Source organism: Streptomyces sp. HNM0645 (assembly GCF_030056615.1).
In the GTDB taxonomy this organism is placed as follows: Bacteria; Actinomycetota; Actinomycetes; order Streptomycetales; family Streptomycetaceae; genus Streptomyces; species Streptomyces marianii.
The window spans coordinates 1-114,270 of the sequence record NZ_JASHLT010000018.1; the positions used below are offsets into that span (position 1 = coordinate 1).

Sequence of the window (114,270 nt, forward strand, 5' to 3'; positions counted from 1 at the left end):
CCGTTGCCGGGCCCGCGGGAAGACCCATACCCAGGCCCTCCTCCGACTCGCTCGCCACCGCATCAGCGTCCTGTTCGCCATGCTCCGCGACGGCACCTTCTACGAGTCACGCGTCCCCGAGGCAGCCGCCGCATGACCACCTCGGGCTTGACGAAGGACATAGAGGCACCCCCCGCACATGACGCCGCCCCCCGCATACGACGTGCGGGGGGCGGCGTCATCTGCCGGCCGGGTGCCTGGCCGGCGGTCACGCGGGCCCGGCGCCGTCGACCCGCGCGCCGCGCCCGTGCAGGGTTCCGGCCGGGGCCCAGGGCTCGGCCCCTTGGGGCGGCCGGACGAAGCCGGCCGTCCGGAGAAGGCTCAGGCGGCCTTCGCCTTCGTGGCGTACATGTCCACGTACTCCTGGCCGGACAGCCGCATCACCTCGGTCATCACCGAGTCGGTCACCGCCCTCAGCACGTAGCGGTCCCGGTCCATCCCCTCGTACCGCGAGAACTCCATCGGCTTGCCGAAGCGGACCGTCACCCGGCCCGGACGCGGCAGGCCGGCGCCGCCCGGCTGGAGCTTGTCCGTGCCGATCATGGCGAACGGGACGACGGGCGCGCCCGTCATCAGGGTGAGCCGCGCGATGCCCGTACGGCCGCGGTACAGACGGCCGTCGGGGGAGCGGGTGCCCTCCGGGTAGATGCCGAAGACCTTGCCCTCCTCCAGCACCCGCCGACCCGTCATCAGCGCGGCCACACCGCCGTTCGCGCCGTCCCGGTCCACCGGGATCATGCCGACGCCGGTGAAGAACCAGGCCATCAGCCGGCCCTTGAGCCCCGTGCCGGTGACGTACTCGTCCTTGCCGATGAAGTAGACAGGCCGATCGCACACGATCGGCAGCACCATCGAGTCGATGAAGGTGAGGTGGTTTCCTGCGAGGATGACGGGGCCGTCCCCGGGGATGTTCTCCGCGCCTTCCACACGCGGGCGGAACATCAGGCGCAGGATCGGTCCGAGCACTGCCTTGATGAGCGACAAGCGGGACAACGGGTCCTCCGGTGTCAGGAGCGGGACGGCGGTACGGTCGGCGAAGTCTCTGCAGGTGAGGACGATACTCGCGGGTGGCACCCGACCGCACATTGGGTTCACCGAGCAGATACACAGTGTTGACCTGGGTTTGGTCCGCGTTTGCCCTGGGTCTCCCGTACGTAACGCCCCCCGGCCTAGCCTGTCCGCCGCGCGTCCCCGCCGATCGGGTGCGGGACATCACCAGTCAATGGAGGAACGTTCTATGACACACGGTGCGGAAACCACCCCTGGGCGGCGGACCCTCCTGGGAGCGGCGGTGCTCGGGTCGGCGGCGCTGGGGATGTCCACCGGGCCGGGCGCGCACGCCGCGGAACGCGCCGCCGCGGACCGGCCGTCCCCGGCGGCGCGGCACGGGGGCGGCTCCGGCCACCGCTCGCTGCCGGTGCCCACCGTCATCGCCCACCGCGGGGCGAGCGGCTACCGGCCGGAGCACACCATCGGCTCCTACCGGCTGGCCCTGGACATGGGGGCGCACGTCATCGAGCAGGACTTGGTGCCCACGAAGGACGGTCACCTGGTCTGCCGTCACGAGAACGACATCACCGGCACCACCGACGTCGCCTCCCGTCCCGAGTTCGCCTCGCGCCGGACGACCAAGTCGGTGGACGGCGTCGGTATCACGGGCTGGTTCACCGAGGACTTCACGCTCACCGAGCTGAAGACGCTGCGCGCCAAGGAGCGGATACCGGCGAGCCGCCAGGAGAACACCCTCTACGACGGGCGGTGGACGATCCCCACCTTCGAGGAGGTGCTGCGCTGGGCCGACGCGGAGGGCCGCCGCAGGGGCCGGCCGGTCTGGCTGCACGCCGAGACCAAGCACCCCACCTACTTCCGCGGTATCGGCCTCGGCCTGGAGGAGCGCCTGGCGAAGCTGCTGCGCCGCTACGGCCGGCACCGTGCGCACTCGCCCGTCTTCCTCCAGTCGTTCGAGCCGAGCAGCATCCAGCGGCTCGCGAAGCTGGTGGACTCGCCACGTGTCGTCCTGCTCTCCGGTGCGAACACCCGCCCCTGGGACTTCGTCCAGGCCGGTGACCCGCGCACGGTCGCGGACCTGGTCACACCCCGGGGCCTGGAGTGGATCGCCTCGTTCGCGCAGGGCATCGGCCCCACTCTCGACCTCATCGTGCCGAGGGACGCGAGCGGCAGGCTGGGCACGCCCACCACGCTCGTCCGCGACGCCCACGCCCGGGGTCTGATCCTGCACCCGTACACGATGCGGAACGAGAACTCCTTCCTGCCCGCCGACTTCCGGCGCGGCACGGACCCGAACGCCTACGGGGACGTGTTCGGCGCGTTCAAGGTGTACTTCGAGCAGGGCATCGACGGGATCTTCACCGACAACCCGGACACGGGGCTGCTGGCCCGCGCCGACTTCGTCGGCGGCTGACGGTCCGTCGAACCGCGCACCGGCCGGGCGACGGGCCACCGTCGTCCGGCCGGCCCACGTCAGCAGCCGTACGGCCGTCATGCGGTCGGGTGAGACGGTGCCACGGCGGAAACCGCAGCTCGTGGCGGGGCGTCCCGCAGGGCATGACACCGTGTGAAGAGGACGCCGCCCCACCCTCCGTCACCGCCCGGGGCACGACGGCGACCAGGCCGGCGACCGTCGCCCGGACCGCCACCGGGCAAGGGCCGGTCTCCGGCCGCGGCACCGCCGGGGCCCGCACCGCCTCCGGCGCCGTGTGGTCGGGGGCCGCCGGAGCGCTCGTGCGCGATCTGCGGCCGCTCGTCGCGGCGGAGGCGAGCGCCGAGGCGCACGGCGAGGCCCTGGACTCCGGGGACCTGGAACAGTCCGTCTGGGTGCGGCTGCTGGAACGGCTCGACGCCGAAGGCCCACCGTCCGACGCCGCCGGCTGGGTCGCGGGGGCCGTACGGGAGGAGGCGAGCCGCGCCCGGCACCACGCCCGGCGGGAACGCCCCTACACCGCCGAGCCCGCCACCGGACCCGCCGCCTGCCCCGAACGGGCCGCGCTCGTCGCGGAACGGCGCCGCGTCCTGAGGGCCGCCGTCGCCCGCGCGCCGGGTCGCTGCCGCCGGCTGCTGACTGCGATGCTGGCGCCGGAGGATCCCACGTACAGCGAAATCGCAGGGGAGTTGGGAATCTCACAAGGAAGTCTGGGGCCGATGCGTTCCCGCTGCCTGGGATGCTTGCGCAGAATGCTCGCGACAGAGGTTGCGGCTCCTGAACTCCGGGGAATGGAGCGGTAGACAACCGGGCGGCAGGTGAGCGGGAGGCATGCGCACATGGGCATGAGCGTGACCATCTCAGCGGCAACGGCAGAGGACGCCGAACAGATCCTCAAGCTGCAGTACCTGTGCTACCAGAGCGAGGCCGAGCTCTACGGCGACTACCGCATGGAACCGCTCACCCAGACCCTCGGCGAGCTGCGCGCCGAGCTCGACCGCGGCCACGCCCTGGTGGCCCGCCTCGGTGACGAGGTGATCGCCTCCGTGCGCGGCGAGATCGACGGCGAGGGCACCGCCACGATCGGCAAGCTCATCGTCCACCCCCGGATGCAGCGCCACGGACTCGGCGGCCGGCTGCTCGACGCAATCGAGGCGCGGTTCGCCGGCGAGCCCGCGGCCCGCCGCTTCCGGCTGCTCACCGGCCACCGCAGCGAGCGGAACCTGCGCCTGTACCGCGGCCACGGCTACGCGACCGTGTCCACCCGGGTGCTGACCCCGAAGCTGACGCTCGTCACGATGGAGAAGGACGCGGCGGCCCCGGTGCCCTCGGCCCGGACCGCGGGGACGTTCGTCACCAGCGCGTAGTCCTGAGCGGTTCGGCGAGAGGACCGGTTCGGCGAGGGGACCCGGCTCGCGGGCGAGGGGCCGGTCCGTCGAGCGGGCCCGTTCGGCCTGTGGACGGGGCCCGGTTCAGCGCCGGGCCCGGCGCAGCCAGAGCATTCCGGTCACGGGCAGCAGCACCGGAATGAACAGGTACCCCATGCCGTAGTCGGACCAGACCGTGGCGTCCGGGAAGGCGGACGGGTCCACCAGCGTCCACGTGCCCACGGTCAGCACGCCCACCAGCTCCGCGGCGCAGCAGGCCAGTGCCGCCCTGCGGGCCCGCTCGCCGCCGCGGAACAGGGTGTACGTGATGAACGCGTACACCACCGCGGCGATCGCGGAGAGCGAGTACGCGAGCGGGGCCCGTTCGTACTCGGTGGCGATCTGGTACACCGAGCGCGACACGGCACCCACCGACATCACCCCGTACAGCCAGACCAGCAGCAGCCCGGGGCCCTTGACCAGCCTCGTCGCCGACGCCTCCCGGACGCCGCCCTCGGCGGTGCGCCCGGTCGCCCCTGCCTCGCCGGCCATCTCAGCCTCCCCAGATGTCGTGGAGCCGGACCTCCAGCACCGCCAGCACGACCGCCCCGGCCGCGACCGTCGCCGAACCCCAGCGGGTCCGCTCGGCCAGCGACAGGAATCCGGCAGCGGGAACCGCGGCGAACGCTCCGATCAGATAGGCGATGAAGATCGTCGCACCCTCGTCGGCCTTCTCGCCCCTCGCCAGCTGCACCACCCCGATCACCAGTTGGACCAGCGCCAGCAGCGTGACCACGGCCATGCCGATGAAGTGCCAGTCCTTGGTGGGCTGGTCCCGGAAGGCGGCGAAACCGCACCAGGCGGCGAGGGCGAGAGCGGCCACGGACACCGCGACGGTCAGGGCGACGAGCATGGGTGAGAGCGTATTACGGGCCAAAAGGCCCCATGCGCGCGGCCCCGGCGGGATCCGTGAGCGGGGTGGGCGCGGGCCGCGCCGCCGGGACGAACGGCCGTGGCGTCGACCACGAGCCGTGTCGCCTCCGAGCCGGCCGCCGGCATCGCCGTCCCGGTCCTGCCGGCCGTGTACGCGCGGTCCGAGGCCCACGGGGTGGAGATCGTCGCCGTCAGCCGGTGCGTCCGGATCCCGGACTCGGTCATTCCGCTATTCGGACGGCCGTGATCCGCTCCCGTGGCGGTCTGTTTTACTGGCCGCATGACCACGACGAGCAGCCGCACCCTTGCGACCGAGGCGATCACGACGCCCGGTGCTCGTCGCATGTGTCGAATGCGCGCCTTCTGAGGGCCCCTGCCTGAGCCTCGCGCCCCGAAGCGAGCCCCCGACAGCAGCCAAGCCGTGTCCGCCGTGACGGCGACGGACCGAGCCTGCCCGCGCACACGCTGCCGAACCGGCGACCCGTGCTGCGCCGGCTGTCCCCGAGACGACATGCCCCGTGCCCGGCGAGGGAACCCCGCGCCGGGCACTCGACAGTGACGGAAACCCTGTGATCACCACCACCGGCCTCACCAAGGTCTACCAGTCGCGAGGCCGCGACATCACCGCTCTCGACGGCGTCGACCTGCACGTCCGCGAAGGCGAGGTGTTCGGCGTCATCGGCCGCAGCGGAGCCGGGAAGTCCTCCCTCATCCGCTGCGTGAACCTGCTCGAACGCCCCACCTCCGGCAGCGTCGTCGTCGACGGCACCGACCTCACCGCCCTCGCCGGACGCGGCAACCGCGCCGGAAGGGAACTCCGCCGGGCGCGCAGCCGCATCGGCATGGTCTTCCAGCACTTCAACCTGCTGTCCTCGCGCACCGTGCGGGACAACGTCGAACTGCCGCTGGAGATCCTCGGCGTCTCCGGAGCCGAACGTTCACGCCGCGCCCTCGAACTCCTCGACCTCGTCGGCCTCGCCGACAAGGCCGGGGTCCATCCCGGACAGCTCTCCGGCGGCCAGAAGCAGCGCGTCGGTATCGCCCGCGCCCTCGCGGGGAACCCCAAGGTGCTGCTCTCCGACGAGGCCACCAGCGCCCTCGACCCCGAGACCACCCGGTCCGTCCTCCAACTGCTGCGCGACCTCAACCGGCAGCTCGGGCTGACCGTGCTCCTCATCACCCACGAGATGGAGGTCGTCAAGACCGTCTGCGACTCCGCCGCCCTGATGAAGGGGGGCCGGATCGTCGAGTCCGGCACGGTCGGCGAACTGCTCGCCACGCCCGGCTCCGAGCTCGCCCACGAGCTGTTCCCCGTCACCGGGGACGCCTCCGGTCCGGACCGCACCGTCGTGGACGTCACCTTCCGCGGCGACACAGCCGCCCAGCCGGTGGTGTCCCGGCTGTCCCGCACCTACAACATCGACATATCGATCCTCGGCGCCGCGATGGACACCGTCGGCGGCAAGCAGATCGGCCGGATGCGCATCGAGCTGCCCGGCCGCTACGAGGACAACGTCGTACCCGTCGGCTTCCTGCGCGAGCAGGGTCTGCAGGTCGACGTCGTGGACGAGGACGCGCCGGCCGCGGTGCCCGCGCAGAGCAACGGGGCCCGGGGTGCCGCACCGGTGAAGGAGGCCGTCAAGTGACGTGGTCGGAGATGCAGCCCCTGCTCACCCAGGGCACCCTGGACACCCTCTACATGGTCCTGTGGTCCACCCTGGTCACCGTGATCGGCGGACTGCCCCTCGGCATCCTCCTCGTCCTCACCGACAAGGGCGGGCTGCTGCAGAACACCCCGGTGAACAAGGCGGTCGGCGTCGTCGTGAACATCGGCCGCTCGCTGCCTTTCATCATCCTGCTGATCGCGCTGATCCCCTTCACCACGGCCGTGGTCGGCACCTTCATCGGCCCCACCGCCATGATCGTGCCGCTGGCCGTCGGCGCCATCCCGTTCTTCGCGCGACTCGTCGAGACGGCGATCCGCGAGGTCGACCACGGACTGGTCGAAGCCGTCCAGTCCATGGGCGGGTCCATCCCGACGATCATCCGCAAGGTGCTGCTCCCGCAGGCCCTGCCCTCGATCGTCGCAGCGGTCACCACCACCGTGATCGTGCTCGTCGGCTACTCGGCCATGGCCGGCGCGGTCGGCGGAGAGGGCCTCGGCTCCAAGGCGGTCACCTACGGTTTCCAGCGGTTCGAGACCGAGTTCATGCTCGTCACGGTCGTCGTCCTGATCGCCGTCGTCACGGCCGTACAGCTGATCGGCGACGGGATCGTCCGGCTGCTGGCCCGCCGAGGCCGCACCGCCTGACCGCCACCCCGCACCACCCGGGCCGGCGCTTCGCCCCGGCCCCTCCGGAGAAGCCCGCACTCCTTGTCCGGGCGTCATCACCGCAACACCAGAAAGAGGCACTCTTCGTGCGCAACTCCCGCCAGAACACCAAGCTCGCCCTCGCCGCAACCGCCGTGCTCGCGCTCGGCCTCACGGCCTGCGGCACCGCCTCCGACCCGGCCGCGGCCGGGGCCGGCGACAAGGCCGCCGAGTCCGGGCCCCTCGTCGTCGCTGCCTCCCCGACCCCGCACGCCGACATCCTGAACTTCGTCAAGGAGAACCTCGCCGGCAAGGCCGGCCTCGAGCTGGAGGTCAGGGAGTTCACGGACTACGTCCTGCCGAACACCGCCACCCAGTCCGGCCAGGTCGACGCGAACTACTTCCAGCACAAGCCGTACCTGGACGACTTCAACAGGAAGAACGGCACCACGGTGGTCCCGGTGGTCGACGTCCACCTCGAGCCGCTCGGCCTGTACTCCAAGAAGGCCCGGTCGGTCGAGGACATCAAGCCCGGGCAGACCGTCGCCGTCCCCAACGACACCACCAACGAGGGCCGCGCCCTCCAACTCCTCGCCGAACACGGCCTCATCACCCTCAAGCCCGGCGTCGGCACCGGCGCCAGGCTGTCCGACGTCACCGACAAGAAGGGCCTGGAGTTCAAGGAACTGGAGGCCGCCACCGTGCCCCGCGCCCTGAACGACGTCGACGCCGCCGTCATCAACGGCAACTACGCCATCGAGGCGGACCTCAAGCCCTCCGAGGACGCCCTCGTCCTGGAGGAGGCGGAGGGCAACCCCTACGCCAACTTCCTCGCCGTCAAGAAGGGCAACGAGAAGGACGCGCGCGTTGCGAAGCTCGCGAAGCTCCTCAACTCCCCCGAGGTGATGAGGCACATCGAGGACACCTACACCGGCTCGGTCGTCCCGGCGTTCGGCGCTCCCGCCAAGTGACGCCGTTTGTAAGGCCCTTGAGAACCTACCCATGAACGAGGGCCCCGCGCACCCCCGGTGGTGCGCGGGGCCGCGCGGCGTATCGTGGGCCGCACCGACCCGGCCATGCACATCGCCGCCGTGATGCTGCATGCTGTGCCTTTACGGCCCTTACGACGGTCTTCGGCATGGAGCTGCGCATGACTACCACCTTCCCGGACATCTCCATCAGCACGGAGCGGTTGGTGCTGCGCGCGCTCGAACCCGCCGACGCCCCCGCCCTCGCCGAGATGATGAACGACGAACAGGTCGCCGCCTGGACCGCCGCGCCCCAGCCCTACACCGAGGCCGCGGCCCACGGCTGGATCGCCGACCGCGCCCCCACGGAACGCGCCGCGGGCCGGGGCATCGACCTCGCCGTCACCGAGTTCCTCACCCAGCGCCTGGTCGGGGTCGTCCAGCTGAGCAGGACCGACTGGCGGGTGCGCGCCACCGAGATGTCGTACATCATCGCCCCCTGGGCCCGCGGCGAGGGCTACGCCTCCGAGGCGGCCCTCGCCACCGCCCAGTGGCTCTTCCGTGACCAGCGCTTCGAGCGCCTCGAACTGCGCACCGCCGCCGACAACACCGCCTCCCAGCAGGTCGCCCAGAAGATCGGCTGCATAAGCGAGGGCGTCCTGCGCGGCGCCTGTATAGCCCGCACCCGCACCGAGGGCGGGGGCTGGGCCGATCTGCGCACCGATTTCATCGTCTGGAGCCTGCTCCCCGAGGATCTGGAAGGGGTCGCCGACCAGATGGCGGAGGCGGGCGGGTTCGGGGCGTACACCGACTGGAATTGACCGGCCGCCGGCGTCGGCCGGACCGCGGACCGCGGGCCGGGCCCTGGAGACGGGGGACGTACGGACCCGGCCGGGCAGGGCATCCAGGACGGACGGCCCCCTAGACCGCGCCGTACGCGCCACGAGGCGGGTGGACGCCGGTCTCCGGCCGGACGCAGCGGGAGGCGGGCGCACCCCGCACGGTGCCCCGCGGACGCGGGCCGGGCCACAGGAACCGGGAGACCCCGCACCGCACCGGCCCGCACCTCCGCCCGTCACCGACACCGGGTACCCTCGGCCCTGCCTGCCCCGCACCCCGTGGGTACGGTCCTCACCTGCGACGACACCAGGAGAAAGACGACGATGGCCGACCGGGTCACGGTGATCGGCTGGGACGGCTCGCCGCTGACCGCGGCCGCCAGGTCCGCCCTGTCCGCGGCCACGCTCGTCGCCGGGGCCGCCCACCACCTGGCGCTTCCCGAAGTACCGCCGGGCGCCGAACGCATCCGACTCGGCAGCGTCGACCTCGCCGCCCGCAGGATCGCGGGACACCGGGGCAGCCCCGTCGTCCTCGCCGACGGCGACCCGGGCTTCTTCGGCGTGGTACGCAACCTGCGCGCACCGCAGCACGGCCTCGAGGTGGAGGTCGTTCCCGCCGTCTCCTCCGTCGCCGCCGCCTTCGCCCGGGCGGGGATGCCCTGGGACGACGCCCAGATCGTCGTCGCCCACAGCCGCACGCTGCGCCGCGCGGTCAACGTCTGCCGGGCCCGTCCCAAGGTCGCCGTCCTCACGTCCCCGGGCGCCGGACCTGCCGAGCTCGCCCTGCTCCTCGACGGCGTCCACCGCACCTTCGTGATCTGCGAGGAACTCGGTACCGAGCGCGAGCAGGTCACCGTGCTGACCTCCGACAAGGTCGCCGACCACAACTGGCGCGACCCCAACGTCGTCATCGTCATCGGCGGCGCCGCTGGCGCCCAGGGCGGCGCCGGCTGGGTCGCCGGCGGGGAGCCCGGCTCCTCCGCACAGGTACGTGGCTGGGCCCTGCCGGGCGGCGAGAGCCGGCAGGCCGTCGAGAGCGAGTCGCTCCAGCTGCGCGCCGCCCAACTCGCCCGGCTCGGCCCGCGCCTGGGCGACCTCGTGTGGGACATCGGTTGCGGCAGCGGGGAGCTGGCCGCAGACGCCGCCCGCTTCGGCGCCGCGGTGATCGCCGTCGACGACGACCCCGCCGCCTGCATCCGGGCGGACGCCGCCGCCCGCCGCCACGGCGTCCTCCTGCAGACCGTCCGCGGCCGGGCGCCGCACGTCCTGGAACGGCTCCCCGAACCGGACGTCGTACGGATCGGCGGGGGCGGGGTCCCCGTCGTCACCGCCTGCGCCGACCGCAGGCCCGAGCGCATCGTCACCCACGCCTCCACCCGGGACGAGGCCGAGGCGATCAGCGCGGCGCTCACGGAGGGTGGCTACGTCGTCGAGTGCGCGCTCCTCCAGTCCGTCGAGCTCGATACCGGCGACTGGTCGGAACGCGAGCGGTCGGTCGTCTTCCTGCTCGCCGGTCACCGTCGGGAACCGGTTTCCTGACCACTCGGCGGCCGTTCCCCGGCCGCCCCTGGACCGGGCGCGGAACCGTGGCGCGGTAGGCTGGCCGATCGTTGTACCGCAGCCGGGCGTTGGTCGATTCGCTCGTCAATATCCGAAAAAGGGGGGCGATTTTGCCCCCCGCTGTGGTACGGCGCGACTGGGGGAGGCGCAACGTGGCGCAGTCCACACCGAACCGTGGCGAATCCTGCTGCCGCGGACGCGAACGCCCACGACAATGCTTGTGTCCGCGGGCTTTCGTGCCGCGTCGGGCACACGCTCGTTCTTGTAGTGACGGGCACGGGTGTGTGCCGCGATCGGGCGTCCCGGGCGAAGGTCTGAAGGAGCACAACCGATGGGCGAGGGGTACGCATGACTGACACCGGCCAGGTCCCGGGCCAGGGACTGCCGGAGAACGCAGGCATGGTGGAGCAGCCGGGCGTCCCCGCTCCCGGTGCGTACACCTACCTCGACCACTCCGGCGGTGCCCCAGAAGCCGTCACCGAGGACGACGACCTGCTCCTGATGCCGGGCGCACAGGGAGCGTGGAGCGACCCGGCCGCCGCCCCGCCCACGCCGCCCGAGCCGGCCCCGGCGGCGGCCCAGGGCACGGGGCACGTCCAGCCGGTACCGGTCGCCCAGGCCGCGCCGGGGTACGCCGGGGCCGAGGCGGCCGCGCCCGAGCAGCCGCACGCGCACCTGGCGCAGGAGCAGCAGAACGCGGTTCACGAGGAGCGGCTCCGAACGGCCGAGCAGCAGGCCACCCCCGCCCAGGGCGTGCCGCAGCAGGCCGCCCACGCGCAGGCAACTGCCGGGCCGTTGACGGCCGAGCAGGGGGTGGCCGCACGGGCCGCGACCGCCGCTCAGGGGCAGCCCGCCGTCCAGGAGCAGCCGCCGGCTCCGGCACAGCCGACGGCGGCCCACGACCAGCAGTCCGGGCACGGCCGGGCCGTTCCGCACGGTCAGCCCGCCCAGAACGCGCAGGCCGCGGCGGAGCAGCCCTTGTACGAGGCCGGTGCCCACGAGGCCGGTGCCCACGAGGCCGGCGGCCGGGACTCCGGATCCCTCGATCTCGGCGGTGTGCGGATGCCGCCGCCCGCCGCGCCCGCGCAGACGCCGCCCCCGGCCCGCCGTCCTCTCCACATGGGCCCGCCGGTTCCCGAGGCGAACAGCGGTGTGGTCCGCTCACTCGCCGACCGCGGTCCCGCCGCCCATCGGGCCGGCGGCGCCGCCTCCCAGCAGGGAGCCACGGCGGCCCCCTCCGCGGGTCCGCCGGCCGGCGGACCGGAGTACCTCGACGTACCGCGTGACGAGGCGGACCTGCCGCCCGGTCCGCAGCTGGGCGCGATCCCTCCGCAGGGCGCGTCCCCGTGGGCCGCCCGGCATGCGCAACCCCAGGCCGCCGCGGCCGTCCCCGCGGAAGCCGCACCCGGGGCGGTCGCCCCGGTCTCCGCCGAAACGGTCCCTCCGCAGGCCGTTCCCGCCTCCGTCGCCGAACCGGCGGCGTCCGGGCCGCATCCGGCGGGAGTGCCCGCCGAGGCGGCCCCGGAGTCCATGGCCACCGGGCAGTTCGCGGCGGCGGACGCCCCCCTGCAGGGGAGTCACCGACCCGCGACCTCGCCGGTGGCCGTGGCCGTGCCGGCCGAGGCGGGGCAGCTGGGCGCCGAGGCTCCCGCGCCCTCTCCCGAGCCTGCCGTCGAGCCCCCCGCGCCTGCCGCCGCCACGCCTCCCCCCGAGGCCGTCATGGTCTCCGGGCCGGAGCCGGAGCCCCAGCCCGCGGAGGCGTCCCGGCCCGTCACCGCGTCCGGGTCCGTACCGGCGCCCGTGGCCGAGGCGGCCGAACCCGTCGTTGCTCCGCAACACGACGTCGCCGCAGCCGGATCCGGTGCGGCTCCGGAGCCGGAAGCCGTCGCCGTCGTGCCCGCGACCCGCGAGGGGAAGGGCGAGGACGATGCCGCTGCGGCCGACCAGGCGGGGCGGACCGGACGGAGCGCCGAGGCCCTGGACTCCACGCAGCCGGCCGGGACCGCCGGACCGGCTCCCGAGGACCGCTCCACGGGCGAGCCCGGGGCACTCGACCCCGTGCCCGCCGCCGAGCAGGCACCCGGGGCCGAGGCCACCGCGGACGCCGAACGGCCCGCCGTGCCGGCGGCCGCCGGGAACGCGGCCGCCGAGTCCGTAGCGGCCCGGGCGGAGGAAACCGCCCCCGAAGCGGAGCCGCCCGCCGAGTCCCGGCCGGTGGCCGGGCCCGAGTCGCCCGCCGAGTCCGCGCCCGGCCGGGAGCCCGAGGCACGCCCCGTCGCCGACAGCCTGCCGGGCGCCGGGGAGGACGTCGAGGCGGACGCCGAGGAGATCCACGGCACGGCGGCGCCCGGATACGCCGACGCCGAACGCGAAGCCGTGCTCCGCGTGATGCGCGAGCGCCGGGACATCCGCAACGGCTTCCGCAGCGACCCCGTCCCGCACGACGTCCTGCTCCGGGTCCTCGAGGCCGCGCACACCGCGCCCTCCGTGGGCCACTCCCAGCCCTGGGACTTCGTCGTCATCCGCTCCGCCGAGACGCGGCGCTCGATGCACGAACTCGCCCAGCGCCAGCGCGAGGCGTACGCCAAGTCGCTTCCCAAGGGCCGGGCCAAGCAGTTCAAGGAACTGAAGATCGAGGCCATCCTCGACACACCCGTCAACATCGTCGTCACCGCCGACCCGACGCGCGGCGGCCGCCACACCCTCGGCCGGCACACCCAGCCGCAGATGGCGCCGTACTCCTCCGCCCTGGCCGTCGAGAACCTCTGGCTCGCCGCCCGCGCCGAAGGACTCGGCGTCGGCTGGGTCAGTTTCTTCGACGAGCGCGAGATGGTCCGCACGCTCGGCCTGCCCGAGCACCTGGAGGTCGTGGCCTACCTCTGCGTGGGCTACGTCGACGAGTTCCCCGAGGAGCCCGAACTGATGCAGGCGGGCTGGTCCAAGCGCCGGCCGCTGTCCTGGGTCGTCCACGAGGAGACCTACGGCCGCCGCGCCCTGCCCGGCGAGGAGCCCCACGACCTGCTCCAGGAGACCGTTTCCAACATCCGCCCGCTGGACGCCAAGGCGCTCGGCGAGGCGTGGGAGCGGCAGAAGCGGATGACCAAGCCCGCGGGCGCTCTCGGCATGCTCGAGATCATCTCCGCGCAGCTGGCCGGACTGTCCCGGATGTGCCCGCCCCCGATCCCGGAGCCCGCGGCCGTCGCGATCTTCGCCGGCGACCACGGGGTGCACGCCCAGGGAGTCACGGCCTGGCCCCAGGAGGTGACCGGCCAGATGGTCGCGAACTTCCTCGGCGGGGGAGCGGTCTGCAACGCCTTCGCCAACCAGGTCGGTGCGGAGGTCTGCGTCATCGACGTCGGTGTCGCCTCCGACCTCCCGGCCACCCCCGGGCTGCTGCCGCGGAAGGTGCGTCCCGGAACGGCCGACTTCACGACCGGCCCCGCGCTCGGCCGCGAGGAGGTACTCGCCGCGATCGAAGTGGGCATCGAGACCGCCCGCGACCTGGTCTCCGCGGGCAACAAGGCACTGCTCACCGGTGAGATGGGCATCGCCAACACCACGTCGTCGGCCGCGCTGATCTCCGTCTACACCGGTGTGGACCCGTCGGAGGTCACCGGGCGCGGCACCGGCATCAACGACGAGATGCACGCCAGGAAGGTGGATGTCGTCCGTCGTGCGCTGGAACTCCACCAGCCGGACGCGGCCGACCCCGTCGGCGTTCTCGCGGCGGTCGGCGGCCTGGAGCACGCGGCCCTGGTCGGCTTCATCCTGGGCGGTGCGTCGCTGCGTACGCCGGTCGTCCTGGACGGTGTCTCCGCGGGCGCCGCGGCGCTGGTCGCCCGGGCGGTGGCCCCGGAGGCCCTCGCGGCGTGCATCGCCGGCCACCGCAGCGCCGAGCCCGGCCATGTCGCCGCCCTGAACAAGCTGGGCCTGCGTCCGCTGGTCGACCTGGACCTCCGCCTCGGTGAGGGTACGGGCGCACTGCTCGCGCTCCCGCTCGTCCAGAGCGCGGCCCGCGCGATGCACGAGGTGGCGACGTTCGACTCGGCCGGCGTCACGGAGAAGTAGCGCGGTGGCAGGGCACGCGCCACCCGTGACGGGTGGCGCGTCCGTGCCGGTGCCGCGCCTGTGCGCGGGCGTTCCTCGTCCACGCCGATGCCTGTGCCGATGCGCCCGTGCGCGGGCGTTCCGCGCTCGTGCCGGCGGTGCGCCCTTGTGCCGAGGTGCGGGCCCGCGCGGCGACCGCTGTGCGGGCGTCGCGGTGTGCGGGAGCGGGACCGCCTTTGCCCGGGCCGCGAGCCGTCCCTCCCGGCCCCGGCAATGCCGCGCCTCCCACCCCGTATCGTGTTCGCCAGGACCGTCCCACCCGTTCCCACCAGCCGCTTCACCGTCGCAGCGGCCCCGCACCGCCGCACCGAGGAGCCGCACCGCCATGGCCGAGCCCGCCGAGCAAGCCAAGAGCCCCGCGCACCCGCAGCACGACTCCCGCGAGGAGCACCCCGCCTACCCCGTCGGACTCCGCCTCGCGGGACGGCGCGTCGTCGTTCTGGGCGGTGGCCAGGTCGCGCAGCGCCGACTCCCGGCCCTCGTCGCCGCCGGCGCCGACATCACCCTGATCTCGCCGTCCGCGACCCCGTCCGTCGAGGCCATGGCGGAGTCGGGGGAGATCACCTGGGCCCGCCGCCGCTACCAGGACGGGGACATCGCCGACGCCTGGTACGCGCTCGTCGCCACCAGTGACCCCGTCGCCAACGAGTCCGCCTCCGCCGAGGCGGAGCGGACGAAGACCTGGTGCGTGCGGTCCGACGACGCCGAAGCGGCCACGGCGTGGACACCGGCCACCGGGCGCAGCGAGGGTGTGACGGTCGCGGTGCTCACGGGACGGGACCCGCGCCGGTCGGCCGCCGTGCGGGACGCCATCGTCGAGGGCCTGCGCGACGGTTCCCTCGCAGCACCGCACAGCCGCGACCGGACGCCGTTCGTCGCCCTCGTCGGCGGCGGCCCGGGCGATCCCGACCTGATCACCGTGCGCGGCCGCCGGCTGCTCGCCGAGGCCGACGTCGTCATCGCCGACCGTCTCGGCCCGCGCGACCTGCTCGACGAACTCCCGCCGCACGTCGAGGTGATCGACGCGGCGAAGATCCCGTACGGCCGTTTCATGGCGCAGGAGGCGATCAACAACGCCCTCGTCGAGCACGCCAAGGCGGGCAGGTCGGTCGTGCGGCTCAAGGGGGGCGACCCGTTCGTCTTCGGCCGCGGCATGGAGGAGGCGCAGGCCCTGGCCGAGGCCGGTATCGCCTGCACGGTCGTGCCGGGCATCTCCAGTTCGATCTCCGTTCCGGGCGCCGCCGGCATCCCGGTCACCCATCGCGGTGTGGCACACGAGTTCACGGTGGTCAGCGGCCATGTCGCGCCGGACGACCCCCGTTCGCTCGTCGACTGGGAGTCGCTCGCCAAGCTGACCGGCACGCTGGTGATCCTCATGGGCGTCGACAAGATCGGTGCCATCGCCGAGGCCCTCGTCTCCCACGGCAAGGCGCCGGACACCCCGCTCGCGCTGGTGCAGGAGGGCACCACGGCCGCCCAGCGACGGGTGGACGCGACGCTCGCGACGGTCGCGGAGACCGTCAGGACGCAGGACGTCCGCCCCCCCGCGGTCATCGTCATCGGCGATGTCGTCACCGAGGGCCCTTACAAGTAACCATCGGTAACGGAACTCCGTCCCGCCCGTTGGCACCTCTCCCCGGACAAGGCAGTATCACCCTGTGGCAGATCTCATCACCGTCGACGACCCCGAGGACCCGCGCCTGCGCGACTACACGGGCCTGACCGACGTCGAGCTTCGGCGTAAGCGCGAGCCCGCGGAGGGCCTGTTCATCGCCGAGGGGGAGAAGGTCATCCGCCGTGCCCGGCACGCCGGTTACGAGATGCGGTCGATGCTGCTCTCCGCCAAGTGGGTCGACGTCATGCGTGACGTGATCGACGAGGTCCCGGCTCCGGTGTACGCGGTCAGCCCGGACCTCGCCGAACGTGTCACCGGCTACCACGTCCACCGGGGCGCCCTCGCGTCCATGCAGCGCAAACCCCTGCCGACGGCCGGCGAACTCCTGCGGGGCGCCCGCCGTGTCGTGATCATGGAATCGGTCAACGACCACACCAACATCGGCGCGATCTTCCGGAGCGCCGCCGCCCTCGGCATGGACGCGGTGCTGCTCTCGCCCGACTGCGCCGACCCGCTCTACAGGCGTTCGGTGAAGGTCTCGATGGGCGCGGTGTTCTCCGTTCCGTACGCCCGCCTCGACTCCTGGCCCAAAGGGCTGGAGACCGTACGGGAGTCGGGCTTCAAGCTGCTCGCGCTCACCCCGGACGAGAAGGCGTCGCCGATCGACGAGGTCGCTCCGCACCGGCTGGACCGCGTCGCGCTGATGCTGGGCGCCGAGGGTGACGGACTGTCCACGCAGGCCCTGATGGCGGCCGACGAGTGGGTGCGCATCCCGATGGCCCACGGCGTGGACTCGCTGAACGTCGGCGCGGCCGCGGCGGTGGCGTTCTACGCGGTGGCCACGGGCCGCCCCGGGAACTGACCCGGCCGGTTTCCGGGGGCCCGCGACACGTCCTAGCCCCGCAGGCTCTGCGCCACCGTGATGCCCAGCGCCACGACGAGCGTCACCACGACGAACACGAAGATCCGCTGGCGCAGCAGGCGGGGATTGGCCGGCCTGCGCCCGGTGGACGTGGTCCTGGTCCCGGGGCGGGTCGCGGGCCGGCCGCCCGTCTTCGTGCCGCCGCGCGACTGCGGCGGACGCGAGCCGCCCGTACGGGATGTCTGCCTTCCCGGCATCCGTTCCCGGGACGCGGCCGGCCCCGAGCTCCCCCCGGTGCCCGGCGGCCTGCCGTGGGTCGTCCGCTCCGTGTACCGCGCGGTGCTGCGCCCCGACGCCGGCTCCTGCCCGGTCCGTTCCCGCTGGACCGGGGGACGCACCTCCGAAAGCCCCTGCGCCTCACGGGCCGCGATCTCCTTCAGCCGCATGGACAACTGCAGGGTGCTGGGCCGTTCCTCGGGGTCCTTCGCCAGGCATGCGTGCAGCAGCGGGGCCAGTGCGTCCGGCACCCCGTGCAGTTGCGGTTCCTCGTGCACCACCCGGTAGAGCATCACTTCGGAACTGCCGTGCCCGAAGGGGGAGTCGCCCGTGGCGGCGTACGCCAGCGTGGCCCCCAGCGAGAAGACGTCCGTAGCGGGGGTGACCACGGCGCCGCGCACCTGCTCGGGGGCGAGGAAGCCAGGGGAGCCGACCGCGGTGCCGACATGGGTCAGCGTGCTGGCGCCGGTGGCCCAGGCGATGCCGAAGTCGATGATCCGGGGGCCCTTGGGGGAGAGGAGGATGTTCGACGGCTTGAGGTCCCGGTGGACGACCCCGGCCTCGTGGACGGCCACGAGACCCTCGGACAGCGCCGCCCCGACGGCCGCCGTCTCGGCGGCCGACAGCAGGCCCTCCCCGGCCACCCTGTCGTGCAGGGACGGTCCTGGAACGTACTGGGTGGCGAACCAGGGACGGTCCGCCTCGAGGTCCGCGGCGACGAGCCGGGCCGTGCAGCCGCCCCGGATCCGCCGGGCGGCCGACACCTCACGGGCGAAGCGGGACCGGAACTCCTGGTCCTCCGCGAGGTCCGGGCGGATCACCTTCAACGCGACGCGCTGACCGCGCCGGTCGGAGCCCAGGTACACGACCCCCATGCCGCCGGCGCCGAGTCGCCGGTGCAGCCTGAACGAGCCGACGACACGCGGATCCTCGCGCCGGAGCCGCATCATCGCCATGTTCATCCCCGCCGGCCGGTGGTCCTTCTGACGTGGCACAGCTTACGTACCCGCGGGCCGGTGTGCTCATAGGCCGCGCCCTCGCGGGCCGATCGATTGTCAGTGCCCGGTGGGAGAATTGAGGAGTGGTCAGGAGCCCTGGGGATCCGGGGCCACTGACCCGAGCGCGATCCCAATGAGGCGTGGCAGAAGGGGGATTGGATCGATGAAGGGCGACCGCGTGGAGATAGTCGTGGACGCGGGGGACACGACGAGGACGTACGAAGTGGTGGCAGGCCGGGCGGGCCGGCGGGTCGAGACGGCGGTCCGGCGCGGAGTGGTCGAAGTGAGCGAAGTCACGCGTTCCGGTTCCATCGTGCGAACGGCCCGCTTCATGGCCAACCGGGTGCTGGCGCTGGTCGAGCAGCCCGTGCCCGCCGAGGCCCCCGGAGACCGCCGTCCCCTCCGGGAAGACCCCCAGGCCTAGGTCCACTTCTCCACCCAGGGGAGTACACCGGGCCGGGCGGCCTCATCCTCGCGGAGGCCCGCCAATCGGTACGCGGGCATGACGTGGTGGACCCCCCGGCTCCCTAGTCTTGAGGTCAAGCGGCGGGGGCGGCACTCGTCCCCCGAGGTCACGCACCCGCCGCGCCGACTCGACGGGAGAGGAACCATGGCGGACACGGCATCGCGGACCATGATCCGCACGCAGGGGCGCAAGGCCTTCGCCGCGTTCGACGGCCGTCCCGGCAGCCGGCGCCACCCGCTGGTGGCCACGGCCATGGTCCTCCCCCTCGCGACCCTGCTCGTCGTCGTCTTCGGCGGCTGGGAGGCAGTGGTCACACAGGCGTCGTCCGTGGGCGTGATGCTGGGGCGCTGAGCGGCGCCCCGGGCCCGGGAGAGCGGCCCGGGTCGGGGACATCCCACCCATAACCCCGTGGGGACGGGGGTGCGGCGGACGGCAGCGCTCGGCCGGCCAGCTGGGGAGCTGGCCGGCCGGGCTATTGCTCCGTCCGGGACTGTGCCGTTCCGGGGCCGGGCCCCGGAACGGCGACCTCGCTCACCGTCCGGCCCGCCCGGCACGCGGCCCTCCCGGTCCCCGTAGCGGTCCCACCGAAGGCCCCGGCCCCGTCCGTGCGTTCCGTCGTGACCGGCCCGGACCTTCGGCCACGACCACGCCCAGGCCGCCGGAGGCCCGGACGTCCCTGCCCGTACCCTCGGCGCGTGGAGCAGAGCGATCGCGCGCTGGTGCGCGCCCTTGCGGAGGTCGCGCGGGAGGCGGCGCACGTGCCCCGTCCGCGGGGCGCGTGCCCGGCCTGCGGGCAGGAGGCGGACGTCCTGGCCGAACGGGCCGACGCCGTCGTCGTACGGCACGGCCCCGCGGTCGCCAAGGCCCACGCGCCGTGGACGGACCCCGACGCGCACCGTGTAAGGATCGCCGTCGCCGCGCATCCACTGCTCGCCGGGATACTCCTGCCGCCGGGCCGGGACACCGCGCGCCTCGGTGAGCGCCCCGTCACCACCTGGCCCTACGGCAGTCCCGTGGACCCCGCCGACCCGGACGCGGCCCCCTGGGAGGAGGCCGCGGCGCTGCTCGCCCGGCTCCACTCCGTGCCGCTCGACGCACTGCCCGGCCCGCTGCCCGCGATGCGGGGCCCCGCCAAGGCCGCCGCGGCGGTGGCGCGGATGCACTCGGCGGCGCCCGCGCATCCCGCCGGCCGCGCGGTGCTCGGCGCCTGGGGCCGGCTTCCCGCTTGGGCCCGCGGCGAGGCCCCCGCGCCGACGGCCGCCCGGCTGTGCCACGGCGATCTCCACCTGGGCCAACTGGTCCGCCATCCCGCGGGCGAGGGCCCCTGGCAGCTCATCGACGTCGACGACCTCGGCCTCGGCGACGCCGCCTGGGACCTCGCCCGTCCCGCGGCATGGTTCGCGGCGGGCTTCCTCGCCCCTGACGTATGGGCGCGTTTCCTGGGCGCCTACCGGGCCGCCGGGGGCCCGGCAGCGGGGCCCGAAGGGGCCGATCCGTGGCCACCGCTCGACGTGCCGGCCCGCGCCCTGACCGTCCAGGCCGCGGCCCTCGCCGTGGCGAGGAGCACCGCCGAAGGGCGCGATCTCGACGACGTGGAACGGGCGATGACCGAAGCATGCGCCCGAATTGCCTCCCTCCCGCCCGAGTTGGACGACACGATCCCGTCGTAGATTGGGAACGGGATCACCCGATGAGACCGAGCGGCGAGGAGCTGACCGAACGATGCAGTGTCCCAAGTGCCATGCACCGATGCACACGTACAACCGCAACGGCGTCCAGATCGAGCAGTGCAGCGGCTGCCGGGGGATATTCCTGGACTACGGCGAACTGGAGTCGCTGACCCGGCTGGAGAGCCAGTGGGTGCAGCAGGCTCCGCCGCCCGCCCCGCAGGGCTATCCGGCGCCCGCGCAGCCGGCCTGGGGCGCCCCGCACCACGGCCCCCACGGCGGGCACCACCGTCAGCGGGGCTTCGGGCGGATGCTCTTCTCGTCCTGACGACCGGCCGGCCGCTCCCGAGGCCGGTACCTCCCGGTGACCGGCGGGGCCCGGCCCCCGGCGGCGACGGGAAACACGACGGAGCCCCCGGCCGCGCACTGCGGCCGGGGGCTCCGGGCTGTGGACGATACTGGGATTGAACCAGTGACCTCTTCCGTGTCAGGGAAGCGCTCTCCCGCTAAGCTAATCGTCCTCGGGATCACGGCCCGGAGGCCGTGGGTACTGCGTGGGATGCGTGGACGATACTGGGATTGAACCAGTGACCTCTTCCGTGTCAGGGAAGCGCTCTCCCGCTGAGCTAATCGTCCTTGGAGGTGGAGACGGGATTTGAACCCGTGTAGACGGCTTTGCAGGCCGTTGCCTCGCCTCTCGGCCACTCCACCCCGGAGTGCGGGGGGTCGGGAAGACCCCCCTCATTCGAGCGGACGACGAGATTCGAACTCGCGACCCTCACCTTGGCAAGGTGATGCTCTACCAACTGAGCCACGTCCGCCTGTCGTTTCCGGACCGCTTCCGCGTCCCGGCGACGTGTTGAACTTTAGCGGATTCCTGGGCCAGCACAAAAACGCGTTTCCGCAGCGTGCTGAGCCGTGCTCACGCCGGGTTCGTCTCCGGGTGCGCGCCGGAGCGGCCGCCGGGGCCCCGCCATAGACTCACAGCCGTGCACGACCTCGCTCCCATGGCCCGCTTCGGCGGCCTCGTCGCCACCGATCTCAGGGACGTCACCAGTGACCCCGAGGCATTGGACTCGTCCGGCTTCTGGGCCGTCGCCGCCGATTTCGAAGGGCGTCTGACCTGCGCCCGCTTCGGTGACGTCCGCCCCGAGCCGGTGCCCGCCCCGGACCCGGCGCGCTGGTGCGGACCCGCCGCCGGCGACTGGACCTCGTCCCTGGACCGGGCCGCGTACACCGCTGGAGTGCGCCGTATCCGGGAGCACATCGCGGCCGGCGAGGTCTACCAGGCGAACCTCTGCCGGGTGCTGTCCGCGCCGCTGCCCGATCCCGCCGCGGCCGACGTCGACGCCCTGACCGCGCTGCTCGCGCGCGGCAACCCGGCCCCCTACGCGGGCACGATCAGGCTGCCCGCCCACGGCGTGGAGATCGCCACCGCCTCGCCCGAGCTCTACCTGCGCCGGGAGGGAAGCACGGTGGAGTCCGGGCCGATCAAGGGAACCGGCCGCACGGCGGCGGACCTCCTGGAGAAGGACCACGCCGAGAACGTGATGATCGTGGACCTGGTCCGCAACGACCTCGGGCGGGTGAGCGCCTCGGGGTCCGTGACCGTCCCGGCCCTGTGCGCCGTCGAGGCCCACCCCGGCCTGGTCCACCTCGTCTCCACCGTCCGCGGCGAGCTCGTGCCCGGCGCCGGATGGCGCGAGCTGCTGGACGCCACCTTCCCGCCCGGCTCGGTCACCGGGGCGCCGAAGTCCAGCGCCCTGCGGATCCTGGCCGGGCTGGAGACGGCACCGCGTGGCCCGTACTGCGGAGGCGTCGGCTGGGTCGACGCCGACCGGGGCACGGGCGAGCTCGCCGTGGGCATACGCACCTTCTGGATCGACCGTTCCCAGGGCGTCCTCCGCTTCGGCACCGGCGCCGGGATCACCTGGGGCTCCGACCCGGAGCGGGAGTGGGACGAGACCGAGCTGAAGGCGTCCCGGCTGCTAGCGGTAGCGTCGGGAAGGTACGCGCAGAGTGGAAGGACCGTGTGATGAGGATCTGGGTCAACGGCGGACTGCGGGACGCCGACGACGCTCTGGTTTCCGTGTTCGACCACGGGCTGACCGTGGGCGACGGCATCTTCGAGACCGTGAAGGCGACCGACGGCCGCCCCTTCGCCCTCACCCGGCACCTTGACCGGCTCACCCGCTCGGCCCGCGGTCTCGGCCTGCCCGACCCGGACCACGACGAGGTGCGCCGCGCCTGTACGGCCGTGCTCGAGGGCAACCCCATGCCGCTGGGCCGACTGCGGATCACCTACACGGGCGGGCTCTCCCCGCTCGGCTCCGACCGCGGCGACAAGGGCCCCTCCCTCGTCGTCGCCCTCGCCGCGACCACACGCAGGCCCGACACCACCGCGGTGGTCACGGTGCCGTGGACCCGCAACGAGCGGGGTGCGCTGGCGGGGCTGAAGACCACCTCGTACGCCGAGAACGTGGTCGCCCTGGCCCGGGCCCGCGAGCAGGGCGCATCCGAGGCGCTGTTCGCCAACACCGTCGGCCAGCTCTGCGAGGGCACCGGCTCGAACGTCTTCGTCGTCGTCGACGGCCAGCTGTTCACCCCGCCCGTCTCCTCGGGCTGCCTCGCCGGGATCACCCGCGCGCTGACCGCGGACTGGACCGGGGCGCAGGAGGCGGACCTGCCGATGGACGTGCTGGAGCGCGCCGAGGAGATCTTCCTGACCTCCTCGACCCGTGACGTCCAGGCCGTCCACCGCGTCGACGGCCGCGAGCTGCCCGGCGCCCCCGGCCCCCTGACGGCCAAGGCCATGCGGATCTTCGAGGAGCACGCTGCTGCGGACCCGGACCCGCTGCCCTGAGGGACGAGTCCGTACGGACATGGTGACGGGTGGCCTCCGGGCAGGTAGAACACCCCTGATGACCACCACCCTGCGGCCGACCGGGCCGCTCCAGCGGGGCGCGGACGGCGCCCTGGCACGCGGCTACGACGTCTGCGTCAACGGCAGGCCCGTGGGCACCGTCGAACTCGCCCGTGACCCGGATGCCGGTCCCTCGACCGGTGTGGTGCGGGCCCTGGCCATCGACGAGGGAGATCGGGGCCGTGGCCGGGGCGCGGTCGCGGCGCTCGCGGCCGAGGAGGTGCTGCGCGGCTGGGGCTGCAGCCGCGTCGTGACCGTCGTCCCCGCGGACGCCACCGCCGCCCTGCGTCTGGCCGTCGCCCTCTGGTACACCGAGACCGGCCGCACCCTGTGCAAGGAACTGCCGCCCGAGCCGTCCGCGCTGCCCGACGGAGTGGCGAGCCGCCCTCTCACGGACGCGGAGTTCACGTCGTGGCGGTCGGCGGCCGTCGAGCGGTACGCGCGGACCTGGACGGAACGGGGCCTGCCCTCGGACCGCGCCCGCGCCCGGTCCGAGGCCGACCACCGGGAGAAGCTCCCCGACGGGCCCGCGACCCGAGGCGCATGGCTGCGCGCGCTGGTCGTGGACGGCGCCGCCGTGGGGCACGTCTGGGTCGCGGAACGCGCGCCGCGTCCGGGGGAACGGGGCGCCTACGTGTACGACGTGCAAGTGGAGGAGGAGCACCGCGGCCGGGGCTGCGGACGTGCTCTGATGCTGGTCGCCGAGCGGATCGCCCGGGAGGCCGGCGCGCCCGTGCTCGGTCTGCACGTCGCCGCAGGGAACGCCCCGGCCGCCGGCCTCTACGCGTCACTCGGCTACCGGACCGCCTTCCACCACCTCGCCAAGCCGCTGCTCTAGCTTTGGCTGGACCGCTCGGGCAGCCGGGGCCGGTACGGGACGCGCTCTCACTCCGCGAGGAGCCGGTCCGCGATCTCCTCGATGCGCTCGCGCAGCCCCTCCTGGCTCTTCCCGCCGTCGAGCCTCTCCTCGCCGATGACGTACGTCGGGGTGCCGGTGACCCCGATCGCCTTGCCCTCGGCCTGGTCGGCGTCGACGACCAGGATGTGCCGCCCGTCGACGAGGGCGGTGTCGAACTCCTCGGCGTCCAGACCGAGTTCACCGGCGACCCGGACGAGCAACGGCTCGCCCTCGCGGTCCAGCTCCTCGACCCGGGCGAGCACGGCCTCCACGTACTCCCAGCCCTTGCCCTGCTCGACGGCCTCCTCCGCGGCCTGCGCGGCGGCGAAGGCGTGCTTGTGCTTCTCCAGCGGGAAGTGGCGCAGGCGGAGCTCCAGCCGGTCGCCGTAGCGCCCGCGCAGGGCCCGCAGGTCGGAGAGGGCGGTACGGCAGTCGGGGCACTGCAGCTCGCACCAGACGTCCAGGACGACGGGGACGGGGGAGGGGTCGCTCATGGGAGCCAGTCTTCCAGCCGTGCAGACCGGGCCCCAACCCGGACCTGCCCGGCACCTGAGGAGGAGGCTTCCCCGGAGATCTCCCTGAGGTGGGCCGGGACCGTGGCCCCGGCCCCGCCGCCCGGTGCAGGATGGAGGTGACCGCCTTCCCCCCGGGCGCCCCCGGGGGTGCCGTCCCGCTCGCCTGGAGGACCGGATGATCGCCGAGACGATTTGTGCCGCGGTGTCCGCGGCCGGACTGGGCATCGCCGCGGTCGCGGCGTACCGGAAGCGCTTCCTCACGGCGGCCCGCATCGCGGCGTACGCGCTCGTTCCCCTGGGCCTCGTCCTGACGGGCGTCGTGGAGTGGGCGGCGGGCACGGTCTTCAGCCCCACGGCCTGGGTCGGCGTGGGTGTGCTGGGCGCGGCGTGGGGACTGTTCACGACCACGCGCGCCGTGGAGCGGCGCAGACTGGCCAGGGCGTCCGCGGAGGACGCCGCCGGACCGCGCCCGGTTGCGCCCTCGGCCTCGGCGCCCGCGCTCGGCAGGGCCGGCCGCCCGGCCGCCGGGTCCGGGGGAGCCGCCCAGGCCAAGGGGAAGCAGTCCGCCGCCGGGACGGACGACGACTTCAGCGACATCGAGGCCATTCTGAAGAAGCACGGCATCTGAGCCACGAGGAGCCGCTCGGTTCCGGCGGTACGCGGCCCGGGTGTAGAACACCACACCACGGGATCCGGTGAACTGCCCCGGCGTTCACGCGTGTTGGTCGATCGTCGGGGCCCGTCCTGCGTCATCATCACCCCGAGATGCTGGATACCTCCCGGGGCCAGGCCCCCGCCCCCTCCGACGAGCCGCGTGGCTGTCTCTTCGCGCTCTCCCAGCCGCCCCTGATGATCTTTCTCGGGGTGATCGGCTGTCTTCTGCTCATGGCCGCGGTCCACGACCTCTTCCTGCTGTGAGGCGACAGTGATGCGGCGGTGATGCGACCGGGACTCAGCCGGCCGCTTCCCTGCGGCGTGCCCGGTAGGCGGCGACGTGCAGGCGATTGCCGCAGGTGCGGCTGTCGCAGTAGCGGCGCGAGCGATTGCGTGACAGATCGACGAAGGCGCGGCCGCAGCCCGGCGCCTCGCAGCGCCTCAGCCGCTCCTGCTCGCCCGCCACGATCATGAACGCCAGGGCCATGCCGCAGTCGGCCGCGAGGTGCTCGGCGACCGAGGCCCCCGGCGCGAAGTAGTGGACGTGCCAGTCGTAGCCGTCGTGGTCCGTGAGTTGCGGCGTGGTCCCCGCGGAGGCCACGAGCCGGTTGATGAGCTCGGCGGCGGCGCGGGCGTCCGGTGCGGCGAACACCTCCTCGAACCTGCTCCGCACCTCGCGCACGGCTTTCAGGTCGTTTGCGCGGAGCTCACCCACGTCACTGATGTTGCACTTCTGCACGAACGTGTACAGCGACGGTACGTCCCCGAGATCGTCGCCCTCGGGACTCTCGTCGCGCTCGGGCGCGGTGTTCACCAGATCGACGACGATGTCGAGGGCGATGCGGGTGTCGTGAGGGATCAGCACGATTCGCTCCCTGGCATGCTGCGGGCTGGGCGCCCGCCGAATTTGCGCTGACTCTAGCCGGTCCGCGGAAAACGCGACGGCGCCGTCGTCGCGGTGGATTCCGCGACGACGGCGCCGGAGCTGCCCTTATGCGGTTGTCCGTGCGGTGCCGTCTCCCCGAGTCGGACGGCGCCTGCTGCCCTCGCCCTGGTTCAGCTTTCCGCCAGGATGTGCGAGAGCTCGGTATCGAGATCGAAGTGGCGATGCTCCGTGCCCGGCGGGACCGCGGCGTCCGTCCGCTTGAGGAACGACTCCAGGGCCCGCGCCGGCGCCTCCAGCAGGGCCTCGCCCTCCGGAGAGCTCAGTGCGATGCAGACGACGCCCTGGCCGTGACTGCGCGAAGGCCAGACTCTGACGTCGCCGGTGCCGGTGGGCCGGTGAAGGCCCTCGGCGAGAAGGTCGCGGGCGAACACCCATTCGACCGTCTCCTCGGCTCCGGTATGGAAGGTGGCGTGCACGGCATACGGATCGGCCGTGTCATACCGCAGGCCCGCGGGTACAGGCAGTGAGGACTCGCTCGACACAACGAGGCGCAGGTGCAGCTCGCAGCTGACCGTGGTGTTCATAAGCGCCAGGGCCTTTCGCTCAGTGTGCGCTCGGGGATTCGCACGTCGGCGAAATCGACATGCCACCTACGGTGCCGTTGTAAACCCCTCTGTCTGTTTTGTGATCCTTGGGGTACCCCATACGGAGGAGTTCCGCGTACGACCGTACGGTCATGCCGACCGGCCGATTCGTCGGGTACGTTGGGATTATGAATGCGGAGAGTGACGAGCGGATCGGGGCTGCCGCTACTGCGGCCCGGGGCTCCGCCGCGGGGGATGTGACCGCGCCCGGTGAGCCCGTTCTCGGCTCGAGGGCGCCCGAGTTCGTGAAGAGATGGCGGACGCTTCATCTGAGCTGGCAGGTCGGCGTCTTCGTCGTCGGCCTGGCGGTCGTCGTGGCCGGCGTGATCATGCTTCCGCTGCCCGGGCCGGGCTGGCTGGTGATCTTCGCCGGTATGGCGATCTGGGCCACCGAGTTCGTCTGGGCGCAGCTCGTCCTGCACTGGACGAAACGGAAAGTGACCGAGGCTGCACAGCGGGCGCTGGATCCCAAGGTCCGCCGGCGCAACCTCGTCCTGACCGCCGTCGGACTGGTGATCATCGGCGTGCTGTGCGCGATCTACGTCGCGAAGTTCGGGCTGGCGATGCCGTGGAGGATCGAGGAGTGACCGGCACCGGTGGCGACCGCCCGGAGGCCGCTTCCCCGCCGGGGGTCAGGTGGTCATGAGGCACCGCTGACATGGGGTAATGTGTGCGGTGCGCCCGGGCGATTAGCTCAGTGGGAGAGCGCTTCGTTCACACCGAAGAGGTCACTGGTTCGAACCCAGTATCGCCCACTACCCGGACCGAAGGCCCTGGAGACCGCCGAGTCTCCGGGGCCTTCGGCGTGCACGGCCGCGCCCCGGCGGGATCACCCGTTCAGCGCATCCGGCCGAGGGCCTTTCGGATCCGGCGCGCGTCGCGCAGCCGCTGCTCGTACGTCGCCCCCACGGCCAGCAGCAGCAGTCCCGCCAGTGCGGGCGGCAGCCACCGCGGCAGGGCGTCGACGACCTGGACGACGTACGGCGCGAGCTCGTGCAGCGCGTCCAGGGCGAGTGTCAGGCCGCCGAGGACCAGTGGCGCCCGGAGCCGCAGCCGGGCGCCGGCGAGCGTCACCCCGAGGGCGGCGAGCCCCAGCAGAAGCGGTCGCGGCCAGTCGGCGTCGCCCCAGGCCGCCAGCAGACTCGGCACCAGCGTCGCGGCGAGCCCGGGACCGTACGCGGCCCACGACGAGGCGGACGGGTCCCTTCGGCGTCGCAGCAGGCCCACGGCCAGCGCCGGGACGGTCACGGGCAGGGTGTACGCCTCGGGCACCTCCACCCCGGACGCGGCGAGGCGCACCCACGCCGCGGCGACGAACAGCACTGCGGCGACGTATCCGGCCAGGGGCCGGCGCTCGGCCCGGACCGCCGTGCCCGCGGCCACGACACCCGCGAGCGCGAGAACCAGCGCCAGGGTCGGCGGGTGCGGCACCGCCAGAGTCACGGCGACGAGTCCGGCCGCAGCGGCCGTCGCCTCCGCAGGCAGGGCGACCGGGTGCCGGCCGAGCCGGGCGCCGAGCAGCGCCGCCGCCGCCGGTACCGCGAGGAGCGTGAGGCCGACGTGGTGAACGGGAAGCGCCGCTGCGGCCGCCGCCGCGGCCACGAGCCCCGTCGTGCCCACCACGGCCGCGCAGGCGGCGACGGTCCGGACGAGCCCGCGGGCCGCCGCCGCGGCGGCGGCGCCCAGTGCCACCAGCACGCCCAGCGCGGTGAACGTGGCGGGCCGGGTCGCCAGTCCGAGCAGCGCCGCACTCGTCGCCGACCCCAGCGCGCACACGAGCGCCGTCCCGGCGAGGGCGCGGGCGGGGTCGAGGGTGCGCGACGGGGGCTCCGGCCGTGCGGCGACGGGTTCGCCACGGGTGGTGTCGTCGGCCCGGGCCCGCCCGGCCTCGGGGCCCGCGGGGCCGCCGGACGCCTCGTCGGAGTTGCGGCCTCCGCCGGCCGCTCCGGCGACGGGGCCGGCCGGGCCCGGCTTCGGTCCGGCCCCCTCCGCCGTCGGCAGGAGGGCGGCCGTGAGCGAGGGGCGGGCCGCCAGGGTGAGCGCCGCGGCCGTCGCCGTCAGCTGGACGGCCAGCGTGGGTCCGAGCGGGAGCGACAGGGCGACGGGGGCGGCGACGGCGGCCGACCACGTCAGGACGAGCGCCGCGCACCCGGCGGCGGGGCGGGGCAGCGGTACGGCGGGCAGCAGCCGGGGCGCCGCCCATAGGACCGCCGCCACCGCCGCCAGGGCCACCGGAGCGGTCACCGCGCCCGGCAGGGCGACGTCGTGGACCGGTGGTCCGCCCCAGACGTCCCCGAGGGTGGCGGCCGGCCCCGTCAGGGCGAGCAGTGCGACCGGCGCGGCCCACAGGGCCGAGGCGAGATGGACCAGGCCGGAGGCGACCGCGAGCCCGGTGAGCACCCCCCGCGGCAGTGGGGCGCGTACGGCCGCGAGCAGTACCGCGGCGCACAGCAGGTACGCGGGTACGGCCCAGTCGGCCGGCACCGTAGTCCGCAGCACGCCGCCGGTGGCGGCGACCGTCGCGAGTCCGCCGACGGCCGCGGTCGCCGCCGCTGCCGCCGGTGCGCGCCACGCCGCCGCCAGGGCCAGGGACGCGGCGGCCAGCAGCAGCAGGGCCGGTTCCGTCGAGGCGGCCGGGGACTCCGCGGACAGGGACAGCCAGAGGCCGGTGAGCAGGGACCAGCCGCCCGTCGTCACGGCGCCGGTGACGGCGAGCGCCCGGACGGGCCTCCGCCGGGCGGCGAGCGCGATCACGACGTCGGGACCGGCCGTCGCCAGCGCGGCCCACGCGGTGACCTCGATGCCGCCGCCCGTGGACAGCGCCCACAGCGGCAGTGGGAGCTGGCCCGCCACCACCGCGCTCGGCAGCGGCAGGCGCAGCCTGCCGACCGCGCGCCCGTACGCGGCCCACACCGCCGCGAGCGCACCGGCGGCCACGGCCGTGTAGGCCACGGCGTCGGTGCCGGGAAGCACGGCGCGGCGCAGCGCGTACGCGTCGAGGACGGTCAGGACGAGCCCGAGCGCCGCCACCGACTCCGCGGTCGAGACGAGCTTCCGGCGCAGCAGCAGGAGTGGTGTCCCGAGCGCAGTGGCGGTCACGGCGCCCAACACGAGCGCGCGGCCGCCGATCCCCATGTCCCCCCAGCTGACCAGGGTGAAGGCGACGGCGGCGATCGTCAGCAGCACCCCGCCCAGGGTGAGCAGGACGTTCTGTGCGCTGGGCGGCGACGTCTCGGCCGCCGCCCCGGGCGAACGGGCGGGGACCGGGGCCGGCGCGGCGCCGGCGGCCCGGAGGGCCGTCAGAAGCCAGGCTCTGCGGGCCAGCAACTGGGACCTGCGGAAGTTGAGTTGGACCAGCTCACGGTCGATGAGCCGGAGCTCCTCGGCGGGCGGCGGTACGTTCTCCATGGCGGCGAGTGTGGCGCGGGGCACAGGGTGCCGGAATGGGCGTGGATACTCAGATCGCCGGTGAGTACGTACGCCCCCGGTGCGTACCCCGCCGGGGGCGGCGGACGGCCGGAAAGGGAGTTTGAAGGAAACCCGCCGGTACCTGTATGGTTCAGTGCGTTCCCGGGCGATTAGCTCAGCGGGAGAGCGCTTCGTTCACACCGAAGAGGTCACTGGTTCGAACCCAGTATCGCCCACAGGCAGAGGCCGGTCCGTCATCAGACGGGCTGGCCTTGTGCGTTCCCGGCCACCCCGCCTGATGAGCCGTCATCAAAGCCATGGGAAGAGGGAGTTGGAACAGCCTTTCACCTGCCCCTTGACGGGGTTCCCGCCGTTGGCTTGAATGCCGTGGAGAGGTCCAGACCAATCGCCCCCGTGGCGGGGTTCCGGTCTCCGGTCCTTCCCGTCCTGCGGTGCCGACGGACCGGCGCCGGAGCGAGGGAGAGCGGGCCAGGGTCCGGCGGCCGGTGCCCGGTCCCACGGAACGTACGGGTGTCCCGAAGCGGCGGGGCACCCGTACCCGTGTCCGGCCCTCCGCGGCCGGAACGCCGGTCGTGCCGCCCGGGCGCCGGCCCCGGTGGTGCCGCACCCGCCGCAACTCCGGTCATGCCGCCCGGGCGGGGATCTCGGGCCGCAGCGGCCACGCCGGATCCACCGACTCCTCCGAGCCGTTCCGGGCGAACCACGCCTGCAGTCCGCGTGCCTGCGCCGCGTGCCACACCGCCTGCAACGTGTGCAGCTCCGCCGCCGACAGCCGCTCCAGACGTGCGGCGAAACGGCGCCCGACCGCCCTGACGACGTCCAGCGCCGCGGTCGCGTCCGCCGCCGCGTCATGGGCCCCGGCCAGCTCGACGCCGTACTGCTCGCACAGATCGGTGAGCGTGCGGCGGCCCTTGCGGTAGCGGTCCAGATGCTTGTCCAGCACCCGGGGGTCCAGCACGCACATCGGGACGCTCTCGAGGTAGCGGGCCAGCGACGAGGCCCGGTGGCGGCGCAGTTCACGGTCCAGCAGGGTCAGATCGAACGGCGCGTTCATCACCACGAGAGGGCGGCCCGCCGCGCACTGCTCCGCCAGCGACCTGCCTATCTCCTCCATCACCGGCGCCGGCCAGCGCCCGTTGTGCTGCAGATGCTCCTCGGTGAGGCCGTGCACCGCGGTCGCCTCGGCCGGTACCGGCACGCCCGGGTTGACCAGCCAGCCGGTGACGCGCGTGCGTCCTCCCGGCGAATCCTGGACCACGAGCGCGGCCGACACGATGCGGTCGTGCTCGACGTCCACTCCGGTTGTCTCGGTGTCAAATGCGGCCAGGGGCCCTTCGTACCAGCGCGTCATCCCCGAACTCCTCGCCCATGCCTGGCAGATGGTGATATCCCCTGCCCGAATCGGTGATACCCGGACCGTTTGCGCACTACGCAGACGGGCGACAACACAGATGACGGGACGCGCCGCTGACGGCCCGTCGCAAGGACAGACCATCGGCACAGCCCGGAAGGCAGACGGAGCCATGGCGCTCGCGCAGCCCGAACCCGGTGCGCTGCCCGAGCGGACCGCACCGCTGCGCGGAGCACTCGCCACCACCGCCTGCATGGAGACCCTCCAGGTGGGGTACCTCCACGCGGTCGCGGCCGCCGCCGGCTGCTCGCTGTCCCAGCCGTTCCCCGACAACGGGATCGACTGGCACGTCAGCCACAGCGCTCCCGGCCACACCGTCGACGACGAGGTCACCATCAAGGTGCAGTTGAAGGCCACCTACCAGCTCGCACCCCACCCGCCCGGACCCGCCTTCTCCTTCACGCTCGACAACGAGCACCTGGTGAAGCTGGCCCGCACGCCCGTGTCGGTGCACAAGATCCTCGTCGTCATGATCGTGCCGCGGACCCGGGACGAGTGGCTGCGGGCCGGTCACGACCGGCTCGATCTCCGGCACTGCTGCTACTGGACCAATCTGGCCGGCCACCCCGTGACGGGCCGGCGGCGGACCACCGTGCGGATCCCGACCTCGCGCATCTTCGACGACCGGGCGCTCTGCGAGATCATGACGCGGGTCGGGACGGGAGGGAGACCCTGATGCACCGCCCGATCGACGAATCCGCACCGCGGCCGGGCCGCTCCCCCGCGGTGCCGCACGCCCGTCCCGTGCCCCTGCCGTTTCCCGACGGCGTGCCCGCGCCCTGGTACGGCAGCGGAACCCCCGACCCCGCCCTGGTCGACCCCCTGGTACTCGGCGCGCTGCTGCACCGGCACGGATGGCGCAGACGCGGCGGGGCGGCCGGCCGGTACGCCCGCTGGACACCGCCGGGGCCCGGAGCCGGGGGCACGAGCCTGCTCGTGCCCGAGAGCCGGGAGTTCCCCGACTGCGAGGACCTGCTGGGCGAGGCGCTCACCGCGCTCGCGCGGTCCGCCGCGCCCTCGGCCCGCGAGGTGCTGGTCGGGCTCGCCGTGCCGAGCGACGAGATCCGCTGGTGGCGCGACGTACCCCGGGGCCCGTCCGGCGCGGCGTCCTGGACCGTGCAGGAACAGCTGAGGTCCGCCGCCCGTCAACTGCTGCTCGCGGGGGCGCTCGCCGTGCGCGGGCGCGCCGGCTACTACGGAGCGCGCCACCGGCGGCAGGCACAGGCGGTGCTGGAGGGCGTCCTGGTGGGGTCGGCGCCGGGCGGGCGCGGGCTGACCGCGTTCGTGCCCGTGGACACCGGCCGGCTCGTCGCCGTCCGGCTGCACCACGCGCTGTACGCGGCGCGCGAGGCGATCGACTACCAGCGCGCCACCGGCGGGATGGACGCCTTCGACGCGGCGGTCGCGGCGGGGGTCAGCCGCGAGCTGACCGAGGCGCTGGTGGCGCTGGTACGGGGGGCCGAGGGCGCCCGGATCGCGGTGGCGTGGTCCCCCTCGGCCGGCGTGCCCGAGGGCTGCGCGGCCCGGCCCGAGCCGGTGGAGTTCTCACCCGGCGACCTACCCGCCCTGCGCGCGGCCGGTGCCCGCTACCTGCGGGACGAGCCGTCCGTCCCCGTCCGCGTCACCGGCACGGTGGTCCGGATGCGGCGCTCGGGCACCCGCGGCGAAGGGACTGTGCGGCTGCGCGTCCTCGCCGGAGCGGAGGTCCCGCACGTGCGCGCGGTCCTGGACGAGGAGTCCTACCGGACAGCTGGGCACGCCCACCTCGTGGGGCTCCCGATCCGCGTCGTCGGCCGCCTCGAGAGCCGCGGCGGCTTCCGGCGCCTCAGCGACGCGACCGACGTCGTGCCGGTGCAGGTGGACGAGGCGGAGCGGGACAGACTGATGAAGGCTCTGCACGAGAACCTGGACTTCTTCGAGGAGGCGTGCGGAGCGGACGACTGAGGGGCCCGCGGGGTGCGCCCGCCGGATGGCGGGACGGTGCCGCGCCGGCCCGGGGGTGCGGGTGGAAGGACCGGCGGCTGACCGGTGGGTCCCCGGCCCGCCCGGGTGCGCCGGGGGATGCCCCCTGCTCCCCGGGCGCTGAGGAGTCCCCGGCTGAGCCGGGCGGCGCCCGAAGAGGGCGGCGGCGGGCGCACCGGCCGGGAGAGCCGCACACGGCGGTGCGAGGCCGGCACGTCGAACGGCCCCGCACGTCGGGGGGTGCCGCACGTCGACGGCCCGCACGGGCGGCGCGAGGTACCGGAACGTCCCGCCCACCGCACACGCGCAGCGCGTTTAGCGGGGCCGATCCGACGCTCGGTAGCATGACGTAGTGCACGCGCGATACCTCGGCGCGTGCTCCCCCTTCAGACAGGAGAGACCGGTGTCAGACGTCCGTGTGATCATCCAACGCGATTCCGAGCGGGAAGAGCGCGTGGTGACCACGGGCACCACGGCGGCCGATCTCTTCGGCGGCGAGCGCACCGTGATCGCCGCGCGCGTCGGCGGGGAGCTGAAGGACCTCGCGTACGAGGTCGGGGACGGCGAGACCGTCGAGCCCGTCGCGATCTCGTCCGAGGACGGGTTGAACATCCTGCGCCACTCCACCGCGCACGTCATGGCGCAGGCCGTGCAGGAGCTGTTCCCCGAGGCCAAGCTCGGCATCGGCCCGCCGGTCCGGGACGGCTTCTACTACGACTTCGACGTGGAGAAGCCCTTCACCCCCGAGGATCTCAAGGCCGTCGAGAAGAAGATGCAGGAGATCCAGAAGCGCGGACAGCGTTTCTCACGCCGTGTCGTCACCGACGAGGCCGCGCGTGAGGAGCTCGCCGACGAGCCGTACAAGCTGGAGCTCATCGGGATCAAGGGCTCCGCCTCGCACGACGACGGCGCCGACGTCGAGGTGGGCGGCGGCGAGCTGACCATCTACGACAACCTGGACGCCAAGACCGGCGAGCTGTGCTGGAAGGACCTCTGCCGGGGCCCCCACCTGCCCACCACCCGCAACATCCCGGCGTTCAAGCTGATGCGCAACGCGGCCGCGTACTGGCGCGGCAGCGAGAAGAACCCGATGCTGCAGCGCATCTACGGCACCGCCTGGCCGTCCAAGGAAGAGCTGAAGGCCCATCTGGACTTCCTCGCCGAGGCCGAGAAGCGGGACCACCGCAAGCTGGGCAACGAGCTGGACCTCTTCTCGTTCCCGGACGAGGTCGGCTCCGGGCTCGCGGTGTTCCACCCCAGGGGCGGCGTGATCCGCCGGGTGATGGAGGACTACTCGCGCAAGCGCCACGAGGAGCACGGCTACGAGTTCGTGTACTCGCCGCACGCGACCAAGGGCAAGCTGTTCGAGAAGTCGGGCCACCTGGACTGGTACGCCGAGGGCATGTACCCGCCCATGCAGCTCGACGAGGGCGTGGACTACTACCTCAAGCCCATGAACTGCCCGATGCACAACCTGATCTTCGATGCGCGCGGCCGCTCGTACCGTGAACTGCCGCTGCGCCTCTTCGAGTTCGGCACCGTGTACCGATACGAGAAGTCGGGCGTCGTGCACGGTCTGACCCGTGCCCGCGGCTTCACCCAGGACGACGCGCACATCTACTGCACCCGCGAGCAGATGGCGGAGGAGCTGGACGAGACCCTCACCTTCGTCCTGGACCTGCTGCGTGACTACGGTCTGACCGACTTCTACCTGGAGCTGTCCACCAAGGACCCGAACAAGTTCGTGGGCTCCGACGAGGCCTGGGACGAGGCCACCGAGGTCCTGCGGCAGGTGGCCGAGAAGCAGGGCCTTCCGCTCACCCCCGACCCGGGCGGCGCGGCCTTCTACGGCCCGAAGATCTCCGTCCAGGCGAAGGACGCGATCGGCCGCACCTGGCAGATGTCGACGGTCCAGCTCGACTTCAACCTGCCGGAGCGCTTCAACCTGGAGTACACCGGCCCGGACGGCACCAAGCGGCGTCCCGTCATGATCCACCGGGCGTTGTTCGGCTCCATCGAGCGCTTCTTCGCGGTGCTGCTGGAGCACTACGCCGGTGCCTTCCCGGCCTGGTTGGCGCCCGTCCAGGCGCTGGGCATCCCGATCGGCGACGCCCACGTCCCGTACCTGCAGGAGTTCGCCGCGAAGGCGAGGAAGCAGGGACTGCGCGTGGAGGTGGACGCCTCCTCGGACCGGATGCAGAAGAAGATCCGCAACGCCCAGAAGCAGAAGGTGCCCTTCATGGTCATCGCGGGCGACGAGGACATGGAGCACGGCGCGGTGTCCTTCCGCTACCGCGACGGCTCCCAGGAGAACGGCATCCCCGTCGACGAGGCCATCGCCAAGATCGCCAAGGTGGTCGAGGAGCGCGCCCAGGTCTGAGCAGCCCGGGACTCCCGGGTCGGGGCCGGCCGGGCGGGGCCGTGCCTGCGGCCGCCCCGCACCGTCAGGAGGAGGCCCCCGGAGGACGTCGGTCCTCCGGGGGCCTCCTCTCGTCCTCACGGGTGAAGACCTGGATCAGCCAGGACGAGAACGAGCCGGTCACCGCGCCCAGCAGTGCCAGCCCGCAGATCATCAGCCCGACCGCGATGATCCTGCCCCACGCGGTCACGGGCGTGACGTCCCCGTACCCGACGGTGGTCAGCGTCTCGCACACCCACCACACCGCGTCGCCGAAGGTGAGGATCGTCGCCCCGGGAGCGGTCCGCTCCGCGTGGTAGACGGCGAGTGCCCCGGCCCAGCCCAGCAGTACCGCACCCAGACCGGCGTAGACGATCACCCGTGCGTAGAGGCTGAGGACCGGCTGGTCGCGCCGCCGCTGGAGCGTCGTGTACAGCTTCACGAGCCGCAGCGGGCGCAGCAGCGGCAGCAGGAGCACCAGGGCGTCCAGCCAGTGCGTCCGCAGGAAGCGGTGGAGCCTCCGGCCGCTGAGCCGCAGGCGGACCACGAAGTCGGTCAGGAAGACCAGCCACATCAGCAGCATCACGGCGAGGGCGACCTCCCTCCACACCCGGTCCACGCCGTGTGCCAGGATCCGCACCGAGTACGCGGCCAGGAAGACCAGCGAGGCGTAGAACAGCGGGAGCTCGGCCCGCTGCTCCCAGCGGTCCAGTGGGGTGTCTGCCCGGTCGGCGTCCATTCGGCCAGCATCGCCGGGAGCCGCCCGGGTCCGCCCCGGCGACACGCTCCGTACGGGCGAAGTCATATGCTGCACCACATGACGAGTGAGCCGGAGCAGCAGATCGGGGTCGGCATCCAGGACGCCTTCCAGCGGCTGTGGACGCCGCACCGGATGGCGTACATCCAGGGCGAGAACAAGCCGACCGGCCCCGGGGCCGCGGACGGCTGCCCCTTCTGCTCCATCCCCGCCAAGTCCGACGAGGACGGACTCGTCATCGCGCGCGGCGAGAGCGTGTACGCCGTGCTCAACCTGTACCCGTACAACGGCGGCCACCTGATGGTGGTGCCGTACCGGCACGTCGCCGACTACACGGAGCTCGACGGGGCCGAGACGACCGAACTCGCCGAGTTCACCAAGCGGGCGATGACGGCGCTGCGGACGGCCTCCGGGGCGCACGGCTTCAACATCGGCATGAACCAGGGCACGGTGGCCGGCGCCGGTATCGCCGCGCATCTGCACCAGCACGTGGTGCCGCGCTGGGGCGGTGACACCAACTTCATGCCGGTCATCGGCCACACGAAGGTGCTCCCCCAACTCCTCGCCGACACCCGGAAGATGCTCGCGGACACCTGGCCCGCCGCGTAGTCCCGGCGGTCCTCGCGTCCCCGGGCGGGCCCGGGGACGCTCCGGCGCCGCCCCGTCACGTTTCGTACGACGCCGTCACGCGTCGTACGCGTCCGCCTTGCGCGGCATCGGGTCCTGCACGCCCGTGCTCAGGAACGACGAGCGGGTGCTGAAGCGCTCCGTGTCCACGCCGTGCTCCTCGAGCACCCGCATCGCGGCGGAGTGGGCGACCCGCAGCACCGGCGTCGCCGCCCGCATCGCGTCGTCGGCCATGAAGCGGTGCCGCCAGGGCTGCTCGGCCCACGCGTGCCGCAGTCCGAACGGCTCGGGAAGGACCAGCTTCCCCCCGAGGAAGTCCAGCATCGGCGGATACCACGTGAACGGTGCCCGGACCATCTGCCGCACCACCTCAGGGGTTTCCACCAGCGGCAGCTGGCGCTCGACGGTCTCCCAGAACCGGACGGTCTTGGCGACCTCCACGGTCTTGGGCGCGGGCTTGCTGGTGAACAGGGAGTGCACCGGGCCGAGCGCGTGCCCGGTCACCTCGATGCGCAGCGTTTCGAACAACACCGTCACCGTGATCATCATGGTGATGACCAGCTGGCCGTCCCACAGGGTGAACTGGACGCCCAGATAGTGTCGGTTGCCGCTGCCGAACTGCTGGTGGTCGCAGATCCGCTGTATCTCGTGGCGCTTCACCTGGAAGGTGTCCACGTCCTGGCCTTCCGGCCGCGCCACCTCGGCCGCGCCCTCCCCGACCGGCACCACGATCCAGTGCTTCACCGACGGCTTGGGGAAACCGCCCGTGTTCAGCGGGCCGCGCTGGAGCAGGGTCAGCTGGTCGTGGATGACCTTGACGACGTCCCAGCTGCGGAACTGGTGGAACTCCTTGCCCGGTTCCCTGGCCACCAGCTCCTCGGCGAGCTGCCAGCTGCCCCAGCGGGTGCCCATGCCGAGTATCCCCTTGGGGCCGGCGTAGAAGACGGAGTTGGACTGCTGCTCGGCGGTGAGCTTCTCCAGGCCCTGGCGCAGCTGCTCGGCAGCGGTCTCGTTCGGGTTCCCCGGCACGGCCTCCGGGACCTTCGCCCCGATGCCGCCGCCGGAGAGGAGGCCGTCCCAGCGGGCCCTCAGGTCCTTCGCCGTGGACTCGCAGATGCGCTTGGCGAACAGCCAGCCGATCACGGGGGCGACCACCATGGCCCTCAGGTAGTACCCCCAGAAGCCGCTGAACGGCAGTGCGATCAGGAAGACCACCGCGAGCAGGCCCACCGCCATCAGCAGCGCCGATCCGATGGCGCCGGCCTTGCTGTCCTTCGAGCCCGCGAGCGTACGGCGCAGCTGGAACACGCCGATCCACAGCAGCGCGCCGGGCAGGAACAGCAGTCCGAACGCCGCCATGACCGCGGTCAGCCGGGCGTCCCGTTGCTTGCGGATCCGGCTCGCCGCCAGCGCGTGCTCCACCACGGCCTGCGGCTCGGCTCCGAACGACTGGATCAGCGGTTTTCGGGCCCCGCCGAGCATCCGCACCTGGACCGCCCGCGAGAAGGCCTCGCCCAGATTCGGCTCGAAGAGCGAGAACTTGCCCTTCTTCACCTTGGACTGGTGCCACTCGTTGTTGGCCTTGAGTATCTCCTCGAGCGGGCTGTCGCGATAGGCGGCCGAGGCGAGGGCATGTGTCGCCGCCGTCTGGCCGGCCGCCCCCTGCACCGGGATCTGCGCCCCGGGAGAGAAATCGAATGCCTGGTCCGCCACTACCGCCCCCATCGCCGCCTCGTCCGCACTGCGGCCTTCCCGACTACCGCGCCCCGCACACCTTCCGAGCTGCGCAACACAGCGTATCGGGGTGGTGGCCCATGCGTCAGCAGCGCCTTTCGGCTCTCCGGGGCGAAGAACCCGGGCACGCGGGTGCCGCCCGCCGAAGGAGGGCGGCGGGCGGCACCCCCCACCGGGGCCCGCTTTTCGCGTGCTGCCGAGCCCGGACGGCCGGCCCGGCGCGGAAGGCCGGCTTCCGGGCCTCGTCCCCTACGCGGCGGCCGTGCTCTCCTCCCGGACCTTGGCCGCCATCTGCGGCGGCATCGCCTCGTGCCGGGCGTACGTCCGGTCGAAGCGGCCCGTACCGTGCGAGACGGACCGCAGGTCCACCGCGTAACGGCCGATCTCGATCTCCGGCACTTCGGCCCGTACGACCGTCCTGCCCGTGCCCGCCTGCTCGGTGCCGACCACCCGGCCGCGCCGGCCCGAGAGATCGCTCATGACCGCCCCGACGTACTCGTCCGGCACCATCACCTGCACCTCGGCGACCGGCTCAAGCAGGTCGATCCGGGCCTGCGCCGCGGCCTCGCGGAGCGCCAGCGCGCCCGCGGTCTGGAACGCGGCGTCGGAGGAGTCCACCGAGTGCGCCTTGCCGTCCAGCAGCGTCACACGCACGTCGACCAGCGGATGACCGGCCGAGAGGCCCTTCGCCGCCTGTGCCCGGATGCCCTTCTCCACGGAGGGGATGAACTGCCGGGGGACGGCGCCGCCCACCACCTTGTCGACGAACTCGATGCCCGAGCCGGGAGGCAGCGGTTCGACCTCGATCTCGCAGATCGCGTACTGGCCGTGCCCTCCGGACTGCTTCACATGGCGGCCCCGCCCCGCCGACGGCCCGCCGAACGTCTCCCGCAGCGACACCTTGTGCGGCACCACGTCGACCTGGACCCCGTACCTGCTCCGCAGCCGTTCCAGAGCCACGTCCATATGGGCCTCGCCCAGACACCACAGCACCACCTGATGGGTGTCCTGGTTCTGCTCCAGGCGCATCGTGGGGTCCTCCGCGACCAGCCGGGCCAGCCCCTGGGAGAGCCTGTCCTCGTCGGCCTTGCTGTGCGCCTGGATGGCCAGGGGGAGCAGCGGGTCGGGCATGGCCCACGGCTCCATCAGCAGCGGATCCGCCGTCGAGGAGATCGTGTCGCCGGTCTCGGCCCGTCCCAGCTTGGCGACGCAGGCGAGATCGCCCGCGATGCATCGGCCGACGGTGCGCTGCTGTTTGCCGAACGGGGAGGAGAGGGCGCCGATGCGCTCGTCGACGTCGTGGTCCTCGTGCCCGCGGTCGGCCAGCCCGTGACCCGACACGTGCACCGTCTCGTCCGGGCGGAGCGTTCCGGAGAAGACCCGGACCAGGGACAGTCGGCCGACGTACGGGTCGGACGCGGTCCTGACGACCTCGGCGACCAGCGGCCCGTCCGGGTCGCAGCTGACCGCGGGCCTGGGCCGGCCCTCCGGGGTGGTGACCGCGGGTGCCTCGCGCTCCAGCGGGGTCGGGAACCCACCGGTGATCAGATCCAGCAGCTCGACCGTCCCGAGCCCGTGCCTCGCCCCGTCCACCGCCGGCGCCGCGGCCAGCACCGGATGGAACGCGCCACGCGCGACGGCCTTCTCCAGATCGTCGATCAGCGTCTTGAGGTCCACCTCCTCGCCGCCCAGGTAGCGCTCCATGAGCGTCTCGTCCTCGCTCTCGGCGATGATCCCCTCGATCAGCCGGTTCCTGGCCTCGGCCAGCAGAGCCTCCTCCTCGGGTCCGGGAGCCTTCTCGACGCGCTCGCCGCCCGAGTAGTCGAACAGTTTCCGCGACAGCAGCCCGACCAGTCCCGTGACCGGTGCGTGGCCGTCGGCCGCCTCCGGGCCGTACCGCGGCAGGTAGAGCGGCAGCACGGCGTCCGGGTCGTCACCGCCGAACAACTGCCCGCAGACCTCGATCAGTTCGTCGAATCCGGTGCGTGCCGTCTCCAGGTGCGTGACCACGATGGCCCGGGGCATCCCGACCGCTGCGCACTCCTCCCACACCATCCGGGTGGAGGCGGGCACGGCGTCGGCCTCCTGCGCGGCCGAGACGACGAAAAGGGCCGCGTCCGCGGCTCGCAGACCGGCCCTGAGTTCCCCCACGAAGTCGGCGTACCCGGGGGTGTCCAACAGATTGATCTTGTACCCGCCCCATTCGACCGGGACGAGACTCAGCTGTACGGAGCGCTGCTGGCGGTGCTCGATCTCGTCGTAGTCCGAGACCGTCCCGCCGTCCTCGACGCGTCCCGCCCGGTTGACCGCCCCGGCCGTCAGGGCCAAGGCCTCCACCAGGGTCGTCTTCCCCGATCCGCTGTGGCCGACCAGCACCACGTTCCGTACGGATGTCGGCCGGTCGGCCGTCGTAGCCCTGCCGGCGGCTCCGGATTGTGCATTCGCCTTGTCGCCCATGATTCGTTCCTCCCGACTCGGTGCACGGTGAGGTGAGGGCGCGGACCCGGGGGCGCGCTATGGGGGGAGACCCGGGCCGGAGCCCGGGGGATGCGCCGGCGAAGCCCGCGGTTGTCTTTCGAGCTTTCCACTCCCGTCATGGTGCGTCCATACGTCGTACGCGACCGGGCCAGGCCGCTGGGCCGCCGCGTGCCTGGCTACGATGGGCCCGCCGGTGGCCGAATGGGCCGCACGGCCCACCGACCCCTCGGGAAGGCCATGCTGAACAAGTACGCGCGTGCTTTCTTCACGCGTGTCCTCACACCGTTCGCCGCGTTTCTGCTACGCCGCGGAGTGAGCCCCGACGCGGTGACCCTCGTCGGCACGGCCGGAGTGGTCGCGGGCGCGCTGGTCTTCTTCCCCCGCGGAGAGTTCTTCTGGGGGACGATCGTCATCACCCTGTTCGTCTTCTCCGACCTCGTCGACGGCAACATGGCCCGTCAGGCCGGGACCTCCAGCCGCTGGGGCGCCTTCCTGGACTCCACGCTCGACCGGGTCGCGGACAGTGCCATCTTCGGCGGCTTCGCCCTCTGGTACGCCGGCAAGGGCGACGACAACGTGCTGTGCGCGGTGGCCATCTTCTGCCTTGCCAGCGGTCAGGTCGTCTCGTACACCAAGGCGCGGGGCGAGTCGATCGGGCTGCCGGTAGCCGTGAACGGGCTGGTGGAGCGGGCCGAGCGGCTGGTGATCTCGCTGGTCGCGGCCGGGCTCGCCGGTCTCCACGCCTTCGGGGTCCCCGGTGTCGACGTACTGCTCCCCGTCGCGCTGTGGATCGTGGCCGCAGGCTCGGTGGTGACGCTGGCGCAGCGCGTGGTCACGGTGCGCCGCGAGGCGGCCGAGGCGGACGCCCTGACGCCCGGCGGCGGCCCCCAGCAGGGCCCCTCGCACGGGACCACCCAGGGCACCTCGCAGGGGAGTGAGGCATGAGCGGCATGCAGGACCGGCTGACGGACACGCTGTACGGGCTGGGCTGGGCGACGGTCAGGAAGCTCCCGGAGCCCGTCGCCGCCGCGCTCGGACGCTCCATCGCCGACACCGCGTGGAAGCGGCGCGGGAAGGGCGTGCTGCGGCTGGAGGCGAACCTGGCCCGGGTGGTGCCCGACGCCGGACCGGAGCGGCTCGCCGAACTGTCCAGGGCCGGGATGCGCTCCTACATGCGCTACTGGATGGAGTCCTTCCGGCTCCCGTCCTGGGGCGAGGAGCGCGTGCGCCGGAGCGTGGACATCGAGAGCATCCAGCGCCTGCACGACGGCATGGCCGAGGGCAGGGGCGTCGTCCTGGCGCTGCCGCACCTGGCGAACTGGGACCTGGCGGGGGTCTGGGCGACCCGTGCGCTCGGCATACCGTTCACCACCGTCGCGGAGCGGTTGAAGCCGGAGACGCTGTACGACCGGTTCGTGGCCTACCGCGAGTCCCTCGGCATGGAGGTGCTGCCGCACACCGGCGGCTCCGCCTTCGGCACCCTGGCCCGGCGGCTGCGCGCCGGCGGGCTGGTCTGCCTGGTCGCCGACCGCGACCTGTCCGCCTCGGGCATCGAGGTGAAGTTCTTCGGCGAGACGGCCAGGATGCCCGCGGGGCCCGCGCTGCTCGCCCAGCAGACCGGCGCGCTACTGCTGCCGGTGACCCTCTGGTACGACGGGACGTCCGTCATGAGGGGGCGGGTCCATCCGCCCGTCGACGTACCCGAGACAGGCACCCGGGCCGAGAGGACGTCCGTGATGACACAGGCGCTTGCCGACGCCTTCGCCACCGGAATCGCCGACCACCCGGAGGACTGGCACATGCTGCAGCGGTTGTGGCTCTCGGACCTGGAGGACCGGGGCGACACGGGGGAGTCCCGGACATGAGGATCGGGATCGTCTGCCCCTACTCGTGGGACGTCCCCGGCGGCGTCCAGTTCCACATCCGCGACCTCGCCGAGCACCTGATCGGACTGGGCCACGAGGTGTCCGTCCTCGCCCCGGCCGACGACGACACCCCGCTGCCGCCGTACGTCGTGTCGGCGGGCCGTGCCGTGCCCGTGCCGTACAACGGCTCGGTCGCCCGGCTCAACTTCGGCATCCTCTCCGCGGCCCGGGTGCGGCGCTGGCTGCACGACGGCACCTTCGACGTGATCCACATCCACGAGCCGGCCTCGCCGTCCCTGGGCCTGCTGTCCTGCTGGGCGGCCCAGGGTCCGATCGTGGCGACCTTCCACACGTCCAACCCGCGCTCGCGGGCGATGATCGCCGCGTACCCGATCCTCCAGCCCGCCCTGGAGAAGATCAACGCTCGGATCGCGGTCAGCGAGTACGCCCGGCGCACGCTCGTGGAGCACCTCGGCGGGGACGCCGTGGTCATCCCCAACGGCGTCGACGTCGACTTCTTCGCGAAGGCCGAGCCGAAGGCGGAGTGGCAGGGTGGGGGCACCACCGGCGAAGGCAAGGGGGGGACCCTGGGGTTCATCGGGCGCATCGACGAGCCCCGCAAGGGCCTGCCCGTCCTGATGAAGGCCCTGCCGAGGATCCTTCAGGCCCGTCCCGACACCCGGCTGCTCGTCGCGGGGCGAGGCGACGAGGAGGAGGCCGTCGAGTCGCTCCCCGCGGCGATGCGCGAGCACGTCGAGTTCCTGGGGATGGTCAGCGACGAGGACAAGGCCCGGCTGCTGCGCAGCGTCGACGTGTACGTCGCGCCCAACACCGGTGGTGAGAGTTTCGGCATCATCCTGGTCGAGGCCCTGTCGGCCGGTGCGCCGGTACTCGCCTCGGACCTCGACGCGTTCGCCCAGGTACTGGACCAGGGCGCCGCGGGCGAACTCTTCGCCAACGAGGACGCCGGCGCGCTGGCCGAGGCCGCGATCCGGCTGCTGGACTCGCCGTCCCGGCGCGCCGAGCTCAGCGCCCGCGGCAGCGCCCATGTGCGGCGCTTCGACTGGTCCACGGTCGGCGCGGACATCCTCGCCGTGTACGAGACGGTGACGGACGGCGCGGCCTCGGTGGCCGCGGACGAACGCCCGGGCGGGCTGATGGCGCGCTTCGGTCTGGCCCGCGACTGAGGCGTCGGGGGCATGTCGGGGCGCCGGACGCGGCCCCCGGGGGCCCGGGCGCGTAGGCGCTCCCCGACTCACCGGTAGATTGACCCGGCGTGACCGCAACCCTGATCTGGATCCTCGTCGCGCTCGTCGCCGTCGGCCTGTACCTCAGCTGGACCGCCGGCCGGCTCGACCGCCTGCACGCCCGGATCGACGCCGCGCGGGCGGCACTCGACGCGCAGCTCCTGCGCCGCGCCTCGGTCACCCAGGAGCTCGCCACCTCCGGTGTGCTGGACCCCGCCGCCTCGATCGTGCTCTACGAGGCCGCGCACGCGGCCCGTCAGGCGGACGAGGAGCACCGCGAGGTCGCGGAGAGCGAGCTGAGCCAGGCTCTGCGCGCCGTGTTCGGCGAGACGCAACAGGTGGAGGCCGTGCGGCAGGCTCCCGGGGGGGACGACGCCGCCGACGAACTGGCCGCGGCCGTACGGCGCGTCCCGATGGCGCGGCGGTTCCACAACGACGCCGTACGGGCGGCGCGGGCGCTGCGCCGACACCGCAAGGTCCGCTGGTTCCGCCTCGCCGGGCACGCCCCGTTCCCGCTTGCCTTCGAGATGGACGACGAGCCACCGGTGGCACTGGCGGACCGACCGTAGGGGCCCGCCCCGGCGGCCCCGCCGTGCCGGGACACCGGCCGTGCCGGGCCGATGTCGGTGCCCCACCGGGTCCGGACGGGTGCCCCGCGCCGACCCCGGTGCCCCTCGTACGTTCCCGCGGCCGACGTCAAAACGATCCACGGGGTCCCCATTGGCCCTTGCCGTGGCCTGGCACCGGACTGTTTCCTCGTCGGAGCACCATTTTTGTCGTCACCGAATGAGGTCGATCGTGTCCAGCACGTTCTCCAACTCCCCGCAGGCTCCCGAGACCGGCACCGCACGTGTGAAGCGAGGCATGGCCGAGCAGCTCAAGGGCGGCGTGATCATGGACGTCGTCACACCTGAGCAGGCGAAGATCGCCGAGGACGCGGGCGCCGTGGCCGTCATGGCCCTGGAGCGCGTCCCCGCCGACATCCGCAAGGACGGCGGCGTGGCCCGGATGTCCGACCCGGACATGATCGAGGGCATCATCGACGCCGTCTCGATCCCGGTGATGGCCAAGTCCCGCATCGGCCACTTCGTCGAGGCCCAGGTCCTGCAGTCGCTCGGCGTGGACTACATCGACGAGTCCGAGGTGCTCACCCCGGCCGACGAGGTCAACCACTCCGACAAGTGGGCCTTCACCACCCCCTTCGTCTGCGGCGCCACCAACCTGGGTGAGGCCCTGCGCCGGATCGCCGAGGGCGCGGCCATGATCCGCTCCAAGGGCGAGGCCGGCACCGGCAACGTCGTGGAGGCCGTCCGCCACCTGCGCCAGATCAAGAACGAGATCGCCCGCCTGCGCGGCTTCGACAACAACGAGCTGTACGCCGCCGCCAAGGAGCTGCGCGCCCCGTACGAGCTCGTCGCCGAGGTCGCCCGGCTCGGCAAGCTGCCGGTCGTGCTCTTCTCCGCCGGTGGTGTCGCCACCCCCGCCGACGCCGCGCTGATGCGCCAGCTCGGCGCCGAGGGCGTCTTCGTCGGCTCCGGCATCTTCAAGTCCGGCGACCCGGCCAAGCGCGCCGCGGCCATCGTGAAGGCCACCACCTTCTACGACGACCCCAAGATCATCGCGGACGCCTCCCGCAACCTCGGCGAGGCCATGGTCGGCATCAACTGCGACACCCTCCCCGAGGCCGAGCGCTACGCGAACCGCGGCTGGTAACCACCCATGAGCACACCCGGCACCCCTGTTATCGGAGTACTGGCTCTGCAGGGCGACGTACGGGAGCACCTGATCGCCCTGGCCGCGGCCGACGCCGCGGCCAGGCCGGTCCGGCGCCCCGAGGAACTCGCCGAGGTCGACGGCCTCGTCATCCCGGGCGGCGAGTCCACCACCATCTCCAAGCTGGCCCATCTCTTCGGGGTGATGGAGCCGCTGCGCGAGCGCGTGCGCGCCGGGATGCCGGTCTACGGCACCTGCGCGGGCCTGATCATGCTCGCCGAGAAGATCCTCGACCCGCGGTCGGGCCAGGAGACCATCGGCGGCATCGACATGATCGTGCGCCGTAACGCCTTCGGTCGGCAGAACGAGTCCTTCGAGTCCGCGGTCGCGGTCACGGGCGTCGAGGGCGGTCCCGTGGAGGGCGTCTTCATCCGCGCTCCGTGGGTCGAGTCCGTCGGTGCCGAGGTCGAGGTGCTCGCCGAGCACGACGGCCACATCGTCGCCGTCCGCCAGGGCACCGCGCTGGCCACGTCGTTCCACCCGGAGCTGACCGGGGACCACCGTGTGCACGCCCTGTTCGTCGACATGGTGCGCGCCGCGCGATCAGAAGGTGCGCGCGTCAGCGCTCCGTGAGGGTGGTGGTCGGGCGACGGGTGGGACCGTCCCGGTAGGATCACAGGCGAACGCAGCAGAGATCGGTTACGCGAAGGAGACAGGCAGATGTCCGGCCACTCTAAATGGGCCACGACGAAGCACAAGAAGGCCGTGATCGACGCCAAGCGCGGCAAGCTCTTCGCGAAGCTGATCAAGAACATCGAGGTTGCGGCCCGTACCGGCGGCGCCGACGTCGACGGCAACCCGACCCTCTTCGACGCCATCCAGAAGGCGAAGAAGCAGTCGGTCCCGAACAAGAACATCGATTCCGCGGTCAAGCGCGGCGCGGGCCTCGAGGCCGGCGGCGCCGACTACGAGACGATCATGTACGAGGGCTACGGCCCGAACGGTGTCGCGGTGCTCGTCGAGTGCCTCACCGACAACCGCAACCGCGCCGCCTCCGACGTGCGTGTCGCGATGACCCGCAACGGCGGCTCGATGGCCGACCCCGGCTCGGTGTCCTACCTGTTCAACCGCAAGGGCGTCGTGGTGCTCCCGAAGGGCGAGCTGACCGAGGACGACGTGCTCGGCGCGGTGCTGGACGCCGGTGCCGAGGAGGTCAACGACCTGGGTGAGAGCTTCGAGGTCATCAGCGAGGCCACGGACCTGGTCGCGGTCCGCACCGCGCTCCAGGACGCCGGTATCGACTACGACTCGGCCGAGGCCAACTTCGTCCCGACCATGCAGGTCGAACTGGACGAAGAGGGCGCGCGCAAGATCTTCAAGCTCATCGACGCGCTGGAGGACAGCGACGACGTGCAGAACGTCTTCGCCAACTTCGACGTCTCTGACGACGTCATGGAGAAGGTCGACGCCTGATCCCGCTTCGTACGACGGGCCGACGGGGACGCACCCCGTCGGCCCGTCGCGTTTCGGCCCGAGGCGTTGTCGGTGGTTGTCAGCGGGAGCCGATAGCCTGCACAAACGTCGGGGACACCTTCCGGCGGTGGCCGGGGGACGGCGAAGAAGGGGTGGGCGTGTGCGTGTGCTGGGGGTGGACCCGGGGCTGACCCGGTGCGGCATCGGTGTCGTCGAGGGCGTCGCGGGCCGTCCGCTGACGATGCTCGGCGTCGGTGTGGTCCGCACCGCCGCGGACGCGGAGATCGGCGACCGGCTCGTCGCCGTCGAGCGCGGGATCGAGGAGTGGCTGGACGCGCACCGGCCCGAACTGGTCGCGGTCGAGCGGGTGTTCAGCCAGCACAACGTGCGCACGGTCATGGGTACGGCCCAGGCCAGCGCCGTCGCCATGCTGTGCGCGGCCCGCCGCGGACTGCCCGTCGCCCTGCACACCCCGAGCGAGGTCAAGGCGTCCGTCACCGGCAGCGGCCGCGCCGACAAGGCGCAGGTGGGCGCGATGGTGACCCGGCTGCTGCGGCTGGACGCGCCGCCGAAGCCCGCCGACGCCGCCGACGCCCTCGCCCTCGCCATCTGCCACATCTGGCGCGCGCCCGCGCAGAACCGCCTGCAGCGGGCGGTCGCCGCCCACCACGCGACGAAAGGCCGTACCGCATGATCGCCTTTGTGAGCGGCCCGGTCGCCGCCCTCGCCCCGACCACCGCCGTGATCGAGGTCGGCGGCGTCGGCATGGCCGTCCAGTGCACACCCGACACCCTGTCCGGGCTGAGAGTGGGTCAAGAGGCGCGGCTCGCCACGTCGTTGGTGGTCCGCGAGGACTCCCTGACGTTGTACGGCTTCGCCGACGACGACGAGCGGCAGGTCTTCGAGTTGCTCCAGACCGCGAGCGGCGTCGGTCCCCGGCTGGCGCAGGCGATGCTCGCGGTGCACAGCCCGGACGCGCTGCGGCGTGCGGTGGCCACCGGTGACGAGAAGGCGCTCACGGCCGTCCCCGGCATCGGCAAGAAGGGCGCCCAGAAGCTGCTGCTCGAGCTCAAGGACCGCCTCGGCGAGCCGACCGTGGCCCCGGGCCGTGCCGTCGGCGCCCCCGTCACGCAGTCCTGGCGCGACCAGTTGCACGCCGCGCTGATCGGACTCGGCTACGCCACCCGCGAGGCCGACGAGGCGGTCACCGCCGTCACCCCGCAGGCGGAGGCGGCGGGCGAGCCCCAGATCGGCCTGCTGCTCAAGTCCGCCCTCCAGACGCTGAACCGCACCCGCTGACCCCGAACCGCACCCGCCCACCCACGCGAGGCAATCCACTGTGAACTGGGACGACACCGCACCGCCGACCGACGACGCCGCCGACGGCAGGCTCGTCGGGGCCTCCGCCGACGGCGAGGACCAGGCCGTGGAGGCGGCCCTGCGGCCGAAGTCGCTGGACGAGTTCGTCGGTCAGGAGCGGGTACGCGAACAGCTCGACCTCGTTCTGAAGGCGGCGCTCGCTCGCGGTGCCACCGCCGACCACGTCCTGCTCTCCGGAGCCCCCGGGCTCGGCAAGACCACGCTCTCCATGATCATCGCGGCCGAGATGGGCGCCCCGATCAGGATCACCAGCGGCCCGGCCATCCAGCACGCGGGAGACCTCGCCGCCATCCTCTCCTCCCTCCAGGAGGGCGAGGTGCTGTTCCTCGACGAGATCCACCGGATGTCCCGGCCCGCCGAGGAGATGCTCTACATGGCCATGGAGGACTTCCGCGTCGACGTGATCGTCGGCAAGGGGCCCGGCGCCACCGCCATCCCGCTGGAACTTCCTCCGTTCACCCTGGTCGGCGCCACCACCCGGGCCGGACTGCTGCCCCCGCCGCTGCGCGACCGCTTCGGCTTCACCGCGCACATGGAGTTCTACGAACCCGCCGAGCTCGAGCGCGTCGTCCACCGCTCCGCCCAGCTCCTGGACGTGGCGGTCGACACGGACGGAGCGGCGGAGATCGCCGGGCGCTCCCGCGGCACGCCGCGCATCGCCAACCGGCTGCTGCGCCGCGTCCGCGACTACGCCCAGGTCAAGGAGGACGGCCGGGTCACCCGAGAGATCGCGGCGGCCGCCCTCGCGGTGTACGAGGTGGACGGCCGTGGCCTCGACCGGCTCGACCGCGCGGTGCTCCAGGCACTCCTCAAGCTGTTCGGCGGCGGCCCGGTCGGCCTGTCGACCCTGGCCGTGGCCGTGGGGGAGGAGCGGGAGACCGTCGAGGAGGTCGCGGAGCCCTTCCTGGTCCGGGAGGGCCTGCTGGCCCGCACCCCGCGGGGCCGCGTGGCGACGCCGGCGGCATGGGCGCACCTCGGCCTGGTGCCGCCCCGGCAGGGCTCCGGTGCGAGCGGACAACAGGGTCTGTTCGGGACGTGACGGCGCGGAGGGTCGCCCGGGCGGGAACCGGGGTGCGATGCTGGGCGTTGTTCCATCGATGCGGACTCGCTTAGACTCCGCCGATGCCGCCCGTGAAGGTCGGCGTACCCACCCCCGTAGACCAGGCCGCTCCTCACCGCGGTCGTGCGAAGGAATTCCGTCCCGTGGATATCGTGACCCTCCTCCCGTTCATCGTGCTCATCGGGGCCATGTTCCTGATGACCCGCTCCGCCAAGAAGAAGCAGCAGGCGGCGGTGAACATGCGGAACCAGATGCAGCCCGGCACCGGCGTCCGGACCATCGGCGGCCTCTACGCCACGGTCAAGGACGTCAACGACGACACGGTCCTCCTCGAGGCCGCCCCTGGCGTGCACCTCGTATTCGCCAAGAACGCCATCGGGGCCGTTCTGGAGGACGCCGAGTACAACCGGATCGTGCACGGCGACGGGGACGACGACCTCAAGAGCGACACGCCGATCGTGCCGGACGACGCCTCCTCGCTGACCGACGCGGGTGCTGCCGACGCCGCCCAGGATGCCAAGATCGACCTCGGCAAGAAGGACGAGGCGGACGACGCCGAGTCGGCGCCGGAGGCCAAGGACGCCAAGGGCGACGACAAGAGCGGCGGCGACACCGACGCGAAGTAGCCGCGACCGGGGACCGCGGCGCGCCCACCGGCGCGCGCGGTCCCCGGTGCGTGCCCACTTCTTCCGCGGGGGCAGGTCCCCACAACACATCGTGGCCGACCCGTCGCATACCCGGCGCGGGGCGGTTGGACAGGGAGAAACGACAAGGTGGCAGCACCGAAGAAGGGCCGAAAGGCGCCGGGGGGTCAGGGGAAGCCGGGGCGTACCCTCGCGCTGATGCTGATCGTCATGGCCGGTCTCGTCGGCGGGATGTTCTGGTCCGGGGAGACCACGCCGCGACTCGGTATCGACCTCGCGGGCGGTACGACGATCACGCTCAAGGCCGAGGCCGAGCCCGGCAAGGAGAGCGCGGTCAACGAGACCAACATGAACACGGCGGTCGGCATCATCGAGCGTCGTGTCAACGGTCTGGGTGTCTCCGAGGCCGAGGTCCAGACCCAGGGCAAAGAGAACATCATCGTCAACATCCCCAAGGGGACGAACTCGGAGCAGGCCCAGAAGCAGGTGGGCACGACGGCCCAGCTGTTCTTCCGCCCCGTGCTCAACGTGGTGCCCGCCGGCCCGGCGAATCCCGAGCCCACCGGCAGCCCGAGCGCCTCGCCGTCCGGCAAGCCCGGTGACAAGGCCACCGACGGCAAGGACAAGGCCACCGCGCCGAGCAGCAGCCCGACCACGCAGGGCCGTGCCGTCACCGATGCGCTGAAGGCGCCCTCGCCCTCGCCGAGCGGCGCGGCCTCGGACCAGCCGAAGGCCCCGGAGAGCCCGAACCCGGCGCCGACGCCCAGTGGTGCCGCCGCCAACCCGGAGCTGGAGAAGCAGTTCGCCGCGCTGAACTGCCTCGACCCGAAGGCACGCTCCAACGCCGGCAAGGACGCCAAGCCCGAGCAGGCCACCGTCGCCTGCGGCAAGAACAGCGTCGGCGGTTGGGAGAAGTACCTGCTCGGCCCGGCCGAGGTCGACGGCAAGGACGTCGACGACGCCAAGGGCGTGCTGGACCCGCAGCGCGGCATCTGGATCGTGCAGATGGACTTCACGGGCGCCGGCTCGAAGAAGTTCGCGAAGATCACCGGCAAGCTCTCGCAGCAGCCGTCGCCGATGAACCAGTTCGCGATCGTGCTCGACGGCGAGGTCGTCTCCGCTCCGCAGGTCAACCAGACCCTCAGCGCCAGCGCGGAGATCTCCGGCAGCTTCGACCAGCAGTCGGCCCAGGACCTGGGCAACATCCTGTCCTACGGCGCACTGCCGCTGAGCTTCGAGCAGCAGAGCGTGACCACCGTCACCGCGGCGCTCGGCGGCGAGCAGCTCAAGGCCGGCCTCATCGCGGGCGCCATCGGCCTCGCGCTCGTCGTGATCTACCTGGTGGTCTACTACCGGGGCCTGTCGCTCGTCGCCCTGCTCAGCCTGCTGGCCTCGGCGATCCTGACGTACGCCCTGATGTCGCTGCTCGGCCCGGCCATCGGCTTCGCGCTCAACCTGCCGGCCGTCTGCGGTGCCATCGTCGCCATCGGCATCACCGCCGACTCCTTCATCGTGTACTTCGAGCGCATCCGGGACGAGATCCGCGAGGGCCGCACCTTGCGCCCCGCCGTCGAGCGCGCCTGGCCGCGCGCCCGGCGCACGATCCTGGTCTCCGACTTCGTGTCGTTCCTCGCCGCCGCGGTGCTCTTCATCGTGACCGTCGGCAAGGTCCAGGGCTTCGCGTTCACGCTCGGCCTGACCACCCTGCTCGACGTCGTCGTGGTGTTCTTCTTCACCAAGCCGCTGATGACGCTCCTCGCCCGCACGAAGTTCTTCGCGGGCGGACACCCCTGGTCCGGTCTGGACCCGAAGCGCCTCGGCGCCAAGCCGCCGCTGCGCCGCTCGCGCCGTGTCTCCGCCCCCGTCCACCCGAAGGAGGCGTGAGATGTCGCGTCTCGGCACCCTTGGCGCCAGGCTCTACCGCGGTGAGGTCGGCTACGACTTCGTCGGCAAGCGGAAGATCTGGTACGGAATCTCGATCCTGATCACCATCACGGCCATCGTCGGCCTGGCGGTGCGGGGTCTGAACATGGGCATCGAGTTCAAGGGCGGTGCCGTCTTCACCACCCCGAAGACGAGCGTGTCCGTCACCCAGGCCCAGGAGTATGCGCAGGAGGCCTCCGGCCACCCGGCGATCGTCCAGAAGCTCGGCAACGGCACCCTGCGCATCCAGGTCAGCGAGCTGGACACCGAAGAGGCCAACCAGGTCGGCAAGGAGCTCTCCGAGGACCTGAAGATCCCGGCGGGCCAGATCAACGCCGAGCTGGTCGGTCCGAGCTGGGGCGAGCAGATCGCCAACAAGGCGTGGACCGGCCTCGGCGTGTTCATGATTCTCGTGGTGATCTACCTGGCCATCGCCTTCGAGTGGCGCATGGCACTCGCCGCCCTCGTGGCGCTGATCCACGACATCACGATCACGGTGGGCGTCTACGCGCTCGTCGGGTTCGAGGTCACGCCGGGCACGGTGATCGGCCTGCTGACGATCCTCGGTTACTCGCTGTACGACACGGTGGTGGTCTTCGACAGCCTCAAGGAAGGCACGAAGGACATCACCAAGCAGACCCGCTGGACGTACGGCGAGATCGCCAACCGGTCGATCAACAGCACCCTGGTCCGTTCCATCAACACCACGGTCGTGGCGCTGCTGCCGGTCGCCGGCCTGCTGTTCATCGGTGGCGGTTTCCTCGGCGCGGGCATGCTGAACGACATCTCGCTGTCGCTCTTCGTCGGTCTCGCAGCCGGCGCCTATTCGTCGATCTTCATCGCCACTCCGCTGGTCGCCGACCTCAAGGAGCGCGAGCCCGCGATGAAGGCGCTCAAGAAGCGGGTCCTCGCCAAGCGCGCGGCGGGCGCCGCCAAGGGCGGGTCCGGCGAGGACGGCGACGTGGAGCCCCACGGCGAGTCCCAGGACGCCCTGCCCGGCGAGGCGGCGACGGCCGGAGCGGTCGTCGGCCAGCGCGGCCGCGGCCGGGGCCGTCCCTCGGGAAGGCGCCGATGACCGAGGACATGCGGGAGCTGCTGCTCAGCCGTATCCGGGACGTCTCCGACTACCCGCAGCCGGGCGTGATGTTCAAGGACATCACCCCGTTGCTCGCGGACCCGGCGGCCTTCGGGGCGCTCACCGACACCCTCGCCGGAGTGTGCGCCCGGCACGGCGCGACGAAGGTCGTCGGCCTGGAGGCCCGGGGATTCATCCTCGCAGCCCCGGTCGCGGTCCGAGCGGGCCTCGGATTCATCCCCGTGCGCAAGGCGGGCAAGCTCCCCGGCGCGACGCTGTCTCAGGCCTACGAGCTGGAGTACGGCACGGCCGAGATCGAGATCCACGCCGAGGACCTCGGAAGCGACGACCGGGTCATGGTGATCGACGACGTCCTCGCCACCGGCGGCACCGCCGAGGCCTCGCTGGAGCTGATCCGCCGGGCCGGCGCCGAGGTCGCGGGCGTCGCGATCCTGATGGAGCTGGGCTTCCTCGGCGGGCGGGCCCGTCTGGAGCCCGCGCTGCAGGGCGCTCCGCTGGAGGCGCTGCTGACGGTCTGACCTGCTCAGCACCGCCGTGACGGCACGGGAACGGGCACCCGGGAACACCGGGTGCCCGTTCCGCGTTGTGGACAGTCCCCGTCCCGGGGCGAGGTGAACGCCCGGGGTCGATACCATGGCCTTTCCGGGCCTGACCGGGGGACCCGGACCCGCACGAGGAGCGCTCTTGCCAGACGAGGCCCGTCCCGCCACCGCGCAGCCCGACCAGCAGGCCGACAAGGCTGTCGCGGCTCCTGCCACGCCCGAGAAGAAGCACGCGGAACGGACCGCGGCCGCTCAGGGGAGTGCGGGCGGCCCGGCCTCCGTACCCGTGACCGCCCCGAAGCCCGCGCCGCCCGCCCCGGCTCCCGCGCGCTCCGGCGGCTCCTCCAACCGGGTCCGCGCCCGGCTGGCCCGCCTGGGCGTCCAGCGCTCCAGCCCGTACAACCCGGTGCTCGAACCGTTGCTGCGGATCGTGCGCAGCAACGACCCGAAGATCGAGACCGCCACGCTGCGCCAGATCGAGCGCGCCTACCAGGTGGCCGAGCGCTGGCACCGGGGCCAGAAGCGCAAGAGCGGCGACCCGTACATCACGCACCCGCTCGCCGTCACCACCATCCTCGCCGAGCTCGGCATGGATCCCGCCACCCTGATGGCAGGGCTGCTGCACGACACCGTCGAGGACACCGAGTACGGGCTGGACACCCTGCGCCGGGACTTCGGCGACCAGGTGGCCCTGCTCGTCGACGGCGTCACCAAGCTGGACAAGGTCAAGTTCGGCGAGGCCGCCCAGGCGGAGACCGTCCGCAAGATGGTCGTCGCCATGGCCAAGGACCCGCGCGTCCTGGTCATCAAGCTCGCGGACCGCCTGCACAACATGCGCACGATGCGCTACCTCAAGCGGGAGAAGCAGGAGAAGAAGGCCCGCGAGACCCTGGAGATCTACGCCCCGCTGGCCCACCGGCTGGGCATGAACACCATCAAGTGGGAGCTCGAGGACCTCGCCTTCGCGATCCTCTACCCGAAGATGTACGACGAGATCGTCCGTCTCGTCGCCGAGCGCGCCCCCAAGCGCGACGAGTACCTGGCGATAGTGACGGACGAGGTGCAGTCCGATCTGCGCGCCGCCCGGATCAAGGCCACGGTCACCGGCAGGCCGAAGCACTACTACAGCGTCTACCAGAAGATGATCGTCCGCGGGCGGGACTTCGCGGAGATCTACGACCTGGTCGGCATCCGCGTCCTCGTCGACACCGTCCGCGACTGCTATGCCGCGCTCGGCACCGTCCACGCCCGCTGGAATCCCGTTCCGGGGCGGTTCAAGGACTACATCGCGATGCCGAAGTTCAACATGTACCAGTCGCTGCACACGACGGTCATCGGGCCCAGCGGCAAGCCGGTCGAACTCCAGATCCGTACGTTCGACATGCACCGCAGGGCCGAGTACGGCATCGCCGCGCACTGGAAGTACAAGCAGGAGGCCGTCGCCGGCGCGTCCAAGGTCCGTACCGATGTCCCCAAGGGATCGGGCAAGGACAAGGACGCCATCAACGACATGGCGTGGCTCCGGCAGCTGCTGGACTGGCAGAAGGAGACCGAGGACCCGGGCGAGTTCCTGGAGTCCCTGCGCTTCGACCTCTCCCGCAACGAGGTCTTCGTGTTCACGCCGAAGGGAGACGTCATAGCGCTCCCCGCGGGCGCCACACCCGTCGACTTCGCGTACGCCGTCCACACCGAGGTCGGCCACCGCACGATAGGCGCACGCGTCAACGGCCGGCTCGTCCCCCTCGAGTCGACGCTGGACAACGGCGACCTGGTCGAGGTCTTCACGTCCAAGGCGACCGGCGCGGGCCCCTCGCGCGACTGGCTGGGCTTCGTCAAGTCGCCCCGGGCCAGGAACAAGATCCGCGCCTGGTTCTCCAAGGAACGTCGTGACGAGGCGATCGAGCAGGGCAAGGACGCCATCGTGCGGGCGATGCGCAAGCAGAACCTGCCGATCCAGCGCATCCTCACCGGGGACTCGCTGGTCACGCTCGCGCACGAGATGCGCTACCCGGACATCTCGTCGCTGTACGCGGCGATCGGCGAGGGCCATGTCGCCGCACAGGGCGTGGTCCAGAAGCTCGTGCAGGCGCTCGGCGGCGAGGAGGCGGCCAGCGAGGACATCGCCGAGTCGACGCCGCCGTCCCGCGGCCGCGGCCGCAAGCGCCGCGCCAACGCCGATCCGGGTGTGGTCGTCAAGGGCGTCGACGACGTCTGGGTGAAGCTCGCCCGCTGCTGTACGCCCGTGCCCGGAGACCCGATCATCGGGTTCGTCACCCGCGGCAGCGGCGTCTCCGTACACCGGGCGGACTGTGTCAACGTGGACTCGCTGTCGCAACAACCCGAACGCATGCTCGATGTCGAGTGGGCGCCGACGCAGTCCTCGGTCTTCCTCGTCGCCATCCAGGTCGAGGCGCTGGACCGTTCCCGACTTCTGTCGGACGTCACCCGCGTGCTGTCCGACCAGCACGTCAACATCCTGTCCGCGGCCGTCCAGACCTCCCGTGACCGTGTCGCCACCTCGCGCTTCACCTTCGAGATGGGCGACCCGAAGCACCTCGGCCACGTCCTGAAGGCGGTCCGCGGGGTCGAGGGTGTCTACGACGTCTACCGCGTGACGTCGGCACGGCGCCCGTAGCGGCCGCCGGCCCGGGGCCCGGCCGGCGGAGCGTCCCGGACCTTCCGGCGTGGGTGCGCGTCCGGGGCCCGGCACGGCCCGCGGTGCACGGGACGGGCCCGGCGGCAGATGCAGATGCCGCCGGGCCCGTCCCGGATCCGTTTCCGCGGTGTCAGCCGCCGAACTCCTCCAGGCCCTTCAGCGCCTGGTCGAGCAGCGCCTGGCGTCCCTCGAGCTCACGCGAGAGCTTGTCCGCCTTCGCGTTGTTGCCGGCCGCACGGGCGGCGTCGATCTGCGTGCGCAGCTTGTCCACCGCGGCCTGCAGCTGACCCGTCAGGCCCTCGGCACGCGCCCGCGCCTCGGGGTTGGTGCGGCGCCACTCGGTCTCCTCGGCCTCCTGGATCGCCCGCTCCACCGCGTGCATCCGGCCCTCGACCTTCGGGCGGGCGTCACGCGGGACGTGCCCGATGGCCTCCCAGCGCTCGTTGATGGAGCGGAAGGCGGCTCGCGCGGCCTTCAGATCCGTCACCGGCACCAGCTTCTCCGCCTCGACCGCCAGCTCCTCCTTGAGCTTCAGGTTCTCGGACTGCTCGGCGTCCCGCTCCGCGAACACCCCGCTGCGGGCGGCGAAGAAGATGTCCTGGGCGCCGCGGAAGCGGTTCCACAGGTCTTCCTCGTGCTCGCGCTGCGCGCGGCCCGCGGCCTTCCACTCCGCCATCAGCTCGCGGTAGCGCGCGGCCGTGGGCCCCCAGTCGGTCGATCCGGACAGCGCCTCGGCCTCGGCGACCAGCCGCTCCTTCGTCTGCCGGGCCACCTCGCGCTGCGCGTCCAGCGCGGCGAAGTGCGCCTTGCGGCGCTTGGAGAACGCCGACCGCGCGTGGGAGAAGCGGTGCCACAGCTCGTCGTCGGACTTCCGGTCGAGCCTCGGCAGGCCCTTCCAGGTGTCCACGAGAGCCCGCAGCCGCTCTCCGGCCGCCCGCCACTGCTCGCTCTGCGCCAGCTCCTCGGCCTCGGCGACGAGCGCCTCCTTGGAGTGTCGGGCCTCGTCGGTCTGCTTCGCCTTCTGGGCCTTGCGCTCCTCGCGGCGGGACTCGACCGACGTCACGAGCGCGTCCAGCCGCTTGCTCAGCGCATCGAGGTCGCCGACCGCGTGGTGCTCGTCGATCTGCCCGCGAATGTGGTCGATCGCGGTCATCGCGTCTTTCGCCGACAGATCGGTGGTCTTCACCCGCTTCTCGAGGAGGCCGATCTCGACAACCAAGCCCTCGTACTTGCGCTCGAAGTAGGCCAGTGCCTCCTCGGGAGAGCCGGCCTGCCACGATCCGACGACCTTCTCGCCGTCGGAAGTCCGCACGTACACGGTGCCCGTCTCGTCGACGCGGCCCCACGGGTCGCTGCTCACAGCGCCTCCTCCACATGATGCCCCTGAGGGGCTCGGGCCCCGGGCATCGTCCACAGTTTCCTGGACGGGCATCGCCCGCCCTCCCGCAACGCGGACCGAGCCCGCGCTGCACAACGCCAATCTAGGCGACCGGCCGCCCGGCTGTCCGCACTCGGCGCCGCCGAATTCGCCGGGTCACGCCTTGCTGACCGCCGCCTTCTTCACCGTGACGGCCTTCGCGGGGGCACCGTCCGTGGCCCCGCCGACGGCGCCCGCCGCACCGACGGCCTTGACCACGGACAGGCCGGCCTCGTCGATCTTGCCGAACGGCGTGTACGACGGCGGCAGTTTGCTGTCCTTGTAGACCAGGAAGAACTGGCTTCCGCCGCTGTTCGGCTGGCCGGTGTTCGCCATGGCCACCGTGCCCGCGGGGTAGGTGACCTTGCCGTCCGCCGCCGGCTTGCCGAGCGCCGTCAGGTTCTCGTCCGGGATGGTGTAGCCCGGGCCGCCGGTGCCGTCGCCCTTCGGGTCTCCGCACTGCAGCACGAAGATGCCCTCCGTGGTCAGCCGGTGGCACGTGGTGCCGTCGAAGAATCCCTTGTCCGCGAGGTGCTTGAACGAGTTCACCGTGCGCGGCGTCTTCGCGGCGTCCATCGTGAACGCCACGGCGCCCTGACTGGTGTCCAGCGACATCCGGTACGTGCCCTTGGCGTCGATGGCCATCTCCGGCTCGGGCGCGGCGCTCTCGCTCTCGGTGGGCGTCGGCGCCGGTGAGGTCTGCCGGGACGCGTCGTCCCCCGGGTCGCCGTCCGCCAGGCCCACCGAGAGGTACGCCGCGCCGCCCGCCGCCACCACGACGGCGAGACCGGCCGCGATGACCGCGTTGCGGCGCTTGGCCTTCCTGCGGGCCTCCTCGCGGCGCCGCTGCTGCCGCTCGAACTTCTCCCTGGCGAGCTGGCGCCGCCGCTGATCGCTGCTGACCACCGGGTCTTCTCCTTGGTGATGTTGTGATCCGTGGGGCACGGGTGTGCCCGTACCGTATACGGGTTGGCCGTGAAATGAGCAGCGCCGGTAGGCTCTGACCTGTTGCAATCCGTGACGCGATATCCCCGTCGGACGACACACTGAGGACGATTCGTGCTTATTGCCGGGTTCCCCGCAGGGGCCTGGGGGACCAACTGCTACCTGGTCGCCCCGGCCGCAGGCGAGGAGTGCGTGATCATCGACCCGGGCCACCAGGCTGCCGAGGGAGTCGAGGAGACGCTCAGGAAGCATCGGCTCAAGCCCGTCGCCGTGGTGCTCACCCACGGCCACATCGACCACGTCGCCTCGGTCGTCCCGGTGTGCGGAGCCCATGACGTACCGGCGTGGATCCACCCCGCCGACCGGTACATGATGAGCGACCCGGAGAAGGCCTTCGGCCGCTCCATCGGGATGCCGCTCATGGGCGAGCTGACCGTGGGGGAGCCCGACGACGTCCACGAGCTGACCGACGGCGCCGCGCTGAAGCTGGCGGGTCTGGAGATGACCGTGCGGCATGCGCCCGGCCATACCAAGGGGTCGGTGACGTTCGGACTGCCCGAGGCCGCGGACATCCCGCCGGTCTTCTTCTCGGGCGATCTGCTCTTCGCCGGCTCCATCGGACGCACCGACCTGCCCGGCGGTGACATGGCCGAGATGCTCGACTCGCTGGCCCGCGTGTGCCTGCCGCTCGACGACTCGACCGTGGTGCTGTCCGGCCACGGCCCCCAGACGACCATCGGCCGTGAGCGCGCCGCCAACCCGTATCTGCGGGAGGTGGCCGCCGGCCAGGGAGACGGCGGCACCGCCGCTCCCCGACGAGGAATGTGACGAGACCTTCCGTGACGACCTTCCAGGCCCCCAAGGGCACGTACGACCTGATCCCGCCGGACTCCGCGAAGTACCTGGCGGTGCGCGAGGCCATCGCCGCGCCGCTGCGGAACTCCGGTTACGGCTACATCGAGACGCCCGGCTTCGAGAACGTGGAGCTGTTCGCGCGCGGCGTCGGCGAGTCCACCGACATCGTGACCAAGGAGATGTACGCCTTCGAGACCAAGGGCGGCGACAAGCTGGCCCTGCGGCCCGAGGGCACCGCGTCCGTGCTGCGCGCGGCGCTGGAGGCCAACCTCCACAAGTCCGGCAACCTGCCGGTGAAGCTGTGGTACTCGGGCTCGTACTATCGCTACGAGCGCCCCCAGAAGGGCCGCTACAGGCACTTCTCCCAGGTCGGCGCCGAGGCGATCGGCACCGAGGACCCGGCGCTCGACGCCGAGCTGATCATCCTCGCCGACCAGGCGTACCGCTCGCTGGGCCTCAGCGACTTCCGGATCCTGCTGAACTCGCTCGGGGACAAGGAGTGCCGTCCCGTCTACCGGGACGCTCTCCAGGGCTTCCTGCGCGGGCTCGACCTGGACGAGGACACCCGCCGCCGCGTCGACATCAACCCGCTGCGGGTGCTGGACGACAAGCGCGACTCGGTCCGGAAGCAGCTCGTGGGGGCGCCGCTGCTGCGCGACTACCTGTGTGACGCGTGCAAGACGTACCACGAGGAGGTCCGCGAGCTGCTGACGGCGGCCGGCGTGGCCTACGAGGACGACGAGAAGCTGGTGCGCGGGCTGGACTACTACACGCGCACCACGTTCGAGTTCGTCCACGACGGACTCGGCTCGCAGTCCGCGGTGGGCGGCGGAGGCCGCTACGACGGGCTGTCCGAGATGATCGGCGGCCCGGCGCTGCCGTCGGTCGGCTGGGCGCTCGGCGTGGACCGGACGGTCCTGGCACTGGAGGCCGAGGGCATCGAGCTCGAACTGCCCGCGTCCACCAGCGTGTTCGCGGTCCCGCTCGGCGAGGAGGCGCGCCGCGCGCTCTTCGGCGTCGTCACCGGGCTGCGCAGGGCAGGGGTCGCCGCCGACTTCTCGTACGGCGGCAAGGGCCTCAAGGGGGCCATGAAGAACGCCAACCGCAGCGGTGCCCGGTACGCGATCGTCGCCGGTGAGCGGGATCTCGCGGACGGGGTGGTGCAGCTCAAGGACATGGAGTCCGGCGAGCAGGCGCCGGTCGCCCTCGACTCGGTGGTGGAGGAGATCCGGGCGAAGCTCGTCTGACCGGGACAGGCGTCCGAAGGCCCGGCCCGCTGGGACGCCTGGGTCCGGGCCTGCGCGTTCCCGTCCCCGACGCGGGGCGGAGCCGGATCCTTATGCCCACCGAACGGTGGACAGGTACGTGAGTGCGGCAGAATGACCGTGCCAGAGCAGTGACCGAGCGATGGAAACGGCGATATGACGACTGCAGCGGTTGACGGCGTGTCCTCCGGCCGGGAAGCGGAGCGGGTGCGCGGCGCCGTCGGCGGCAGCCGTGCGTTCGCATGGCTGCTGGTGATCACCGGAGCGGCCGGGCTGCTCGCCGCGTGGATCATCACGATCGACAAGTTCAAGATCCTCGAGGCCAAGATCGCCGGGACGACGTTCACCCCCGGCTGCAGCCTGAACCCGATCGTCTCCTGCGGCAGCGTGATGGAGAGCGAGCAGGCCTCGGTGTTCGGGTTCCCCAACCCGATGCTCGGCCTCGTCACCTACGCGATCGTGATCGGCGTCGGCATGAGCCTCCTCGCCGGCGCCCGCTTCCGCCGCTGGTACTGGCTGACGTTCAACGCGGGCACGCTCTTCGGCGTCGCGTTCTGCACCTGGCTCCAGTACCAGTCGCTGTACAGCATCAACGCCCTGTGCCTCTGGTGCTGCCTGGCCTGGGTCGCGACGATCTTCATGTTCTGGTACGTGACCTCGCACAACATCCGCAACGGGCTGCTGCCCGCCCCGGACTGGGCGAAGCGCTTCCTCGCCGAGTTCACCTGGGTCCTGCCGGTGCTCCACACCGGTGTCATCGGCATGCTCGTCCTGACGCGCTGGTGGGACTTCTGGATCGGCTGAGCCGCAGCGCCGGACGGCCGGCGCACGGTCCGGGGTCCGGCCCGGAGGCACCCCGCCGGGACTGTCGGTCCCCTCGCTTAGGCTTCATCACGTGGAGCCCGATCTTTTCACCGCCGCCGCCGAGGAACGCCAGGAGAAGGACCCGTCGGCGAGCCCGCTGGCCGTCCGCATGCGTCCCCGCACTCTCGACGAGGTCGTGGGCCAGCAGCATCTGCTCAAGCCCGGGTCCCCGCTGCGCCGACTCGTGGGCGAGGGGTCCGGCGGGCCGGCGGGAGCCTCCTCGATGATCCTCTGGGGCCCGCCCGGCACGGGCAAGACGACCCTGGCGTACGTCGTCTCCAAGGCGACCAACAAGCGCTTCGTCGAGCTCTCCGCCATCACCGCCGGCGTCAAGGAGGTCCGGGCCGTCATCGACGGGGCCCGCCGCGCCGCGGGCGGATTCGGCAAGGAGACCGTCCTCTTCCTCGACGAGATCCACCGCTTCAGCAAGGCCCAGCAGGACTCCCTGCTCCCCGCCGTCGAGAACCGCTGGGTGACGCTGATCGCCGCCACGACCGAGAACCCGTACTTCTCGGTGATCTCCCCGCTGCTGTCCCGCTCCCTGCTGCTCACACTGGAGCCGCTCACCGACGACGACGTGCGCGGTCTGCTGCGCCGGGCCCTGACCGAGGAGCGCGGTCTCGACGGGGCCGTGACCCTGCCCGACGACTCCGAGGAGCATCTGCTGCGGATCGCCGGGGGAGACGCGAGACGCGCCCTGACCGCGCTGGAGGCCGCTGCGGGTGCCGCGCTCGCCAAGGGCGAGGCGGAGATCTTCCTCCGGACCGTGGAGGAGACGGTCGACCGGGCGGCGGTGAAGTACGACCGGGACGGCGACCAGCACTACGACGTGGCGAGCGCGCTCATCAAGTCCATCCGGGGCTCGGACGTGGACGCCGCGCTGCACTACCTGGCGCGGATGATCGAGGCCGGGGAGGATCCGCGCTTCATCGCCCGGCGGCTGATGATCTCGGCCAGTGAGGACATCGGGCTCGCCGATCCGACGGCGCTGCCGACCGCCGTCGCGGCCGCGCAGGCCGTGGCCATGATCGGTTTTCCGGAGGCGGCGCTCACCCTGAGCCACGCCACCATCGCGCTGGCCCTGGCGCCGAAGTCCAACGCCGCGACGACGGCGATAGGCGCCGCCCTGGCGGACGTGCGCAACGGGCTGGCAGGACCCGTCCCGCCCCATCTGCGGGACGGCCACTACAAGGGCGCGGCGAAGCTCGGCCACGCCCGGGGCTATGTGTATCCGCACGACGTCCCGGGCGCGATCGCCTCGCAGCAGTACGCGCCGGACGCCGTCCACGGCAGGCGCTACTACGAGCCGACGCGGTACGGAGCGGAGGCGCGCTACGCGGACGTGGTCGAGAAGGTCCGCGAGCGGCTGCGCGGCGAGACCCCGCCGGGCGCCTGATCCGGCGGCCCGGTGCGGCGTCCGGTCACCCCGCGGCCGCGGCGAAGAGGCTGTGCATCGCGTGCCGCAGCTCCCCGGTGTCCTTCACGGGCTCGGGGAAGTCGAAGCGCGCGTCGAACGCGCGGCCGTCCGCAGCGGTGCAGCGCAGCCGTAGCCCGAAGCGGTCGAGCGCCAGCGGCACCACGTCGATCCCCGCGGCATCCGCCTCCCCCGCGCGCTCGCCGAGAAGGCCCGCCAGCGCGCGTACCCGGTCGCCGTGCGCCGAGTGCAGATGCTGCAGCAGCTCCGCCTCGTGCCGTGCGACGGGGTCGGGCTCGGCCGCGCCGAGGTCCGCGGGCTCGACCCGGCACGCACCCCCCAGGTCGTCCACCGAGATCTCACCGGTCTCCAGCCGGACGAGCATCCAGGCGGGACGGTCCACCTCGGCGTACGCCGGGGAGTGCTCGGGGTGCCGCCCGGCGAGCAGCCGCCCGTACCGCGCACGCTCCTCGTTGCGCACGGCGGTGAGCCAGCCTGCCAGCCGGGCCCGGCCCCGGATCCGCTGCCGCACCGCGACGGGGGCGACATCGGTGATCTCCATCACGCAGGTCAGGTCGTCGTCCTGGGCGTAGGCGGCCGCCCGGGCCGTGGGAGAATCCCATGGCACAAGGAGAACGACGTCCCCCTCGGGCGTGACGGTGCGTGCGGCGGGTTCCCAGTACCCGGGACCGTGGTCGCGAGCACCCGGCAGCGTGAGGGATACTGAGGCGTTGTTCTCAACGAGGGTTCGTACGCGCTCGGCTTCGGTGGGCTGCCGGGCGCCTTCCCTGGGACGCGGCTGACCTTGTTCATCGTCGTCGCAAGCGGACACCGATTCCGTCGAGTCGTCCGAACTGCGATGCGCACTGGGCAGGGGGATCCCATGCGGTCGAGACATTACGTCCTCCTCGAATAAGGTAAGGCTCACCTAACTTACATGGAGGTAGGTTCCCCGTGAACCAGTCGCGACCCAAGGTCAAGAAGTCGCGTGCTCTCGGCATCGCCCTGACGCCGAAGGCCGTCAAGTACTTCGAGGCTCGCCCCTACCCGCCGGGTGAGCACGGCCGCGGCCGCAAGCAGAACTCGGACTACAAGGTCCGTCTGCTCGAGAAGCAGCGCCTTCGCGCGCAGTACGACGTCTCCGAGCGTCAGCTGGTCCGCGCCTACGAGCGCGCCAGCAAGGTGCAGGGCAAGACCGGTGAGGCCCTGATCATCGAGCTCGAGCGCCGTCTCGACGCCCTGGTGCTCCGCTCCGGCATCGCCCGGACGATCTACCAGGCCCGTCAGATGGTCGTCCACGGCCACATCGAGGTCAACGGCGGCAAGGTCGACAAGCCGTCCTTCCGTGTCCGCCCGGACGACGTCATCACGGTCCGCGAGCGCTCGCGCGACAAGCACCCGTTCCAGGTCGCCCGTGAGGGTGGCTACGCGCCCGACGGTGAGACCCCGCGTTACCTGCAGGTCAACCTCAAGGCGCTCGCCTTCCGCCTGGACCGGGAGCCGAACCGCAAGGAGATCCCGGTGATCTGCGACGAGCAGCTCGTCGTCGAGTACTACGCCCGCTGATCCAGCGGCGCAGTACCACCGGCCTTCGCGCCACGGCCCGCCGCCTCCCCGCCCTCACCGGTGGGGGAGCGGCGGGCTCTCGCGTTCCGCATTCCCGGCGCCGGGGATCACGGAGCGTGCGCGGAGGACGGCGGCCCGTAGAATCCCCGCAACTCCCGTTCTGCGGTCACTGATCCGTTACGGGGTCCGACCTCGGGCGCGATAGGGTCGGACGAAGACTTTCGAAGTGACCCTCGACAAGCAGAGAGCGGTGCAGCGTGACCGGTGGAGAGGTTGCCGGGATCCTGGTGGCCGTCTTCTGGGCGATCCTGGTCTCCTTCCTCGCCGTGGTGCTGGTGAGGCTGGCCCAGACGCTCAGGGCGACCACCAAGCTGATGGCGGAGGTGACCGAGCAGGCGGTGCCGCTGCTGGCCGACGCCTCGGCCACCGTCCGCTCCGCGCGGACCCAGCTCGACCGGGTCGACGCCATCGCCTCCGACGTCCAGGAGGTCACCTCGAACGCGTCGGCGCTCTCCACCACCGTCGCCTCGACGTTCGGCGGCCCGCTCGTGAAGGTCGCCGCGTTCGGTTACGGAGTGCGCCGCGCGATGAGCCGCAACAAGGACGGCGCGCCGCCCGCGCAGACCCGGCGCACGGTCGTCGTCGGCCGCACCGTACCGGCCGCGAGGCGCCGGAAGCAGAAGGACTGAGACCCGATGTTCCGTCGTGCGTTCTGGTTCACCGCCGGCGCCGCAGCCGGCGTGTGGGCCACCACCAAGGTCAACCGCAAGCTCAGGCAGTTGACCCCCGAGAGCCTTGCCGCCCAGGCGGCGAACAAGGCGATCGAGACCGGGCACCGGCTCAAGGACTTCGCCCTCGACGTCCGGGCCGGGATGGCCCAGCGCGAGGCCGAGCTCGGCGAGGCGCTGGGGATCGAGGGCCCCGTCGACCGGGGACTTCCCGCGCAGCGCCGCCGGGCCGCCCTGGAAAACCACAAGCACCACAAGAAGCACTACGAGATGCTTGACGAGAAGCGCTCGTACAACCGGAATGAGGACCACTGATGGAGTCGGCTGAAATCCGCCGCCGCTGGCTGAGCTTCTTCGAGGAGCGCGGGCACACCGTCGTGCCTTCGGCGTCGCTCATCGCGGACGACCCGACTCTGCTGCTGGTCAACGCGGGCATGGTCCCCTTCAAGCCGTACTTCCTGGGTGAGACCAAGCCGCCCGCCCCGCGCGCCACCAGCGTGCAGAAGTGCGTGCGCACCCCCGACATCGAAGAGGTCGGCAAGACCACCCGCCACGGCACGTTCTTCCAGATGTGCGGCAACTTCTCCTTCGGCGACTACTTCAAGGAAGGGGCCATCAAGTACGCCTGGGAATTGCTGACCTCACCCCAGGACAAGGGCGGTTACGGCCTCGAGCCCGAGAAGCTCTGGATCACGGTCTACCTCGACGACGACGAGGCCGAGCGTATCTGGCGCGAGGTCGTCGGCGTTCCCGCCGAGCGCATCCAGCGCCTGGGCAAGAAGGACAACTTCTGGTCCATGGGCGTCCCCGGACCGTGCGGCCCCTGCTCGGAGATCAACTACGACCGCGGCCCCGAGTTCGGCCCCGAGGGCGGCCCGGCCGTCAACGACGAGCGCTACGTGGAGATCTGGAACCTGGTCTTCATGCAGTACGAGCGCGGCGAGGGCTCCGGCAAGGAGGACTTCGAGATCGTCGGCGACCTGCCGAGCAAGAACATCGACACCGGTCTCGGCCTCGAACGTCTCGCCATGATCCTGCAGGGCGTTCAGAACATGTACGAGACGGACACCCTGCGCGTCGTCATCGACAAGGCGACGGAGCTCACCGGCGTCCGCTACGGCGACAGCCACGAGTCGGACGTCTCGCTCCGCGTGGTCGCCGACCACATCCGTACGTCCGTGATGCTCATCGGCGACGGCGTCACCCCCGGCAACGAGGGCCGTGGCTACGTCCTGCGCCGCATCATGCGCCGAGCCATCCGCAACATGCGGCTCCTCGGTGCCACCGGTCCCGTCGTCTCCGCGCTGGTCGACGTGGTCGTCAAGACCATGGGGCAGCAGTACCCGGAGCTGGAGACCGACCGCAAGCGGGTCGAGACCGTCGCGCTCGCCGAGGAGGCACGCTTCCTCAAGACGCTGAACGCCGGCACGAACGTGCTGGACGGCGCCGTCACCGAGGCCCGCAACGCGGGCACGACCGTCCTCTCCGGCGACAAGGCCTTCCTGCTCCACGACACCTGGGGCTTCCCGATCGACCTCACCCTCGAGATGGCCGCCGAGCAGGGCCTGTCCGTGGACGAGGACGGCTTCCGCCGCCTGATGAAGGAGCAGCGGGAGCGCGCCAAGGCCGACGCCAAGGCCAAGAAGACCGGCCATGCCGATCTGTCGTCGTACCGCGAGGTCGCCGACACCTCCGGCTCGACCGAGTTCACCGGCTACACGCACACGGAGGGCGAGTCGACCATCGTCGGCCTGCTTGTCGACGGCGTACCCTCGCCGGCCGCCTCGGAGGGCGACGAGGTCGAGGTCGTCCTCGACCGCACCCCCTTCTACGCCGAGGGCGGCGGCCAGCTCGCCGACCAGGGCCGGATCAAGCTCGGCACCGGCGCCGTCATCGAGGTCCGCGACGTACAGCAGCCGGTCCCTGGCGTCTCCGTGCACAAGGGTTCCGTACAGGTCGGTGAGGTGACCGTGGGTGCCTCCGCCTACGCCGCCATCGACGTCAGGCGCCGCCGGGCCATCGCCCGTGCCCACAGCGCCACCCACCTCACCCATCAGGCGCTGCGCGACGCCCTCGGCCCGACGGCGGCCCAGGCCGGCTCCGAGAACTCGCCGGGCCGCTTCCGCTTCGACTTCGGTTCGCCGGCCGCCGTCCCCGGCACGGTCCTGACCGACGTCGAGCAGAAGATCAACGAAGTGCTGGCCCGTGAACTGGACGTCCAGGCCGAGGTCATGAGCATCGACGAGGCCAAGAAGCAGGGCGCCATCGCCGAGTTCGGCGAGAAGTACGGTGAGCGGGTCCGCGTCGTCACCATCGGCGACTTCTCCAAGGAGCTGTGCGGTGGCACGCACGTGCACAACACCGCCCAGTTGGGTCTGGTGAAACTGCTCGGCGAGTCGTCGATCGGCTCCGGCGTGCGCCGTATCGAGGCTCTCGTCGGTGTCGACGCCTACAGCTTCCTGGCCAAGGAGCACACGGTCGTCGCCCAGCTCCAGGAGCTGGTCAAGGGTCGTCCGGAGGAGCTTCCGGAGAAGATCGCCACGATGCTCGGCAAGCTGAAGGACGCCGAGAAGGAGATCGAGAAGTTCCGCGCGGAGAAGGTCCTCCAGGCCGCCGCCGGTCTCGCCGAGAACGCCAAGGACGTCCGCGGAACCGCCCTGGTCACGGGCCAGGTCCCGGACGGCACGTCCGCCGACGACCTGCGCAAGCTGGTCCTCGACGTCCGCGGCCGGCTGCAGCAGCTGTCGGGGGCGGGCGACCGCCCGGCCGTCGTGGCGCTGTTCACCACGGCCAACGGACGTCCGCTGACCGTCATCGCCACCAACGAGGCCGCTCGTGAGCGCGGGCTCAAGGCCGGCGAGCTGGTCCGCGCCGCCGCCAAGAGCCTCGGCGGCGGCGGTGGCGGCAAGCCGGACGTCGCCCAGGGCGGCGGCCAGAACCCGGAGGCCGTCGGCGACGCCATCGACGCCGTCGAGCGCCTGGTCGCCGAGACGGCCTGATGCGCAGGGGACGCCGTCTCTCGATCGATGTCGGGGACGCCCGGATCGGGGTCGCCTCGTGCGACCCCGACGGGGTCCTCGCCACCCCGGTGGAGACCGTGCCGGGGCGGGACGTTCCGGCCGCCCACCGGCGGTTGAGGCAGCTGGTCGAGGAGTACGAGCCGATCGAGGTGGTCGTGGGCCTGCCGCGTTCGCTGAGCGGCGGCGAGGGCCCTGCGGCGGCCAAGGTCCGGGGCTTCGCCCAGGACCTCGCCCGGGGTGTCCATCCGGTTCCGGTGCGACTGGTCGACGAGAGGATGACCACAGTGACGGCCGGGCAGGGGCTTCGCGCTTCGGGCGTGAAGTCCAAAAAGGGCCGGTCTGTCATCGACCAGGTCGCGGCAGTTGTCATTCTTCAGAACGCTTTGGAGACCGAACGGACCTCGGGGGATCCCCCGGGCGAGGGCGTCGAAGTGGTCATCTGATCGCGATACGGTAACGTTCCGCGCGATGCGGTGGTGTTCGAACAACCGCCGCACAACGTAGAGGCGGAGCGTTCGGCGCTCGTCTCGCGGCTCTAGGGGATCGATGACTGAATATGGCCGGGGCCCCGGCTCCGAACCGTGGCACCCCGAGGATCCCCTGTACGGGGACCAGGGGTGGAGAGGACAGCAGGGCGGCGCCGGCCCCGCGTCCTACGGCGGCCAGCCGCAGCAGCCGTACCCGCAGCAGCCGCAGGACCAGGCCCACCAGGGGGAAGCCCACTACCAGACGGGTCATCAGCAGCAGTACGGTCAGCAGCAGTACGACACCGGACAATACGGCACCGGGCAGTACGACACGGGACAGTACGACACGGGACAGTACGACACGGGACAGTACGGGGCCGGGCAGTACGACACGGGACAGTACGCAACCCGGCAGTACGGCCGCCAGGACCACGCCGCCCAGCAGTACGACGGCAACTGGGGCACCGGTCAGCAGCCCGTGATGCCGTACGACCCGAACGCGGGCGCCGTCCCCTACGGCGCCGGCGCCGACCACTACGCCACCCCTGACGCCTACCCGCCGCCGCAACCTCCCGGCCACCGCACCGCTCCGCCGCCCCAGGGGCAGCAGCAACCGCCTGTGGACGACGACTGGGCGGCGGACGGGCAGGAGGAGGACCATCCCTTCTTCACGGGGGACGACCGCCGCGGCGACGACGATGACGACGAGCGGGGCGCGACGTCCGGCCGCGGCGGTGAGGGTCGCGGCCCGGCCAAGAAGAAAAAGAAGGGCCGCAACGGCTTCGCCTGCCTCTTCGTTGCCCTGGTCCTGGTCGGTGGTGCCGGTGGCGCCGTCTACGTCGGATACCAGTTCTGGCAGGGGCAGTTCGGTGAGGCTCCCGACTTCGACGGCCCAGGTACCGGAAGCGTGCAGGTCGAGATCGCCCTGGGCGCCAGCGGCACGGACATCGGCAACGCGCTCAAGAAGGCCGGCGTCGTGAAGAGCGTCGACGCCTTCGTCTCCGCGCAGAACGACAACCCCCGCGGCACCAGGATCCAGGACGGCGTCTACACCCTGAAGAAGGGGATGTCGGCGGAGGAAGCCGTCAAGGCGATGCTCGACCCGAACAACCGCAACGCCCTCAGCATCGCCGAGGGGGCGCGGAACGCCGCGATCTACGAGCTGATCGACAAACGACTCGAGCTCGATCCCGGCACCACGAGGTCCGTCGCCCTGAAGGAGGCGAAGAACCTCGGACTTCCCGTGTGGGCCCAGAACCACGAGAACGTCAAGGACCCGCTGGAAGGATTCCTCTACCCGGCCACGTATCCGGTCGCGCCGGGCTCCAAGCCGGAGACGATCCTCAAGGCCATGGTCGCCCGGGCCAACCAGGAGTACGGGAAGATCGATCTCGAGGCCAAGGCGAAGCAGCTCAAGCTGAAGAACGCCTGGGAACTGGTCACCGTGGCCAGCCTGGTGCAGGCCGAGGGCAAGAACGAGGACGACTACAAGAAGATGGCCGAGGTCATCTACAACCGCCTCAAGCCCACCAACACCGAGACCAACCAGCTGCTCCAGTTCGACTCGGCCTTCAACTACCTCAAGGGCCAGAGCAAGATCGACATCAGCGAGCGGGAGATCAACAGCAACCAGGACCCGTACAACACGTACACCCAGAAGGGGCTGCCGCCCGGGCCCATCGGCAACCCCGACCTGACGGCTCTCAACGCCTCGATCACGCCGACCTCGGACGGCTGGCTGTACTTCGTGGCGACCGATGGCAAGCACAAGACCGAATACGCCAGGACCCACGCGGACTTCGAGAAGCTGAAGGCCAAGTTCAATGACCAGCGCGGCACGAACTGACAGGCGCAGGGCCGCGGTCCTGGGCTCCCCCATCGCCCACTCGCTCTCCCCGGTACTCCACCGCGCCGCCTACGCGGCGCTCGGTCTGACCGGCTGGTCGTACGACCGCTTCGAGGTGACCGAGAGAGACCTGGCCGGCTTCCTGCAGGGACTGGACGCCAGCTGGGCCGGACTGTCGCTGACCATGCCGCTGAAGCGGGCCGTCATCCCGTTGCTCGACGGGGTCAGCGACACGGCCGCCGCCGTCGAGGCCGTCAACACGGTCGTCCTCACCGAGGACGGCCGGCGCACCGGCGACAACACCGACATCCCCGGCATGGTCGCCGCCCTGCGCGAGCGCGGCATCGAGAAGGTCGACCGCGCGGCCGTCCTGGGCGCCGGCGCGACCGCCTCCTCGGCGCTCGCCGCGCTCGGCCGGATCTGCACGGGGCCGGTCACCGCCTATGTGCGCAGCAGGGCCCGGGCCGACGAGATGCGCGGCTGGGGCGAGCGGCTCGGCGTCGAGGTGCACACCGCCGACTGGGCGGAGGCGGCACACGCCTTCGACGCTCCGCTGGTCGTCGCCACCACTCCTGCCGGGGCTACGGACACCCTGGTCCCGTACGTCCCGGAACGTCCCGGCACCCTCTTCGACGTGCTCTACGATCCGTGGCCGACACCGCTCGCGGCGGCGTGGGACGAGCGGGACGGCTCCGTCGTCGGCGGCCTCGACCTGCTGGTGCACCAGGCCGTCTTCCAGGTCGAGCAGATGACCGGGCGCTCGCCGGCACCGCTGGCCGCGATGCGGGCAGCCGGCGAGGAGGCCCTCGCCGGGCGCTGATCACGGGGCTCTCCACGGCGCCGGATCAGCCGGGTCCCGTCCCGTCCGGCCGTCCGACTGCTGGACCACCGGCCGGGCCCGCGTCCCGGACGTGGGAGGATCGGGGTAGGCGGGCCCGGGCCGCGCCGCTCCCGGCCACCACTGGGCGGGGGTGTCTCCAGCCGCTGGAGGAGTGCCCCGAGGCCGCGCTGTCGCAGTTCCAGGCGCGAGCATGAGGAGCACCGTTGAGCAGGTTGCGTTGGCTGACGGCGGGGGAGTCGCACGGACCCGCACTGGTGGCGACGCTGGAGGGTCTTCCCGCCGGTGTCCCGGTCACCACGGAGATGGTGGCGGACCACCTGGCACGGCGGCGCCTGGGTTATGGCCGCGGTGCGCGGATGAAGTTCGAGCGGGACGAGGTCACCTTCCTCGGCGGGGTGCGCCACGGGCTCACCCTCGGCTCGCCGGTCGCGGTCATGGTGGGCAACACCGAGTGGCCGAAGTGGGAGAAGGTGATGGCGGCCGACCCGGTCGATCCGGACGAACTCGCCGCGCTGGCCCGCAACGCGCCGCTGACCCGGCCCCGGCCCGGTCACGCCGACCTCGCCGGGATGCAGAAGTACGGGTTCGACGAGGCGCGGCCGGTCCTGGAGCGGGCGAGTGCCCGGGAGACCGCGGCCCGTGTCGCCCTGGGCGCCGTGGCTCGTTCCTACCTCAGGGAGACCGCGAGTATCGAGATCGTTTCGCACGTGATCGAGCTGGCCGCCGCCAGAGCCCCCCACGGGGTCTACCCCACCCCGGCCGACGTGGAGAGGCTTGACGCCGATCCGGTGCGCTGTCTGGACGCCGAGGCGTCGAAGGCGATGGTCGCGGAGATCGACCAGGCGCACAAGGACGGCGACACCCTGGGTGGGGTGGTGGAGGTGCTGGCCTACGGCGTCCCCGTCGGGCTGGGTTCGCACGTTCATTGGGACCGGCGGCTCGACGCCCGCCTCGCGTCCGCGCTGATGGGCATCCAGGCCATCAAGGGCGTCGAGGTCGGCGACGGCTTCGAGTTGGCGCGGGTGCCCGGTTCCCGGGCCCACGACGAGATCGTCTCCACCGAGGACGGTATCCGCCGTGCCTCCGGTCGCTCCGGTGGGACCGAGGGCGGTCTGAGCACGGGCGAGCTGCTGCGGGTCCGGGCGGCGATGAAGCCGATCGCGACCGTGCCGCGTGCGCTCGGGACCGTCGACGTCAGCACCGGTGAGACCGCGGCGGCGCACCACCAGCGTTCCGATGTGTGCGCGGTGCCGGCGGCGGGCATCGTCGCCGAGGCGATGGTGGCGCTGGTGCTCGCGGATGCCGTCGCGGAGAAGTTCGGCGGGGACAGTGTTCCCGAGACCCGCCGCAACGTGCGCTCGTACCTCGAGAACCTGGCCATCCGGTGAGCGACCCGCAGGACACCGGGACCCCGCGGCCGGACAACCCGGCACCCGGCGGACCGAGGGTCGTACTGATCGGGCCGATGGGCGTCGGCAAGTCCACGGTCGGCGCCCTGCTGGCGCAGCGTCTCGGCACCGGCTACCGCGACACCGACGCCGACATCGTGGCGGCCGAGGGCCGGGAGATCTCGGACATCTTCATCGAGGACGGCGAGCCGCACTTCCGTGAGCTGGAGCGCGCGGCGGTCCGCACCGCAGTCGCCGAGCACACGGGCGTGCTCGCCCTCGGCGGCGGCGCGATCCTCGACCGGGGCATCCGCGAACTGCTTGCCGGGCTCCCCGTCGCCTATCTCTCCATGGACGTCGAGGAGGCGGTGCGGCGCGTCGGGCTGAACGCCGCCCGCCCGCTGCTCGCCGTCAACCCGCGCCGCCAGTGGCGTGAGCTGATGGAGGCCCGCAGGCACCTCTACACCGAAGCCGCCCGGGTGGTCGTCGCCACCGACGGCCGTACGCCCGAAGAGGTCGCCCAGGCGGTCCTCGACGCACTCGAATGGAAGGACGCATGACCGAGCAGGCAGTCACCCGCATCCAGGTCGCAGGCACCGCGGGCACCGACCCGTACGAAGTGCTCGTCGGCCGCCGGCTGCTGGGCGAGCTCCCGGGACTGATCGGGCCCAGGGCCAAGCGCGTCGCCGTCATCCACCCCGAGGCACTGGCCGAGACCGGTGACACCGTCCGCCAGGACCTCGCCGACCAGGGCTACGAGGCCGTGGCCATCCAGGTGCCCAACGCCGAGGAGGCCAAGACCGTCGAGGTCGCGGCGTACTGCTGGAAGGCCCTCGGCCAGACCGGTTTCACCCGCACCGACGTCATCGTCGGCGTCGGTGGCGGAGCCACGACCGACCTCGCCGGATTCGTGGCCGCGAGCTGGCTGCGCGGAGTGCGCTGGATCGCCGTGCCGACGACGGTGCTCGCCATGGTGGACGCCGCCGTGGGAGGCAAGACCGGGATCAACACCGCCGAGGGAAAGAACCTCGTGGGCGCCTTCCACCCGCCCGCCGGGGTGATCTGCGACCTCGGTGCGCTGGACTCCCTGCCCGTCCACGACTACGTCAGCGGCCTGGCCGAGATCATCAAGGCCGGCTTCATCGCGGACCCGGTCATCCTCGACCTGATCGAGGCGGACCCGGAGAGCGCCCGCACGCCCGCCGGACAGCACACCGCGGAGCTGGTCGAGCGCTCGATCCGGGTCAAGGCGGACGTCGTATCCAGTGACCTCAAGGAGTCCGGTCTGCGGGAGATCCTCAACTACGGTCACACGCTGGCTCACGCCATCGAGAAGAACGAGCGGTACAAGTGGCGGCACGGCGCCGCTGTCTCCGTCGGCATGGTCTTCGCCGCCGAACTCGGCCGCCTCGCCGGACGGCTCGACGACGCGACCGCCGACCGGCACCGGACCGTGCTGGAGTCGGTCGGCCTGCCACTCAGCTACCGCGGTGACCAGTGGCCCAGGCTGCTGGAGACCATGAAGGTCGACAAGAAGTCCCGCGGCGACCTGCTGCGCTTCATCGTGCTCGACGGCCTCGCCAAGCCCACCGTGCTGGAGGGCCCGGACCCGGCCGTGCTGCTCGCCGCGTTCGGCGAGGTGTCCGGGTGAGCCGCCGGGTCCTCGTCCTGAACGGCCCGAACCTCGGGCGCCTCGGCTCCCGGGAGCCGGACGTGTACGGCTCCACCTCGTACGCGGGGCTGGTCGACGCGTGTCGGACGCTGGGCAAGGAGCTCGGCTTCGAGGTCGACGTCCGGGAGACCAACGACGAGGGCGAGATGATCCGCTGGCTGCACGAGGCCGCCGACGGCTCGATCCCCGTCGTCGTCAACCCCGGTGCGTTCACGCACTACTCGTACGGCATGCGTGACGCGGCCGCCCAGCGGACCGCCCCGCTGATCGAGGTGCACATCTCGAACCCGTACGCACGCGAGGAGTTCCGCCACACTTCGGTGATCGCGGCGGTCGCCTCCGGAACCGTCGCCGGCTTCGGGATCGGTTCGTACCGGCTGGCCCTGCGCGCGCTGGCCGAGGAACTCGACGGCTGAACCCGCCGGCCCCGGGCACGTCGTACCCGCCCCGGCCGTTCCCACAGCAGCGGCCGGGGGCGGTACCGTTCGGTGCGGACGGGTCAACTCCCGTCCGACCAGCGTGAAGTCGTACGAGACGGAGTGGCGCCGGATGCAGCACGCAGTGGGAGCTCCGCTGCCTCCCCACGGGCCGGGACACGTCCCGGGACCCATACCCGGGCACCGCCCGGCGGCCGGATGGGAACACCAGTCCCAGAGCCCTCCGCCGCCCCAGAGCCCTCCGCCGCCGCAGGGGCCGCCCGCCCCGGGCTGGAGCGACCCGGCGCACCAGGCCGCCGCGCCGGGCACCACGGGACACGTCGCGCTCCCGCCGGGCGGACCGGTTCCGGTCCCCTCACCGCCCGCCGACAACGGCACCGGCAGCGCCACGCTCGCGGTCCTGCTGATCGGCCCGGCGGGCGCGGGCAAGACGACCGTCGCCCGGCACTGGGCACAGCGCCGCCGGGTCCCCACCGCGCACATCAGCCTCGACGACGTCCGCGAATGGGTCTGCTCCGGCTTCGCCGACCCCCAGACCGGCTGGAACGAACAGTCGGAGGCCCAGTACCGCCTGGCACGCCGGACCTGCGGCTTCGCCGCCCGCAACTTCCTGGCCAACGGCATCTCGTGCATCCTTGACGACGCCGTCTTCCCCGACCGCCCCGTCGTCGGACTCGGTGGCTGGAAGCGCCACGTCGGACCCGGACTCCTGCCCGTGGTGCTCCTGCCCGGTCTGGAGGTCGTCCTGGAACGCAACGCCGAGCGCAGCGGCAACCGCCGTCTCTCGGACGAGGAGGTCGCCGGCATCCACGGCCGCATGGCCGGCTGGTACGGCTCCGGTCTCCCCATCATCGACAACTCCCAGTGCGATGTGCAGACGACCGCGCGCATCCTGGACGACGTGCTGGCCCGGGCGCTGACGAGCCCACCGGCCTGGTAGGCGCGTGGTCGTGCGCCGTCGGTGCCGCTCGGGTGCGCCCTTCGCGGTGGCGGGGACGGTCCGGGCCGCGGACGCGGCGCGGGTCCGGGCGTTCGCGCGTGACACGGCGACGCCCGTATCCGCCGCGCTCAGCGGGAGCGCAGGAGGGCGGTCGAGCACACCGTCGTCGGGAACGAGTCCGGAGCGTGCCGGACGCACGACCCCGCGAACCGGCACCGTCCCGTCCCGGCGCCTGCGCCGCGGCGTCCCGCCGTCCACCTGCTCCGCAGGGTCCCGTACCGCCGCCTGCTCCGCGCCGCAGCGGACCGCGGCCGCAGGGGAGGCGCACCGGCGGACCCCGCACGGACGCTCTCAACCGGCCGGATCCGCTCCGCGCTCTTAGGCTCGTCACATGTCCGAGGTGTTCGCTGTCCGCCGCAGCCGGCTGCGCGACCGGTGTGTCGCGACCGGGAGCGCCGCGGCGCTGATCTCCCGGCCCGCCAACGTCCGTTACCTCGCGGGCGGTGCTCCGCCCGGCGCCGTCCTGCTCCTGGGGCCCGCAGGGGAGTCCGCGGACGAACTGCTGTGCCCCACCGCGCCCACCGGAGACCCGGTGGACGGGCGCCTGGACGAGCAGCTGCGGCTGACCGTCCTGCCGGTCCACGGACACGATCCCGCCGTCGCCGCCGCGGAGACCGCGGCCGGCTCCGGCGCGGACGGGCTCGCCGTCGAGGAGAACCACCTCACCGTCGCCCGCCACCGCGCCCTCGGCGCGGTCGCGCCGGGTCTGCGGCTGACGGATCTGGACGGTGCCGTCGAACAGCAGCGGATGGTGAAGGACGAGGACGAGATCGCCTGTCTGCGGATCGCGGCCGAGATCACCGACCAGGCCCTCGGCGAACTGCTGGAGTCCATCCTGGTCGGCCGCACCGAGCGCCATCTCGCCCTCGAGCTCGAACGCCGGCTCGTCGACCACGGCGCCGACGGCCCCGCCTTCCCCACCTCGGTCGCCACCGGTCCGAACGCCGGACGCCGCCGGCACCGGCCCTCGGACCGGCGCGTCGAAGAGGGTGATTTCCTCTCCGTCTGCCTCGGCGCCAACTACCGCGGCTACCGCTGCGAGATCGGCCGTACGTTCGTCATCGGCACCTCTCCCGCGGACTGGCAGATCGACCTGTACGACCTCGTCTTCGCCGCTCAGCGGGCCGGACGAGAGGCGCTCCTGCCCGGTGCCGGCTACCGGGACGTCGACCGCGCGGCCCGCCACCTCCTCTACTCGGCGGGCTACGGTGAGCGACTCGCGCCGCTCACCGGCCACGGTGTAGGACTGGAAATCGACGAGGACCCGCAGCTGGCACCTGCGGCCATGGGTAAACTGGACGCTTGTGTGCCGGTCACCGTCGAACCGGGGGTCCACCTCCCGGGCCGGGGCGGAGTCCGGATCGATGACACGCTCGTCGTGCGCCAGGAGGCGGACGGCGGACCCGAGCTACTCACCATCACGACCAAGGAGCTGCTCGCGCTGTAGCCCCGCTCGCAGCGCGCACCTTCGCTTCTCCCCGGTCGTCCACCAGCGTCAGTCCAGGAGATTCCGCAACCGTGGCCACCACGAACGACCTCAAGAACGGCATGGTGCTCAAGCTCGACAACGACCAGCTCTGGTCCGTCGTCGAGTTCCAGCACGTCAAGCCCGGCAAGGGCCCGGCCTTCGTGCGCACCAAGCTCAAGAACGTGCTCTCCGGCAAGATCGTCGACAAGACCTTCAACGCCGGTGTGAAGGTCGAGACGGCCACCGTCGACCGCCGCGACATGCAGTTCTCGTACATGGACGGCGAGTACTTCGTGTTCATGGACATGCAGACGTACGACCAGCTGCACGTCGCCCGCAGCGCCGTCGGGGACGCCGCCAACTTCCTCATCGAAGGCTTCACCGCCACCGTCGCCACGCACGAGGGCGAGGTGCTCTACGTCGAGCTGCCGGCCGCCGTCGAGCTCGTCATCCAGGAGACCGAGCCGGGCGTCCAGGGAGACCGCTCCACGGGCGGTACCAAGCCCGCCACCCTGGAGACCGGTTACACCATCCAGGTCCCGCTCTTCATCACCACCGGTGAGAAGATCAAGGTCGACACCCGTTCCGGCGACTACCTCGGCCGGGTGAACAGCTAACCGTGGCTGCCCGCAACAAGGCCCGCAAGCGTGCTTTCCAGATCCTCTTCGAGGCCGACCAGCGCGGTGCCTCCGTGCAGGAGGTCCTCGCGGACTGGATCCGGCACTCGCGGTCCGACGACCGTCAGCCGCCGGTCAACGAGTACACGATGGAGCTGGTCGAGGGGTACGCGGAGCACGCGCACCGGATCGACGAGCTGATCGCCACGCACGCGGTCGGCTGGACGCTCGACCGGATGCCCGTCGTGGACCGCAACATCCTGCGGCTCGGCGCGTACGAGCTGGTCTGGGTGGACGGCACCCCGGACGCCGTGGTGATCGACGAGGCGGTGCAGCTCGCCAAGGAGTTCTCCACGGACGAGTCGCCGTCCTTCGTGAACGGCCTGCTGGGGCGTTTCAAGGACCTGAAGCCGACCCTGCGCGACGCCTAGGCCCTGCTGGAGCCGGGCCCGAGCCACCGAAGGCCCGCAGCACCTTGGTGCTGCGGGCCTTCGGTGTTCCCGGGCGTCGTGAGGCGGCCGTCCACGAAGACGCAGCCGAGCCGCGGGCCCCGGAGAACGGGCTCCGGGCAGTCGCTCGCCGTGGTGTCGGCCCGAGGGAAGCGCGGAGGGCGGTCCCGGCGGCACGGGCATCGGACAGAACACCGCCGGGCCGTGGGAGGTAGCCCCTCCCACGGCCCGGCGGCAACGTTTCTGCTGTTGCGGCGTCAGCCCTCCTCGTGGGCGACAGCGCGACGCGCGTCGGCGTCCAGCACGCCCCAGCTGATCAACTGCTCGGTGAGTACCGACGGCGACTGGTCGTAGATGACGGCGAGCGTGCGCAGGTCGTCCTGGCGGATCGAGAGCACCTTGCCGTTGTAGTCCCCGCGCTGGCTCTGGATCGTCGCCGCATAACGCTGCAGCGGTCCGGCCTTCTCGGCGGGGACGTGGGCAAGACGCTCGAGATCGAGAACGAGCTTCGGCGGCGGCTCGGCGGCACCGCCCGGCGTGGTGCCGGGAAGGAGCTCCTGCACCGGAACACCGTAGAAGTCCGCCAGCTCGGCCAGGCGCTGAACCGTCACGGCGCGGTCCCCGCGCTCGTACGACCCGACGACGACGGCCTTCCAGCGGCCCTGGGACTTCTCCTCCACCCCGTGGAGCGAGAGCCCCTGCTGGGTACGGATGGCGCGGAGCTTGGCCCCGAGCTGTTTTGCGTATTCGCTGGACATATAGCTCCCCGGACGCTGTATCACGTGCGGCTCGGCCGCGCGGTTGGTCACTCACTGTGAAGGTTACGCAGCGTTACTTGGCTGCGTCAAGCCGAATGGTCCGTACGCCCCTCCCGAGGGGGTGGTCGGGGCCTCCCGCAGACCCTGGTAGCGTGGACGGCGCAAAATCCGACGTCCTTTAAGGTCCGTCCCGTGAGGCGGAGAAGGAGGTCCGTTTCGTATGGACGCACACGCTTCCGATGCCGCGCGCCCCGTTCTCGAGGGCCCCGACATCGCGCGGGTACTGACCCGCATCGCCCACGAGATCGTCGAGCGCGCCAAGGGCGCCGACGACGTGGTGCTCCTCGGCATCCCGACCCGCGGCGTCTTCCTGGCCGACCGGCTCGCCGCCAAGCTCGCCGGGATCACCGGCCGCACCATCCCCGTCGGCTCGCTCGACATCACCATGTACCGCGACGACCTGCGGCTCCGTCCCGCCCGTGCGCTCGCGCGCACGGAGATCCCGGCCGACGGCATCGACGGCCGGCTGGTCGTCCTCGTCGACGACGTGCTCTTCTCCGGCCGCACCATCCGCGCCGCACTCGACGCGCTGAACGACATCGGCCGTCCGCGCGCCGTCCAGCTCGCGGTCCTCGTGGACCGGGGCCACCGCGAGCTGCCCATCCGCGCCGACTACGTCGGCAAGAACCTCCCGACGTCGCTGCGGGAGACGGTCAAGGTCCAGCTCTCCGAGGAGGACGGTCGCGACACCGTGCTCCTGGGCGTGCGGGAGACCGCCGGGGCCGGCGAGCAGTAGCAGCCGGTCCGGCCCCCGTCCCGCCCCACGGGCAGCGCTCGCGCGCCCGCATGCCCGCACATCTCCACACCCTGGAGCACACCCAGATGAAGCGTCACCTCATCTCGGCCGCCGACCTCACCCGTGACGACGCCGTCCTGATCCTCGACACCGCCGAGGAGATGGCCCGGGTCGCCGACCGGCCGATCAAGAAGCTGCCCACCCTGCGCGGCCGGACCGTCGTCAACCTCTTCTTCGAGGACTCGACCAGGACCCGGATCTCCTTCGAGGCGGCCGAGAAGCGGCTGTCCGCGGACGTCATCAACTTCGCCGCGAAGGGCTCGTCCGTCTCCAAGGGCGAGTCGCTCAAGGACACCGCCCAGACCCTGGAGGCGATGGGTGTCGACGCCGTCGTCATCCGGCACGGCGCCTCCGGAGCCCCCTACCGGCTCGCGACCTCCGGCTGGATCGACGCCGCGGTCATCAACGCCGGTGACGGCACCCACCAGCACCCCACCCAGGCGCTGCTCGACGCGTTCACCATGCGCCGCCGCCTCGTGGGGCGGGAGGCCGGGCTCGGGCAGGACCTCTCGGGCAGGCGGATCACGATCGTCGGCGACATCCTGCACAGCCGCGTCGCCCGGTCCAACGTGGACCTGCTGCACACTCTCGGCGCGGAGGTCACCCTGGTCGCGCCGCCGACCCTGCTGCCCGTCGGCGTCGGGCACTGGCCCTGCGAGGTCTCCTACGACCTGGACAGCACGCTGCCGAAGAGCGACGCGGTGATGATGCTGCGGGTGCAGCGCGAGCGCATGAACGCGGCCTTCTTCCCGACCGAGCGCGAGTACTCGCGGCGCTACGGACTCGACGGGGACCGCATGGCGCGGATGCCCGAGCACGCCATCGTGATGCACCCCGGCCCCATGGTCCGAGGCATGGAGATCACGGCCGAGGTCGCCGACTCCGACCGCTGCACCGCCGTCGAACAGGTCGCCAACGGCGTGCACACCCGGATGGCCGTCCTCTACCTGCTTCTCGGCGGCAACGAGCCCGCCGTCACCCACGCCCGTACCGAGGAGACGAAGTAACGATGAGCAAGATCCTTATCCGTGGCGCGAAGGTGCTGGGCGGCGAGGCGCGGGACGTACTGGTCGACGGCGAGACCATCGCCGAGGTCGGTACCGGGATCGCGGCCGGCGACGCCGCGGTCGTCGAGGCGGAGGGCAGGATCCTGCTGCCTGGCCTGGTCGACCTGCACACCCACCTCCGCGAGCCCGGCCGTGAGGACTCCGAGACGGTCCTCACCGGCACCCGCGCGGCCGCGAGCGGCGGCTACACGGCCGTGTTCGCCATGGCCAACACCTTCCCCGTGGCCGACACCGCCGGAGTCGTCGAGCAGGTGTGGCGCCTCGGCAGGGAGCACGGCTACTGCGACGTCCAGCCGATCGGCGCCGTCACCGTCGGCCTGGAGGGCAGGAAGCTCGCCGAACTCGGCGCCATGCACGACTCCGCCGCCGCCGTCACCGTGTTCTCCGACGACGGCAAGTGCGTCGACGACGCCGTGATCATGCGCCGGGCGCTGGAGTACGTGAAGGCCTTCGGCGGCGTCGTGGCGCAGCACGCGCAGGAGCCCCGGCTCACCGAGGGCGCCCAGATGAACGAGGGCGTCGTCTCCGCCGAACTGGGCCTGGGCGGCTGGCCGGCCGTCGCCGAGGAGTCGATCATCGCCCGGGACGTGCTGCTGGCCGAGCACGTCGGCTCCCGCGTCCACATCTGTCACCTGTCGACCGCCGGCTCCGTGGCGATCGTCCGCTGGGCCAAGTCCCGGGGCATCGACGTCACCGCCGAGGTCACCCCCCACCACCTGCTCCTCACCGACGAACTGGTCCGCACCTACAACCCCGTCTACAAGGTCAACCCGCCCCTGCGCACCGAGCGCGACGTGATGGCGCTGCGCGAGGCCCTGGCCGACGGCACGATCGACATCGTCGCCACGGACCACGCCCCGCACCCGCACGAGGACAAGGACTGCGAGTGGGCCGCGGCCGCGATGGGCATGGTCGGCCTGGAGACCGCACTCTCCGTCGTCCAGCACACGATGGTCGACACCGGGCTGCTGACCTGGGAGGGCGTCGCCGACCGGATGTCGTTCAAGCCCGCCCGGATCGGCCGCGCCGAGGGCCACGGCCGGCCCGTCTCGGCAGGTGAGCCCGCCAACCTCACCCTGCTCGATCCGGCATACCGTGGAACCGTGGACCCCGCGGGCTTCGCCTCCCGCAGCCGCAACACCCCCTACGAGGGCCGTGAGCTGCCGGGGCGCGTCACCCACACGTTCCTGCGGGGCCGCGCGACGCTCATGGACGGGAAGCTGGCGTGACGACACCACTGATCATTCAGGCGGCCGAAGAGGTCGAGCGGAGGTCGGCGGAGGTGACCGACTGGGCCGCACGGCTCGGCTGGGTTGCCGGACTGCTGCTCTTCGTCGCCCTCGTCTACTGGCTGATGCGCCAGGGCTGGAAGTGGCGGGGCGAGCTCCAGTCCGGGCTGCCCGAACTCCCCGCGCGCCCGCGCGCCGCCACTGACGACGGAGGCGGCGAGCCGCCGTCGGCCGGTATGCCCGGGGACGCCGGTGCGGCCGGGCTCCGGCTCAGCGGCCGCTACCACGGCTCCACGACCGCCGGGCAGTGGCTCGACCGGATCGTCGCCCGGGGCCTGGGCGACCGCAGCCGCGCCGAGCTGACCCTCACCGACGCCGGCCTCGACGTCGTTCGCCCAGGGGCCGCCGACTTCTTCATCCCGGCCGCGGCCCTGCGCGGGGCCCGTCTCGACAAGGGCATCGCCGGGAAGGTCCTCACCGAGGGCGGTCTGCTGGTCGTCACCTGGGAGCACGGCGGCCGGCTGATCGACTCCGGTTTCCGCTCCGACCGGGCGGCCGGGCACACGGCCTGGGTCGAGGCCCTCAACTCCATGACCAAGAACGACACGACGGAAGGCGCCGCACGATGACGACCTCCACCAGGGGAACCCGCGTTCCCGCCGTACTCGTCCTGGAGGACGGCCGCACCTTCCGCGGCCGCGCCTACGGGGCCGTGGGGGTGACCTTCGGCGAGGCGGTGTTCTCCACCGGCATGACCGGTTACCAGGAGACCCTCACCGACCCGTCGTACCACCGCCAGGTCGTCGTGATGACCGCCCCGCACGTCGGCAACACCGGCGTCAACGACGAGGACCCCGAGTCGGCCCGCATCTGGGTGTCCGGCTACGTCGTCCGCGACCCCGCCCGCGTCCCCTCGAACTGGCGCTCCCGTCGCTCCCTCGACGAGGAGCTCACGGCCCAGGGCGTGGTCGGCATCAGCGGTGTCGACACCCGCGCCCTCACCCGCCACCTGCGGGAGCGCGGCGCGATGCGCGTCGGCATCTTCTCCGGCAACGCGCTGCCCGACGAGGGCACGATGCTCGCCGAGGTCCGCCAGGCGCCCGAGATGAAGGGCGCCGACCTCTCGGCTGAGGTGGCGACGAAGGAGACGTACGTCGTCCCCGCGATCGGCCCCGACGGCGAAGCCGTACCGCTCGGCACGGCGAGGTTCACCGTCGCCGCGGTCGACCTCGGCATCAAGGGCATGACCCCGCACCGCATGGCCGAGCGCGGCATCGAGGTGCACGTGCTGCCCGCGACCGCCACCGTCGAGGACGTGTACGCGGTCGGCCCCGACGGCGTGTTCTTCTCCAACGGCCCGGGCGACCCGGCCACCGCCGACCACGCCGTCTCGGTCATGCGGGGGGTGCTGGAACGCGGGACGCCGCTGTTCGGCATCTGCTTCGGCAACCAGATCCTGGGCCGGGCACTGGGCTTCGGCACGTACAAGCTCAAGTACGGCCACCGCGGCATCAACCAGCCCGTGCAGGACCGTACGACCGGCAAGGTCGAGGTCACCGCGCACAACCACGGCTTCGCCGTGGACGCCCCTCTCGACAAGGTCTCCGAGACCCCCTACGGCCGCGCCGAGGTCTCCCACGTCTGCCTCAACGACGACGTGGTGGAGGGCCTCCAGCTGCTCGACCAGCCGGCCTTCAGCGTCCAGTACCACCCCGAAGCGGCCGCGGGCCCGCACGACGCCGCGTACCTGTTCGACCGCTTCGTCTCCCTGATGGAGGGCCAGCGTGCCTAAGCGCACCGATATCCAGTCCGTCCTGGTCATCGGCTCCGGCCCGATCGTCATCGGTCAGGCAGCCGAGTTCGACTACTCCGGCACCCAGGCCTGCCGGGTCCTCAAGTCCGAGGGCCTGCGCGTCATCCTGGTGAACTCCAACCCGGCGACGATCATGACCGATCCGGAGATCGCCGACGCCACGTACGTGGAGCCGATCACCCCCGAGTACGTCGAGAAGATCATCGCCAAGGAGCGTCCCGACGCGCTCCTGCCCACCCTCGGCGGCCAGACCGCGCTCAACACGGCGATCTCCCTGCACGAGGGCGGCACGCTGGAGAAGTACGGCGTCGAACTGATCGGTGCCAACGTCGAGGCCATCAACAAGGGCGAGGACCGCGACCTCTTCAAGGAGGTCGTCGAGGCCGTCAACCGCAAGATCGGTCACGGCGAGTCCGCCCGCTCGGTGATCTGCCACTCCATGGACGACGTGCTCAAGGGCGTCGAGACCCTCGGCGGCTACCCCGTGGTCGTCCGCCCCTCCTTCACCATGGGCGGCGCCGGTTCCGGCTTCGCGCACGACGAGGACGAGCTGCGCCGCATCGCCGGCCAGGGCCTGACCCTGTCTCCCACCACCGAGGTGCTCCTGGAGGAGTCGATCCTCGGCTGGAAGGAGTACGAGCTGGAGCTGATGCGTGACAAGAACGACAACGTCGTGGTCGTCTGCTCCATCGAGAACTTCGATCCCATGGGCGTGCACACCGGCGACTCGATCACCGTCGCGCCCGCGATGACGCTGACCGACCGCGAGTACCAGACCCTGCGCGACATCGGCATCGCCGTCATCCGCGAGGTGGGTGTCGACACCGGCGGCTGCAACATCCAGTTCGCCGTCAACCCCGAGGACGGCCGGGTCATCGTCATCGAGATGAACCCGCGTGTGTCCCGCTCCTCCGCGCTGGCCTCCAAGGCCACCGGGTTCCCGATCGCGAAGATCGCGGCCCGGCTCGCCGTGGGGTACACCCTCGACGAGATCCCCAACGACATCACGGAGCAGACGCCGGCCTCCTTCGAGCCGACCCTTGACTACGTGGTCGTCAAGGCTCCGCGCTTCGCCTTCGAGAAGTTCCCCTCCGCGGACAGCACGCTCACCACGACGATGAAGTCCGTGGGCGAGGCCATGGCCATCGGCCGCAACTTCACCGAGGCCCTGCAGAAGGCGCTGCGCTCCCTGGAGAAGAAGGGCAGCCAGTTCGACTTCACCGGCGAGCCCGGTGACAAGGACGAGCTGCTGCGCGAGGCGGGCCGCCCGACCGACGGCCGGATCAACACGGTGATGGGGGCCATCCGCGCCGGAGCCACCCAGCGGGAGGTCTTCGACGCGTCGAAGATCGACCCGTGGTTCGTCGACCAGCTCTTCCTGATCAAGGAGATCGCCGACGACCTGGCCGCCGCCGAGAAGCTCGACCCCGAGCTGCTGGCCGAGGCCAAGCGGCACGGCTTCTCGGACGCCCAGATCGGAGGCATCCGCGGCCTGCGCGAGGACGTCGTCCGCGAGGTACGCCACGCCCTGGGCATCCGCCCGGTCTACAAGACCGTCGACACCTGCGCAGCCGAGTTCGCCGCGAGGACCCCGTACTTCTACTCGTCCTACGACGAGGAGTCCGAGGTCGCCCCGCGCGAGAAGCCCGCGGTGATCATCCTGGGCTCCGGCCCGAACCGCATCGGCCAGGGCATCGAGTTCGACTACTCCTGCGTCCACGCCTCCTTCGCGCTCCACGACGCGGGCTACGAGACCGTCATGGTCAACTGCAACCCCGAGACGGTCTCCACCGACTACGACACCTCCGACCGGCTCTACTTCGAGCCGCTCACCCTGGAGGACGTCCTGGAGATCGTGCACGCCGAGCAGCTGGCCGGACCGGTCGCCGGCGTCGTCGTCCAGCTCGGCGGACAGACCCCGCTGGGTCTCTCGCAGGCCCTGAAGGACAACGGCGTCCCGATCGTCGGCACGTCCCCCGAGGCCATCCACGCCGCCGAGGACCGCGGCGCCTTCGGCCGGGTCCTCGCCGACGCCGGCCTCCCGGCGCCCAAGCACGGCACCGCGACCACCTTCACCGAGGCCAAGGCCATCGCCGACGAGATCGGCTACCCGGTGCTCGTGCGCCCGTCGTACGTGCTCGGCGGCCGCGGTATGGAGATCGTCTACGACGAGACCCGGCTCCAGGCGTACATCTCGGAGTCCACCGAGATCGGTCCGGACCGGCCGGTCCTGGTCGACCGCTTCCTCGACGACGCCATCGAGATCGACGTGGACGCGCTGTACGACGGCTCCGAGCTGTACCTCGGCGGCGTCATGGAGCACATCGAGGAGGCCGGCATCCACTCCGGCGACTCGGCCTGCGCCCTGCCCCCGATCACGCTCGGCGGCTTCGACGTCAAGCGGCTGCGGGCGTCGACCGAGGCCATCGCCCGTGGCGTCGGGGTGCGCGGACTGATCAACATCCAGTTCGCGATGGCCGGCGACATCCTGTACGTGCTGGAGGCCAACCCGCGCGCCTCCCGCACCGTCCCGTTCACCTCGAAGGCGACCGCCGTGCCGCTGGCCAAGGCCGCAGCCCGGATCTCACTCGGTGCCACCATCGCCGAACTGCGTGAGGAGGGTCTGCTGCCGGCCCAGGGTGACGGCGGCACGCTCCCGCTGGACGCCCCGATCTCCGTCAAGGAGGCCGTGATGCCGTGGAGCCGCTTCCGCGACATCCACGGACGCGGTGTCGACACGGTCCTCGGCCCGGAGATGCGCTCCACCGGCGAGGTCATGGGCATCGACAACGTCTTCGGCACGGCGTACGCCAAGTCGCAGGCCGGGGCCTACGGGCCGCTGCCCACCAAGGGCCGCGCCTTCATCTCGGTCGCCAACCGGGACAAGCGCTCGATGATCTTCCCGGCCCGGGAGCTGGTCGCGCACGGCTTCGAGCTGCTCGCCACGTCGGGTACCGCCGAAGTGCTCAAGCGCAACGGCATCCACGCCACCGTCGTGCGCAAGCAGTCCGAGGGCGAGGGCCCCGGCGGGGAGAGGACCATCGTCCAGCTCATCCACGACGGCCAGGTCGACCTCATCGTCAACACCCCCTACGGCACGGGCGGCCGCCTCGACGGCTACGACATCCGCACCGCGGCCGTGGCCCGCGGCGTGCCCTGCCTGACGACGGTCCAGGCGCTCGCGGCGGCGGTCCAGGGCATCGACGCGCTCAACCTCGGCGGGGTGGGCGTCCGTTCGCTCCAGGAACACGCGGAGCAGCTGACCGCGGCCCGCGACTAGCAGCCCACGAGGGGGACACCGAACCGGTGTCCCCCTCTTCGTGAGGACACCCGTCCTCGTGAGGACACACAGGACACCACTGAGATGTACAAGCTCTTCTTCAACCTGGTCTTCAAGCGGATGGACCCGGAGGAGGCCCACCACCTCGCCTTCCGGTGGATCCGGCTCGCGGTCCGCGTCCCGGTGCTGCGTACGTTCGTCGCCGCCGCGCTCGCACCCCGCTACGAGGCACTGCGCACCGAGGCCCTGGGGCTGCGGATGCACGGCCCGTTCGGGCTGGCCGCCGGATTCGACAAGAACGCCGTCGCCATCGACGGCATGTCCATGCTCGGGTTCGACCACGTCGAGATCGGCACCGTCACGGCACAGCCCCAGCCGGGCAACCCCCGGAAGCGGCTCTTCCGCCTCGTGCCGGACCGGGCGCTGATCAACCGCATGGGCTTCAACAACGACGGTTCCGCCGCCGTCGCCGCCCGGCTCGCCGCCCGCCGGGAGATCTTCCGGACGGTCGTCGGCGTCAACATCGGCAAGACCAAGGTCGTCCCCGAGGACGAGGCCGTCGGCGACTACGTGACCTCCACCGAGCGGCTCGCCGCCCACGCGGACTACCTCGTCGTCAACGTCAGCTCACCGAACACCCCCGGCCTGCGGAACCTCCAGGCCACGGAGGCGCTGCGTCCCCTGCTCAGCGCGGTGCGCGAGGCCGCCGACCGCACGGTCACCGGCCGCCGCGTCCCCCTCCTGGTCAAGATCGCCCCGGATCTCGCCGACGAGGACGTGGACGCCGTCGCGGACCTCGCCGTCGAGCTGGGCCTCGACGGCATCATCGCCACCAACACCACCATCGCCCGCGACGGTCTCGGCCTGAAGTCGGACCCGGCGCTGGTGAAGGAGACCGGCGGGCTCTCCGGCGCCCCCGTCAAGGAGCGCTCCCTGGAGGTGCTCCGCCGCCTGTACGCACGCGTGGGCGACCGCATCACCCTCGTGGGCGTCGGCGGCATCGAGAACGCCGAGGACGCCTGGCAGCGCATCCTGGCGGGGGCCACCCTCGTTCAGGGCTACAGCGCCTTCGTCTACGAGGGCCCGCTCTACGCCCGGGCCGTCCACAAGGGCCTGGCCGCCCGGCTCGCCGCGAGCCCCTACGCCACCCTCGCCGAGGCCGTCGGCGCCGAGACCCGAAAGGCAGCCGCCTCATGAGCGCTCTGGAACCGTTCGGCACCCGTCTGCGCCGTGCCATGGACACCCGCGGCCCCCTGTGCGTGGGGATCGACCCGCACGCCTCGCTGCTCACCGCCTGGGGGCTGAACGACGACGTCAACGGCCTGGAGCGGTTCACCCGTGCGGTGGTCGAGGCGCTGGCCGACCGGGTCGCCGTCCTCAAGCCGCAGTCCGCGTTCTTCGAGCGCTTCGGCTCGCGCGGCATCGCGGTGCTGGAGAAGGCCGTGGAGGACTCCCGGGCCGCCGGCGCACTGGTCCTGATGGACGCCAAGCGCGGTGACATCGGCTCCACCATGGGCGCCTACGCGGAGGCGTTCCTCCGGAAGGACTCGCCGCTGTTCTCCGACGCCGTGACGGTGTCGCCGTACCTCGGCTTCGGTTCGCTGCGCCCGGCGCTCGACCAAGCAGTCCTCAGCGGCTGCGGGGTGTTCGTCCTCGCGCTCACCTCCAACCCGGAGGGTGCCGAGGTCCAGCGCGCCACCGCGTCCGGCGGAGGCTCGCTCGCCCAGCTCATGCTGAACCACATGGCCGACGAGAACGCCGGGGCGGACCCGATGGGCCCGGTCGGCGCCGTGGTCGGCGCCACGCTCGGTGACGCGGGCGTGGACCTGGACATCAACGGCCCGCTCCTCGCGCCGGGCATCGGCGCCCAGGGCGCGACCCCCGCCGACCTGCCCGGCGTGTTCGGTGCCGCCGTCCGCAACGTCGTGCCGAGCGTCAGCCGCGGCGTCCTGCGCCACGGACCGGACGCGGCCTCCCTGCGCGGGGCCGCGGAGCGCTTCGCCGACGAGGTCCGTGCGGCGGTCGACGGCGCGTAGGCGTACGCGAGGGACGGCCCGGGCACCCGTGCCCCAGCCGTCCCGGGAGACGTTCGGATCCGCTCCGAGGCTGCTCCCGGTCGGTTCCGGGGTCCCGTTCCGGGGTCCGGACCGGTTCGCCGGGGCGGAGCCATGCCCTCCGAGGGCCCTGCCGAAGCACTCGGCAGGGCCCTCATCTGCGTCTTCGACCGACGCTTTCTTGACAGAAAGCGGGTCAGTATGTCTGGAATATCCAGGTCGGCCGATGCTGACCAGGACTTTTCCGCTGTTCTCGCTGACTGGAGCGGTCTCGGCCGCTAGTCTCCGTCGAGAGTCAGCGATGCAACGGCCACTGCGTTGTTCGTTGCTCGCCTGGTGAGGGCCGACTAGGTTCCTCACCGGTCCGTATCCGACAGTTCGACATCCGAGGTGACGTAGGCGTGGCTCTTCCGCCCCTTACCCCTGAACAGCGCGCAGCCGCGCTCGAAAAGGCCGCCGCGGCTCGCCGGGAGCGGGCCGAGGTCAAGAATCGACTCAAGCACTCCGGCGCCTCCCTCCACGAGGTCATCAAGCAGGGCCAGGAGAACAACGTCATCGGCAAGATGAAGGTCTCCGCCCTGCTCGAGTCGCTCCCCGGCGTCGGCAAGGTCCGTGCCAAGCAGATCATGGAGCGACTGGGCATCTCCGAGAGCCGCCGTGTGCGGGGTCTCGGCTCGAACCAGATCGCGTCGCTCGAGCGCGAGTTCGGCGGCGGCGCCGCCTGACGTTCCCGGGCACTCCCGAGAACCTGGATAATCGCTGCATGGCAGCAGAGGTACGTCCGCGGCTGACCGTGCTCTCCGGCCCCTCCGGGGTCGGCAAGAGCACGGTCGTCGCCCATATGCGCAAGGTCCACCCCGAGGTCTGGCTCTCGGTGTCGGCCACCACCCGGAAGCCGCGCCCCGGTGAGAGTCACGGTGTCCAGTACTTCTTCGTCGGCGACGACGAGTTCGACAAGCTGGTCGCCAACGGTGAGCTGCTGGAATGGGCAGAGTTCGCGGGCAATCGCTACGGCACTCCGCGCCGTGCGGTCCAGGAGCGCCTGGAGGCAGGGGAACCGGTGCTCCTGGAGATCGACCTCCAGGGCGCGCGTCAGGTCAAGGAGTCCATGCCGGACTCCCAGCTGGTCTTCCTTGCGCCGCCGAGCTGGGACGAACTGGTCCGCCGCCTCACCGGCCGCGGTACCGAGGCCCCCGACGTCATCGAGCGCCGCCTCGATGCGGCGAAGGTCGAGCTGGCCGCGGAGTCCGAGTTCGACACCACCCTGGTCAACACCTCCGTCGAGGACGTCGCGCGCGAGCTGCTAGCCTTGATGGAAGTTGTCTGATCTTTCTGATTTCCCCGTAGTTTCTTCGGAAGGCTAGAGCGTGTCCTCTTCCATCACCGCGCCCGAGGGCATCATCAACCCGCCGATCGACGAGCTGCTCGAGGCGACCGACTCGAAGTACAGCCTGGTGATCTACGCCGCCAAGCGCGCGCGTCAGATCAACGCGTACTACTCGCAGCTCGGTGAGGGTCTCCTCGAGTACGTCGGTCCGCTGGTGGACACCCACGTGCACGAGAAGCCGCTCTCGATCGCGCTGCGCGAGATCAACGCGGGCCTGCTGACCTCCGAGGCCATCGAGGGCCCGGCCCAGTAGTACCCGTCCCGGGACCGGCCGCAGTTTCGCCCCCCGGGAGCAAGCGGCACTGTCACCACAGGCCCGGCGGAGCATCCGCCGGGCCTGTGGTGTGTCATAGAGGCGATACGTATCGCCATCGGTGGGGAGCGGGAGACGCAGTGGACAAGCCGAAGGTCGTTCTGGGGGTCAGCGGCGGCATCGCCGCCTACAAGGCGTGCGAGCTGCTGCGCCGGCTGACCGAGTCCGGACACGACGTCCGGGTGGTGCCCACCGCCTCCGCGCTCCAGTTCGTCGGTGCCGCGACCTGGTCGGCCCTGTCGGGGCACCCGGTCTCCACCGAGGTCTGGTCGGACGTCCACGACGTCCCGCACGTGCGGATCGGGCAGGGTGCCGCCCTCGTCGTCGTCGCCCCGGCCACCGCCGACGTGCTCGCCAGGGCCGCCCACGGCCTCGCCGACGACCTGCTGACGAACACCCTGCTCACCGCCCGCTGTCCGGTCGTCTTCGCGCCCGCGATGCACACCGAGATGTGGGAGCATCCCGCCACCCGGGAGAACGTTGCGACGCTGCGCCGCCGCGGCGCGGTCGTCGTCGAACCCGCCGTCGGCCGGCTCACCGGCGTCGACACCGGCAAGGGCCGACTGCCGGAGCCCGGCGAGATCTTCGAGGTCTGCCGCAGGGTGCTCGCCCGCGGCGCGACCGCCCCGGATCTCGCCGGCCGTCACGTGGTGGTGAGCGCCGGCGGGACCCGTGAGCCGCTCGACCCGGTCCGGTACCTGGGGAACCGCTCCTCCGGCAAGCAGGGCTACGCGCTGGCCCGTACCGCCGCGGCCCGCGGGGCCCGGGTGACGCTGATCGAGGCCAACACCGGTATGGCAGACCCGGCCGGCGTCGACGTGGTCCACGTCGGTACCGCGGTGCAGTTGCGTGAGGCGGTGCTGAAGGCCGCCGCGGACGCCGACGTGGTCGTGATGGCCGCGGCCGTCGCCGACTTCCGTCCGGCCGCGTACGCCGAGGGCAAGATCAAGAAGAAGGACGGCCAGGAGCCCGCGCCGATCGTGCTGGTGCGCAACCCCGACATCCTCGCCGAGATCTCCGCGGAGCGGGCCCGACCGGGGCAACTGGTGGTGGGTTTCGCCGCCGAGACCGACGACGTGCTCGCCAACGGCCGGGAGAAGCTCCGCCGCAAGGGATGCGACCTGCTGGTCGTCAACGAGGTGGGGGAGCGGAAGACCTTCGGCACGGAGGAGAACGAGGCGGTGGTCCTGGCCGCGGACGGGGCCGAGACGCCGGTTCCGTACGGACCCAAGGAAGGACTCGCGGACACGGTCTGGGACCTGGTCGGGGTCCGGCTGCCGTGACGCGCCCCGCGCGGCGTCCCCGGTGGCGGGGTGTGACGAAGTGCTCACTCCCGGATCCCGTCCGGTGGACACGCCGGAACCGGGTGAATCCGGGATGAATTTCTCATCCCTCGCGAAGGCCGTGCCGAATCCGGCGAATCCGTCCCTTCCGGGCGCATGTCGCCATCGCCCGGGCCCGGGTGACGGGTGATTCGGCCCACGGTTGGCCGCCCAGGGTGCGAGACGCTGGTCCGGCCGCCGGGAGTGCCCGATAAACTGTCCCTCGGACACGACGCGGGGCGCAGCCCCCGGCCGGTCCACCAATGATCAGCCAGCAGCCGCTGCAACCCCAGGGAGCGTTGTGTCCCGTCGCCTGTTCACCTCGGAGTCCGTGACCGAAGGTCACCCCGACAAGATCGCTGACCAGATCAGCGACACCATTCTCGACGCACTGCTTCGCGAGGACCCCACGTCCCGCGTCGCCGTGGAGACCTTGATCACCACCGGCCTGGTGCACGTCGCAGGCGAGGTGACCACCAAGGCGTGGGCGGACATTCCCACGCTGGTGCGCAACAAGATCCTCGAGATCGGCTACGACTCCTCGAAGAAGGGCTTCGACGGCGCCTCCTGCGGTGTCTCCGTCTCCATCGGGTCCCAGTCGCCCGACATCGCCCAGGGTGTCGACACCGCCTACGAGAGCCGGGTCGAGGGCGATGACGACGAGCTCGACAAGCAGGGTGCCGGCGACCAGGGCCTGATGTTCGGGTACGCGTGCGACGAGACCCCCGAGCTGATGCCGCTGCCGATCTACCTCGCGCACCGGCTGTCCCGCCGCCTCTCCGAGGTCCGAAAGAACGGCACCATCCCGTACCTGCGCCCGGACGGCAAGACCCAGGTCACCATCGAGTACGACGGCGACAAGGCCGTCCGTCTCGACACGGTCGTGGTCTCCTCGCAGCACGCGTCCGACATCGACCTGGACTCGCTGCTCGCGCCGGACATCCGTGAGTTCGTCGTCGAGCACGTGCTGAAGGAGCTCGTCGAGGACGGCATCAAGCTGGACACGGACGGCTACCGGCTGCTGGTCAACCCGACCGGCCGCTTCGAGATCGGCGGCCCGATGGGCGATGCCGGCCTGACCGGCCGCAAGATCATCATCGACACCTACGGCGGCATGGCCCGCCACGGCGGTGGCGCGTTCTCCGGCAAGGACCCGTCCAAGGTCGACCGCTCGGCCGCCTACGCGATGCGCTGGGTCGCCAAGAACGTCGTGGCCGCCGGCCTCGCCTCGCGTTGCGAGGTCCAGGTCGCGTACGCGATCGGCAAGGCGGAGCCCGTCGGCCTGTTCGTCGAGACCTTCGGCACCGCCGCGGTCGACGTCGAGAAGATCGAGAACGCCATCGGAGAGGTCTTCGACCTGCGCCCGGCCGCGATCATCCGCGACCTCGACCTGCTTCGCCCGATCTACTCCCAGACAGCCGCCTACGGCCACTTCGGCCGTACGCTCCCCGACTTCACCTGGGAGCGTACGGACCGCGTCGACGCGCTGCGCGCGGCGGCGGGCCTCTGACGGCACCCGCCCGGCACGAGGGGCCCCGGACCGGACAGGTCCGGGGCCCCTCGCACGTTCGACGGGCCCGGTGCGCAGGGCGCTCCGCAGGCCCGGGCGCTGTCGGTGCCGTCTGGTAGGAATGTGGCTGTGAGCAGCGACGACGAAGCCTCCGAGCGGCCCGGGGACGGTTCGCCGGAGCAGCTTGCGCTCATCCGGGAGACCGTACGGAAGGCGGCGAAGCCGCGGGCCAAACCGCGCACCTGGCGCGGGGCGGCGCTCGCCGGGGAACTCCCGGTGGCACGGGTCGTGGTCAACAAGGGCGTGCTGCACCTCGACCAGTACTTCGACTACGCGGTGCCCGAGGAACTGGACGAGGCCGCGCAACCCGGCGTCCGTGTCCGGGTGCGCTTCGGCGCGGGGTCCCACCAGGTCCGGGAGGGCCGCCGCGAAGGCGGTCGGCTGATCGACGGCTTCATAGTCGAGCGACGGGCCGACTCCGATTACCCGGGCCCGCTCGCCGCCCTCGCGGGCGTGGTCTCGCCCGAGCCCGTGCTCGGCCCCGGGCTGCTCGGCCTGGCCAGAGCGGTCGCGGATCGTTACGCGGGCAGCCTCGCCGACGTGCTGCAGCTCGCCGTGCCGCCCAGGAGCGCACGCGCCGAGTCCCGGCCGTCGCCCCCTCCACTGCCCCCTCCGGCGGTCCCGGAGCCGGGCACCTGGACCCGATACGACCAGGGGCCGGCGTTTCTGCATGCCCTGGCGGAGGGCGGCGCGCCGAGGGCCGTGTGGACGGCGCTCCCCGGCCCGCACTGGGCCGGCGAACTGGCGGGAGCCGTCGCGGCGGCCCTCGCGTCCGGCCGGGGCGCGCTGGTGGTCGTCCCGGACGGGCGGGCCGTCGCCCGGGTGGACGCGGCCCTGACCGGCCTGCTCGGTGAGGGACGCCACGCGGTGCTCACCGCGGAAGCGGGCCCCGAGAAGCGTTACGGGCAGTGGCTCGCCGTACGGCGCGGCTCCGTGCGGGCGGTGGTCGGGACGCGCGCGGCGATGTTCGCGCCGGTCCAGGACCTGGGGCTGGTCGCGATATGGGACGACGGCGACTCAAGCCACAGCGAGCAGCACGCGCCGCTGCCGCACGCGCGGGAGGTCCTGCTGCTGCGTGCCGCGCACGAACGCTGCGGATTCCTGCTCGGCGGCGTCAGCTGCACGGTCGAGGCCGCCCAGCTCGTCGAGACCGGCTGGGCACGGCCCCTGGCGGCCGGCCGGGAACAGGTGCGCCGCGCCGCGCCGCTGATCCGCACGGTCGGTGACGGCGAGCTCGCGCGCGACGAGGCCGCGCGGGCCGCCAGACTGCCGTCGCTGGCGTGGCAGACCGTCCGGGACGGTCTGCGCACCGGACCGGTGCTGGTCCAGGTGCCCCGTCGCGGATATGTGCCGAGGCTGGCTTGCGAGCGCTGCCGGGCGCCCGCGCGCTGCGCGCACTGCGCAGGCCCCCTGGAGGCCCCACGGGAGCAGGACCTCAGGTGCGGCTGGTGCGGACGGGACGCCTCCGGCTGGCACTGCGCCGAGTGCGGCGGGGCCCGGCTGCGCGCACGGATAGTGGGGGCCCGGCGAACCGCGGAGGAACTGGGCAGGGCGTTCCCGGCGGTGCCGGTGCGGACGTCGGGGCGCGACCATGTGCTGGACTCCGTACCCGGCCGTCCCGCGCTGGTGGTCAGCACACCGGGCGCCGAGCCCGTCGCCGAGGGCGGCTACGCGGCCGCGCTGCTGCTCGACGGCTGGGCGATGCTCGGGCGGCCCGATCTGCGTGCGGGCGAGGAGGCACTGCGGCGCTGGACGGGTGCCGCCTCGCTGGTCCGGGGTCAGGCGGAGGGCGGCACGGTCGTCGTGGTCGCCGAGCCGACGCTGCGCCCCGTCCAGGCCCTGGTGCGATGGGACCCGGTCGGCCACGCCCAACGCGAGCTGGCCGAGCGCGCCGAGCTGGGCTTCCCGCCGGTGTCGCGGATGGCCTCGGTGACCGGTCGGGCGGAGGCGGTCGCGGGCTTTCTCGCCACGGCGTCCCTGCCCGACGACGCGGAGGTGCTGGGACCGGTGCCTCTGCCGCCGCCCTCGCCGGGTCGTTCACGCCGGCCGGGCGACCCGCCCCCGTCTTCCCCATCAGGGCCTCGGCCGGGGGAGCAGTGGGAACGCGCTCTGCTGCGCGTACCGCCCGGCAGCGGCGCCGCGCTCGCCGCCGCACTGAAGTCCGCCCAGGCCGCCAGACTCGCGCGGGGCGGTGGAGATCCGGTACGGATCAGAGTGGACCCACCGGACATCGGCTGACCGGGGAGGCGGCACCGGACATCGGCTGACGGGGAGGCGGGGCCCGGCCGGGTGCTCGCGGGCCTGCCCGCCCGCCGCCCCCGGGTCTGCGACGTGCCGTCCCCACCATGCGCCGGCCGCGGCCGGCCTGGAACGACGTGGCCGAGCCCGGTCGCGCGGCGGGCCCCGGGAAGTGGTCGGGCCGGTGCGGGCGGGCGGTGGTCGGCACAGTACGTGCGACAGCGCCGGAGGGCGAGCGCCGACGAACCGGAGCCCCGTCGGGAGCGGGCGGCGGCAGGGCCCGGGGATCCGTCGGGACAGGGCAGCCGGAAGCGCGCCCGGCGCCGGTGGGCATCGGGGTCGGAACCACCTGCCGGAACGTCCCGTCACCGTTCGCGGCCGCGGCGCACCCGCATGGTGGGGCACCGCGCACGGCACCGTCCGCAGACGTGCCACCCCGCACGGCACCGCCCCGGCGCCCGCGAGGGTGCGCCGGGGCGGTCGGGGGAGGGGTCAGCCGTTGCGCGGGCCGGGGAAGGCGCTCGGGCGGACCTCCTCGCGGAGGGGGTGGGCGCCGGGCGCCGGCTGCGGTGGCATGGAACGTGCCGCAGGCACCGCGGGGGCGACCGGCATCGTGCGGGTCGCCCCCTGCTCCGGCTCAGCGGGCACGGCGGTGGGCTGCGGAGTGGTGCGCCGTGATCCGTAACGGCGGTGCACCGCCTGCTTGGTGACGCCGAGAGCCGAGCCCACCGCGTCCCACGAGAAGCCCAGCGAGCGGTCGAAGTCGACCGCGGCGGTCACCAACGTCTCGACGCTGTCCCGCAGTTCCTGGGCCAGACGGACGGTCGGGGCGGGCGCCCGGCCGTAGACGACGAAGCCCGTGGACGGGCCCGAGCGACGCGGACGGTAGACGTTCCCCAACTGGGCCGTGAGCGTGCGCAGAGCGTCCACCTGCCGGCGGACCCGCTCGATGTCCCGCACCAACAGATGCAGACTCGCCCGGGCCTGGGCGTCGTGGGTTGCGTGGTCGGCCATGAACAAGCCTCTCGAACCGGCGTTGAAAAGGGTCGGGCCGATCCGGCGGCCCGCTTCGGTCAATCTCTCTTGACAACGCGCCACCGGGGGTTCTGGTCACGCTGCGGAGGAGCAAGCGCACATGTCCGGGGCGCGCGGCAGTCCGCGCGCCCCTGTCGGTGCGGCCAAATAGACTGGTGCGTCGCGCGATCACCCCGGCACACAGAGCGAGGTATTACCAGTGAAACTTGTCTTCGCAGGCACCCCCGAGGTCGCCGTACCCGCCCTGGACGCCCTGATCGCCGCCGGCCGGCACGACGTGGCGGCGGTCGTCACCCGCCCTGACGCCCCCGCGGGACGCGGACGCCGACTGGTGGCCAGCCCGGTGGCCCAGCGCGCGCACGAGGCCGGCATCGAGGTCCTGAAGCCTGCGAGGCCGCGCGACGAGGACTTCCTGGCCCGGCTGCGCGAGATCGCGCCGGACTGCTGCCCCGTGGTCGCCTACGGCGCGCTGCTCCCCAAGGCGGCTCTGGACATCCCGGCCCGCGGCTGGGTCAATCTGCACTTCTCGCTGCTGCCGGCCTGGCGCGGAGCGGCGCCGGTGCAGCACGCGATCCTCGCGGGCGACGAGATGACCGGCGCCTCCACGTTCCAGATCGAGGAGGGGCTGGACTCGGGCCCGGTCTACGGCGTGATCACCGAACACGTGCGTCCGACGGACACCAGCGGCGATCTGCTCACCCGGCTCGCCTTCGCCGGCGCGGGGCTGCTGGCCGCGACCATGGACGGCATCGAGGACGGCACGCTCGAGGCCGTGCCGCAGCCGGCCGACGGGGTCACCATGGCGCCGAAGATCACCGTCGAGGACGCGCACGTGGACTGGCGCACGCCCGCCCTCCGCGTCGACCGCCTCGTCCGGGGCTGCACCCCCGCGCCCGGCGCGTGGACGCTCTTCCGCGGCGAGCGGCTCAAGCTCATCAACGTCCAGCCGCTGCCGGACCGCGAGGAGCTGGCGCCCGGTGAGCTCTCGGCCGGCAAGAACCACGTGTACGCCGGTACCGGTTCGCACGCCGTCGAACTCCACTGGGTACAGCCGCAGGGCAAGAAGCCGATGCGTGCGGCGGACTGGGCGCGTGGCGTGCGGATCGCTCCCGGGGAGATGCTCGGCTCGTAGTGCCGCGACGGGCGGCCTGCCCGTCGGGGAGCGGCGTCCGGCGCAAAACGGGGTCCTGCCCGGCCCTTCGGGGCGGGGGAGGGGTCGCAGGGCGCCGGATCGACCTCGTGGTGGGCCTGCCCGGTCGATGCGGCAGCGCCGTGAGTCGACGCACCGGGCGTCGCGACGGGGCGAACCTCGGCTGCCGCGGCACCAGCCCGCGCCCCGAGCCGCGGCCGGGGGCGGTCCCGGGGCGAGGGCGGGGACGCCCGGCCGGCCGACGTAGGCTGAAGGGGTTCGACCCTTCAGAATCGCGGAGCACCTTTGAGTCAGCAGAGCCGTCGCCGTCCCTCCCAGCCCTACCGCCCCCCGCAGAAGGACCCCGTGCGGATCCTCGCCTTCGACGCACTGCGGGCCGTGGACGAGCGTGACGCGTACGCCAACCTCGTCCTGCCCCCGCTGCTGCGCAGGGCGCGCGAACAGGGCGACTTCGACAGCAGGGACGCGGCGCTCGCCACGGAGCTGGTGTACGGCACGCTGCGGCGCCAGGGCACCTACGACGCGATCATCGCCGAGTGCGTCGACCGGCCGCTGCGCGAGGTCGACCCGCCCGTCCTCGACGTACTGTCGCTCGGTGCGCACCAGCTGCTGGGCACCCGCATCCCAACGCACGCCGCGGTGTCGGCGAGCGTCGAGCTGGCCCGGGTCGTCCTCGGCGACGGCCGGGCCAAGTTCGTGAACGCGGTGCTGCGCCGGGTCTCGCAGCACGACCTCGACGGCTGGCTGGACCGGGTCGCGCCGCCCTACGACGAGGACCCCGAGGACCATCTCGCCGTCGTCCACTCCCATCCCCGCTGGGTCGTCTCGGCCCTGTGGGACGCGCTGGGCGGCGGCCGCGCCGGGATCGAGGACCTGCTGGAGGCCGACAACGAGCGGCCCGAGGTGACGCTGGTCGCCAGGCCCGGCCGGTCGTCGGCGGGCGAGCTGCTCGATCTGCTGGGCGAAGGGGGCGGGCTGCCCGGGCGCTGGTCGCCGTACGCCGTGCGGCTCGCCGAGGGCGGTGAGCCGGGCGCTCTCGACCCCGTGCGGGAGGGACGAGCGGGGGTGCAGGACGAGGGCAGCCAGCTCGTCGCGGTCGCCCTCGCGGGCGCGCCGCTCGACGGCCCGGACGAGCGCTGGCTGGACGGCTGCGCGGGCCCCGGCGGCAAGGCCGCCCTGCTGGGCGCGCTGGCCGCCGAGCGCGGCGCCGTCCTGGTCGCGGCCGAGAAGCAGCCGCACCGGGCCCGTCTGGTCGAGCGGGCGCTGGCCGGCAATCCCGGCCCGTACCAGGTCGTGACTGCCGACGGCACTCGCCCGGCCTGGCGTCCGGGCACCTTCGACCGCGTCCTCGTCGATGTGCCGTGCTCGGGCTTGGGCGCTCTCCGGCGCAGGCCCGAGGCCCGCTGGCGCCGCCGCCCCGAGGACCTGGACGGCTTCGCCCCGCTCCAGCGGGCCCTGCTGCGCGAGGCGCTGGAATCGGTACGGGTGGGCGGAGTGGTCGGGTACGCCACGTGCTCGCCGCATCTCGCCGAGACCCGCGCGGTCGTCGAAGACGTCATCGAGGCGCGCGGCGGGTCCGTCCGGGCCGAGTGGATCGACGCCCGTCCCCTGATGCCCGGCGTACCGGCCCTGGGAGACGGCCCGGACGTCCAACTGTGGCCGCATCTTCACGGCACGGACGCGATGTACCTGGCACTGCTGCGCCGCACGGCCTGACGCCGCCGGAGACCGGCGCGTCACCGCGTCACCGCGTCGCACGCCGCAGCGGGCCGGCGGCGCGTCCCGGTTCAGCGCAACGTGCGGCAGATCGGCGCGTCCGGCGTCCTGGACGGTCCAGGGCGGCCGGTCGGGGCGCTGCCGGCGGCGTACTCGTCGGTCGTGCACCGGGGCTCGGGGCGGCCGTGCGCGAAGTCGCCCCCTCCTGCGCCCGGGGACGAACGGTCCAGGCACACGGTCCGGCCCGCAGCGCCGAGGAGCCCGTCCGCCCCGGCACACAGGGCGGCGGAGAGGGCGGCACCGCGCAACGCCGCAGCCGGCCGGGAAGTACCGCGGTGGGCGCTGGAGTTCGTGTGACCGGAAGCCCGGTCGCGGCCGGGGTCGGCCTGTCGTTCGTCGCGGACGGCCTCGTGGGTGACGCGGGACGGGCGGAGCCCGTCCCCGCCGGACAGACCGGCGCCGCCGTCCCGCCGAGTGCCGCCGACGGGGATCCCGGTCCAGTCGATTCCCTCGACGATCACCGCCAGATCGGCGTCGGCCTCCCGGAGGTTCAGGTCCCCGAGGCGCTGGGAGGCGGCGAACCAGCAGTGCCGGTCCCCGAGACCCCGGTCGGGGTCGTTTAGGACGAGGCGGCGCACCGCCATGCGGCCGCGAGGGGTACGGCCGCAGCCGCCCCGCCCGGGAGGACCTGCGCCCGCGGACGGCGCGGCCGGCCCGCGCACGGCGGCGCCGCTGCCGTTCGACGGTCCTGCCGGCCGGTCCGCCGAATCCCGTGCGAGGCCATCGGACGGTGCGGAATGCCGGAATCGTGGCGACTGGTGCGCCCCGCGCGGCCGGCGGTACCGAGGAAAGGGCGGCTTCCGCCGGCTCCGAGGCCGGGAAGTACTCCGGAGCATGGCAGTCTTGGCACATGGCCCAGATCAACCCCAGCATCCTGTCCGCCGACTTCGCCCGACTCGCCGAGGAGGCGAAGGCGGTCCGAGGTGCCGACTGGCTCCACGTCGATGTCATGGACAACCACTTCGTGCCCAATCTGACGCTGGGGATCCCGGTCGTCGAGTCGCTGAGCCGGGCGACGGACACCCCGCTGGACTGTCACCTCATGATCGAGAGTCCGGACCGCTGGGCTCCCCAGTACGTGGAGGCCGGTGCCGGGTCCGTCACCTTCCACGCGGAGGCCGCCGCGGCACCGGTGCGGCTGGCGCGGGAGATCCGGGCCAAGGGCGCGCGCGCCTCCATGGCGCTCAAGCCCGCCACGCCCATCGAGCCGTACGAGGACCTGCTGCCCGAGCTCGACATGCTGCTGGTCATGACCGTGGAACCGGGCTTCGGCGGCCAGGCGTTCCTCGACATCATGCTCCCCAAGATCCGCCGTACCAGGGAGCTCATCAACAAGCACGGTCTGGAGCTGTGGCTCCAGGTCGACGGCGGCGTCTCCGAGTCCACGATCGAGCGGTGCGCCGAGGCCGGCGCCGATGTGTTCGTCGCCGGATCCGCGGTCTACGGGGCCGAGGACCCGGTGCAGGCCGTCCGGACACTGCGCGAGCAGGCCGACCGGACGATCGCGTCGGCACCCTGGGCGTGCAACCACTGAGCCACAGCTCGGTGAACGGGGCCCTACCGGGCTGATCAACATCACCCGGATCTGTCAGGATGGCGGTTCCGGAGTGTGAACAGCAGTGAGGAGAACGCGGTGTCTGCTATGTCGGCGGGACGGTCGGCCCTGCGGATGGGACCCGCGGAGCTGGTGCAGGCGGCGGCCATGGCCCGACGCTTCTATCTCGAGGGCAAGTCCAAGATCCAGATCGCCGAGGAGTTCGGCGTCAGCCGCTTCAAGGTGGCCCGGGTCCTGGAGACCGCGCTCGAACGCGATCTGGTACGGATCGAGATCCGCGTCCCCGCCGAGCTGGACGCGGAGCGCTCCGACGCGCTCCGTGCCCGCTACGGACTGCGGCACGCGGTGGTCGTGGAGTCCCCGACCGAGGGCGAGGACGAGTCGCCCGACCCGGAGAACCTCGGCGAGGTCGCGGCGGATCTCCTCGGTGAGCTCGTCACCGAGGGAGACGTGCTGGGACTGGCCTGGGGCCGCTCCACGATCCACATGGCGGCCGCGCTCGACCGGCTGCCGCCCTGCACGGTCGTCCAGCTCACGGGGGTGTACGACGCCGGGACCGCGGAGCGCGGCTCGGTCGAGGCGGTGCGGCGCGCCGCACAGGTGTCCGGCGGCGAGGCGCACCCCATCTACGCGCCGATGCTGCTGCCGGACCCGGCGACGGCCGCCGCGCTGCGGAACCAGACGGGCATCGCCAGGGCTTTCGAGTACTTCGACAAGGTCACGGTCGCCTGTGTCTCGATCGGCTCGTGGGAGCCCGGCATCTCGACGGTGCACGACATGCTGAGCGACGAGGAACGGGCGCACTACGCCTCGCTCGGCGTCGCGGCCGAGATGTCCGCCCATCTGTTCGACGCCGACGGCCGGCGTGTCGGCCGTGACCTGGGCGAACGCTGTATCACGGTCGAGGCCGACCGGCTGCGCCGCATTCCCGAAGTGGTCGCCATCGCCGGCGGTCAGCGCAAGGCGGCGGCGATCGGGGCGGTTCTGCGGTCCGGGCTGGTGACCAGCCTGGTGACGGACACCGCAGCCGCGGACTACCTGCTCACGGAGTCCCGCCCCGCACCACGCCCGGCGCTGGAGCGGGCCGACCCCGACGACTGACCGGCACGGATCCGGTCCCGGCCGAAGTGCACCGCCACGGCCCGTGCCGCCTGCCGCGCACGGGCCGTGGCGGGTGGGAGCGGCGGGTACGGATCCGCCGTCGGCGGCACGGATCCGCTCGGCCGCGGAACGGCGCACCTGCCCGCCTGCGGGGTCCGTGTACCCGCCGGCGCGGCTCACGACCCCGCCGGGACCAGCCCGTACAGCCGCGCCGCGTTGCCCGCGGCCAGCAGACCCGCGATCCGTGCCGCGTCCCGCTCCGACCAGGCACCGGAGGACGTCCAGTCGTCGGTGAGCCGGGTGAGCGCGTCCTCGAACACCCTGGCGCCGACGAGGTAGAGCTCCGGCAGCCCGTACGCGTCGCTCGAGTACAGCAGTTTGCCGAACGGGGTGAGCTCCAGTGCCTCGGCGAGCACGGCGGCAGCCCTGACGCCCGTGTGGGACAGGGCGAGACCCACATCCGCGTACACATGAGTGAACGCGTGGGCGAGGTAGGCGGCGTTCCGGTGGTACGGGTAGCCGTGCAGCAGCACCAGCGGGCAGCCGTGCGGGGCGACGGCCCTGATGAAGTCCGTCAGCAGCAGCGGATCACAGCGGTCGAGCCGCAGATCGGGGTCGCCGAAGCCCGTGTGCAACTGGAGCGGCAGTCCGGTGCGGATCGCCGCCCAGAGCAGATGCCGCAACAGCACCGGGTCCGTGAGCCGCCCACCGGGGCCGCGTTCCGCCAGCCAGTGGGCCGCGGCCGCGTGGACCTCGGCGGCGTCGGGCGGATCGGGGTCCAGCCCGAGCCCGTACCGGTACGCCGCGACCGACTTGAAGCCGATGGCCGTGCGGGCCGAGGCCACGACGGCGTGGTCGAACACCTCCACGAAGCCGGCGGCGTCGTTGCTCGCGTCCGCCACGCGCTCGGCGAGCGACTCCAGACGCACGACCACGCCCGCGTCCGCACCGCCCAGCTCCGCCAGCTCGGCGGGCCCGGTGAGGTCGCCCGGCAGCCCGGTGTCCACCAGATAGGTGCCGGTGCCGCTCGCCCGCAGCAGCAGCCGCGTCGCCTCCTCGGGCCCCAGTTCGCGACGGCGCTCCAGATAGCGCTCCGGTGGGCAGTGCGCCTCCAGGCCGAGCAGGGGCGGACACCAGCGGAGCACGGCGAACCCCAGCTGGCTGTCGAAGAAGCTCGTACCGGGCGCGGGCGGTGCGTCCGACTCGGTCAGGAACGAGGCGAACCCGTCCCGTGCCGGTGAGTGCCGCAGCACCCCGTGGCAGTGGTGGTCGACGAGCGGGGGCAGCGCGAGGGGCATTCAGTACCGCCCCCGGGTGGCATCGGCGATCTGCTGCGGGGCCCTGCCCGCGAACAGTTCGCTCTCCGCACGGCGCACCGCCGCGATCGCCTCGAAGAGCGCGTCGCCGAGCGCCTCACGCAGCAGGTCAGAACGTTCGAAGTGCTCCAGCGCCTCAGGAAGCGACCGGGGCAGCCGCTCGGGCCCGGTGCGCGTGCTCTCCCGGAGGGCTTCCCCACCGGTCGGCGACGGTTCGCCGGCGACCGCCGCGTCTCCGAGCGCGGCCGGGCCGCCCGTCACCGCCGGGTCGCCCCGCACCGGCTCCGGGAGCTTCGCGCCCGCCGCCATGCCCGCCAGCCCGGCCGCGATCACGGCGCCCGTCACCAGATACGGATTGGCCGCCGGGTCGAAGCACTTCACCTCCGCGTTCGCACCCTCCGGATCGTCGGGCGCGCCGGTGATGAACCGCAGTGCCGCCTCGCGGTTCTCCAGCCCCCAGCACCGGAACACCCCTGCCCAGTGGGACGGCTCGAGGCGGAGATAGCTCGCCGGTGTCGGCGCTCCGATGGCGAGCAGCGCCGGGAGAGCGTCCAGCACACCGGCGAGGAACGACTCACTGTCACCGGACATCCCGAACGGGCCGTCCCCGCCCCGGCACAGGTTGCGGCCGTCCCGCCACAGGCTCAGATGCAGATGGCCCCCGTTGCCGACACCGCCCGCCTCCACGGCGGGGCCGAACAGGGCGGTGAGTCCGTGCCGCAGGGAGACCGCACGGACCGTCTCGCGCACGAGCACGGCGAGATCAGCCGCCCCGACCGGATCCGCCGGGGCCACGGAGACCTCGAACTGCCCGACGGCGTACTCGGGATGGATCTGCAGCACCTCCACACCCTGGGCTCCCAGTGCGCGCAGCACCTCGTCCACGTAGTCGGAGAGCTCGACGACGCGGGCCATCCCGTACGCGGGGCCCTTCCACGGGTACGTGCCGTCCCGTTGCACGATCCACTCGGTCTCGAAGCCCATCCGCAGCTCGACGCCCCGGTCGGCGGCCCGCCGCGCCATCCGGCGGGCGAACAGCCGCTGGCAGGCGGCGTAGGGCCGGCCCTCCTGGTCGTAGCGGTCGACGGGGGCCCAGGCCCAGCCCGGCTGGGCCGCGAGCACGGTGAGCCGCTCCAGGTCCGGCACCAGTCTCAGATCGCCGTCCGGGCCGCCGATATGCGGGCTGGTGGTGATCGAGTCGTCCACCAGGTAGACGTCGAACACCGGGGACATGCCGACCCCTCGGGCGGCGGCATGCGCGAGGCGGCCGGTGGGGACCGCCTTGACCCTGGTGAGACCGGCATTGTCCACCCAGGTCAGGGCCACGCCGTGGACGTTCTCGGCGTCGAGCCGGGCGGCCTCACTGCGGGCCGCGTGCTGAGTCTCGTCACTGTGCTGCACGGGGCATTCCCTAGCCGCGCGGGACCGTCCTCACCGCCTCCGCCGGCCCGGCGTGACAGCATCGGCGGCATGCCGAACCGGCCCCCGCGGTTCCTCCTCGTACTGCTGTCGGCCCTCATCGCCCTGCTGCCGACCGGCTGTTCGGACGCCGGCGCCGGCTCGGGGACCGGGACGGCGGCGAACAGCCCCGCGGTCCCGGCGCCCGCCGGACTGTCCACCGTCCGGGTCGCCGACCTGCCTCCGGAGGCCCGTGAGACCCTGCGGCTGATCGACGACCGCGGACCCTTCCCGTACCGCAAGGACGGCAGCACCTTCGGGAACTTCGAGGGGATCCTGCCCGAGCGGGAGCGGGGCCACTACCGGGAGTACACCGTCCCCACGCCGGGGGAGCGCGATCGGGGCGCACGCCGCATCGTCACGTGCCGGGAGGGGGAGGTCTACTACACAGACGACCACTACGAGACGTTCAGGGTGGTACTCCGATGAGAAACGATCCCCTCGCCGCACTGTTCGGTGCCACCCCGGGGCGGAACATCACCGTGCTCGACCTCCACGGCGTCACCGACAAGAAGACCTTCATGGAGCGCTGCGCCGGCGACCTGGGGCTCCCCGCGTGGTTCGGCCGGAACTGGGACGCCTTGGCCGACTGCCTCACCGACCTCCCCGGCGAGGAGGGCACCCTCGTGCTCGTCTGCCGGTGGCAGGGGTACGCCGCCGCCCGGCCGGGGGAATGGGCGATCGCCCAGGAGGTCTTCACCCACGCCGTGGACACCATGCCGGGGCAGCTCGCCGTGCTGCTCGCCCTTGGAGGATCCGACGAGAGGGTGACCCGCAGTGCTGGATGATCGGCCCGCACGGTCCGACCCCCGGCTCATGGGAGAATGAAGTACGTGCGTTTTCTCCCGGGCGAGTGTCCGGGACCCCTCCGAATCGACTGGGATGTTCAGCACGTGCGTTTCCTCAACGACATCAAGCCGCCGTACGACCTGACGTACGACGACGTGTTCATGGTGCCGAGCCGCTCGGCCGTGGGCTCCCGTCAGGGCGTCGACCTCGCTTCCCCCGACGGCACGGGCACCACCATCCCGCTGGTCGTCGCCAACATGACCGCGATCGCGGGCCGCCGGATGGCCGAGACCGTCGCCCGCCGCGGCGGTCTGGTCGTCATCCCGCAGGACATCCCGATCGACGTCGTCACCGACGTCATCACCTGGGTGAAGACGCGTCACCTGGTGCTCGACACACCGATCGTGCTCACCCCGCACCAGACGGTCGCGGACGCGCTCTCGCTGCTGCACAAGCGGGCCCACGGGGCGGGCGTCGTCGTCGACGAGGAGCAGCGGCCCGTCGGCGTCGTCACCGAGCACGACCTGTCCGGCGTGGACCGCTTCACCCAGCTGGCCGAGGTGATGACGAAGGACCTGCTGCTCGTCGACGCCGACATCGATCCGCGCGAGGCGTTCACCAGGCTCGACGGAGCGAACCGCAAGCTCGCGCCCGCCGTCGACGGGGACGGCCGGCTCAGCGGCATCCTGACCCGCAAGGGAGCCCTCCGCGCCACGCTGTACACGCCGGCCACCGACGCCGACGGCAAGCTGCGCATCGCCGCCGCCGTCGGCATCAACGGCGATGTGGCGGGCAAGGCCAAGCAGCTCCTCGACGCCGGCGCGGACACGCTCGTCGTCGACACCGCGCACGGCCACCAGGAGTCGATGATCGCGGCGGTCAAGGCCGTCCGCGCGCTCGACCCGGACGTGCCGATCGTCGCGGGCAACATCGTGGCCGCCGAGGGCGTCCGGGACCTCGTCGAGGCCGGCGCGGACATCATCAAGGTGGGTGTGGGCCCGGGTGCCATGTGCACCACCCGCATGATGACCGGCGTGGGCAGGCCGCAGTTCTCCGCCGTCCTGGAGTGCGCCGCCGAGGCGAGGAAGTACGGCAAGCACGTGTGGGCCGACGGCGGTGTCCGCCACCCGCGCGACGTCGCCATGGCGCTCGCCGCCGGCGCGTCCAACGTGATGGTCGGGTCCTGGTTCGCGGGGACGTACGAGTCCCCCGGCGACCTGCAGCAGACCGCCGACGGCCGGCTCTACAAGGAGTCCTTCGGCATGGCCTCCGCGCGTGCCGTCCGCAACCGTACGAGCGAGGAGTCGGCGTACGACCGGGCCCGCAAGGCGCTCTTCGAGGAGGGCATCTCCACCTCGCGCATGTTCCTGGACCCGGCCCGCCCGGGTGTCGAGGACCTGATCGACTCGATCATCGCGGGTGTCCGCTCCTCCTGCACCTACGCGGGTGCCCGGTCCCTGGAGGAGTTCGCCGAGAAGGCGATCGTCGGCATCCAGAGCGCCGCCGGCTACGCGGAGGGCAAGCCGCTGCACGCCAGCTGGAACTGACGACCCGCCGTACGGCCGGCCTGAGCCGGTCCGTGCCGCCCGCCGACGGCCGTGGCCCCGGGGGATCTCCCCGGGGCCACGGCCGCTCCGGCCGGGTCTCCCGGGCTGCGGGCGTGCGATGCGGCGCAACAGGCGGGGGATCCCGCCGCGTGGTGGTTCTGCGTACCGCACCCACCGCCTCCGCACGTGCGGGGGCTCAGACGCTCCCCGCCGCCTCCCTCGCGCTCCACGTCCCCGCNCAGGCGGGGGATCCCGCCGCGTGGTGGTTCTGCGTACCGCACCCACCGCCTCCGCACGTGCGGGGGCTCAGACGCTCCCCGCCGCCTCCCTCGCGCTCCACGTCCCCGCGCTCGCTGCGGCCCGTGCGGGGGCGAAGCCCGACGCCCGGACGGCCCGGGTCACCGCGGAGGCCATCCGGGCGTGGCCGCTGTCGTTCGGATGCAGACCGTCCGCCAGGTCGTCCGCCGTCAGCAGACCGGCACCGGGCAGCAGGGCCAGCCGGTCGTCGCCGTCGGCGACGAGGTCCCGGACGGCCTCCTCCATCGCCGCGCGGAGGTCTGCCAGCGTCGCGCCCAGCGGATTCCGTGCCGTCTCCGCGTCCGGGCGCAGCACGGGGGAGACCAGCAGCAGTGGAGTGGTCCGGTGCCCTCGGCGGACGAGGGAGACGAAGGCGCGGGTCTTCTCGTACAACAGGGGAGCGGAGCAGGGGACGCCCGACCAGCAGTTGGTGCCGAAGGCGAGCGTCATCAGGTCTGCCGGAAGCGAGGCGAGCTGCTGCGCGGTCGCCAGTTCACCGCGGGCCGACCCCGCGTAGCCGAGGTTCACGCAGTCCAGGCCGAGGGCCCGGCCGGCGGCCGAGGGCCAGGCGTGCGCGGGGCGGGTGGACCACCAGCCCTCGGTGATCGAGTCGCCGTGGACCGCCCAGCGAGGCCGGCGCGGTGCCGGGAACACCCTGCCGCCCAGTCCCCGCACCCCGAGGACCACGGGCGCCTGTGACTCCGGCGGATGGACGGTGAACGGTCCCGGGCCGGGTGGCAGGGGGATCGTGACCGTAGCCTCCTCGGCGGGCTCGGTGAACCACTCGGCCGCACAGCGGTCGCCCTCCCACAGCGCGAAGCAGTGCGCGAGGTCGCGAAGCGCGTCGGTCGAGCCGGGCACCCGGGCCCGATAGCGCAGCTCGACCGCTCGGGCGCCGTCGGGAGCCGTGAACTCCAGCCGTACGCCGATCGGGAGCGCGGCGCGTTCCCGGGTGTCCCACGGCAGCCGGTCGAGATCGCCGGGGTCGGCCCTGACCGGACGCCCGCCGTCGAGCCAGGCCACGCCGCGCAGGAACGGTCCGGGGTCGAGCCAGTTCGGGTCCGGCGTCACGGATGCCTCCGTCCGGTCGGGTGCGGGATCGTACGCGGGACCTGACTCCTACCCCGCATGCGGCGAACGCTGCCTCCAGTCCGGCTGCGCCCCTCCGCGCCCCGCCGTCCGCCGACGGCCTCACCACCGGTGGCCGGTGACCGCCCCCGGGGTTACCGGGGGGAGCATTGCGCGGCCCGTGACCGATCGCGTAGCTTCTGCCCCTACCCGGCGGTAACCCGCTGGTCGTATGTCCCGAACGTTCAGGGGAGCCCATGCGCCGGCGATTGCGCCCTTCCACGGTCCGTGGCCGGATCGTGGCTCTCACCGTCGTGCCCGCCGTGGCCCTGCTGGCGTTGTGGAGTTTCGCCATGGTGTCCGTGACGGGCGATCTGCGAGCGCTGGTCCGGCTCCAGAGCGTGTACGAGACGTTCGGCACCCCCGTCGACACGGCGGTCGGACAGATCCAGATCGAGCGCCGGCTCGCCGCGGCCTATCTGGGCGCCGGGCAGCGGAACGCCGGGGCGGCCGACGCCGCCGCCCTGCTGGCCCAGCAGCGTTCGACCGACCGGGCGGTGGCGGCGATGCTCGACGCCGTCGGGGACCCGGAACGCCGCGAGGACCTCTCCGGCCGGCAGCGGGCGTCGCTGGACGCGATGGTCCGGGCCGCCGCACGCCTCGACACGCTGCGGGAGGAGGTGGTCGACCGCAGGCTCTCCTGGAGCGAGGCGGTCGACGCCTACACGGTGATCGTCGAGCCGACCTTCGACATCCAGTCCCAGCTCACCGCGCTGCAGGCCGGACAGCTCGCACGCGAGGCGCAGGTCGTGGTGGAACTCGTACGGGTACGCGAGTTCGTCTCCCGCGAGGACGCGCTCGTCGCCGGGGCACGGGCCGCCGGCATCCTCACCGACAGCCAGTACGACATGCTCACCGCCGCCATCGAGGACCGCCGGGTCTTCCACCGCACCTACGTGCCCGATCTGCCGGCCGACTCCCGGAAGCTCTTCACGGACTTCCAGCGGGGCCCCGAGTACCGGGCACTGACCTCGGGGGAGGACGCGCTGCTCCGGGCGGGTGCGGCGAACGCGGGCCAGGCCATGGCGGACGCCTCGTGGCGGACGACGACGGACCGCGCCGTGAAGCGGTACATGCTGCTGTGCACCGAGTCGGCCCTGAACGCGGCCGAACGCGGGCGTGCCTTCGCCTACCGCGAGATGGTCAAGGCTGCCGTCGTCGGCCTCACGGGGCTGGTGGCTGTCGGGCTCTCCGTCTGGCTCTCGGTGAGCGCCGGCCGCCGGATCGCCCGGCGGCTGGAGGAGCTGCGGGACGCGGCGGACGTCCTCGCCACCCGACGGCTGCCCGAGGTGATGGAGCGACTCGGTGCGGGCGAGGACGTCGACCCGGCCGCGGCGGCGCCGCCGCTCGACTTCGCCGACGGGGACGGGGAGCCCGACGAGATCGCGCAGGTGGGCACGGCCCTCAACGCGGCGCGCCGGGCGGCCGTCGAGGCGGCGGTGAAGCAGGCGACGCTGCGGCGCGGCGTCTTCGCCGTGCTGCTGAACATCGCACGGCGGAACCAGGCGCTGGTCCACCGGCAGGCGAAGCTCGTCGACACCCTGGAGCGCCGGACGACGGACCCCGACACGCTCGAGGACCTGTTCCGCATCGACCATCTGACGACCCGGATGCGGCGCCACGCGGAAGGCCTGATCATCCTCTCGGGAGCGGCGCCCGGACGGCGTTGGCGCAAGCCGGTGCCCCTCGTGGACGTGGTCGCGGCCGCCGTCGGCGAGATCGAGGACTACACGCGGGTCGTGGTGCCCCCGATGCCGGCGGTGGGCGTCGTGGCGGACGCCGTGGCGGACGTGGTGCACCTCGTCGCGGAACTGGTCGAGAACGCCACGGCCTTCTCGCCGCCGCACACCCAGGTGACGATGCGTACGGGCGAGGCCCGCAACGGCTTCGTGCTGGAGATCGACGACCGCGGCCTCGGCATGGACGGCGACGAGCTCGCCCAGGCCCACCGCACCCTGTCGCGGCCGGGCGACTTCGACCCGGTCCAGGACGAACGCCTCGGGCTGTACGTCGTGGGCCGTCTCGCCGCCCGGCACGGCATCACCGTCACCCTCACGCGCTCTCCGTACGGGGGCACCACCGCGGTGGTGCTGCTGCCGAACACGATCACCACCCCGGCGGAGCGGGAGCCTCGGCCGGAGCCGGCACCGGACTCGCTCCCGCTCCCCTCCTCCGCACCGGGGCGGGAGCATGCGGAGGCGGGCGCGGTGGCGGCGTACGGGGCCGGGACCTTCCCGCCCGAGCACGCGCCGGCTTCCGCGGACGCCGTGCTCCACGTCCTTCCCACGGGCGCCGTGCCGACCCCGGACGGGCCGGCGGCAGGGCGCGGCGGCGCCGCGCCTTCCGCAGGGGAAGGCACCACCGGCCCGCGGTCCGACGGCGAGGTCGCGGGTGTCCGGCCCGGCGGCGGTCCGGAGACAGGAGCCGGTCACGCCGCCGACGGTACGGGCGGGGGTCCCCGGCCCGGCCCCGGTACCGAGGAGGCAGACGTCCGACCCGGTGGCCCGCCGCGTCCGCTGCCCGCCCGCCGGCGCTCCCGCCCCCTGACGGCGGAGACGCAGACCGCCCCCGGGGCGGAGCGGCCCCCCGCCGGCCCGGCGCCGCGTCCGGACGTCGGGCGGGGCAGCGACGCGGCCCCGCCACGCACCGCGGCCGTCTCCGGAGCCCGGGCCGCGGGCGAAGCGCCCGCGCAGGATGATCCGGCGCCTCGGACGCTGCCCACCAGGATCCGGCAGGCGTCCCTCGCCGGCCCGCTGCGCGAGGGACCCGGCGGAACACGGCACGACGGGCCCGGAAGGCCGGAGAGGGAGGTCAGCGCCGAGGAGATGCGGGCCATCTTCGGGGCCTTCCAGCGAGGGCTCGACCGCGGACGGAGGAGTCGGCCCCGCGGGAGCGAAGCACAGGGCGGCCCGCCCGACGGGCCGGGAACCACGAACGACGAAGGGACGCACGACGATGGCTGAGCCGTACGACAGAGAGTCCGGAGGGACCGCCGCCGGTGGCCTCGGCTGGCTCCTCGACGACTTGCTCGCGAGGACCGACCACGTCCGGCAGGCCGTGCTGCTCACCGCGGACGGCCTGGTCACCTCCGCCTCCCGGGGCATGCCGCAGCGCGACATCGAGCACCTGTCCGCCGTGTGCGCCGGCTTCCACAGCCTCGCCAAGGAGGCGGGTTCCCGATTCGCGGCCGGGAAGGTCCGTCAGACGATGGTCATGCTCGACGACGCCTACCTCTTCATCACCCCGGCGGGCGACGGGAGCCGTCTCGCCGTGCTCAGCGACGCCGAGACCGACGTCGGGCAGCTCGCCCACGAGATGGCGCTCCTGGTGAAGCGCGTCGGCAGGCACATGACCGTCCCCGCGCGCTCGACCGCCGAGGCCCCCGACGCGTAGTCCCGTGAACGATCACTGGTACGAGGACGAGACCGGGTCGATGGTGCGGCCGTACACCGTCACCCGTGGCCGGACCCGTCCCGTCGCGGAGCACCACATCGATCTGATGTCGCAGGTCAGGGCCGTGGACTGGGACAAGCCCGAGCCACGACTCGACCATGCCCGCAGTGCGCTGCTGGAGTTGGTGCGCCGTGCGCCGCGGCCCGTCGCCGAGGT

105 protein-coding genes, 6 tRNA genes and 1 pseudogene (1 of these 112 only partly in view) are annotated in these 114,270 nt (G+C 72.4%); 87 read left to right on the forward strand and 25 right to left on the reverse strand.

Features of this window, described 5'->3' with window-relative positions:
* A pseudogene (locus tag QMZ92_RS14930) lies at positions 1-136 on the forward strand (IS110 family transposase); the annotation flags it as partial.
* Positions 137-360: 224 nt separating this feature from the next.
* Here QMZ92_RS14930 and QMZ92_RS14935 read toward each other — a convergent pair.
* On the reverse strand, positions 361-1,125 hold the full coding sequence (locus tag QMZ92_RS14935) for a lysophospholipid acyltransferase family protein (protein WP_283297866.1): 765 nt from the start codon (positions 1,123-1,125) through the stop codon (positions 361-363).
* A 151-nt stretch (positions 1,126-1,276) separates the two neighbouring features.
* Here QMZ92_RS14935 and QMZ92_RS14940 point away from each other — a divergent pair, with 151 nt between their 5' ends.
* From QMZ92_RS14940 to QMZ92_RS14950, 3 genes are all read left to right on the forward strand, one after another.
* Entirely contained in the window at positions 1,277-2,461 is a 1,185-nt protein-coding gene (locus QMZ92_RS14940; protein ID WP_283297867.1) for a glycerophosphodiester phosphodiesterase, read from the forward strand.
* A 143-nt stretch (positions 2,462-2,604) separates the two neighbouring features.
* Entirely contained in the window at positions 2,605-3,282 is a 678-nt protein-coding gene (locus QMZ92_RS14945) for a sigma-70 family RNA polymerase sigma factor (RefSeq protein WP_283297868.1), read from the forward strand.
* Between the two features lie 36 nt (positions 3,283-3,318).
* A complete protein-coding gene (locus QMZ92_RS14950) occupies positions 3,319-3,846 on the forward strand; it encodes a GNAT family N-acetyltransferase (protein WP_283297869.1) in 528 nt (175 codons plus the stop codon).
* A gap of 105 nt (positions 3,847-3,951) precedes the next feature.
* Here QMZ92_RS14950 and QMZ92_RS14955 read toward each other — a convergent pair whose 3' ends face one another.
* Both QMZ92_RS14955 and QMZ92_RS14960 read right to left on the reverse strand, forming a co-directional pair.
* A complete protein-coding gene (locus tag QMZ92_RS14955) occupies positions 3,952-4,398 on the reverse strand; it encodes a hypothetical protein (protein WP_283297870.1) in 447 nt (148 codons plus the stop codon).
* 1 nt (position 4,399) lies between these two features.
* Positions 4,400-4,759, reverse strand: coding sequence for a hypothetical protein (locus QMZ92_RS14960; RefSeq protein WP_283297871.1), 360 nt, complete (start codon positions 4,757-4,759; stop codon positions 4,400-4,402).
* A 99-nt stretch (positions 4,760-4,858) separates the two neighbouring features.
* On the opposite strand from QMZ92_RS14960, the gene QMZ92_RS14965 reads away from it, so the two are divergent.
* The 9 genes from QMZ92_RS14965 to QMZ92_RS15005 all read left to right on the forward strand — a co-directional run bounded on the left by QMZ92_RS14965 (position 4,859) and on the right by QMZ92_RS15005 (position 17,041).
* Complete coding sequence (locus QMZ92_RS14965; RefSeq protein WP_283297872.1) at positions 4,859-5,026, forward strand: hypothetical protein; 168 nt, start codon at positions 4,859-4,861, stop codon at positions 5,024-5,026.
* 322 nt (positions 5,027-5,348) lie between these two features.
* Positions 5,349-6,425, forward strand: a complete 1,077-nt coding sequence (locus QMZ92_RS14970) for a methionine ABC transporter ATP-binding protein (RefSeq protein ID WP_283297873.1) — start codon at positions 5,349-5,351, stop codon at positions 6,423-6,425.
* Positions 6,422-7,090 carry a methionine ABC transporter permease gene (locus QMZ92_RS14975; protein WP_283297874.1) on the forward strand — a complete coding sequence of 223 codons (669 nt, stop codon included), beginning with the start codon at positions 6,422-6,424 and terminating at the stop codon, positions 7,088-7,090. The genes QMZ92_RS14970 and QMZ92_RS14975 overlap by 4 nt, the downstream gene beginning before the upstream one ends.
* Before the next feature lie 107 nt (positions 7,091-7,197).
* The gene (locus tag QMZ92_RS14980; RefSeq protein WP_283297875.1) at positions 7,198-8,061 is read left to right on the forward strand and encodes a MetQ/NlpA family ABC transporter substrate-binding protein; all 864 of its coding nucleotides are present in this window, start codon (positions 7,198-7,200) and stop codon (positions 8,059-8,061) included.
* 179 nt (positions 8,062-8,240) lie between these two features.
* Positions 8,241-8,879 (forward strand): GNAT family N-acetyltransferase, encoded by a 639-nt coding sequence (locus tag QMZ92_RS14985; RefSeq protein ID WP_283297876.1) that lies wholly within the window; start codon positions 8,241-8,243, stop codon positions 8,877-8,879.
* A 342-nt stretch (positions 8,880-9,221) separates the two neighbouring features.
* Positions 9,222-10,436, forward strand: a complete 1,215-nt coding sequence (gene cbiE, locus QMZ92_RS14990) for a precorrin-6y C5,15-methyltransferase (decarboxylating) subunit CbiE (RefSeq protein ID WP_283297877.1) — start codon at positions 9,222-9,224, stop codon at positions 10,434-10,436.
* Positions 10,437-10,805: 369 nt separating this feature from the next.
* Positions 10,806-14,525 carry a nicotinate-nucleotide--dimethylbenzimidazole phosphoribosyltransferase gene (cobT, locus tag QMZ92_RS14995; RefSeq protein WP_283297878.1) on the forward strand — a complete coding sequence of 1,240 codons (3,720 nt, stop codon included), beginning with the start codon at positions 10,806-10,808 and terminating at the stop codon, positions 14,523-14,525.
* A gap of 364 nt (positions 14,526-14,889) precedes the next feature.
* Entirely contained in the window at positions 14,890-16,158 is a 1,269-nt protein-coding gene (gene cobA / locus QMZ92_RS15000; protein ID WP_283297879.1) for a uroporphyrinogen-III C-methyltransferase, read from the forward strand.
* A 64-nt stretch (positions 16,159-16,222) separates the two neighbouring features.
* Positions 16,223-17,041, forward strand: a complete 819-nt coding sequence (locus QMZ92_RS15005) for a TrmH family RNA methyltransferase (protein WP_283297880.1) — start codon at positions 16,223-16,225, stop codon at positions 17,039-17,041.
* 32 nt (positions 17,042-17,073) lie between these two features.
* Here the strand turns inward: QMZ92_RS15005 and QMZ92_RS15010 are convergent, their stop codons facing one another.
* Positions 17,074-18,273 carry a serine/threonine-protein kinase gene (locus QMZ92_RS15010; protein ID WP_502962063.1) on the reverse strand — a complete coding sequence of 400 codons (1,200 nt, stop codon included), beginning with the start codon at positions 18,271-18,273 and terminating at the stop codon, positions 17,074-17,076.
* A 205-nt stretch (positions 18,274-18,478) separates the two neighbouring features.
* On the opposite strand from QMZ92_RS15010, the gene QMZ92_RS15015 reads away from it, so the two are divergent.
* The 4 genes from QMZ92_RS15015 (at position 18,479) to QMZ92_RS15030 (ending at position 20,776) form a co-directional block, all read left to right on the forward strand.
* The gene (locus QMZ92_RS15015; protein WP_283297881.1) at positions 18,479-18,739 is read left to right on the forward strand and encodes a DUF8836 family protein; all 261 of its coding nucleotides are present in this window, start codon (positions 18,479-18,481) and stop codon (positions 18,737-18,739) included.
* Positions 18,740-18,925: 186 nt separating this feature from the next.
* A complete protein-coding gene (locus QMZ92_RS15020; RefSeq protein ID WP_138056282.1) occupies positions 18,926-19,132 on the forward strand; it encodes a hypothetical protein in 207 nt (68 codons plus the stop codon).
* A 368-nt stretch (positions 19,133-19,500) separates the two neighbouring features.
* Positions 19,501-20,451 carry a phosphotransferase family protein gene (locus tag QMZ92_RS15025; RefSeq protein WP_283298013.1) on the forward strand — a complete coding sequence of 317 codons (951 nt, stop codon included), beginning with the start codon at positions 19,501-19,503 and terminating at the stop codon, positions 20,449-20,451.
* 52 nt (positions 20,452-20,503) lie between these two features.
* Positions 20,504-20,776 (forward strand): TFIIB-type zinc ribbon-containing protein, encoded by a 273-nt coding sequence (locus QMZ92_RS15030; protein WP_283297882.1) that lies wholly within the window; start codon positions 20,504-20,506, stop codon positions 20,774-20,776.
* 121 nt (positions 20,777-20,897) lie between these two features.
* On the opposite strand, the gene QMZ92_RS15035 is transcribed toward QMZ92_RS15030, so the two are convergent.
* From QMZ92_RS15035 to QMZ92_RS15050, 4 genes are all read right to left on the reverse strand, one after another.
* A tRNA-Val gene (locus QMZ92_RS15035) sits at positions 20,898-20,969 on the reverse strand.
* A gap of 43 nt (positions 20,970-21,012) precedes the next feature.
* Positions 21,013-21,084 (reverse strand) — tRNA-Val (locus QMZ92_RS15040).
* 1 nt (position 21,085) lies between these two features.
* A tRNA-Cys gene (locus QMZ92_RS15045) sits at positions 21,086-21,159 on the reverse strand.
* A 37-nt stretch (positions 21,160-21,196) separates the two neighbouring features.
* Positions 21,197-21,269 (reverse strand) — tRNA-Gly (locus QMZ92_RS15050).
* A gap of 168 nt (positions 21,270-21,437) precedes the next feature.
* Between QMZ92_RS15050 and QMZ92_RS15055 the strand changes: the two genes are divergently transcribed.
* Genes QMZ92_RS15055 through QMZ92_RS15065 form a run of 3 tightly spaced genes read left to right on the forward strand, consistent with a single transcriptional unit; the run spans position 21,438 to position 24,209 of the window.
* The gene (locus tag QMZ92_RS15055; protein ID WP_283297883.1) at positions 21,438-22,484 is read left to right on the forward strand and encodes a chorismate-binding protein; all 1,047 of its coding nucleotides are present in this window, start codon (positions 21,438-21,440) and stop codon (positions 22,482-22,484) included.
* On the forward strand, positions 22,484-23,311 hold the full coding sequence (locus QMZ92_RS15060) for an aminotransferase class IV (protein ID WP_283297884.1): 828 nt from the start codon (positions 22,484-22,486) through the stop codon (positions 23,309-23,311). The genes QMZ92_RS15055 and QMZ92_RS15060 overlap by 1 nt, the downstream gene beginning before the upstream one ends.
* 58 nt (positions 23,312-23,369) lie before the next feature.
* Complete coding sequence (locus tag QMZ92_RS15065) at positions 23,370-24,209, forward strand: GNAT family N-acetyltransferase (protein WP_283297885.1); 840 nt, start codon at positions 23,370-23,372, stop codon at positions 24,207-24,209.
* A 47-nt stretch (positions 24,210-24,256) separates the two neighbouring features.
* On the opposite strand, the gene QMZ92_RS15070 is transcribed toward QMZ92_RS15065, so the two are convergent.
* The gene (locus QMZ92_RS15070; protein WP_283297886.1) at positions 24,257-24,763 is read right to left on the reverse strand and encodes a DsbA family protein; all 507 of its coding nucleotides are present in this window, start codon (positions 24,761-24,763) and stop codon (positions 24,257-24,259) included.
* 196 nt (positions 24,764-24,959) lie between these two features.
* Between QMZ92_RS15070 and QMZ92_RS15075 the strand changes: the two genes are divergently transcribed.
* Together QMZ92_RS15075 and QMZ92_RS15080 are read left to right on the forward strand one after the other, a co-directional pair.
* The gene (locus QMZ92_RS15075) at positions 24,960-25,412 is read left to right on the forward strand and encodes a hypothetical protein (RefSeq protein WP_283297887.1); all 453 of its coding nucleotides are present in this window, start codon (positions 24,960-24,962) and stop codon (positions 25,410-25,412) included.
* Positions 25,413-25,549: 137 nt separating this feature from the next.
* Complete coding sequence (locus tag QMZ92_RS15080; protein ID WP_017945528.1) at positions 25,550-25,702, forward strand: hypothetical protein; 153 nt, start codon at positions 25,550-25,552, stop codon at positions 25,700-25,702.
* A 34-nt stretch (positions 25,703-25,736) separates the two neighbouring features.
* Here the strand turns inward: QMZ92_RS15080 and QMZ92_RS15085 are convergent, their stop codons facing one another.
* Entirely contained in the window at positions 25,737-26,303 is a 567-nt protein-coding gene (locus tag QMZ92_RS15085; RefSeq protein ID WP_283297888.1) for a CGNR zinc finger domain-containing protein, read from the reverse strand.
* Between the two features lie 191 nt (positions 26,304-26,494).
* On the reverse strand, positions 26,495-26,908 hold the full coding sequence (locus tag QMZ92_RS15090; protein WP_003959770.1) for an SsgA family sporulation/cell division regulator: 414 nt from the start codon (positions 26,906-26,908) through the stop codon (positions 26,495-26,497).
* Between the two features lie 188 nt (positions 26,909-27,096).
* Between QMZ92_RS15090 and QMZ92_RS15095 the strand changes: the two genes are divergently transcribed.
* Positions 27,097-27,555, forward strand: coding sequence for a TIGR02611 family protein (locus QMZ92_RS15095; protein WP_283297889.1), 459 nt, complete (start codon positions 27,097-27,099; stop codon positions 27,553-27,555).
* A 96-nt stretch (positions 27,556-27,651) separates the two neighbouring features.
* Positions 27,652-27,723, forward strand: a tRNA-Val gene (locus QMZ92_RS15100).
* 82 nt (positions 27,724-27,805) lie between these two features.
* Here the strand turns inward: QMZ92_RS15100 and QMZ92_RS15105 are convergent.
* Positions 27,806-30,376, reverse strand: a complete 2,571-nt coding sequence (locus QMZ92_RS15105; protein WP_283297890.1) for an SCO7613 C-terminal domain-containing membrane protein — start codon at positions 30,374-30,376, stop codon at positions 27,806-27,808.
* A 164-nt stretch (positions 30,377-30,540) separates the two neighbouring features.
* Between QMZ92_RS15105 and QMZ92_RS15110 the strand changes: the two genes are divergently transcribed.
* Positions 30,541-30,612 (forward strand) — tRNA-Val (locus tag QMZ92_RS15110).
* A 407-nt stretch (positions 30,613-31,019) separates the two neighbouring features.
* On the opposite strand, the gene QMZ92_RS15115 is transcribed toward QMZ92_RS15110, so the two are convergent.
* Positions 31,020-31,748 (reverse strand): 3'-5' exonuclease, encoded by a 729-nt coding sequence (locus tag QMZ92_RS15115; RefSeq protein ID WP_283297891.1) that lies wholly within the window; start codon positions 31,746-31,748, stop codon positions 31,020-31,022.
* Positions 31,749-31,920: 172 nt separating this feature from the next.
* Here QMZ92_RS15115 and QMZ92_RS15120 point away from each other — a divergent pair, with 172 nt between their 5' ends.
* From QMZ92_RS15120 to thrS, 3 genes are all read left to right on the forward strand, one after another.
* Positions 31,921-32,484 carry a DUF4365 domain-containing protein gene (locus tag QMZ92_RS15120; protein ID WP_138056293.1) on the forward strand — a complete coding sequence of 188 codons (564 nt, stop codon included), beginning with the start codon at positions 31,921-31,923 and terminating at the stop codon, positions 32,482-32,484.
* Positions 32,484-33,752: a hypothetical protein gene (locus tag QMZ92_RS15125; protein WP_283297892.1), complete on the forward strand. Its 1,269-nt coding sequence runs from the start codon at positions 32,484-32,486 to the stop codon at positions 33,750-33,752. Before QMZ92_RS15120 ends, QMZ92_RS15125 begins: the two co-directional genes overlap by 1 nt.
* A 421-nt stretch (positions 33,753-34,173) precedes the next feature.
* The gene (gene thrS / locus QMZ92_RS15130; RefSeq protein ID WP_283297893.1) at positions 34,174-36,150 is read left to right on the forward strand and encodes a threonine--tRNA ligase; all 1,977 of its coding nucleotides are present in this window, start codon (positions 34,174-34,176) and stop codon (positions 36,148-36,150) included.
* Between the two features lie 64 nt (positions 36,151-36,214).
* On the opposite strand, the gene QMZ92_RS15135 is transcribed toward thrS, so the two are convergent.
* A complete protein-coding gene (locus QMZ92_RS15135; protein ID WP_283297895.1) occupies positions 36,215-36,907 on the reverse strand; it encodes a potassium channel family protein in 693 nt (230 codons plus the stop codon).
* Between the two features lie 66 nt (positions 36,908-36,973).
* Between QMZ92_RS15135 and QMZ92_RS15140 the strand changes: the two genes are divergently transcribed.
* Positions 36,974-37,534, forward strand: a complete 561-nt coding sequence (locus QMZ92_RS15140) for an HIT family protein (protein WP_283297896.1) — start codon at positions 36,974-36,976, stop codon at positions 37,532-37,534.
* A gap of 75 nt (positions 37,535-37,609) precedes the next feature.
* Here the strand turns inward: QMZ92_RS15140 and QMZ92_RS15145 are convergent, their stop codons facing one another.
* Both QMZ92_RS15145 and QMZ92_RS15150 read right to left on the reverse strand, forming a co-directional pair.
* Entirely contained in the window at positions 37,610-39,265 is a 1,656-nt protein-coding gene (locus tag QMZ92_RS15145) for an AbeC-like domain-containing protein (protein WP_283297897.1), read from the reverse strand.
* Positions 39,266-39,535: 270 nt separating this feature from the next.
* Positions 39,536-41,743, reverse strand: coding sequence for an elongation factor G-like protein EF-G2 (locus tag QMZ92_RS15150; RefSeq protein ID WP_283297898.1), 2,208 nt, complete (start codon positions 41,741-41,743; stop codon positions 39,536-39,538).
* Positions 41,744-42,001: 258 nt separating this feature from the next.
* Between QMZ92_RS15150 and pgsA the strand changes: the two genes are divergently transcribed.
* The 15 genes from pgsA to QMZ92_RS15225 all read left to right on the forward strand — a co-directional run bounded on the left by pgsA (position 42,002) and on the right by QMZ92_RS15225 (position 57,342).
* A complete protein-coding gene (gene pgsA, locus QMZ92_RS15155) occupies positions 42,002-42,709 on the forward strand; it encodes a phosphatidylinositol phosphate synthase (protein ID WP_283297899.1) in 708 nt (235 codons plus the stop codon).
* A 5-nt stretch (positions 42,710-42,714) separates the two neighbouring features.
* Positions 42,715-43,629: a phosphatidylinositol mannoside acyltransferase gene (locus QMZ92_RS15160; RefSeq protein ID WP_502962064.1), complete on the forward strand. Its 915-nt coding sequence runs from the start codon at positions 42,715-42,717 to the stop codon at positions 43,627-43,629.
* Positions 43,626-44,816, forward strand: a complete 1,191-nt coding sequence (locus QMZ92_RS15165; protein ID WP_283297901.1) for a glycosyltransferase family 4 protein — start codon at positions 43,626-43,628, stop codon at positions 44,814-44,816. Before QMZ92_RS15160 ends, QMZ92_RS15165 begins: the two co-directional genes overlap by 4 nt.
* Positions 44,817-44,905: 89 nt before the next feature.
* On the forward strand, positions 44,906-45,445 hold the full coding sequence (locus tag QMZ92_RS15170; protein ID WP_283297902.1) for a hypothetical protein: 540 nt from the start codon (positions 44,906-44,908) through the stop codon (positions 45,443-45,445).
* A 217-nt stretch (positions 45,446-45,662) separates the two neighbouring features.
* Entirely contained in the window at positions 45,663-46,589 is a 927-nt protein-coding gene (gene pdxS, locus QMZ92_RS15175) for a pyridoxal 5'-phosphate synthase lyase subunit PdxS (RefSeq protein WP_283297903.1), read from the forward strand.
* 6 nt (positions 46,590-46,595) lie between these two features.
* On the forward strand, positions 46,596-47,222 hold the full coding sequence (gene pdxT, locus QMZ92_RS15180) for a pyridoxal 5'-phosphate synthase glutaminase subunit PdxT (RefSeq protein WP_283297904.1): 627 nt from the start codon (positions 46,596-46,598) through the stop codon (positions 47,220-47,222).
* 87 nt (positions 47,223-47,309) lie between these two features.
* Positions 47,310-48,062, forward strand: coding sequence for a YebC/PmpR family DNA-binding transcriptional regulator (locus tag QMZ92_RS15185; RefSeq protein WP_283297905.1), 753 nt, complete (start codon positions 47,310-47,312; stop codon positions 48,060-48,062).
* A gap of 160 nt (positions 48,063-48,222) precedes the next feature.
* Complete coding sequence (gene ruvC / locus QMZ92_RS15190) at positions 48,223-48,756, forward strand: crossover junction endodeoxyribonuclease RuvC (RefSeq protein WP_283297906.1); 534 nt, start codon at positions 48,223-48,225, stop codon at positions 48,754-48,756.
* On the forward strand, positions 48,753-49,361 hold the full coding sequence (gene ruvA / locus QMZ92_RS15195) for a Holliday junction branch migration protein RuvA (protein ID WP_283297907.1): 609 nt from the start codon (positions 48,753-48,755) through the stop codon (positions 49,359-49,361). Before ruvC ends, ruvA begins: the two co-directional genes overlap by 4 nt.
* A gap of 40 nt (positions 49,362-49,401) precedes the next feature.
* Complete coding sequence (ruvB, locus tag QMZ92_RS15200; RefSeq protein ID WP_283297908.1) at positions 49,402-50,481, forward strand: Holliday junction branch migration DNA helicase RuvB; 1,080 nt, start codon at positions 49,402-49,404, stop codon at positions 50,479-50,481.
* Between the two features lie 164 nt (positions 50,482-50,645).
* Positions 50,646-51,128: a preprotein translocase subunit YajC gene (gene yajC, locus QMZ92_RS15205; RefSeq protein ID WP_283297909.1), complete on the forward strand. Its 483-nt coding sequence runs from the start codon at positions 50,646-50,648 to the stop codon at positions 51,126-51,128.
* Positions 51,129-51,275: 147 nt separating this feature from the next.
* The gene (gene secD / locus QMZ92_RS15210) at positions 51,276-53,030 is read left to right on the forward strand and encodes a protein translocase subunit SecD (RefSeq protein WP_283297910.1); all 1,755 of its coding nucleotides are present in this window, start codon (positions 51,276-51,278) and stop codon (positions 53,028-53,030) included.
* A gap of 1 nt (position 53,031) precedes the next feature.
* Positions 53,032-54,144, forward strand: coding sequence for a protein translocase subunit SecF (gene secF, locus QMZ92_RS15215; protein WP_283297911.1), 1,113 nt, complete (start codon positions 53,032-53,034; stop codon positions 54,142-54,144).
* A complete protein-coding gene (locus QMZ92_RS15220; RefSeq protein WP_283297912.1) occupies positions 54,141-54,683 on the forward strand; it encodes an adenine phosphoribosyltransferase in 543 nt (180 codons plus the stop codon). The genes secF and QMZ92_RS15220 overlap by 4 nt, the downstream gene beginning before the upstream one ends.
* Before the next feature lie 166 nt (positions 54,684-54,849).
* Complete coding sequence (locus tag QMZ92_RS15225; protein ID WP_283297913.1) at positions 54,850-57,342, forward strand: RelA/SpoT family protein; 2,493 nt, start codon at positions 54,850-54,852, stop codon at positions 57,340-57,342.
* Between the two features lie 151 nt (positions 57,343-57,493).
* Here the strand turns inward: QMZ92_RS15225 and QMZ92_RS15230 are convergent, their stop codons facing one another.
* Positions 57,494-58,723: a DUF349 domain-containing protein gene (locus QMZ92_RS15230; protein ID WP_283297914.1), complete on the reverse strand. Its 1,230-nt coding sequence runs from the start codon at positions 58,721-58,723 to the stop codon at positions 57,494-57,496.
* Between the two features lie 174 nt (positions 58,724-58,897).
* Positions 58,898-59,686, reverse strand: a complete 789-nt coding sequence (locus QMZ92_RS15235) for a peptidylprolyl isomerase (RefSeq protein ID WP_283297915.1) — start codon at positions 59,684-59,686, stop codon at positions 58,898-58,900.
* Between the two features lie 153 nt (positions 59,687-59,839).
* Here QMZ92_RS15235 and QMZ92_RS15240 point away from each other — a divergent pair, with 153 nt between their 5' ends.
* The 4 genes from QMZ92_RS15240 to QMZ92_RS15255 all read left to right on the forward strand — a co-directional run bounded on the left by QMZ92_RS15240 (position 59,840) and on the right by QMZ92_RS15255 (position 64,105).
* Positions 59,840-60,553 (forward strand): MBL fold metallo-hydrolase, encoded by a 714-nt coding sequence (locus tag QMZ92_RS15240; RefSeq protein WP_283297916.1) that lies wholly within the window; start codon positions 59,840-59,842, stop codon positions 60,551-60,553.
* An 11-nt stretch (positions 60,554-60,564) separates the two neighbouring features.
* Positions 60,565-61,827: a histidine--tRNA ligase gene (hisS, locus tag QMZ92_RS15245; RefSeq protein ID WP_283297917.1), complete on the forward strand. Its 1,263-nt coding sequence runs from the start codon at positions 60,565-60,567 to the stop codon at positions 61,825-61,827.
* Between the two features lie 174 nt (positions 61,828-62,001).
* Complete coding sequence (locus QMZ92_RS15250; protein WP_283297918.1) at positions 62,002-62,649, forward strand: vitamin K epoxide reductase family protein; 648 nt, start codon at positions 62,002-62,004, stop codon at positions 62,647-62,649.
* Between the two features lie 91 nt (positions 62,650-62,740).
* On the forward strand, positions 62,741-64,105 hold the full coding sequence (locus QMZ92_RS15255) for a replication-associated recombination protein A (protein WP_283297919.1): 1,365 nt from the start codon (positions 62,741-62,743) through the stop codon (positions 64,103-64,105).
* 25 nt (positions 64,106-64,130) lie between these two features.
* Here the strand turns inward: QMZ92_RS15255 and QMZ92_RS15260 are convergent, their stop codons facing one another.
* Positions 64,131-64,751 (reverse strand): DUF2470 domain-containing protein, encoded by a 621-nt coding sequence (locus tag QMZ92_RS15260; RefSeq protein WP_349307729.1) that lies wholly within the window; start codon positions 64,749-64,751, stop codon positions 64,131-64,133.
* Between the two features lie 326 nt (positions 64,752-65,077).
* On the opposite strand from QMZ92_RS15260, the gene rpsD reads away from it, so the two are divergent.
* The 15 genes from rpsD to nusB all read left to right on the forward strand — a co-directional run bounded on the left by rpsD (position 65,078) and on the right by nusB (position 79,604).
* Positions 65,078-65,689 carry a 30S ribosomal protein S4 gene (rpsD, locus tag QMZ92_RS15265; protein ID WP_269731425.1) on the forward strand — a complete coding sequence of 204 codons (612 nt, stop codon included), beginning with the start codon at positions 65,078-65,080 and terminating at the stop codon, positions 65,687-65,689.
* 257 nt (positions 65,690-65,946) lie between these two features.
* The gene (locus tag QMZ92_RS15270) at positions 65,947-66,378 is read left to right on the forward strand and encodes a DUF948 domain-containing protein (RefSeq protein WP_283297921.1); all 432 of its coding nucleotides are present in this window, start codon (positions 65,947-65,949) and stop codon (positions 66,376-66,378) included.
* 6 nt (positions 66,379-66,384) lie between these two features.
* The gene (locus QMZ92_RS15275; RefSeq protein WP_283297925.1) at positions 66,385-66,732 is read left to right on the forward strand and encodes a DUF6167 family protein; all 348 of its coding nucleotides are present in this window, start codon (positions 66,385-66,387) and stop codon (positions 66,730-66,732) included.
* A complete protein-coding gene (gene alaS, locus QMZ92_RS15280; RefSeq protein WP_283297926.1) occupies positions 66,732-69,416 on the forward strand; it encodes an alanine--tRNA ligase in 2,685 nt (894 codons plus the stop codon). The genes QMZ92_RS15275 and alaS overlap by 1 nt, the downstream gene beginning before the upstream one ends.
* On the forward strand, positions 69,416-69,880 hold the full coding sequence (gene ruvX / locus QMZ92_RS15285; protein WP_283297927.1) for a Holliday junction resolvase RuvX: 465 nt from the start codon (positions 69,416-69,418) through the stop codon (positions 69,878-69,880). The genes alaS and ruvX overlap by 1 nt, the downstream gene beginning before the upstream one ends.
* A gap of 103 nt (positions 69,881-69,983) precedes the next feature.
* Positions 69,984-71,750: an endolytic transglycosylase MltG gene (gene mltG, locus QMZ92_RS15290; RefSeq protein ID WP_283297928.1), complete on the forward strand. Its 1,767-nt coding sequence runs from the start codon at positions 69,984-69,986 to the stop codon at positions 71,748-71,750.
* Positions 71,728-72,570, forward strand: a complete 843-nt coding sequence (locus QMZ92_RS15295) for a shikimate dehydrogenase (protein ID WP_283297930.1) — start codon at positions 71,728-71,730, stop codon at positions 72,568-72,570. Before mltG ends, QMZ92_RS15295 begins: the two co-directional genes overlap by 23 nt.
* 224 nt (positions 72,571-72,794) lie before the next feature.
* Positions 72,795-73,979, forward strand: coding sequence for a chorismate synthase (aroC, locus tag QMZ92_RS15300; protein WP_283297931.1), 1,185 nt, complete (start codon positions 72,795-72,797; stop codon positions 73,977-73,979).
* A gap of 77 nt (positions 73,980-74,056) precedes the next feature.
* Positions 74,057-74,539, forward strand: a complete 483-nt coding sequence (locus tag QMZ92_RS15305) for a shikimate kinase (protein WP_283298014.1) — start codon at positions 74,057-74,059, stop codon at positions 74,537-74,539.
* Complete coding sequence (aroB, locus tag QMZ92_RS15310) at positions 74,536-75,630, forward strand: 3-dehydroquinate synthase (protein WP_283297932.1); 1,095 nt, start codon at positions 74,536-74,538, stop codon at positions 75,628-75,630. The genes QMZ92_RS15305 and aroB overlap by 4 nt, the downstream gene beginning before the upstream one ends.
* The gene (gene aroQ / locus QMZ92_RS15315) at positions 75,627-76,067 is read left to right on the forward strand and encodes a type II 3-dehydroquinate dehydratase (RefSeq protein WP_138056329.1); all 441 of its coding nucleotides are present in this window, start codon (positions 75,627-75,629) and stop codon (positions 76,065-76,067) included. The genes aroB and aroQ overlap by 4 nt, the downstream gene beginning before the upstream one ends.
* A gap of 133 nt (positions 76,068-76,200) precedes the next feature.
* On the forward strand, positions 76,201-77,028 hold the full coding sequence (locus QMZ92_RS15320) for an AAA family ATPase (protein ID WP_283297933.1): 828 nt from the start codon (positions 76,201-76,203) through the stop codon (positions 77,026-77,028).
* Positions 77,029-77,419: 391 nt separating this feature from the next.
* Positions 77,420-78,535 carry an aminopeptidase P family protein gene (locus tag QMZ92_RS15325; RefSeq protein WP_283297934.1) on the forward strand — a complete coding sequence of 372 codons (1,116 nt, stop codon included), beginning with the start codon at positions 77,420-77,422 and terminating at the stop codon, positions 78,533-78,535.
* Between the two features lie 71 nt (positions 78,536-78,606).
* Entirely contained in the window at positions 78,607-79,173 is a 567-nt protein-coding gene (gene efp / locus QMZ92_RS15330) for an elongation factor P (RefSeq protein ID WP_283297935.1), read from the forward strand.
* 2 nt (positions 79,174-79,175) lie between these two features.
* Positions 79,176-79,604 carry a transcription antitermination factor NusB gene (nusB, locus tag QMZ92_RS15335; RefSeq protein WP_283297936.1) on the forward strand — a complete coding sequence of 143 codons (429 nt, stop codon included), beginning with the start codon at positions 79,176-79,178 and terminating at the stop codon, positions 79,602-79,604.
* A gap of 275 nt (positions 79,605-79,879) precedes the next feature.
* Here nusB and bldD read toward each other — a convergent pair whose 3' ends face one another.
* Positions 79,880-80,380 (reverse strand): transcriptional regulator BldD, encoded by a 501-nt coding sequence (bldD, locus tag QMZ92_RS15340; protein ID WP_017945577.1) that lies wholly within the window; start codon positions 80,378-80,380, stop codon positions 79,880-79,882.
* Between the two features lie 220 nt (positions 80,381-80,600).
* Here bldD and pyrR point away from each other — a divergent pair, with 220 nt between their 5' ends.
* The 14 genes from pyrR (at position 80,601) to QMZ92_RS15410 (ending at position 97,509) form a co-directional block, all read left to right on the forward strand.
* Positions 80,601-81,176, forward strand: a complete 576-nt coding sequence (gene pyrR, locus QMZ92_RS15345; protein WP_283297937.1) for a bifunctional pyr operon transcriptional regulator/uracil phosphoribosyltransferase PyrR — start codon at positions 80,601-80,603, stop codon at positions 81,174-81,176.
* A gap of 86 nt (positions 81,177-81,262) precedes the next feature.
* Positions 81,263-82,243, forward strand: a complete 981-nt coding sequence (locus QMZ92_RS15350; protein WP_138057862.1) for an aspartate carbamoyltransferase catalytic subunit — start codon at positions 81,263-81,265, stop codon at positions 82,241-82,243.
* A gap of 2 nt (positions 82,244-82,245) precedes the next feature.
* Positions 82,246-83,532 (forward strand): dihydroorotase, encoded by a 1,287-nt coding sequence (locus QMZ92_RS15355; protein ID WP_283297939.1) that lies wholly within the window; start codon positions 82,246-82,248, stop codon positions 83,530-83,532.
* Positions 83,529-84,161 (forward strand): PH-like domain-containing protein, encoded by a 633-nt coding sequence (locus QMZ92_RS15360; protein WP_283297941.1) that lies wholly within the window; start codon positions 83,529-83,531, stop codon positions 84,159-84,161. Before QMZ92_RS15355 ends, QMZ92_RS15360 begins: the two co-directional genes overlap by 4 nt.
* On the forward strand, positions 84,158-85,324 hold the full coding sequence (gene carA, locus QMZ92_RS15365) for a glutamine-hydrolyzing carbamoyl-phosphate synthase small subunit (protein ID WP_283297942.1): 1,167 nt from the start codon (positions 84,158-84,160) through the stop codon (positions 85,322-85,324). The genes QMZ92_RS15360 and carA overlap by 4 nt, the downstream gene beginning before the upstream one ends.
* Positions 85,317-88,625, forward strand: a complete 3,309-nt coding sequence (gene carB, locus QMZ92_RS15370; RefSeq protein WP_283297944.1) for a carbamoyl-phosphate synthase large subunit — start codon at positions 85,317-85,319, stop codon at positions 88,623-88,625. Before carA ends, carB begins: the two co-directional genes overlap by 8 nt.
* Before the next feature lie 84 nt (positions 88,626-88,709).
* The gene (locus tag QMZ92_RS15375; RefSeq protein ID WP_283297945.1) at positions 88,710-89,822 is read left to right on the forward strand and encodes a quinone-dependent dihydroorotate dehydrogenase; all 1,113 of its coding nucleotides are present in this window, start codon (positions 88,710-88,712) and stop codon (positions 89,820-89,822) included.
* On the forward strand, positions 89,819-90,661 hold the full coding sequence (gene pyrF, locus QMZ92_RS15380; RefSeq protein WP_283297946.1) for an orotidine-5'-phosphate decarboxylase: 843 nt from the start codon (positions 89,819-89,821) through the stop codon (positions 90,659-90,661). Before QMZ92_RS15375 ends, pyrF begins: the two co-directional genes overlap by 4 nt.
* Positions 90,662-91,080: 419 nt before the next feature.
* Positions 91,081-91,404, forward strand: a complete 324-nt coding sequence (locus tag QMZ92_RS15385; protein ID WP_093658266.1) for an integration host factor — start codon at positions 91,081-91,083, stop codon at positions 91,402-91,404.
* Positions 91,405-91,442: 38 nt separating this feature from the next.
* Positions 91,443-92,006 carry a guanylate kinase gene (gene gmk / locus QMZ92_RS15390; RefSeq protein WP_283297947.1) on the forward strand — a complete coding sequence of 188 codons (564 nt, stop codon included), beginning with the start codon at positions 91,443-91,445 and terminating at the stop codon, positions 92,004-92,006.
* Between the two features lie 40 nt (positions 92,007-92,046).
* Positions 92,047-92,319, forward strand: a complete 273-nt coding sequence (rpoZ, locus tag QMZ92_RS15395; RefSeq protein WP_005319902.1) for a DNA-directed RNA polymerase subunit omega — start codon at positions 92,047-92,049, stop codon at positions 92,317-92,319.
* A gap of 140 nt (positions 92,320-92,459) precedes the next feature.
* Positions 92,460-93,662, forward strand: coding sequence for a bifunctional phosphopantothenoylcysteine decarboxylase/phosphopantothenate--cysteine ligase CoaBC (gene coaBC, locus QMZ92_RS15400; protein WP_283297948.1), 1,203 nt, complete (start codon positions 92,460-92,462; stop codon positions 93,660-93,662).
* A 340-nt stretch (positions 93,663-94,002) separates the two neighbouring features.
* On the forward strand, positions 94,003-95,211 hold the full coding sequence (gene metK, locus QMZ92_RS15405; RefSeq protein WP_283297949.1) for a methionine adenosyltransferase: 1,209 nt from the start codon (positions 94,003-94,005) through the stop codon (positions 95,209-95,211).
* Between the two features lie 129 nt (positions 95,212-95,340).
* Positions 95,341-97,509, forward strand: a complete 2,169-nt coding sequence (locus QMZ92_RS15410; RefSeq protein ID WP_283297950.1) for a primosomal protein N' — start codon at positions 95,341-95,343, stop codon at positions 97,507-97,509.
* A 492-nt stretch (positions 97,510-98,001) separates the two neighbouring features.
* On the opposite strand, the gene QMZ92_RS15415 is transcribed toward QMZ92_RS15410, so the two are convergent.
* A complete protein-coding gene (locus tag QMZ92_RS15415) occupies positions 98,002-98,523 on the reverse strand; it encodes a hypothetical protein (protein WP_138056348.1) in 522 nt (173 codons plus the stop codon).
* Between the two features lie 220 nt (positions 98,524-98,743).
* Between QMZ92_RS15415 and fmt the strand changes: the two genes are divergently transcribed.
* Positions 98,744-99,676, forward strand: a complete 933-nt coding sequence (gene fmt, locus QMZ92_RS15420; protein WP_283297951.1) for a methionyl-tRNA formyltransferase — start codon at positions 98,744-98,746, stop codon at positions 99,674-99,676.
* Positions 99,677-99,979: 303 nt separating this feature from the next.
* Positions 99,980-101,410 (forward strand): RsmB/NOP family class I SAM-dependent RNA methyltransferase, encoded by a 1,431-nt coding sequence (locus QMZ92_RS15425; protein WP_283297952.1) that lies wholly within the window; start codon positions 99,980-99,982, stop codon positions 101,408-101,410.
* 71 nt (positions 101,411-101,481) lie between these two features.
* Here the strand turns inward: QMZ92_RS15425 and QMZ92_RS15430 are convergent, their stop codons facing one another.
* Entirely contained in the window at positions 101,482-102,054 is a 573-nt protein-coding gene (locus tag QMZ92_RS15430; protein WP_283297953.1) for a hypothetical protein, read from the reverse strand.
* 266 nt (positions 102,055-102,320) lie between these two features.
* Here QMZ92_RS15430 and rpe point away from each other — a divergent pair, with 266 nt between their 5' ends.
* On the forward strand, positions 102,321-103,004 hold the full coding sequence (gene rpe / locus QMZ92_RS15435; RefSeq protein WP_283297954.1) for a ribulose-phosphate 3-epimerase: 684 nt from the start codon (positions 102,321-102,323) through the stop codon (positions 103,002-103,004).
* Positions 103,005-103,079: 75 nt separating this feature from the next.
* Complete coding sequence (locus QMZ92_RS15440) at positions 103,080-104,126, forward strand: sugar-binding transcriptional regulator (protein ID WP_171053178.1); 1,047 nt, start codon at positions 103,080-103,082, stop codon at positions 104,124-104,126.
* 176 nt (positions 104,127-104,302) lie between these two features.
* Here QMZ92_RS15440 and QMZ92_RS15445 read toward each other — a convergent pair whose 3' ends face one another.
* Positions 104,303-105,424, reverse strand: a complete 1,122-nt coding sequence (locus QMZ92_RS15445; RefSeq protein WP_283297955.1) for an amidohydrolase family protein — start codon at positions 105,422-105,424, stop codon at positions 104,303-104,305.
* The gene (locus QMZ92_RS15450) at positions 105,425-106,843 is read right to left on the reverse strand and encodes a type I glutamate--ammonia ligase (RefSeq protein WP_283297956.1); all 1,419 of its coding nucleotides are present in this window, start codon (positions 106,841-106,843) and stop codon (positions 105,425-105,427) included.
* 69 nt (positions 106,844-106,912) lie between these two features.
* On the opposite strand from QMZ92_RS15450, the gene QMZ92_RS15455 reads away from it, so the two are divergent.
* From QMZ92_RS15455 to QMZ92_RS15465, 3 genes are read left to right on the forward strand one after another with little or no spacing between them, the layout of a single operon-like run.
* On the forward strand, positions 106,913-107,329 hold the full coding sequence (locus tag QMZ92_RS15455) for a guanyl-specific ribonuclease (protein WP_283297957.1): 417 nt from the start codon (positions 106,913-106,915) through the stop codon (positions 107,327-107,329).
* Positions 107,326-107,688 carry a barstar family protein gene (locus QMZ92_RS15460; protein WP_283297958.1) on the forward strand — a complete coding sequence of 121 codons (363 nt, stop codon included), beginning with the start codon at positions 107,326-107,328 and terminating at the stop codon, positions 107,686-107,688. Before QMZ92_RS15455 ends, QMZ92_RS15460 begins: the two co-directional genes overlap by 4 nt.
* 36 nt (positions 107,689-107,724) lie before the next feature.
* Positions 107,725-109,236: a GuaB1 family IMP dehydrogenase-related protein gene (locus QMZ92_RS15465; protein WP_283297959.1), complete on the forward strand. Its 1,512-nt coding sequence runs from the start codon at positions 107,725-107,727 to the stop codon at positions 109,234-109,236.
* 306 nt (positions 109,237-109,542) lie between these two features.
* On the opposite strand, the gene QMZ92_RS15470 is transcribed toward QMZ92_RS15465, so the two are convergent.
* Entirely contained in the window at positions 109,543-110,604 is a 1,062-nt protein-coding gene (locus QMZ92_RS15470) for a GDSL-type esterase/lipase family protein (protein WP_283297960.1), read from the reverse strand.
* Between the two features lie 296 nt (positions 110,605-110,900).
* Between QMZ92_RS15470 and QMZ92_RS15475 the strand changes: the two genes are divergently transcribed.
* The 3 genes in view from QMZ92_RS15475 to QMZ92_RS15485 are tightly spaced (at most 4 nt apart) and all read left to right on the forward strand, a layout consistent with a single transcriptional unit that may run on beyond the window.
* Positions 110,901-113,624, forward strand: coding sequence for a sensor histidine kinase (locus QMZ92_RS15475; RefSeq protein ID WP_283297961.1), 2,724 nt, complete (start codon positions 110,901-110,903; stop codon positions 113,622-113,624).
* Complete coding sequence (locus QMZ92_RS15480; protein ID WP_283297962.1) at positions 113,617-114,054, forward strand: roadblock/LC7 domain-containing protein; 438 nt, start codon at positions 113,617-113,619, stop codon at positions 114,052-114,054. Before QMZ92_RS15475 ends, QMZ92_RS15480 begins: the two co-directional genes overlap by 8 nt.
* A gap of 4 nt (positions 114,055-114,058) precedes the next feature.
* On the forward strand, positions 114,059-114,270 hold the 5' portion of the coding sequence (locus tag QMZ92_RS15485) for a DUF742 domain-containing protein (protein ID WP_283297963.1). Its footprint extends 157 nt past the window's final position; only the first 212 of its 369 coding nucleotides appear in the window; its start codon is at positions 114,059-114,061; its stop codon lies beyond the right edge, outside the window.

Excerpts from the sequence above, each read along its gene's own strand:
- QMZ92_RS15375 (WP_283297945.1), top strand. The coding sequence starts at position 88,710 with ATGTACAAGCTCTTCTTCAACCTGGTCTTCAAGCGGATGGACCCGGAG.
- ruvX (WP_283297927.1), top strand. The coding sequence starts at position 69,416 with ATGCGCAGGGGACGCCGTCTCTCGATCGATGTCGGGGACGCCCGGATC.
- QMZ92_RS15305 (WP_283298014.1), top strand. The coding sequence starts at position 74,057 with ATGGGCGTCGGCAAGTCCACGGTCGGCGCCCTGCTGGCGCAGCGTCTC.
- QMZ92_RS14955 (WP_283297870.1), bottom strand. The coding sequence starts at position 4,398 with ATGGCCGGCGAGGCAGGGGCGACCGGGCGCACCGCCGAGGGCGGCGTC.
- ruvA (WP_283297907.1), top strand. The coding sequence starts at position 48,753 with ATGATCGCCTTTGTGAGCGGCCCGGTCGCCGCCCTCGCCCCGACCACC.
- QMZ92_RS14985 (WP_283297876.1), top strand. The coding sequence starts at position 8,241 with ATGACTACCACCTTCCCGGACATCTCCATCAGCACGGAGCGGTTGGTG.
- QMZ92_RS15105 (WP_283297890.1), bottom strand. The coding sequence starts at position 30,376 with ATGGAGAACGTACCGCCGCCCGCCGAGGAGCTCCGGCTCATCGACCGT.
- QMZ92_RS14960 (WP_283297871.1), bottom strand. The coding sequence starts at position 4,759 with ATGCTCGTCGCCCTGACCGTCGCGGTGTCCGTGGCCGCTCTCGCCCTC.
- QMZ92_RS14935 (WP_283297866.1), bottom strand. The coding sequence starts at position 1,125 with ATGTGCGGTCGGGTGCCACCCGCGAGTATCGTCCTCACCTGCAGAGAC.
- QMZ92_RS15250 (WP_283297918.1), top strand. The coding sequence starts at position 62,002 with ATGACGACTGCAGCGGTTGACGGCGTGTCCTCCGGCCGGGAAGCGGAG.
- bldD (WP_017945577.1), bottom strand. The coding sequence starts at position 80,380 with ATGTCCAGCGAATACGCAAAACAGCTCGGGGCCAAGCTCCGCGCCATC.
- QMZ92_RS15355 (WP_283297939.1), top strand. The coding sequence starts at position 82,246 with ATGAGCAAGATCCTTATCCGTGGCGCGAAGGTGCTGGGCGGCGAGGCG.
- QMZ92_RS15065 (WP_283297885.1), top strand. The coding sequence starts at position 23,370 with ATGACCACCACCCTGCGGCCGACCGGGCCGCTCCAGCGGGGCGCGGAC.
- QMZ92_RS15325 (WP_283297934.1), top strand. The coding sequence starts at position 77,420 with ATGTCCGAGGTGTTCGCTGTCCGCCGCAGCCGGCTGCGCGACCGGTGT.
- QMZ92_RS15020 (WP_138056282.1), top strand. The coding sequence starts at position 18,926 with ATGGCGGACACGGCATCGCGGACCATGATCCGCACGCAGGGGCGCAAG.
- QMZ92_RS15275 (WP_283297925.1), top strand. The coding sequence starts at position 66,385 with ATGTTCCGTCGTGCGTTCTGGTTCACCGCCGGCGCCGCAGCCGGCGTG.
- QMZ92_RS15150 (WP_283297898.1), bottom strand. The coding sequence starts at position 41,743 with ATGGGCGACAAGGCGAATGCACAATCCGGAGCCGCCGGCAGGGCTACG.
- cobT (WP_283297878.1), top strand. The coding sequence starts at position 10,806 with ATGACTGACACCGGCCAGGTCCCGGGCCAGGGACTGCCGGAGAACGCA.
- cbiE (WP_283297877.1), top strand. The coding sequence starts at position 9,222 with ATGGCCGACCGGGTCACGGTGATCGGCTGGGACGGCTCGCCGCTGACC.
- QMZ92_RS15220 (WP_283297912.1), top strand. The coding sequence starts at position 54,141 with ATGACCGAGGACATGCGGGAGCTGCTGCTCAGCCGTATCCGGGACGTC.
- cobA (WP_283297879.1), top strand. The coding sequence starts at position 14,890 with ATGGCCGAGCCCGCCGAGCAAGCCAAGAGCCCCGCGCACCCGCAGCAC.
- QMZ92_RS15430 (WP_283297953.1), bottom strand. The coding sequence starts at position 102,054 with ATGGCGGTGCGCCGCCTCGTCCTAAACGACCCCGACCGGGGTCTCGGG.
- pdxT (WP_283297904.1), top strand. The coding sequence starts at position 46,596 with ATGAGCACACCCGGCACCCCTGTTATCGGAGTACTGGCTCTGCAGGGC.
- mltG (WP_283297928.1), top strand. The coding sequence starts at position 69,984 with ATGACTGAATATGGCCGGGGCCCCGGCTCCGAACCGTGGCACCCCGAG.
- QMZ92_RS14940 (WP_283297867.1), top strand. The coding sequence starts at position 1,277 with ATGACACACGGTGCGGAAACCACCCCTGGGCGGCGGACCCTCCTGGGA.
- alaS (WP_283297926.1), top strand. The coding sequence starts at position 66,732 with ATGGAGTCGGCTGAAATCCGCCGCCGCTGGCTGAGCTTCTTCGAGGAG.
- rpe (WP_283297954.1), top strand. The coding sequence starts at position 102,321 with ATGGCCCAGATCAACCCCAGCATCCTGTCCGCCGACTTCGCCCGACTC.
- pyrF (WP_283297946.1), top strand. The coding sequence starts at position 89,819 with ATGAGCGCTCTGGAACCGTTCGGCACCCGTCTGCGCCGTGCCATGGAC.
- QMZ92_RS15120 (WP_138056293.1), top strand. The coding sequence starts at position 31,921 with ATGGCGCTCGCGCAGCCCGAACCCGGTGCGCTGCCCGAGCGGACCGCA.
- QMZ92_RS15465 (WP_283297959.1), top strand. The coding sequence starts at position 107,725 with ATGAAGTACGTGCGTTTTCTCCCGGGCGAGTGTCCGGGACCCCTCCGA.
- QMZ92_RS15415 (WP_138056348.1), bottom strand. The coding sequence starts at position 98,523 with ATGGCCGACCACGCAACCCACGACGCCCAGGCCCGGGCGAGTCTGCAT.
- QMZ92_RS15080 (WP_017945528.1), top strand. The coding sequence starts at position 25,550 with ATGCTGGATACCTCCCGGGGCCAGGCCCCCGCCCCCTCCGACGAGCCG.
- QMZ92_RS15295 (WP_283297930.1), top strand. The coding sequence starts at position 71,728 with ATGACCAGCGCGGCACGAACTGACAGGCGCAGGGCCGCGGTCCTGGGC.
- QMZ92_RS15125 (WP_283297892.1), top strand. The coding sequence starts at position 32,484 with ATGCACCGCCCGATCGACGAATCCGCACCGCGGCCGGGCCGCTCCCCC.
- QMZ92_RS15075 (WP_283297887.1), top strand. The coding sequence starts at position 24,960 with ATGATCGCCGAGACGATTTGTGCCGCGGTGTCCGCGGCCGGACTGGGC.
- QMZ92_RS15140 (WP_283297896.1), top strand. The coding sequence starts at position 36,974 with ATGCTGCACCACATGACGAGTGAGCCGGAGCAGCAGATCGGGGTCGGC.
- pdxS (WP_283297903.1), top strand. The coding sequence starts at position 45,663 with ATGAGGTCGATCGTGTCCAGCACGTTCTCCAACTCCCCGCAGGCTCCC.
- QMZ92_RS15480 (WP_283297962.1), top strand. The coding sequence starts at position 113,617 with ATGGCTGAGCCGTACGACAGAGAGTCCGGAGGGACCGCCGCCGGTGGC.
- QMZ92_RS15320 (WP_283297933.1), top strand. The coding sequence starts at position 76,201 with ATGCAGCACGCAGTGGGAGCTCCGCTGCCTCCCCACGGGCCGGGACAC.
- QMZ92_RS15460 (WP_283297958.1), top strand. The coding sequence starts at position 107,326 with ATGAGAAACGATCCCCTCGCCGCACTGTTCGGTGCCACCCCGGGGCGG.
- carA (WP_283297942.1), top strand. The coding sequence starts at position 84,158 with ATGACGACCTCCACCAGGGGAACCCGCGTTCCCGCCGTACTCGTCCTG.
- QMZ92_RS15030 (WP_283297882.1), top strand. The coding sequence starts at position 20,504 with ATGCAGTGTCCCAAGTGCCATGCACCGATGCACACGTACAACCGCAAC.
- QMZ92_RS15445 (WP_283297955.1), bottom strand. The coding sequence starts at position 105,424 with ATGCCCCTCGCGCTGCCCCCGCTCGTCGACCACCACTGCCACGGGGTG.
- QMZ92_RS15165 (WP_283297901.1), top strand. The coding sequence starts at position 43,626 with ATGAGGATCGGGATCGTCTGCCCCTACTCGTGGGACGTCCCCGGCGGC.
- QMZ92_RS14945 (WP_283297868.1), top strand. The coding sequence starts at position 2,605 with ATGACACCGTGTGAAGAGGACGCCGCCCCACCCTCCGTCACCGCCCGG.
- QMZ92_RS15070 (WP_283297886.1), bottom strand. The coding sequence starts at position 24,763 with ATGAGCGACCCCTCCCCCGTCCCCGTCGTCCTGGACGTCTGGTGCGAG.
- QMZ92_RS15095 (WP_283297889.1), top strand. The coding sequence starts at position 27,097 with ATGAATGCGGAGAGTGACGAGCGGATCGGGGCTGCCGCTACTGCGGCC.
- pgsA (WP_283297899.1), top strand. The coding sequence starts at position 42,002 with ATGCTGAACAAGTACGCGCGTGCTTTCTTCACGCGTGTCCTCACACCG.
- QMZ92_RS15185 (WP_283297905.1), top strand. The coding sequence starts at position 47,310 with ATGTCCGGCCACTCTAAATGGGCCACGACGAAGCACAAGAAGGCCGTG.
- QMZ92_RS15060 (WP_283297884.1), top strand. The coding sequence starts at position 22,484 with ATGAGGATCTGGGTCAACGGCGGACTGCGGGACGCCGACGACGCTCTG.
- QMZ92_RS15135 (WP_283297895.1), bottom strand. The coding sequence starts at position 36,907 with ATGGACGCCGACCGGGCAGACACCCCACTGGACCGCTGGGAGCAGCGG.
- QMZ92_RS14950 (WP_283297869.1), top strand. The coding sequence starts at position 3,319 with ATGGGCATGAGCGTGACCATCTCAGCGGCAACGGCAGAGGACGCCGAA.
- QMZ92_RS15160 (WP_502962064.1), top strand. The coding sequence starts at position 42,715 with ATGCAGGACCGGCTGACGGACACGCTGTACGGGCTGGGCTGGGCGACG.
- QMZ92_RS15455 (WP_283297957.1), top strand. The coding sequence starts at position 106,913 with ATGCCGAACCGGCCCCCGCGGTTCCTCCTCGTACTGCTGTCGGCCCTC.
- QMZ92_RS15350 (WP_138057862.1), top strand. The coding sequence starts at position 81,263 with ATGAAGCGTCACCTCATCTCGGCCGCCGACCTCACCCGTGACGACGCC.
- pyrR (WP_283297937.1), top strand. The coding sequence starts at position 80,601 with ATGGACGCACACGCTTCCGATGCCGCGCGCCCCGTTCTCGAGGGCCCC.
- QMZ92_RS15090 (WP_003959770.1), bottom strand. The coding sequence starts at position 26,908 with ATGAACACCACGGTCAGCTGCGAGCTGCACCTGCGCCTCGTTGTGTCG.
- QMZ92_RS15115 (WP_283297891.1), bottom strand. The coding sequence starts at position 31,748 with ATGACGCGCTGGTACGAAGGGCCCCTGGCCGCATTTGACACCGAGACA.
- secF (WP_283297911.1), top strand. The coding sequence starts at position 53,032 with ATGTCGCGTCTCGGCACCCTTGGCGCCAGGCTCTACCGCGGTGAGGTC.
- aroB (WP_283297932.1), top strand. The coding sequence starts at position 74,536 with ATGACCGAGCAGGCAGTCACCCGCATCCAGGTCGCAGGCACCGCGGGC.
- gmk (WP_283297947.1), top strand. The coding sequence starts at position 91,443 with ATGGCAGCAGAGGTACGTCCGCGGCTGACCGTGCTCTCCGGCCCCTCC.
- QMZ92_RS15015 (WP_283297881.1), top strand. The coding sequence starts at position 18,479 with ATGAAGGGCGACCGCGTGGAGATAGTCGTGGACGCGGGGGACACGACG.
- QMZ92_RS15010 (WP_502962063.1), bottom strand. The coding sequence starts at position 18,273 with ATGGCGATGATGCGGCTCCGGCGCGAGGATCCGCGTGTCGTCGGCTCG.